The sequence below is a fragment of the Microbacterium sp. Se5.02b genome, assembly GCF_019464375.1.
Lineage (GTDB): Bacteria > Actinomycetota > Actinomycetes > Actinomycetales > Microbacteriaceae > Microbacterium.
This window is the reverse complement of record NZ_CP080491.1, coordinates 3,744,984-3,858,080: the sequence shown is the minus strand read 5'-3', so window position 1 is coordinate 3,858,080 and position 113,097 is coordinate 3,744,984. Positions and strand designations below refer to the sequence as shown.

Below are 113,097 nucleotides of genomic sequence, written 5' to 3'. Positions count from 1 at the left end.
CCCGCGATCGTGGCGATCCCGCTCGTGCTCGTCGGGCTCGGTTTCGGTGTCGGCGCCACACTGGCCGCGACGGCACTGTTCGAGGCGACGACCGAGGATCAGGCCGGCCAGGTGGGGGCGATCCAGGAGGTGGGGTTCGCGCTCGGCGGCGGGCTCGGCATCGCCGTGTTCGGCACCATCGCCGCGGTGCTGGTGACGGGTGGGTTCGTCGCGGCGGTGCTCGTCGCGGCCGTGGTCGTGGCAGCTGCCGCCCTGGTCCCGCTGGTGCGGCGCGCTTCGCGGTGACGGCCGGTCGAGGCGGTCGATGCCGTACCGAGAGCGTCGACCGCCACGAGTCCGCCCACCGCGAGTGCGACCACCGCGTCGAGGGTGATGTCTGCCGACAGCGCGCGAGTGTGACCGAGGTCGTCGGTGCGGAGCAGGCGGGAGCGGTCACCGTGAGCCTCGTGCAGACGCAGGGAGTCGGCGTCGGGCATCCGCCGATCGTCGCGGTCGTGCACCACCAGCAGCGACGTCACGTCGGGGAGCGGGTGCCGTGCGGCGTCGTACCGTGCGGTCACGGTCGCCTGATCCGCGCCGAGCCTCTGCCGGAAGCGCTCGGCCAGGCGCGTGCGCGTCGCGGCGTCGAGACGGAGCTCGTGGGCGAACTCCGCGAGGAACGCATCCGGCCCGGCCGCGCCGGCGATCGCGACGACTGCGGGGGTGCCGACGGTCGACCGTGCGACGGTCGTCGCGGCCAGGGCGCCGAACGAGTGGCCGACGATCAGTGCGAACGGCCCGTATGCTGCCTGCAGCTGTTCGGTGGCGTCGACCCAGTCGCGGATGTCGGTATGCCGGCCGCGCGATGATCCGTGCGCCGGCGCATCGAAGGAGACGACGCGGAATCGTTCGGCGACCAGCTCGCGCACGAGCGGGGCGAACTGCGACGCTCGACCGCGCCATCCGTGCAGCAGAAGCGCCGTGCGCGGTCCGGCACCCCACTCGTAGGTGGTGACATCGATGCCCCGCACCGTCAACCGCCCGCGGCGGGCATCGCCGTGGGTCGGGGCGTCGATCGCGCACCGGCATCCGCGGAGTGGTCGTGAAGAAGAGGCGAGAGGCGAGGTCGCCCGCGAGCCGGGGCGAGACGGCAGCCGCGGTCTGGATGGTGCGGGCGAGCAGTGCGGGAACGGACGGCATGGGGCTCCTTCGCCAGAACAATACGAACGATCATACGTATACTAGGCGAACGATCGTTCGTATACTAGGAGCATGTCCGAAGGTGTGGTTCTGGATGGGCGCAGGGCGCGCGGCGAGGCCTCCCGTCGCATCGTGCTGCAGAGCGCGACCGACCTCGCCTCGGTGGAGGGCCTGGACGGTCTGACCATCGGGCGGCTCGCCGAGGCATCCGGCTCCCGCAAGAGCAGCATCGCCACCCTGTTCCAGAGCAAGGAAGGCCTGCAGCTGGCGACCGTCGCCGCGGCTCGCGAGATCTTCACCGCCCGGATCGTGACGCCGGCCAGGGCGGAACCGCGTGGGGTGCGCCGCCTGGCAGCGTTGCTGCGCAACTCCCTCCTGTACTCGAAGGACAGGGTCTTCACGGGCGGTTGCTTCTTCGCTGCGACCGCGGCCGACGTCGACTCCAAGTCCGGCCCGGTGAGCGATGCCGTGCGCGCGGCGCTCGTCGACTGGTACGGCTACGTCGAAGCGCAGCTGCGGTATGCCGTCGAGGCGCGCGAGATCGAGGGCGATCCCGAGGTGCTGGCGTTCGAGCTGGTCGCGATGAACGAGGAGGCCAACTCGCGCTCGCTGCTGTTGGACGACGAGCGGCCCTATGTGATCGCCGCCGCCGCGATGCGAGGTCGTCTGCGGGCTGCCGGGGCCGATGAACCGGCCCTGTCGCTGCTCGACCTCTGACCGCGTCCCTCGCCCTGCCGCCCTCGCGGGGCCACCCCTGATACGCGAGCCACCCCGTGAGCTCGCACTCAAGGGGGTGGCTCGCACGGAACAGGGTTGTTCGGCCCTGTGCCGCTCGGGGTGGAGAAGGCGTCAGGCGTCGCGACCGCGGGTGAAGCCTGCGTCGAAACCGCGCTCGAACGCGTGCTGGGCGATGCGCTCGGCACGGTGCGGACCGTGTCCGCCGTGTCCGTGCGCGCCGTGACCGTGGCCTCGGTCGTCGTGACCGGGGTGTCCGTGCGCGCGGCCGTGACCGCGGTGTCCGGCACCCGCGTCGCCGTGGCGGCAGCCGTGTTCGGCATCGGCATCAGGTCCGAAGCCCTGCTCGGGTCCGTGGCCGAAGTCGATGCGCTCGCCGCGACCGAAGCCCTGCGCGGGCCCGTGGCCGAATCCGCGCCCGAAGGGCCGGCCGAATCCGCGCCCGAATCCGCGGCCGTGGCGGGGTCCGCCGAAGCCGTGACGGCGTCCTCGACCGCGGGGGAGAGGAGTGCCCTCCTCCCAGCCGAATGCCCGCGCGATCTTCTCGAGCGAGGCGAGCGTGGTGGCCATCTCCTCGTCGGAGACAGCGGCCGATACCTTGGCACGGATGCCGTCGACGATCGCGCCGAGGAGGCGCTCCTTCGCCGCACGGCCCTCGTCGGTGAGCGTCCAGCCGTCGCCTTCGGAGGCGACCCAGCCGCGCTCGACCAGGCTGTGCAGCTTGTGCGCGTTCAGCGGGCGGTCGGACGCGACCGTGCCGTCGACGATGTTGAGGATCCGCCAGTCGCGGCGGCTCGCATGCTCACTGCCGAAGGCGGCGGCGAACTCCGACGCCATGAGGCGGTCGGCGGCTTTGAGCCAGTAACCGAAGGGGCGGGAGGTGTTCTGGGGGTTCTGTGATTCTGAGGTGTTCATGGGAAAGTCCTTTTGTTGTCAATGTGCATGTGAATGTCACAGTGCATGTACATGTAGTGTGACATGGAGTCCGAGTACATGTCAAGTCGCATGTAAAATCGGATCGTGACCACCGACCCGAACGACACCGAACCGCACGACTCTGAATCGCGCGACTCCGCCGAGCAGGACCCCGCCGAAGCCATCGCGCAGGCGCTGGCCCGCCTGCGCGGCCGTCGTCCGGGCGAGCGCGGCCCGGGTGGGCGAGGCTCCGCCGATCGCGGTCGCGGTCACGGAGGTCCGCACGGCTGGCACGGGGTCCGCATCAAGGGCCGCACGGCGACGATGCCCGCGACCACTTCGATCACCACCGCGGTCACCCCGGCATGCCCCCTGGATGGCCGACCCGTCCGGTCGACTGGGGGACCCGCTCGCATGCGCATGCTCGAAGCGCTGGCCGCGGCGTCCGCTCCGCTCAGCGTCAGTGACCTCGGTATCGCGATCGGCGTCGATCAGCCGCGGGCCTCACGACTTGTGCAGCAGGGTGTCGATCACGGCTTCGTGCGGCGCGAAGCCGACCCCGACGACGCTCGACGCACCCGCATCGCCCTCACAGACGAGGGGCGCAAGCTCGCCCGCGGCATGCGCGGTGAGCGCCGTGAGATGCTCACGACCGCTCTCGCATCCTTCACCGATGACGAGCGCGTCGAGCTTGCCCGGCTGCTGAACAAGCTCGCCGACAACTGGCGGCGCTGAGCCCCTCAGCGCGAGACACCCGGGAACTCGAGCGACGCTTCGTCGTCGACGGAGAGCGACAGCACGACGGTCTCGACGGCTTCATGCGCCTCGATCCGCCGTTCGACATCGCGCAGCCGACGTGCCACATCGTGCTCGCGGGCATCGCCGGCCAGGTCGATCTCGGCCACGATGAACAGCCGGTTCGGGCCGACGTACTCGATGTGCAGATAGGTGACCCGCTCGATGTCGTCCAACCCCAGCAGAGCGGCGCCGACGCGAGCGTGCAGCTTCGGCGCAGCCGTGGCCCCGACCAGGAAGGCGATGTTGCGTCGGATCAGGATGATCGCGACCACGCCCAGCAGTACGCCGACGAGGATCGAGCCGATCGCGTCCCAGGCGGCGATACCGGTGATCTGATGCATCGCGATGGCGCCGGCAGCGATCGCGAGGCCGACGAGCGCGGCGGAGTCCTCGAAGAACACGGCGCGCAGCGTGGTGTCGCTCGTCTCCAGCACGAAGCCCCAGGTCGACGAACCGCGCTCCTTGGCCAGGCGCCGGGACTTCACCATCGCCTGCGTGAACGACGCGCCCTCGAGCACGAACGAGACCCCCAGCACGACGTAGGCCACCATCGGGCTCTCGACGGGGCCGGTGTCCGACAACTCCTGGATGCCGTGCATGATCGACACGATCGATCCGGCTGTGAAGATTCCGAAGGCCGCGATGAGCGACCACACGAAGGCGTTGCGCCCATAGCCGAGCGGATGCCGCGCATCTTTGGTCTTCGCGCCGCGGCGGTCGGCGATCAGGAGGAAGACCTCGTTGCCGGCATCCGCCCACGAGTGCGCCGCCTCGGCCACCATCGACGCCGACGAGGTGATGATCGCGGCGATCGTCTTCGCCACGGCGACGAGGATGTTGGCGAGGAAGGCGAGGATCACGGTCACGCGGTCAGGCTACTCCCGCCGCGGGAGTCGATGACTCAGCGCGGAGCCTTCACCGGGAGCAGCAGCAGGAAGCCGGCGATCAGGACGACCACGATGCCCAGGATGCCGTAGGCGGTCTGGCTGGTCAGCACGATCAGCACCGTCCAGGCGCCCGATGCCATCCAGCTCGCCGCCCGACCCGTCGTGGCGTAGAGCCCGAAGATCTCACCCTCCCGGCCGGCCGGTGTGACCCGGGCGAGGAACGACCGCGCCGCTGCCTGGGCGGGCCCCACGAACGCGCACAGGATGAGGCCGCCGACCCAGAACACCGTCGCCCCGCCATCCCGGAGGAAGAACACCGCGAGACCGGCGACGATCATCGAGCCGATCGAGGTGAGGATGATGCGCTTCGGTCCGAGGCTGTCGTCGAGTCGTCCGGCGGCGATCGTCGAGACCCCTGCGATCAGGTTCGCCGCGATGCCGAAGATGATGATGTCCTGCGTGCCGAACTTGAAAACCGCGGTGCCGATGATCGCTCCGAAGGCGAACACGCCACCGAGGCCGTCGCGGAACACCGCGCTCGCGAGCAGGTACCAGAAGGTGGGCCGGGTCTCCTCGTTGCGGTAGAGGCCGACGACGTCCTTCACCAGCAGCGGGTACGAGGCGAAGAAGCCGACCTTGCGATCCGGCCGCCCGAGCGAGGGCTCCGGCACGTTGAGGAAGATCGGGATGCTGAAGATGATCGCCCACACCGCGCAGCCGACCGCGATCAGCCGGTACGCGAGACCGTTGTCGGTGGACATGCCGAACCAGTCGAACGTGTCGAGCACGACGACGATCACGAGGGCGATGATCCCGCCGAGGTAGCCGAACCCCCAGCCGAGCCCGGAGATCCGGCCCACGTTCTTGGGGTTCGCGATCCCGATGAGCATCGCGTTGGAGTTCACCGCGGCGATCTCCTGGAACACCGTCGCCGCTGAGATCAGCGCGACGCCCAGCCAGAACAGGCTCGGGGTCGGTTCGACGAACCACAGGCCGAGCATGCAGAGCACGAGGGCGCCGGTGCCGATCCCGAGCCAGAGCTTCTGGCGTCCCGCCGCATCCGCCCGCTGTCCGAGCACCGGAGCGAGCAGCAGGATGCCGAAGGCCGCGATGGTCGACCCGAGCCCGAGTCCCGAGGCGAGGTCGGCCTCCGCAGCGAGTCGGACCGGGTCGCTCTCATCGAGCGCCGCGACATCCGCCGGGAGGAAGCCCTCGCCGACGAGGTACAGCGCCGTGAAGACGAACGTGAGGATCACGGTGTTGAAGGGCTGCGTCGCCCAGTCCCACAGCGCCCAGGAGTACACCTGCTTCTTCGGTGCAGGTGTCTCGCCGCGCAGGTCGAGGCCGACGACGGCGACGGCGCCGCTGTTGGCGGTCGCCACGGGCTCGGGGACGCCCTGGCGAGATTCGGGTTCGCTCATGTTCGAAGTCTGGCCGCGCCGGGTGAACGCCCGGTGACGGCGCGCCGTGTCAGAGTGCGGGTCCGCGACGGATGCGTGTGGGAGAGACGCACGCTTCTGCGCTCCGGGCATCGCAGAAGCACCGCGACAGAGATGAGGCTTGATGCTGCAAATCTACTCGTGTAGAGTCCGAAGCATGCAGATGACCCCCGCCCCCTTCACGCTCGACACCGACATCGGGACGGATGTCGACGATCTGCTTGCGATCGCGATGATCCTCGGCAGCCCGGAACTGGAGCTCGAGGCCGTCTGCACCGTCTACGGCGATGTGCACCTCCGTGCCCAGATCGTCGCGGCCGTCTTCGCGACGATAGGCCGCCCCGCCCCGCCCATCGCTCTGGGAGAGCGCGAGACCCGCTCCGGTCGGGAGGTGTGGTGGCCTGGGCACGAGGGCGAGACCATCGACGGTCTCGCCGCCCACACCTACAGCGCCGACCGCGACGGTATCGCCGAACTCGCTCGAGCGGACACCGTGGCCGCGATCGGCCCCCTCACGGATGTCGCAGCCGCGGTCGAGGCGAGCGGGCACCGCATCCGCCGCATCGTCATGATGGGCGGCGAATTCGACGCAGGCATCGTGGAGCACAACATCCGGTGCGACATCGCCGCGGCCGATGCGGTCTTCCGCTCGGGTGTGCCCGTCGCGGCGGTGGGACTCGAGCAGACGGAACGGATCAGACTCGCTCACGCCGAGCTCGACCGCATCGCCGAGGCCGGGCCGCTGGGTGCGATGATCGGCGCCGAGATGCGTCGCTTCTGGTCTTTCGCCGCGCAGGACCACAATGTTCCGCACGACCCCATCGCGGTGCTCATGCTCGCCCGACCGGACCTCTTCGAGCTCGCGCGCGGGGAGATCTCGGTGCAGCTCGATGGCGCCGACGCCGGTCTGACGGGTTTCGTCCGCTCGGAATCCGGACCCCACTCGATCGTCGTCGACATGGACGTGGATGCCGTCGCCACCGAGATCCTCGAACGCATTCTGCGCGGCGCCCGCCTCCGCTCCTGACCTTCGTTTCACCCGCACCCGAACCACCACTCAATGAGGAGAGAACCATGAAGACCACAGCATTGCGTCTCGGTGCCTTCGCCACCGCACTGACCGTCGGCGCTATCGGCCTCGCCGCCTGCGCACCAGCCGATTCCGGATCGGACACCGGATCCGCTTCCGGCGAGAAGGTCACTCTGACCTTCGCGAACGCAGACCCGGCGGAGACCTGGGCGCTGGTGATCGACGCGTTCGAGAAGTCGCACCCCGACATCACCGTCAAGCAGCTCAACATCCCCTACGCCCAGTACACGAGCACGATCAACCAGCGCATGACCGGGGGCGGAGGAGACATCGACCTCATGGTGGTCGATGCCGGCGGGGCCGTGCTCGACTGGGCGAACCGGGGCTTCCTCGCCGACATCTCCGATCTCAAGGACGATGCGGTCGCCGCCGCCGTCAGTGAGGACATGGTCACCGCTCGCGAGGCGGACGGCAAACTCTATGCGCTCGAGACATGGACGACGTCGCAGTTCCTGTACTACAACCCCGACATCCTCGCCGCGGCTGGGGTCGAACCGCCGAGTGACGATCCCGCGGAACCATGGACGTACGAAGAACTCACCGCCGCGGCGCAGAAGATCAAGGATGCGGGCGCCGCCGAGTATCCGTTCCTGTTCGACCAGTGGGACTCGTACTACCAGCTGCAGATGGTCGGAGTCTCTGCCGGTGGAGGTGACGGCATCGATGCCGACGGGGACGTCGACTTCTCGAACGACGGATGGCAGAAGGCCCTGACGTGGTACCACGACCTGTTCGAGGACGGGCTGTCGCCCCGGGGGATCACGAACGACAAGAACGGCGCCCTCTTCCAGACGGGCAAGGCAGGTTTCATCATCTCGGGGCCATGGGGCGTGAACGTCGCCGAGGCCGGCGACATCTCCTACGGTGTCGCGCCGGCACCCTTCTTCGAGGGTGGCGAGCAGGCGACCTCCACCGACTCGTGGTCGGTCGCGATCTCGGCGAAGACCGCGAAGGAGGACGCAGCGCGGGAGTTCCTGGAGTACTTGACGATCGATCCGAAGGGAAATGCGGAGTCGGCCGAGGTTGCCGGCATCGCGCCGACGAACAAAGAGGCGTACGCGACCTATGCCGACGACATGAGTGCGGTCGGAGGCGATGCGACGGCGAACTTCGGCGCCATCATGCAGTACCAGCTCGAGAACAACGCCGTGCATCGCCCCGGCGTCCTCGGCTACAGCGTGTTCGAGCCGGGCGCGAACCAGATGTTCTCCGACATCCGCAACGGTTCGGACCCGGCTGAGCGTGCCGCGCAGGCCGACAAAGACATCGAGGCTCAGATCGCTCGGCTCCAATGACCCGCCGGCGTGGCACGACCCCCGCGACACCACGTGAGATGACATGAGCAGAACCCGCACACACCGGCCCGCAGCGATCGGGGCATCGACCCCGATCGCTGCGGGCGGCGACCTCCGTCCGCTCCGTCGCCGAAAGGCCCGGCGCATCACATACATCGCGATGGCCATGCTGGCGCCTGCGCTCATCACGCTCGTGATGATGCGCGTCGTCCCGCTCGTCAGCGCCGTCGGCCTCAGCTTCCAGCACGTCTCGCTGGCGACGGGAGAGACCACGTTCGACGGCCTCGCGAACTACATCTACCTGTTCGGCGATCCGAACTTCCACTCGGTCCTGGTCGTGACGCTCGTGTTCAACCTGGTGCTCAACCCGGTCGTCGTGATCCTCTCCACGGCGCTGGCGTTGCTGCTCGTGCAGAACATTCCGCTGGTGGGGCTGTGGCGGTCGATGATCTTCGTACCGGCGGCGGTGCCTGGCGCCGTCGTCGCGCTGATCTGGAGCACTGCGCTCCAACCGGACGGTCTGGTCAACGGGATGCTGGAGGCGGTCGGGCTGCCCGCCCAGCCCTTCCTCACCTCGGCCAATCAGGCGGCGTTCTCGATCGGGATCATGGTGACGTGGGGTGCTCTGGGCTACTGGATGATCTTCATCATCGCCGGCCTCAAGGACATTCCGGGGTCTCTGTACGAGGCGGCCGCCCTCGACGGCGCCGGCTGGTGGCGTCGGCTCTTCGCCATCACTCTGCCGTTGCTGAAACGCCCCATGGCCTTCGTCCTGATCGCCTGCACGGTGGGGTCGTTCCTGCTGTTCGCGCCGGTCCAGATCCTCACGAAAGGCGGGCCGAACGGTTCGACGAACCTCATCATGTACGACATCTACAACCGTGCGTATCTCCTCGGTGATATGGGAGTCGGGCAGGCCGAAGTGGTCGTGCTGATGCTCATGCTCTCGGTGATCGTGCTGATCCAGTTCCGGCTCCTGAAGGAGGATCGTTCATGAGGCGAAAGCGCGGAGCGACCATCCTGCTCACCACGGCCGCGGCGCTGGTCGCCGTCTCGGTGTTTCTCCCGCTGTGGTGGGTCTTCGCCTCGTCGATGCGGCCGGGCAACACCTACGTCGAGAACATGACGCCGTTGTCGTGGTTGGCCTTCGTCCCCGTCGGCGGCGACTTCTCGAACTACTCCGCGCTGGGATCCGGGGCGTTTCTCCTCGGCCTGTTCAACAGCTTCCTCGTCGCGGGGCTGACCATCCTCGTCGGACTCGCGATTGCGATCCCGGCTGCCTATGCGCTGGCGACGATGGAGTTCCGTGGACGCGGAATCATCTTCAGCTTCATCATCATGGTCGCCATGATTCCCTTCGATGCGATCGCGATCCCCCTGTCGTCGCTGTTCCAAGGGTGGGGTCTCAGCGATTCCTATGCCGGGCTCGTCCTTCCTGCGCTGGCGAACGGCTTCGCCATCTTCGTCCTCCGCCAGTTCTTCATGGGCGTGCCGGGTGAACTGATCGACGCGGCCGAAGTCGACGGGCTCGGTCGATTCGGGACGCTGTGGCGGATCGTGCTCCCCCTGTCGAAGCCGGCGTTGATCGGCGCGGGCATGATGCTGTTCCTGTCTCAGTGGCAGGCATACCTGTGGCCGCTTCTGATCGGCACATCGCCCGAGCGTCAGCTCGCCCCGATCGTCCTTGCGAATCTCAGCACGGCGTTCACGGTGGATCTGGGGCAGATCCTGGCGGGATCGTTCGTGCTCAGCGTCATCCCGATGATTCTCCTGCTGTTCTTCCAGAAGCAGTACACCGAGTCCCTGTCGACGACGGGGTTGAAAGGATGACCGGACGCATCGTCGTGGTCGGATCGCTGAACCTCGACAGCACGCTGCGAGTGGACCGGCTTCCCGAACCCGGGGAGACCCTGCACTCCGCTCCGGTTCTGCGGGCCCCGGGGGGCAAGGGGGCGAACCAAGCAGTCGCGGCTGCGCTCCTCGGCGGCAGAGTCGCGTTGATCGGAGCCGTGGGTGATGACGATGCGGGGCGCACGCTGGCGACGGCGGTGCGGGAGGCCGGCGTCGACGTCTCCGCCGTGCGTCAGGTCGCCGGGGCGACCGGGGAGGCGACGATCATCGTTGATCGCGGCGGAGAGAACGTGATCGTCGTCGACAGTGGCGTCAACGCACTCGTCGACCCGCGGCAGGTGCGGGAAGACCTCGTCGCGGGCGACGTCGTCGTGACGGGCAACGAGCTGTCCGATCCGGTCGTGGTCGCCGCCGCGGTTCGCGCTTCCGCTCTCGGTGCTGTCGTGGTGCACAACCCTTCGCCCTTCCGAGCGCTGCCGGACGGGATGCCGCATCCGCAGGTGCTGGTCGTGAACGAGCATGAGTTCGCGCGCTTCGGGGAGTGCTGCATGCGCCGGCGCTCGAGATGCCTCCCGCCCTGCGCGGTGGAGCGGTGGTCGTGACCCGCGGATCACGGGGTGCTCTGGTGCTCGACGAAGGGGCGGTCACGTCAGTGGCTGCCGTCCGCGTCGATGCGGTGGACACGAGTGGGTGCGGCGACGCATTCCTCGGAGCACTGGTCGAGCGGATCGCGGCAGGTGAGCCGCTCGTCGGTGCCGTACGGCGTGCGGTCCTGGTCGGCGCCTATGCCGCTACGCGCCGTGGCGCCCAGTCGTCGTATCCGACCGCGAGCGACCTGGATGCGTGGGATGCCGAGTCTGGGCGGGAGGTCGCGTCCGCGGGCTAGCGGCGCTCGGCTCCGCATCCGCACGAATCCCGCACGACGAGATCGACCGGGATCGTGAGAGGAGAGTGCTCCAGACCTTTCTCGAGCACCGCGGCCAGGGCGGTCTCGGCGATGCGATGGATCGGCTGCTCGATCGCGGTGAGCGGGGGTCGCTGAACACGGCATCCTCGGTGCCGTCGAACGAGACCACCGCGAGATCGCTCGGGACGTCGAGGTGGAGTCGGCGCGCTGCGGCGAGCAGGCCCAGCGCCTGCACATCGGAGGTCACGAACACGGCATCCGGTCGTCCGCCGCGGGAGAGCAGATCCAGCCCCGCCTCGAATCCGCCTGCGCGGGAGAATTCGCTCCGCACGATCAGGTCGTCGCCGGTCGGCAGGCCGGCGGCTTCGAGTTCCTGCCGCCATCCTGTTCGCGCTCCGAGACCCCGGGGGCGCCGAGCGGGCCGCTCAGCAGAGCGATCCGTGTACGTCCGTGACCGATCAGATGCGAGACGGCCGTGGCGGCGCCGCCGCGGTCGTCCACGATGACCGAGAGCTGGCCGGGGCGCGACCGCTGATCGAGGAACACGGTCGGAGTCGTGCCCGTCTCGGCCACCGATGCGGGGTCGAGGCTGACGATGACGAGGCCGTCGATCTGGTGGCTCACGAGCGACTCGACCTGGGCCCGCTCGCGGTCGATGTCGTTGTCGGCGTCGCCGAGGAGGAGAGCGTATCCGGCCGTGAAGGCCTGCACGGACAGCTCCCTCGCGAGCGCGCCGAAGTAGGTGTTGCTCACGTCGGGCACGACGAGCCCCACGGCTTGTGCGCTGCGCATCCGGAGCGCGCGCGCCACCGCGTTCGGCCGGTAGTCGAGCTCGTCCATCGCGGCGAGGACCCGCGTCCTGGTCGATGCCGCGACCGGTCGCGGACCGTTGTTGACGACATAGCTCACGACCGCGGTGCTCACGCCGGCGAGGCGGGCGACGTCGGTGCGCGTCGCGGCCCTGGCCGGTTGCTCTTGTGCATCCTGCTTCGGCACGGGTACTTCCTCTCCGGGGGATGGCCCGAGTCAAGTATGTCTTCGTTCTGCGAGTCTATTCGAGTAGATTAACGCCATGTCCACCCCTGTGATCGTCGTGACCGACCTCTACCTGCCCCCGGAAGATCCGGGCGACAACTTCGATCTGGTCTTCCCGTTCGCCTCCGAGCGCATCGATCTGCGTGCGGTCATCCTCGATGTGTCGATCGAGAAGCGCGAGTCCGTCCGGGAGGGAGTGCTCGGGTATCCCGGGCCCCGTGACCCGGGGATCATCCCGGTGGCACAGCTCAACGCACTGTTCGGCACGAGGGTGCCGTCCGCCGTCTCGCCCTTCGCCCGTATGCGCGACCTCGATGACGAGATGCGCGATGTCCCGGTCTTCCAGCAGCAGGGGCCGGAGTTGATCCTGGAGACGCTTCGGACATCGGACGAACCCGTGCACATCATGTCCTTCGGGTCGGCCAGGCCGATCGCCGTCGCTTTCAACCGCGACCCGGAGTTGATGCGCGAGAAAGTAGCGGCCGTGCACCTCTCCGCTGGTTCGACGACCCTCGACTACCTCGAATGGAACATCTACCTCGATCCGATCGCCGCGCGTCGGGTCGTCGACTCCGGGCTCCCGCTCGCACTCTATCCGTGCGCCTCGGCGGTCGACTGCTATACGCCCGACGTGCACAACACGGTCTGGTGGTTGGAGGATCTCGCCTGGATCGAGCGTATGCATCCGGCACTGCGTCGCTATCTCCTGTACGGGCTCGGTGGGGAGACGCGGATCGATTTCCTCCGGGCGCTCGACGAAGACCCCTCCCGTGAGGCGGCAGGGCGGGTCTACGGGCGGCGTCACGCCGTGTGGGAGACGGCGGCCTGGTTGATCGTCTCCGGTTCGGCAGTGGTGCGACGGGTCGACGGTACGCATCGGATCATCGACGAGGCAGAGATCTCGGATGACGATGCCGTGATCGCGAACGAGCTCGTCACCGCTCGGGTGCGCACCCACGAGTCGGGGTTGTACACGTTCGACGTCGACGCGGACTCCGATGACCGCGTGCGGGTCTTCCGGCGCGATGACCCCGCGGAGTATGAGCGCGCCTTGCAGGAGGCGTTGCCTGCGCTCTACTGCGGATTCACACCGCCCATATGGCAGGGGTCCACAACTGGGGACGTGCGCGACCCGCGACCCCGTGCCTATGCGGGACCGCGAAACGACTGATCGGGCACCGTGCCCGGAGGAGAGGAGCGATGATGCTCGGACCGAAGAGAAGAAGGACCGCGAGAGGAACCGCCGTGGCAGCGGCGCTCATGGCGATGGTGCTGGGCGCGCAGACCCCGGCGTCGGCTGACATGCCGGACGGCGTCGAGTGGGATCCCGCCACTGTCGAGTCGGTGTACGCGCCCGCAGAGGGGTACTACGCCTATGCGCCGTCGGTGGTGCGCGACGGCGACACGGAGTGGATCTGGACCTGTCACAACGACGAGTTCCGTGTGATCGAAGACCACATCTACCTGACGAAGCGCGTCGACGGCGTCGTCGTCAGCTCGGAGTCGGTGCTCCAGGCCTCGACCGGGGCGGCGTGGGACAGCTTCCACACGTGCGACCCCAGCGTCGTCAAGGGCCGGTTCGACTGGGATGGCACCCGCTACCGCTACGCCATGTTCTATCTCGGCAACGATGTCGACGCCAGCGCCCACAACCAGATCGGTGTCGCGTTCGCCGAGGACCCGGAGGGCCCGTGGCTCAAGTATCCGGATCCGATCGTCACGACCCCGGACACCACGAGCTGGGGTGCGGGTCAGCCGACGGCGGTCTCTCTGTCCGCCGCGTCGGGCCGCGTGATCCTGGGGTACACGCGCGGCGATTCGTCGACGAGGGCGTACGTGGTGACGGTCGACCTGTCGAGGGTGGACCGGCTGCGTGTCTCCCCCGAGCGTCAGGTGACGAACGCGGGACTCACCGGCGCCGACGGAGCGCCCGACTACCTCAATGGCTTCGACATGGCGATCGACCCGTCACGGCGGGAGGTCATGGTCGTTCGAGAGCAGCATCCCTACCCTGTCGACAATCCCTGGTGGATCGGACCATCGGTGCAGGTCGACCGGATGCCGCTGAAGCACTTCCTGCGGGGTACCGGCACCTGGGCGCCGTCCGGCGACATCGACGAAGAGCTCACCGGTTTCGACCGGGTCCACAACGCGGGACTGGTTCGCACCTGGACCGGCGAACTGCCGGAGCCGGATGCACCGGAGGTGGTGTTCACCAGCTCGTGCTCGAGCCTGCCGACCGTGGACGACCAGGATTGGAGCCAGGCCACGTGCGACTCCCTCTACTCCTACGACCTCTGGTCGATAGCCGGCACCCGCTGAGGGGGCCCCTCTCTCAGTCCGCGCGCAGCGGGCGGAGCGTGCGGGCATAGTCCTCCTTGAGGACCGCGAGGTGCAGCCAGGCCTCGATGCGCGTGACGCCGGGCAGGGCGCGCAGGCGTTCGAGGCTTGCATACAGCGCCCCCGCGGACGGTTCGACGAGCGTGGCGACGGCGTCGAACCGTCCGAGGGTGCGTGCGGCGAAGTCCACCCCGCGGCCGCGGCGCAGCTCCTCGATCACGGCTTCGTCGTCGTCGCCGAGGGTCATGCCGACGCCCATCGAGAGCTGCCGGTGCGCGAGGCCCCGTGCCTCCACCGCGCTGATCTTGATGACTCCGGCGTCGATCAGGCGCTGCACCCTCGTCGCGACGGCGCTGGGCGAGAGGCGCACCTGCTCCCCGAGGGCCCGGAAGCTCATGCGCCCGTCGGCCTGCAGGTGCTCGATCAGGGCTTCGTCGGTGGTGTCGAGCGTCACCCCGCCGTGGTACTCCGACACGAAGAAGCCCTTGACGACGGTCGAGTAGATGATCGTGTTGATGTCGAGCACCCCGGCGCTCGCGCGGATACGGGCGAGCAGGTCGTGCAGTTCCGACATCGACCCGACGCGCACCTCGGTGACGATGTCATGGGCCCCGCCGACCGCCGACACGAGCACGGTCTCGCTCATGTCGCGCAGATGCTCCGCCACGACCTCCACGGCCCCGTCGGTGCGGATCGAGACGTGGGCGAGCACGTGCTGGCCGAGGAACACCGGGTCGACGGCCGCGACCACCCGTACCGTGCGATCGGCGAGCAGGGTGCGCAGCCGCGCGGCCACCACGGCCCTCGACTGCCCGACGCGCGCGGCGAGGGAGCGGATGCTGGCCCGGCCGTCCTCCTGCAGCGCGCGGATGAGTTCGGCGTCGAAGTCCATGGATCCACCCATCTCGTCAGTTTCCCGCGATCGCACGCCTCTCCGTGCATATCCTCAGTGTAAGAAGCTCCTCGACCGAGGGGAAGGCACGACTTGCCGCGAACAACGATCACTTCTCCAGTGAATACTCGCTATCACTGGAGTTCTGATCTTGCCGCCAGGCGCAGACGTCCGTAGCATCCTTCGCTATCCGACATCTTCCGCAAAGGAGCGGGCACCCTCATGACCACCACCCCCACCAGCGGCACCCACAGCCGGGCGCGACGCGCCGGCATCGCCGCCTTCGTCGGCACCACCATCGAGTGGTACGACTTCTACGTCTATGCGACAGCAGCCGCACTCGTCTTCGGTCCGCTGTTCTTCCCGAGCGGCGACCGCCTGGCCGAGACCGCAGCGGCCTTCGCGACCTTCGCCGTCGCCTTCCTCGTCCGCCCCCTCGGCGGCATCATCTTCGGCCACATCGGCGACAAGCTCGGCCGCCGCACCTCGCTCGTGATCACGCTGCTGATGATGGGCGCTGCGACGGTGCTGGTCGGCTGCCTGCCGACGTACGAGAACATCGGCATCCTCGCCCCGATCCTCCTGATCCTGCTCCGCGCCGTGCAGGGTCTCGCGGTCGGCGGCGAGTGGGGCGGTGCGGTGCTCATGAGCGTCGAGCATGCGCCCGAGAAGTCCAAGACCTTCTACGGCGGCTTCACGCAGCTCGGCAACCCGGCCGGTGCGCTGCTGGCTTCGGGCATCTTCGCGATCATGACCCGCATGGGCGACGACTTCATCATCAACGGCGGCTGGCGCATCCCGTTCCTGCTGTCGATCGTGCTGGTCGGGGTCGGCTTCTGGGTGCGCTACCGCGTCGAGGAGACGCCGGTCTTCGAGGCGAAGGTCGAGGGTCGCAAGCAGTCGATGCCGTTGGCCTTCGCTCTGCGCACCAACTGGCGTCCGATCCTGCTCGGCATCGGCATCCTGCCCATCTCGACCGGCGGCTACTACCTGGCCACCACCTTCGTCACCGCGTACGCGACCGGCGAGCCGATCTCCGTGAGCGAGCAGGTCATCCTCGACGCCATGACGATCGCCTCCTTCGTGGAGTTCGTGGTGACCCTCCCCGTCGCCTGGCTGGGCGACAAGTGGGGGCGCAAGAACGTCATGTACATCGGCCTGGTCACCTCGGTGCTCACGTTCGTGCCGTTCCTGTTGATCATGCCGGGCCGCGTCGAACCGCTCATCTTCCTGTTCGCCTCGCTGGTGCGCATCGCGATGAGTGCGACCTACGCGCCGATCGCCGCCCTGCTCTCGCAGATGTTCCGTCCGCAGGCCCGCTACACCTCGATCGCGCTGTCCTACGGTGTCGGCGCCGCGGTGTGGGCCGGGTTCTCGCCCTGGTTCGCGACGCAGCTCATCGCGTGGACGGGCAGCATCTGGTCGGTCATCGCGATGTTCATCGGCATGGCCCTCATCGCCGGCATCTGCACGCGTCTCGCGCCGCAGCATTCGGATGAGGCCCCCGTGACGGCATCCTTCACCGCCCGCACGGACACGACGGCGAACCGGCTGCCCTGACCGGCGCCGCCTCCGCCTCCCGCACGCCACGACCGCGAACAGGTTCCCCATGAGAAAGCTCACCCCCTTCGACCGCTCGGCCCAGACGGCTCCCACCCTCCTGACCGCGCGGGCGATCCATACGGTGGATGCCGCCGCCGCCACCGCGACGGCGGTGCTGACCGATCGCGGGCGGATCCTCGCGATCGGCACCCCCGCCGAGTGCGAGGCGGCGGCGGAGGGGTGGGCCTCTCGCCCGAACGCATCGACCTCGGCGACGGGGTCGTCGTCCCCGGCTTCGTCGACGCCCACGCGCACCCGCTGATGTTCGGGCAGATGATGAGCTGGGTCGACTGCGGGCCGGAGAAGGCGAGCAGCATCCCCGAGATCGTGGCGCTGCTGAAGGCCGCGGCCGCCGACCTCCCCGCCGGGCGCCCGGTGCGCGGCTACGGCTACGAGCAGCGCAACCTGGCCGAGAAGCGTCACCCCACGCGTGTCGAGCTCGACGAGGTGGCGGCCGATCGCGAGGTGTACCTCATGAACGCCTCCGGTCACGGCGGTGTGGTGAACTCGCACACGCTGGAGATCAACGGCGTCGACCGCGACACCCCGAACCCCGACGGCGGAGAGTTCTTCCGCGACGCGGACGGGGAGCTCACGGGGGAGCTGTCGGATGCGGCGTGCAACATCCTCACCGGTGTGCACGGGGTGAAGATCGGCCATCACGGTCCGAACTTCCACCTCGCCGACGAGCCGGAGGAGCATCTGCGCCAGCTGGATGCCGCAACCCAGCGCTTCCTCGCCGGAGGGGTCACCTCGATCGGCGACGCCCAGGTCACGCGTCGCGAGTTCGACATGTATCTGCGTCTCGCCGAGGCAGGGCGCCTCGAGCTGCGCGTGTCGATGTACCTCCTGTCGCACCTGCTCGATGAAGCGCTGGAGATGGGCCTGGTCGGCCAGTTCGGCAACGCGCACCTGAGCTTCGCCGGCATCAAGTTCTACGCCGACGGCACGCTCGGCGGGTGGACGGCGTACTTTCCCGACGGCTATGTCGGCGACCCGTGCCGCACCGGCCAGCTGTACCACGAGCCCGCCGAGTACGCGGGCCTGATCAGCAAGGCGCACGCCGCCGGCTTGCAGACCGCGACGCACGCCCAGTCGCCCACCGCGATCGAGATGGTCGTCTCGGCGATCGAGGCCGCGCTCGCCGAGCACCCCGACCCCGACGCCCGCCACCGCATCGAGCACTGCGGCCTGCCGACACCCGAGCAGATCGAGCGCATGGCCGCCTCCGGCATCCGTCCGGTCAACCAGACCCAGCACTACTTCAACTGGGGCGAGGGCGTCGAGGAGGCCATCGGCACTCCGGGTGAGCGCTTCAACCCGCTGGGCGAGTTCGAGCGCGCGGGTGTGCCGTTCACGATCTCGTCGGATGCTCCGGTCGCCGAGCCCATTCCGCTCGAAGCCATCCAGACCGCGGTGACCCGCGTCACCCGCCGCGGGCACAGACTCGGCCCCGACGACCTGCGGGTCTCGGCGCTCGCAGCTCTCCGTGCCCACACGATCGAGGGCGCCGTGTCGATCGGGCGGGAAGACGACCTGGGTTCGCTCGAAATCGGGAAGTACGCCGACTTCGCGGTGCTCTCCGGTGATCCGCTGGCCGTGCCCGCCGAGGAGATCTCGGCGATCGAGGTGCGCGAGACCTGGGTCGACGGCGTCCGTCGTCACCGCCTGTGAGGATGTCACGATGAGCAACGACACCACGGCGGCAGATCAGTACGCCGACACCGCCGGACGCGCCGTGCTGGAGACGATCCGCGCCTATGGCGTGACCGCGATCTTCGGCATCCCCGGCACCCACAACCTCGAGTTCTACCGGCCGCTCGCCGACCTCGGCATCCGTGCGGTGACGAACCGTCACGAGCAGGGGTCGGGCTACGGCGCCGACGGCTGGGCGCAGCAGACCGGGCTCCCGGGCGTGGTGATCACCACCTCCGGTCCTGGCCTCCAGAACGCGATGAGTGCGATCGGGACGGCGTTCTGCGAGTCGCGTCCGCTCATCGTCCTCTCGCCGGGAGTGCCCCTCGGCGCCGAGTTCGCCGACGTGGGCACACTGCACGAGACGAAGGATGCGTCGGCCATGGTCGCGGCCATCGCCGAGTGGTCACGCCGGGTGACCAGCGCCGCCGAGGCCGTCGAAGCCGTGCATGACGCGTTCGCCCTGTTCCGCACCGGTCGCCCTCGTCCTGTGCACATCGAGATCCCGCTCGACGTGCTCGAGGCTCCGGCCGATGTCCCCGTCGAAGCGCGACAGCCGCGCCCTGTGCCCGTCCGTGTCTCGGGAGAACCCGCCACGCTCGCCGAGGCCGCTCGCCTGCTCGCCGCCGCGACGACCCCGGTGATCCTCGCGGGCGGGGGCGCGACGGATGCCTCCCACGAAGTCACCGCGCTCGCCGAGCGCCTCGGCGCCCCGGTGCTGACGACCCTCAACGGCAAGGGTGTGGTCGATGAGCGGCACCCGCTCTCGCTCGGGTCGAACCTGCGTCTCGCCGCGGCCCGCGCGGTCGCGGAAGACGCCGACGTGCTGCTCGTCGTCGGCTCGAAGCTCGGCGAGGCGGAGCTGTGGGCGCCGCGCCTCGACGCGCGCGGAAGCGTGATCCGTGTCGACATCTCGGCGTCGCAGCGCGACAAGAACCTCGCAGCGACCGTCGGGATCACGGGCGATGCGGCTGCGGTCACCGGCGCCCTTCTGGAGCTGCTCGCCGTCGACGCTCGTCCGGCACGCGAGCTGACCATCGAGCGCGCGGCGATCGACGCCGAGATGCGGGATACCTCGCCCGAGACGGTGGCTCTGGCCGAGATCATCGCCGATGCCCTGCCCGACGATGCGATCGTCGCCGGCGACTCCTCGCAGATCGTGTATCTGGCACTCGGGAGCGTGCTGCAGTCGCGGCAGCCGCATTCTCTGCTGTACACGCCCACCTACGCCACCCTCGGCTACGGCCTGCCCGCCGCGATCGGCGCCAGGGTTGCGCAGACCGAACGTCCGGTCGTCACGGTCATCGGCGACGGCGCCCTGATGTTCTGCGTGAACGAGCTCGTGACCGCGGTCGAGCAGGGTCTCGACGTCACGGTCGTGTGCGTCGACAACGGCGGCTATGCCGAGATCCGCCAGAACGAGGTCGACCGCGGCATGACCCCGATCGGCGTCGACCTGGTGCAGCCCGACTGGGCCGCGCTGGCGACCGCGTTCGGCGCGACGGGGCGGCGGGTGGAGCGGCGCGACGGCATCGCATCGAGCATCCGGGCCGCGATCGCCGACGGGGAGTGCAGTTGGTGCACATCCCGCAGCACGCCGTCTGAACCCCGACATCCCGAACCCTCTTGACCCCGACGAACAGGAACGAGCAATGACCGAGAACGTGGGCCCCATCGACGCGTCTGTGAACCCCCGCTACTCCGGCATCGCGACCTTCGCGCGGTTGCCGCGGATCGAAGACGTTCCCCGCGCCGACATCGCGGTCGTCGGCATCCCGTTCGACTCCGGTGTGAGCTACCGCCCCGGCACGCGCTTCGGTCCGTCGCACGTGCGCGAGTCGTCGCGTCTGCTGCGACCGTACAACCCTGCTCAGGACGTGTCGCCGTTCCAGGTCGCCCAGGTGGTGGATGCCGGTGATATCCCGGTCAACCCCTTCGACCTCACCGAGGCCGTGACCGAGGTCGAGCGTGCGGCGCTGGCGCTCGGCGAGCAGGTGCAGCGCATCGTCACGATCGGCGGCGACCACACGATCGCCCTGCCGCTGCTGCGGGCGGTCGCCGCGAAGCACGGTCCGGTGGCGGTGCTGCATTTCGATGCGCACCTCGACACGTGGGACACCTACTTCGGCGCGCCCATCACGCACGGCACGCCCTTCCGCCGCGCGAGCGAGGAGGGGTTGATCGACCTCACCGCGAGCTGTCACGTCGGCACCCGGGGACCTCTGTACTCGAAGCAGGACCTCGAGGACGACGAGCGCCTCGGCTTCTCGATCGTGTCGAGCGAGTACATCGAGGAGCACGGGGTCGAGGCCGGCATCGCCCGCATCCTGCAGCGCATCGGCGACAAGCCGCTGTACGTATCGATCGACATCGACGTGCTCGACCCGGCGCACGCGCCCGGCACAGGCACCCCGGAGGCGGGTGGGCTCACGAGCCGCGAGCTGCTGCGGATCCTGCGCGCGCTGACATCGCAGAACATCGTCGGCGCTGACGTGGTCGAGGTGTCGCCCGCATACGACCACGCCCAGATGACGGGCATCGCCGCGAGCCACGTCGTCTACGAGCTCGTGACGCTGCTGGCCGCCCGCCTCGCCGCCTGATCCCTGTCTTTCCGCCACCCCGCTCCCGTCGCATTCTCTGTCGTTCTGGGGCCGGCTCGCCGACAGAGAGTGCGCCGACAGCCGGCCGGAGGGACTCGGGTCAGTACAGCGCCGCGACGAGCTCGGCGAACAGGTTCTCGGCGTCGCAGTCGACCCGGCGCCGGGCGAACCAGTCGCAGATGTTCACGCAGTCGCGGTGCAGCAGATCGAGCCCCTGCGGGTTGGCGATGATGTCGACGATCTGCGGCAGATCGATCACCCGCACCCTGCCCTCGTGCACGAGGAGGTTGTAGGCCGACAGGTCGCCGTGGCCGAACCCGGACGCGGCGAAGATCCGCATCAGGTCGACGACCTGCGCGTAGTACTCCTGCAGCTCTGTCCGGTCGCTGCGTACCTGGGCGAGCCTCGGCGCTGCCGTGCCGTCGGCGTCGCCCAGGAACTCCATCAGCACCTCGGTGCCGTTCACCTGCACGGGGTAGGGGACGGGTGCACCCCGCTCCCACATCCGGCACAGCGCCGTGAACTCGGCGAACGACCACTGCGCCGCCGCCACCTCGCGACCGTGGTCCGACTTCTTGGCGAGAGCCCGGGTGTCGCGGGTGTTCCTGGTGCTGCGGCCCTCCGTATAGACGGACGACCGGTGGAAGCTGCGATGCTCCGCGCTGCGATAGCGCTTCGCCGCGAGCAGCGTGCTCTGAGCGGGGTCACCGGGCACGGCGCGTTCGAGCAGGAACACGTCGGCCTCCTTCCCGGTCTTGAGGATGCCGCGTTCGGTGTCGAGGGCGCCGGCCGAGGTCACGACCCACGCCGGCCACGGCTCCGGACCGCGCTCCGACGGGGTGATCGCGGGCCAGGTGGACCACCGCTGCCCCTCGCCGGGGTCGACGTCGGCGAAGGAGAGCTCGGTCTCGAGGGCGTCGAAGCGGGTCGCATCGAACGAGCGAGAGTGGAGAGAGGACGAGGTCGCGTCGAAGGACGCTGCTTCCGAGGAAGCGAAGTGATCAGACAAGGTGTGGCTCCGTGAGCGGGAGGCCACGCCAGGATCAGGAGCGGGTGGCCTCGAAGGGAAGGTGGTCGGCGGTGAGCGCGACAATGACCGTGTTCATGTCATCGGCTCCTTCCGCTCGGGCTTCCCGGGCTCGTCCCGGTGCGTCGTCGAGCCTAGGGGGTCCGTCGCGAGCTTGTCCAGGTCGAGTCAGCTCCGGACGAATGGTCGGATGCGGCAGACGCCTGGTCGGGCGACGGCATCCGGATGCTGCGAGCGTGGAACCATGACCACGACAGCGCCCGTTCCCACAGTGCCGCCCACTGCTGCCGCCCGCATCCGCTACGGCGGACTGATCGTCCTGATGATGATGGGCTTTCTGCTGGTCACGGCCGAGTTCCTCCCGAACGGCGTGCTCACCGAGATGGCCGACGGACTCGGGGTCACTCCCGGTCAGGCCGGGCAGACGGTGACGGTCACGGCACTGGTCGGACTCCTGGTGGCTCCGACGATCGGCCTCATCTTCCCGCGTCTCGACCGTCGGTCGCTGCTCGTGTGGATGGCGCTCGCCGCAGCGGTGTCGAACCTGATCGTCGCGATCGCTCCGAATCTGATCATCGTGCTGCTGGCGCGCTTCCTGCTGGGGGCGGCGATCAGCGCCTTCTGGGCGATGTCGATCACGGTCGCCGCGCGGCTGGCCGGTTCTGAGAACCTCGGGCGCGGCGTGATGTTCACCTCGGCCGGTGTCTCGCTCGCGACCGTGGCCGGCGTGCCGCTGGGCGTCATGCTCGCGGAGCTCGTCGACTGGCGGATGGTGTTCGCGATCGCGGGCGTGCTCATGGTGCTGCTCTCGGTGGTGCTGCGACTGGCGCTGCCGTCGGTGCCGGCGGAGCGCGCGTCGAGTCTGCGCCTGCTCGTCGACACACTGCGTCGACCGGGCATCGGGCTCGGCATGGTCGGGCACGTGCTCGTGGTGCTCGGGCACTTCCTCGCCTACACCTACGTGCGCCTGGCTCTCGAGCGGATCCCCGAGGTCGACGCCTCGACCATCGTCGTGCTGCTCGCGCTGTTCGGCGTCGGTGGGCTCCTGGGCAACATCGCGATCGGGCTCGTGATCGACCGCACGTTCGTGTTCTTCGCGGTGTTCGCTCCCCTCGTCATCGCCGTGTCGGTCCTGTCGATGATCCTGTTCTCCGGATCGATCGTCGGTGTCGGCATCGTCGTCGTCGTGTGGGGCTTCTTCTTCTCGTCCTGGCTGATCGTCGTGAACACCTGGGTGGGGCACCGCATGCCCGACCGGCTCGAGGCGGGCGGCAGTCTCGTGGTCGTCGGGTTCCAGGGCGCCATCACGCTCGCGGCCGGTATCGGCGGCCTGCTCGTCGACACGCTGAACGTCGAGCTGGTGTACGTGATCGGCGCCGTCGCGCTTCTCGCCGGTGCGGTGCTGTTCGGAGCGTCGAACCGAGTGAGCAGCAGGGGGTGACGGCCGTGCCGGACGGCGGCGTCAGGCGGGGATCGGCGTCCGATTCGCCAGGCGCCACGACGAGGGGGTCAGCCCGGTGCGGCGTCGGAACGCGCGGCTGAAACCCTCGTCGGAGGCGTAGCCCAGTTCGCGGGAGACCTCCGACACGGAGCGTCCGGCCTCGAGCATCCGCTTCGCGGCGTCGATGCGCACCTCGGTGACATAGTCGGCGGGGGAGCGGCCGACCGTGCTGCGGAACCGCTCGGCGAAGGTCGACCTCGACATGGCGCTGATCGCGGCGAGACGCTCGACCGTCCAGTCGCGGCCCGGTTCCTCGCGGATGGCATCGACCACACGGTCGAGGAACGGGTCGGTCGACAGTGAGGGCCAGCCCGTCGGCGCGCATCCGTTCGCCGCCCATGCCCGGATGACGGACAGCAGCACGGTCGTCGCCATCATGCGGCAGATGATGGGGTCGCCCTGGCGGGCGGGCTTCTGGGAGTGATCGATGACGCCCATGTTCAGGGCGAGGGCGGCAGCCGCAGGCTCGATCGCGTCGAAGCCGGTGACGGTGAGGAAAGGCGGCAGCAGGGCGGGCAGCGGCGACGTGGCATCGGCGAGTTGGATGTCGGCGATCATGAGGCTCGTGTCGTCGCGGGCTTCGAGCACGAACGGCGATCCGCCGAGCGTGAGGAAGGCGTCGCCGGCGACGAGCGCGTCGTGCCGGGCCAGGGGGTCGAGCGTGAGACGCCGAGACCCCGGGTCGACGTCGAGATGGCAGCCCTCGCCGAGCGGAGGATGCCCGACCACGCCGCCGTGCACGATGTAGACCAGGGTGATGGTGTCGGTGGGGATCGGCAGCAGCCCTCCCGCCGGCAGTGAGGCGCGCCGGCCGATGCCGACGCGCAGGTCGACGGATCCGAGCACCTGCGAGAGCGCGTCCGCATCCACTGTCACCATGCCTTCGGCAACGCCGTCGCGATGCTTGATATTCCGACAGGTTCAACCATTCGGTTGATTCGAACGGGTAGGGGCCTCCGGATACGGTGGAAGGACCCCACCCGAGGAGTCCCGTGTTCCGTACCCCCGACCGTCTTTTCCGTGTTCTCGCGATCGCCGAGGCGATCACCTGGACGATCCTGATCGGCGCGATCATCGCCCGCGCCGTCGGCGCTCCGGGGGTGGTGGTGACCGTCGGCGGCGGCATCCACGGTTTCGTGTTCCTCGCCTACGCGGCGACCGCGATCCTCGTCGCGCTCAATCAGCGCTGGCACCTCGGTGTCGGCGTCCTCGCCGTCGCGAGCGCCGTGATCCCGTACGCCACCATCCCGACCGAGATCTGGCTGCATCGCTCCGGCCGCCTCGAGGGGGCCTGGCGTCTCGAGCAGACCGATGATCCGCGTGATCGCCGCTGGTACGACCGTGTGATGCGCTGGTTCCTGCAGCGTCCCTGGGTGCTCGCGGTGCTGCTCGCCGTCGGCATCGTCGCGCTCTATGTCATCCTGCTGCTGATCGGACCTCCCGGCGGCAAGTGAGGCCGCCTCCGGTCACGGCGTGACGACGATCGCGTTCGCCTCGTTGACGTCGTCCATGATCTTCTCGGCGTCGTTGGCCGTGCAGTCCACGATCGTGTAGAGGCCGACCCCGGTCTGCGTGAACGCGCGCGCGGCCATGAGCCAGGAGCGGGAGCCCTCCACCGCGCTGACCTGGCGCATCTCGACCCCGCCGCTGCCGCCGGCCATGTAGCTGAACTCGCCGGTGGTCGCGACGGGAGTGATGTCCGCAGTCGGGGTCTCCAGCAAGACGCCGAGGATCGCGTCCGACGACGCGCTGTCATCGCCGTCGACGACGGGCACATCGGTCAGGTGGCCCTGCCAGAACCGCACGGTGCAGGTGCCGTCGGCCGTCCCGTACGTCCAGCCGCCGTTGCCGTCGTCCGGGGAGACGGTCTCCCATCGCTCGTCGGCCAGGAAGCCGTCGCCCCACTCGATGTAGGTGTCGCTCGCGAGGTCGAGCCCCTCTTCGAAGGTCAACGTCGATCCCTGTGCGCTCTCGGTCGGCGCCTCCGACGGGTCCCCGCTCTCCGAGGAAGGCGCGGAAGAAGGAGCGGTCTCCGGGATCTGCGAGTACAGGCACCCGCTCAAGGACACGAGGGCGACCGCCGCGATCGCTGTCGCGGCCAGGAACCGGGGGATGCGGGCGGAGCGCGTCATGCCGGTCAGCCTAACGGGGTCGCGCTCGCGGCGGTGACGATTCCCTGAGGTGACGACGATTCCCTGAGGTGACGACGATTCCCTGAGGTGACGACGATTCCCCGAGGGGACGATTCCCTGAGGTGACGACGATTCCCCGAGGGGACGATTCCCTGAGGTGACGACGATTCCCCGACGGATCCACGGTGATCGGTCGGCGAATCGTCATACCCTCGGCGGATCGTCGTGGCGTCGGCAGGCCGTCCGGCTCAGCCGCGGGTCACGGGCTCAGCCGCGCCGCACCGGCTGCTGCAGTTCGGTCACCCAGTCCGACTGGTCGTCGCCGATCGCACGGACGTACAGTTCCCTGCACGGGCCGTCGTGCACCAGACCGCGGGCGAGTATCTCGGAGTGGATGGCCTGCCAGCTCTCGTCGATGTGGTCCATAGACCCGAGGTGGATGCCGCAGACGGCCTGATCCGCGGCGGGCAGCTCGATGATCTCGAACCCGTCGTGGGCCGGGCCGGAGTAGGTGTAGCCGACGGTCACCTGGAGCCGGTCGTCGAGTGTCTCGTACTGGGCGATCGGGGTGGACAGGGAATGGTCGTCGCCGATGATCTCCGCGACCGTGTCGAACGCGGGGCCGACGACGCCGGCGACCGATGGCTGGTCCGCGACGGTCGTGCGGATCGCCGCCAGACGCACCGCGGGAAGGGGCTTCTCGATGATCTCGATCGGGGACATGTGGTTCTCTCTTTCGATGAGGTGGAGACGCCGTTCCACGTCGACGAGTCTCTCGGCGGCGATCCGGTGCTCCTGCTCGACCTCGGCGCGACGGATGCGCAGCAGGGCGGCGATGCGATCGGCATCGACGCCCCGCTCGAGGATCGACGAGATGTCATCGAGTCCGAAACCCAGCTGGCGCAGGGCGACGATCCGATGCAGTCGTTCCAGTTGAGAGGGGTCGTAGGACCGGTATCCGCTGAACTCGTCCACGTGGGCGGGCACGAGCAGCCCGGCTGTGTCCCAATGCCGGAGCATCCGGTGGGTCACCTGGCCGATCTGTGCGAACGCTCCGATGGACAACATGTCTCTGTTCTCCCGTCTGCCACAGTGTCAGGGTCAAGTATCGCTTTCGGGATGTGCGGATCGATATCGCGGCGAGTTGTGGAACCTCCGCGACCGTATATCGATATTACGTTTTCGACCCCTGATCTGGCACTTTGAATGTCGGTGGTCCCTGATTGACTCGAGGTATGGCAGCACTGGCGGACGCGACGGTCGAGCAGGTGAAGACGCTTGCCGAGCTCGCCGACATGCTCGTCGGGTTGGAGCGCACGATCAGCAGTCTGCAGGCCGCGCGCGACGGCGTTCTCGCAGTCGGTTCCCGGCTCGCGCTGCAGGTGGCCGACGAAGCGGACCATCCCGATTTCGGCGACCTCGCGGCTCGCACGGTCGCGGCCGAGATGGCGGCGGCGCTGCGCGTGAGCGACCGCACACTGCAGGCGCGGATGACGGAGGCGGTGTGGCGGGTCGAGCGCTTTCCGCTGGTATGGGCCGCCCAGGGAGCCGGCCGGATCAGCGCCGCACATGGGCGGGCTATCTGCGATGCGGCAGAGCATCTGGAAGACGCAGCCGATCGCGACGCATACTCCGCCGAGATGGTCCCCTTCGCCGAATCGGAATCCCCGAACCGGGTGTCGCGGCATGGGCGGCGGGTCGCGGAGCGTTTCCAGTCCCGGTCGGTCGACGAGCGGCACAGGGATGCGCGAGAGAAGCGGTCCGTCTGGGTGAAAGAAGTCGGCGATGGCATGTCGCAACTCGGTCTGCTCGGGCCGTCCGCGCTCGTCCACGGTGCGTTCGAGCGATTGACGCAGATGGCGCAGACCGTGCAGAAGCCGGAACCCCTGGAGCAGGCCTCGGACCAGGAGCAGGAGCAGGATCAGGATCAGGATCCAGTGCAGGAACAGGAGGAGGCGGATCAGCGTACCGTCGCGCAGATCCGCGCCGACCTCGCTCTCGACTTGCTGCTCACCGGTGCTCCGGCGGGCCATGACACGAGCGACGGTCTCCTCGCCGCGATCCGCGGTTCGGTGTCGGTCACCGTTCCGGTCACGACGCTGATGGGAGAGGGTGCAATGCCGGCCGAACTCGACGGGCGTACGCCGATCGACGCCGCCTCGGCGAAGGCTCTTGCAGGTGCGGTGTCCGGATGGGATCGGATCCTCACGCACCCGATCACTGGCGCGCTCCTCGCGGTCGATCGCTACCGTCCTGGTTCCGAATTGAAACGGCATCTGCGAGCCCGAGATCAACGTTGCCGGTTCCCCGCCTGCGGGCACGCCGCCCGCGACTGCGACATCGACCACCATCACGATGCCGCCCGCGGCGGGCCGACCGCCGCGCGAAATCTGGGTCACCTCTGCCGCCGCCATCACGTGCTCAAGCACCATTCCCCGTGGGTCGTCGAGGTGCTCGGCGACGGTGCCTATGCCTGGACGAGTCCGACGGGCAGGGTCTATGTCGATCGGGAGCAGCCCCAGAACACGGTCACCTTCGTGGAGGAGCACGCCCCGGCGCCCTTCTGATTCGCAGCCTCAGCGCATTTCCGACCGGGCGCAGAGGGTCTCTGGGTCCGTGTCGGCAAACTTGAGTCGACTCGTATCAAGTCGATTTGACACGTGCGATGGGCGAGCGTACAGTTGAGTCATCGCGACTCAGGTTTCCCTGGTCGCCGCGGAATTCCGTGCAACGCGGACTTCTGCGCCACACGAACTTCTGTAAAAGAACTTCCAACAAAGGAGAGAACACATGGCACGTGCTGTCGGTATCGACCTCGGAACCACCAACTCCGTCGTCAGCGTCCTCGAGGGCGGCGAGCCCAAGGTCATCGCCAACGCCGAGGGCTTCCGCACGACCCCCTCGGTCGTGGCCTTCACCAAAGACGGGGAGGTGCTCGTCGGTGAGACCGCGAAGCGCCAGGCCGTCACCAACGTCGACCGGACGATCGCTTCCGTCAAGCGCCACATGGGCACCGACTGGACCTTCGACGTCGACGGCAAGAAGTGGACGCCGCAGGAGATCTCCGCGCGCATCCTCATGAAGCTCAAGCGCGACGCCGAGGCCTACCTCGGCGACACGGTGACCGACGCTGTCATCACCGTTCCCGCGTACTTCAACGACGCCGAGCGTCAGGCCACCAAGGAAGCCGGCGAGATCGCGGGACTCAACGTCCTGCGCATCATCAACGAGCCGACCGCGGCCGCTCTGGCCTACGGCCTCGACAAGGGCAAGGAAGACGAACTCATCCTGGTCTTCGACCTGGGTGGCGGAACATTCGACGTCTCGCTGCTCGAGGTGGGCAAGGACGACGACTTCTCCACGATCCAGGTGCGCTCGACCGCGGGTGACAACCGCCTCGGTGGAGACGACTGGGACCAGCGTCTCGTCGACTACCTGATCAAGCAGTTCAAGGAGACCACGGGCGTCGACGTCTCGGGTGACAAGATCGCCCTGCAGCGTCTCAAGGAGGCTGCGGAGCAGGCGAAGAAGGAACTCTCCTCCTCGACCTCGACCAGCATCAACCTGCCGTACCTGTCGCTGACGGAGTCCGGCCCGGTGTCGCTGTCCGAGACCATCACCCGTGCGAAGTTCGAGGACCTCACGAAGGACCTCCTCGACCGCACCAAGAAGCCGTTCGAGGATGTCATCCGCGAAGCCGGCATCAAGGTGTCCGAGATCGACCACATCGTGCTCGTCGGTGGATCGACCCGTATGCCCGCGGTCGCCGAGCTCGTCAAGCGCGAGACCGGCAAGGACGCCAACAAGGGTGTCAACCCGGATGAGGTCGTCGCCGTCGGCGCCGCCCTCCAGGCCGGTGTCCTCAAGGGCGAGCGCAAGGATGTCCTCCTCATCGACGTCACCCCGCTGAGCCTCGGCATCGAGACCAAGGGCGGCATGATGACCAAGCTCATCGAGCGCAACACGGCCATCCCGACCAAGCGCAGCGAGACCTTCACCACGGCAGACGACAACCAGCCGTCCGTCGCGATCCAGGTCTTCCAGGGTGAGCGTGACTTCACGCGCGACAACAAGCCGCTCGGCACGTTCGAGCTGACCGGCATCGCCCCGGCTCCCCGTGGCATCCCGCAGATCGAGGTCACCTTCGACATCGACGCCAACGGCATCGTGCACGTGTCCGCCAAGGACAAGGGCACCGGCACCGAGAAGTCGATCGTCATCTCCGGCGGCTCGTCGCTGTCGAAGGAAGACATCGAGCGCATGGTGCGCGAGGCCGAGGAGCACGCCGCTGAAGACAAGGCACGCCGCGAGGCCGCCGAAGTCCGCAACCAGGCCGAGACGCTCGCGTACTCGATCGACAAGCTGATCACCGAGAATGACGACAAGCTGCCCGAAGACGTGAAGACCGAGGTCAAGGCCGACGTCGACGCGCTCAAGACGGCGCTGGCCGGCGACGACGACGAGGCCGTGAAGACCGCGTTCGACAAGCTCAACCAGTCGCAGTCCAAGCTCGGCGAGGCCATCTACGCCTCCTCGCAGGCGGATGCCGCTGCCGGTGCTCCGACTGACGGCGAGGCCCCGACCGGTGACGCCCCCTCCTCCGAGGAAGACGTCATCGACGCCGAGGTCGTCGACGACGAGGACGAGAAGAAGTAACCATGACCGACAAGAACTTCGACGAGAACCAGAATCCTGAGTCCGCCGAAGGTCGCAGCGAGGGGTCGGATGCTCAGGCATCCGGCCCCGTGCCGCACCAGGATTCCCGTGATGCGCAGGCCGCCGAGGGCTCGGACGAGACCCCGGCAGACGGCGCTCCCGACGACCTGACGGTCGACGACATCCTCGGCGCGACCCAGACCGGCGAGGCCGCGGCCGAAGACGCCGTGCTCGCCGACCTCGAGTCCACTCTGCTGAACGACCTCAAGCGACTGCAGGCCGAGTACGCCAACTACCGTCGTCGCACCGAAGAACAGCGGCAGGTCGAGATCGAGCGGGCGAAGGGCGAGGCCGCCAAGGGCCTGGTCCCCGTGCTCGACGACCTCGATCGTGCAGCCCAGCACGGTGATCTGGTGGAGGGCACGCCCTTCGCCGTGATCGCCGACAAGGTGCGTGCGGTGGTCGAGCGTCTCGGAGTGGTGGCCTACGGCGAGAAGGGCGAGGAATTCGACCCCCAGCGCCATGAGGCCATCTTCCAGCAGCCGACCCCCGGCGCCGAGAAGACCACGGTGCTCGAGGTCGTCGAGGTGGGCTACCGCCTCGGTGACGTCGAGCTGCGTCCCGCGAAGGTCGTCGTCGCCGTTCCTGCGGAGTAGGTGATCGATGGCCAGCCAGGATTGGTTCGACAAGGACTTCTACAAGACCCTCGGGGTCTCCAAGGACGTCAGCGATGCGGATCTGAAGAAGACGTATCGCAAGCTCGCACGGAAGTACCACCCGGACTCCAATCAGGGTGATGCCAAGGCGGAAGCGAAGTTCAAGGAGATCAGCGAGGCCTACTCGGTGCTCTCCGACGCGGAACAGCGCAAGGAGTACGACGAGATCCGTGCCATGGGCTCCGGCGCTCGCTTCACGGCGAGTGGCCAGGGCGCGGGCGGGTTCGAAGACGTGTTCAGCCGTTTCGGCCAGCAGGGTCGGGGGCAGACCGCCGACTTCGAAGACATCTTCGCGATGTTCAACCAGGGTCAGGGCGCGAGCTTCGGCGGCGGACGCTTCGGGCAGCCGAGCGGCGGTTATCGCGGCTTCGGCGGTCCACAGCGCGGCGCCGATGTCACGGCTCGCACCACGCTCGACTTCGCGACGGCCGTGCAGGGCGAGACCATCTCCCTGCAGGGCGAAGACGGCAAGCCGTTCAAGGTGAAGATCCCCGCGGGTGTGGCGGATGGGCAGAAGATCCGTCTGCGCGGCCGCGGCCGCCCGTCGCCGGACGGCGGGGAGAACGGCGACATCGTGGTGCAGATCACGGTGCGCCCGCATCCGGTCTTCACGCGCGACGGGCTCAACCTTCGCGTCGTGGTGCCCGTGACGTTCACCGAGGCGACCCTCGGCGCGACGATCGAGGTCCCGACGCTCGGGGGCGACGTGGTCAAGCTCCGCGTGGCACCCGGCACTCCCTCCGGGCGTGTGCTGCGCGTCAAGGGGCGAGGCGTCGCGACGGCGAAGGGCACCGGCGATCTGCTCGCCGAACTCCAGGTCGCGGTGCCGACGCACCTCGACGACGCCGCACGTGAGGCGCTGGAGAAGTTCCAGGAGCTCGAACCCACGGAGAACCCGCGGGCCGAGCTCATGGCGAAAGCGCGGCGATGATCGACCTCTGCTGCCCCCGCGTCGACGCAGGCGTTCGCGCCGGATCAGGCCGTTCCGAGAGGAATGTGCCTGATCCGGCGTTTCTGCCTGCGTGCGCGGGCGGCGGAGCAGCGCGTGCGGAAGCAGCACGTGGAGCAGGAAGCAGGAGTGGAGAGAAGAGCCTGTGATGAACGCTGACACGCCCGTGTTCGCGATCGCGGCCGCGGCAGAGCTCTCGGGCCTCCACCCGCAGACCCTCCGGCAGTACGACCGCATCGGACTCGTGGTACCAGGACGCACCACCGGTGGTTCCCGCCGCTACTCACCTCGGAACATCGAGCAGTTGCGCGAGGTGGCCCAGCTCTCCTCCGAAGGCATGAGTCTTCCGGCGATCGCCCGTCTGCTCGACCTCGAAGACGAGAACAGGATGCTGCGGGGGCGCATCGCGGTGCTCGAGAGCGCCCTGCGCACCGAGCGCGAGAATCGTCCGGGCGTGCGCGTGTTCGCCGCGGGATCAGCGGGCGTCGTGCCCGTGCCGAGCGGCCGCCGCATCCGCCGCTCCACCGACGTCGTGCTCTGGGATCCGCGCGGCACCGCGTAGGTCGGGAATCCGCTTCCTCGGGTTGCGGCACTTCCCCGCTCCGCGATGGGGCCCTCCCGTGGGCGACGCGAGGCGAGGCGAGGGGCGCAGGCCCACAGCAGATGGAAAAGTGCGCTTCCTAGCGTGGACGCAGGGAACGACCCTGCTCCGCGCCTGGCGCGCGGGTGTCCTGCCACGAAGGAAGAACTCCTCATGACGAACACCAAAGCCTCCTCGTCCGCACCCTCGCTGGGACTGCTGATCCTGCGCGTCGTGGCGGGCGCGATCTTCGCCGCACACGGTGCGCAGAAGATCTTCGAGTTCACGCTGCCCGGAACGATCGGCAGCTTCGCGGGCATGGGGATCCCGCTGCCCGAGATCGCGGCGCCGATCGTCGCCTTCGTCGAGCTCATCGGCGGCCTCCTGCTCATGCTCGGACTCTTCACCCGTCCGGTGGGCATCCTGCTCGCGATCGACATGATCGTCGCCCTCGTCGCGGTACACCTGCCCGCCGGTCTCTGGGTGGGCGAAGGTGGGTACGAGTTCGTCGCCGTGCTCGGCGCTGCAGCGCTCGCGCTCGCGTTCACCGGCGCAGGGCGGTTCTCGGTCGACGGTGCCTTCCTCCGCGGTCGAGCGCCGGCCTGGCTGAGCTGAAACCCCGCCGGCCCGGCTGAGTTGGACCGCGCCTGTCTGGCTGAGCTGAACCCCCGTCGCCGGACTGGCTGAGCGGAACCCGCGCCTGTCATCGGGCCGCGCCGCCCCGCCTCGCTCTCGTGAGGCGGGGCTTTTCGTGCGCCGAGTTGACTTCTGAAATCGATTCCAGTTAACTGTCGATCGTTAACGGTACACGAAGGGGTGACGCAGTGGTCACGATGAGGCCTACCCGAGCGCCGGCGCTCGGAGACCAGCTGGCAGCGGTGCTGCGCGATCAGATCGTGCGGCGACAACTGCAACCGGGCACGCACCTGGTCGAAGACTCCGTGGCCGCGGAGTACGACGTCAGCCGAGGACCCGTGCGCGATGCGCTGCGTCTGCTCGAGTCACAAGGACTCGTCGAGTCGCGACGGCGGGGCTTCTTCGTGGTCGGACTCAGCGAGAGCGACATCGACGACCTCTACGAGCTGCGCGAGTCCATCGAACTCGTCGCCGTGACCCGTGCGATCGCTCAGGCGACGCCGGATCAGCTCCGGATCGGACGCGAGATCGTCGAGGAGATGGTGGCGTGCGCCGACCGCTCGGCGGCTGCGGACTTCGCCGACGCCGACATGCGCTTCCACGCCCTCCTCTACCGCGTGGGCGGGAACCGTCGCCTGATCGACGTGTGGGAGGCCTACGAACCGGTCTTCGCCAGTCTCATGCAGCTCACGGTCGAGGAAGACGTCGACCTGCACCCGTCGGCCCACGATCACGGACGCCTGCTCGACCTCATCGAGGAGGGCGACGGTGAGAAGGTGCGCGCCGAGCTCCGCGAGCACCTCGACGGCGCGCGGGGACGGATGAGCCACGCCGTCCAGGCCCTCATCGGACCGGACACCGCCTCGGCGAGAGGCCTCGCCTCATGAGCATCCTCGAGGCGAGAGAGGCCGGACCCGTGCACGCGGAGCCCGTCGAAGAAACCCCTCGTCCACGTCGGCGCTTCGTCGGCGTCGCGCAGTCGAAGACCCTGCTCCTCCTCGCGATCCCTGCCCTGCTGTTCTACGGCTTCGCGGTCATCGTGCCGTCGATCCGCGGCGCCGTGCTCGCGTTCACCGACTGGGACGGACTGTCTCAGAACTACGACTTCGTCGGCTTCGCGAACTTCGTGCGCATCTTCACGAGCGACAGCTCGCTCGAGGCGCTCAAGATGACGCTGATCTTCGCTTTCGCGGTGACGGTGCTGCAGAACGGGATCGGCCTGCTGCTCGCGCTCGGCGTCAACTCGGGGCTGAAGTCCCGCAACTTCCTGCGTGTGCTGTTCTTCGCGCCCGTCGTCATCACACCGGTCGTGGTGGCGTACCTGTGGAAGTTCATGTTGACACCGGACGGCGCGGTCAACAGCGTCCTCGACGGCGTCGGTCTCGGCGACCTCGCGCCCAGTTGGCTCGGCGATCCGTTCTGGGCGGCGTTCTCCATCGTGATGATGGTGGTCTGGCAGCACGCCGGCTACTCGATGGTGATCTACCTGGCAGGGCTCCAGTCCATCCCGCAGGAGGTGAACGAGGCCGCGGCCGTCGACGGTGCGGGCGCGTGGCGCCGGTTCTGGTCGGTCACCTGGCCCCTGCTCGCCCCCGCCACGGCGATCAACGTGATGCTCACGATCATCGGCGGCCTGAAGATGTTCACCGAGGTGTTCGTCCTCACCGCCGGCGGGCCTGGCGGCTCGACCGAGACCCTCTCGACGCTGCTCTACAAGTCGGCGTTCCAGTTCAACGAGTTCGGCTACGGCATCGCGCTCGCACTCGTGCTCGCCGTGGTGGTCGCGATCTTCTCCGTCGGCCAGCAGCGTCTGTCCCGGAAGGGGAATGACTGATGTTCCGCTACACGAAGGGCGTCTTCGCCCGCGAGGTCCTGATGATCGGCGTCGCGCTGATCTTCGTCTTCCCGGTGTACATCCTGGTGAACATGTCGCTGCGCTCGGCGAACGACTCCTCGTCGCCGCTCGTCCCCGCCGCACAGCCCACGTTCGACAACTTCGTGCAGGCCTGGAATCAAGCGGGTCTCGGGACCGCGCTCCTCAACAGCGCGATCGTCACCGTGACCAGCGTCGTTCTCATCGTGGCGATCTCGTCGATGGCTGCGTATCCGCTGGCTCGGGTCATGTCCGGTCTGTCGACGACACTGTTCTGGATCGTGCTCGCGGGCATGATGATCCCCTTCCAGGTCGCGCTCATCCCGCTCTACCAGACGATGCGCGACCTCGGCCTGCTGGGCTCGCTCGCCTCGCTGATCCTGTTCTACACGGGCAGCCAGGTGCCGTTCTCGGTCTTCCTGTACACCGGGTTCCTGCGCACACTCGACCGCGACTACGAGGAAGCGGCGGCGATCGACGGCGCCGGCACGTTCCGCACGTTCCTCAGCATCGTCTTCCCCCTCCTGCGCCCCATCACCGGGACCGTGGTGATCCTGAACGCGATCGCGGTGTGGAACGACTTCCTCGTGCCGCTGCTCTACCTGAGCGGCACTCCGCAGCAGACCGTCACCGTCGCGCTGTATGCGTTCGTCGGGCAGTTCGTGTCGAACTGGCCGGTCGTGTTCGCCGGTCTCGTGATCAGCGTGGTCCCCGTACTGCTCGTCTACTTCCTCATGCAGAAGCAGATCATCCAGGGCTTCGCCGGCGGGCTGAAGGGATGAGCGGGTTCGAACCCTATGCGTTGCGCGCCGACGGTCAGGACGCGCCGCAGGGCATCGTCGCGGCACCGGTGTTCTCGTGGCGCCTGCGCTCCGACCGGAGGGGTGCGCGGCAGACCGCGTATCGCGTCGTCGTCGCCGCGCGCCTGCCGGGAGGAGGCAGCGCACGGGCCTGGGACTCCGGCCGTGTCGAGTCGGCGGAGACCATCGGCGTCCGCTACGGAGGAGCCCCGCTCGCGTCGTCCCTGGACTACGACTGGACGCTCACCGTCGAAGACGAGACCGGTGCGGTGGTCGAGCGCGTCGCCGCGTTCGCGACCGGGATCGTCCATCCCGACGAATGGGCTGCGGCATGGATCGGGCGCAACCCGGTGTACCGGCACGTCGCTCTGCCGCCGCAGGACACGGACATCAGCTTCACCGTGAACAAGCTCCAGCCGGTACGACGGTTCGTCCGTCATTTCGACCTCGACGTCGTACCGGCGGTGGCGAAGGTGCACGCCTCGGCACAGGGCATCTACCGCCTGTATGTCAACGGCCACCGCGTGGGCACCGACGAGCTGGCCCCGGGCTGGACCGAGTATCGGGATCGGATCACCTACCAGTCGTGGGATGTGACGGAACACCTGCGTCCTGGCCGCAACAGCATCGCCGCCCTGCTCGGAGACGGCTGGTACGTGGGATTCATCGGCACCGACCGTCGGCACCAGGCCCAGCACTACGGCACGGAACCGGCTCTCCTCGCGCAGCTGACGATGGACGCCCCGGACGGCGGTCGGTCGCTCGTCGCCACGGATGAGTCCTGGCGCGAGACCGCGAGTGAGATCCTCTACGCCGACCTGTTGATGGGACAGTACGAGGACTCCCGTCGCGCCCAGCCCGACTGGCACCTTCCCGACACCGACATCTCCGACTGGTCGTCGGCGGTGGTCGTGGGGACCGATGTCGATCGGCTCACCCCCGAGGTGGACCCGGGGGTCAGGGCGACCGTGACGTTGCCGGCGGTCTCGGTCGAGGAGGTCGGGGAGCGGCGCCACATCGTCGACTTCGGGCAGAACCTCGTCGGCCGCGTGCGGCTGACCGTGCGGGGGCAGGCCGCGGGCACGCGGATCCAGCTCGATCACGCCGAAGTGCTCGACCACGGCGAGCTGTACACCGCGAACCTGCGAACCGCCGAGCCCGTCGACGTGTTCTGGACCAACGGGGAGACGGAGCAGGTCTTCGAACCGCGGTTCACCCTGCACGGGTTCCGGTTCGCCGAGATCACCGGGCTGGAAGGGCCGCTGGACGCGGGCGACGTCGAGGCCGTCGTGCTGCACAACGACGTCGAGTTCCTCGGCGACTTCTCGTCGTCGGACGCCCCGCTCGATCGTCTCTTCCAGAACATCTGCTGGGGGCTCCGGGGCAACTTCGTGTCCATACCGACCGACTGCCCCCAGCGGGACGAGCGCCTGGGCTGGCTCGCCGACGCCCAGGTGTTCGCGCCGACGGCCCTCGCCATCGCCGACGTCGGACCGCTCCTGCGGCGATGGATGCGCGACGTGCGCAGCGCGCAGAACGACGACGGGGCGTTCCCCGACATCGCGCCGCACCTCATCCATCTCCGCGAGGGCGCTCCGGCGTGGGGAGACGGCGGCGTCACGATCCCGTGGCACATCCATCGCGCGACAGGCGACCTGACGGTGCTGGAGGAGGCGGCCGACTCCATGATCGCGTGGGTGCGACACGTCGAACGGCACAACCCCTCCCTCATCTGGCGCGCACAGGTCGGCAACGACTACGGCGACTGGCTGCAGATCGGCGAGGAGACGCGCAAGGACGTGCTGTCCACGGCGTACTTCGCGCACAGCGCCGACCTCACCGCACGCACCCTCCGACTCGTCGGCAGGGACGACGAGGCCGACGGCATCGACGAGCTGCGGGAGCGGATCGTCGCCGCGTTCGGGTCGTCCTTCATCGCCGCGGACGGCACGGTCGCCGGCGACACGCAGGGCGGGTATCTGCTCGCACTGTCGTTCGGGCTCCACCGCGACGACGCCGAGCGCGACCGCATCGCGGAGAAGCTGGTGGAATCCGTGCTCCGCCGCGACGTGTCCTGACGACGGGGTTCGTGACCGTCGGTCTGCTCTGCCCCGTGCTCGCCGAGATCGGGCGGGAGGATCTCGCGTTCCGCCTGCTCCACAACGACCGCTACCCGTCGTGGCTGTTCTCGGTGCGCAACGGCGCCACGACGATCTGGGAGCGCTGGGACGGATGGACGCCCGAGCGCGGGTTCCAGTCGGCTCGCATGAACAGCTTCAACCACTACTCGCTCGGCTCCGTCGGGCAGTGGTTCCTGTCGGGGATCCTCGGCATCACGCAGCAGAGCGATTCCGCAGGCTACCGCGACCTCACGCTCTCGCCGCGGTTCGACCCTTTCCTCACCCACGCGCAGGGGGCGCTCGAGACGCCACGCGGACGGGTCGAGAGCTCCTGGCGCCGTGACGGCGCGGACATCACCTGGACGGTCACGGTTCCCCCCGGGACGCCTGCCGTCGCCGAGCTTCCCTGCCGCACGGCATCCGAGATCACGGAAGGAGGCGAGAACACGACGCACTCGCAAGGCGTCACCCTGATGGACCACGGCCAGGGGAGCATCCGCTTGCGGCTGGAATCCGGAACCTTCACCTTCCGTTTCCCGGCCGGATGACCCCCGATACCCCGCTCACACCTGTTCCGGGGGCTCCCGCCCCCTTCCTGCATTGGAGTTTATCCACCATGAATCTGCGTAACATCGCCATCGTCGCCGGTGTCGCCGTCGCGGCCGTCGGCCTCGCGGCCTGCTCGTCGTCGGAACCGGCGGCGTCGCCGGACGAGCCCACCGACGCGCTCACCATCGCGACCACCTCGAACAACCAGGCGCCGATGGAGGCCGTCGTCGAGGCGTATGAGGAGAAGACCGGACTCGACGTGAACCTGACCGTCGCCGACACCTCCCAGTTCCAGACCACCGTGCGCACGCAGCTCTCCAGCGGCACCGCGCCCGACGTGTTCACCGTATGGGCCGGCGGCGGCAACCCCGGCGCGATCGACGTCCTGCAGGGCGCCGGATACCTCGCCGACCTGTCGGACCGGCCCTGGGTCGACGCGGTCGACGAAGGTACTGCCGAGACGCTGCAGATCGACGGGAAGACCTACGGGCTGCCGTCGAAGCTCGACGCGGTCGGCACCATCTACAACACCGGCACCCTGGCCGAACTCGGCCTCGAGGTGCCGACGACCTACAGCGAACTGCTCGACTACTGCGCCGATGTGAAGGACGCGGGCAAGGTCGCGTTCGCCCTCGGGATCCAGACCGACTGGGTCACCCAGCTCATCCCGTACGCGCTCGTGGCCTCGACCGTCTACGGCGACGCCCCGGACTTCGATGCCGAGCTCACCGACGGATCCGCGACCTTCGCGGGGTCGGGCTGGGGTGACGCCTTCGACAAGTACCTGGAGATGAGTGACGCCGGGTGCTTCAACGACGACCCGCTCGGGACCGACGTGACGGCGTCGTATGCGCTCGTGAACTCGGGCGCCGCGGTGGGCGTCGTGCAGGTGCTGGCCTCGTACCCGCAGATCGCCTCGACGGCGCCGGAGGGAACCGAGTTCGGCTTCTTCGCGCTGCCGGGAGACGACTCCGGCACGACGTCGATCCCCCGCGGCATCGGCGTGAGCTTCGCCGTGAACGAGTCGGCGAAGAACAAGGTCAACGCGCTGGACTTCGTCGACTGGCTCGCGACCCCGAGGCGACGGCGATCTGGTTCGCGACCGCCCCCGGCATCCCCGCGCTGAGCGACGCCGAGGTCGAGCTCGACCCCGTCATGCAGTCCGCCGCCGACATCATCGCCGCCGGCGACACGGCGCCGATGCCCGATCAGGGCTGGCCGAACGCCAAGGCCCAGTCGGCGCTGTTCATCGGCACCCAGCAGCTGTTCTCGGACCAGGCGAGCGTCGACGACGTGCTGCGCGCCATGGACGAGGCGTTCGCCGGCTGACCCCTCCGTCGGATGCAGGCGGTGAAACGCCTGCATCCGACGTCCGTCCTCCTCCACGCCTCGCTCGAAAGAAGCTCCAACGCCATGCGCTCGCACGACATCATCACCGCAGTACCCCTCTCGTTCGATCAGAGCGGAGGGCTGGACCTCGACGGTTCACGTCGGATCCTCGAATACGTCGCCGCGTCCGGCGTGCAGGGCGCGCTCGTGCTGGGGACGACGGGTGAGTTCCCCGCGCTGTCGATCGAGGAGCGCAACGCCGTCGCGCGCCTGTCGGTGGAGATCCTGGCGGGCGTGCGCGTGATCGTGCACGTGGGAGCGGCGAGCCGGTTCGAGGTGTCGCAGCTCATCCGCGGTGCACGCGACGCCGGCGCGACGGAGATCGCCGTCCTCACCCCCTATTACCTTCCAGCCACACCCGACGAGGTCTACGACTTCTTCCGCGAAGTCGCGTCGGAGGCCGCTGGACTCGATGTCTACGTCTACATGTTCGAGGCCCGCACCGGCATCCCCGTCGATGCCGATCTCCTCGTCCGTCTCGCAGAGCTGCCCGGAGTCGTCGGAGTGAAGGTGAGCGGTGAATCGCTCGACCTGATCTCGTCGTTCCGGGAACGGCTGCCCGAGGGGTTCCGGATCTACACCGGAGCGGACGGCGACTTCGCGCGCGCCGGACGAGCGGGGGCGGACGGGGTGATCTCCGGTGTCGCATCGGCGTTCGCGGTGCCGTTCGTCGCAATGCGGGACGCTCTTCTCGCGGACGACACCGGTCGCATCGCGACACTGCAGACAGACATCGACGAGGTCGTCGAGGCCGTGGACGGATCCCCGCGCGCATGCGCGCCGTCCACCGCCTCGCCGGGCGCCCGGTCGGGGGCAAGCGCATGCCCATCCCCGAGCCGGACGCCGAGGTGCTCGCGCGTCTCGAACGCGCCGTCCCTCGTTTTCACTGAAACCGCGGCGTCCGACGACGGGCGTCGCACGACAAAGGAGTTGCAATGCTGCCCTCACACGTCATACCCCGCAGGCGAACGCTCGCTGCGGGTGCGCTGCTGACCGCCGCGATGCTGGTCGCCGGTCTCGCCGGACCCGCCGTCGCCGACGACGAGTCCGCGCCGATCCGGGTGGTCGACGGCCTCATCGACACCACGGACCTGATCTCGCTCGGGTTGCCCCAGGCCGAGAACGCCGAGACCGTCACGATCTTCGAACCAGGAGATCAGGACGACAAGTTCAACCACGGGACCGTGCTGCTGCCGTTCCGCGGAAAGCTGTACGCCCAGTGGCAGAGCTCGGCGCTGGACGAGGACGCCCCGGAGACCGTCGTGAAGTACAGCGTCAGCGACGACGGCGAGGTCTGGTCCGAGCCTGTTCCGCTCACGGCGCCGCGCACCGACGGCTACACCTCCAACGGAGGATGGTGGACCGACGGGGAGACCCTCGTCGCCTACCTCAACGTGTGGCCGGCCGCTCTCAAGCCCCGCGGCGGATACACCGAGTACGTCACGAGCACCGACGGCGTGAACTGGTCGGCGCCGCAGCGCGTGACAGACCAGAACGGCGTGCCCGTCGACGGCATCATCGAGCAGGACGTCAAGGCGCTGCCCAGCGGCCGGGTGCTCACGGCGTTCCACGTGCAGCCCGGGTTGCAGGTGAAGCCGTACTACACGGACGACCCCCTCGGAGTGACCGGATGGACCCAGGGGGAGTTCGACAATCAGCCGTATCTGCCCGACGAGATGTCGCGCGAGCTCGAGCCGAGCTGGCACGTCAGGGAGGACGGCTCGATCGTCATGACGTTCCGCGATCAGGGTGGCAGCTCGATGCTCAAGCTCGCCTCCGTCAGCGAGGACGACGGTGCGACCTGGTCGGACTCCGTCGTCACGAACGTGCCGGATTCGCGCACGAAGCAGAGTGCGGGAAACCTGCCCGACGGCACCGCCTACCTCGTCGGCAGCCTGACCGGGACGAAGACCCGCTTCCCGCTGGTCATCGTCTTGAGCGCTGATGGAGAGACGTTCGACGACGGATACGTCCTGCGCGACGCGAACGATCTTCAGCCGCGCCGATACGAAGGCAAGTCCAAGAACCTCGGCTACAGCTACCAGAAGAGCGTCCTCTGGGGCGACCACCTCTACGTCTCGTACGGCACGAACAAGGAGGATGTCGAGCTGACGCGCGTTCCGGTCGAGGATCTCGCTCAGCGGGATGTCCCGGGAGCGGTGGCCTCGCCGACGGCGGTGGGCTCCGGCCGATCGCTGCAGGTGACATGGGCCGCGCCGGCCGACGCGGGCGACTCCGCGATCACGGGCTACGTGGTCGAAGCGGTGGCGACGTCTGGGCGCACGATCCGCGTCGAGGTCGCGGCCGAAGAGGCGAGCACGACACTCGCGGACGTGCACCCCGGGCGCTACCGCGTCACGGTCACCGCGGTGAACCGGTTCGGCGAGGGCGAGCGGTCCGCGCCCTCCGGGTGGACCAACGTCACGGGAGGCCGAGGCTGACGCCTGCTCGAGCCGAGTGCGGATGCCGTGGGGAGACCCCACGGCATCCGTCGTTTCTGCAGGGTGGCGGGCGGCGGGCGTCGATGTTCCTCGCGGTCGGAGCCCCTAGCAATCTGAAATCGATTTCGCTAGATTCGGCATCTCATCCGCCGCTCGACGAGGAGCACCATGTCCGACACCCCCGCCCGCCGTCTCCGCCGTCCGCGCCCGATCGCCGTCGCGGCATCCGCTGTCGTCGCACTCGGCCTCACCGCCTGCTCCGGTGGCACCGCGAACAACGACACCGTGGACATCGACACCGATCAGGACAAGCCGTTCGTCCTCGAGGGCGTGTCGGGTCTCACCGAGGTCGCGCAGCTCACCGGTCCCGCGGCCATCAACGACACCGAGTCCGTGGGCGTCGCCGGCACCGACCTGGGGTCGATGGCCACCGTCGGCGACAAGACCTTCTTCTTCTTCGGCGACACCTTCGGCGAGCGTGCACCGGGGGCCACGGGTGGCCAGGGCGGGCAGTGGCGCTCGAACGTCGCCGCATGGAGCACGGACGACGACCCCTCGGACGGCATCTTCTTCGACGGCTGGGTGAGCGACGGCATCGGTCTCGCCGCCCCGATGATCGAGGGCGATCACGATGCGAACGACGGGAGCGGCGAGGTGACGAAGATCCCCACCGCCGGCTTCGCGATCGGCGACACGATCTACGTCTCCTACATGTCGGTGAGCTTCTGGGGCGACCCCGGGGCCTGGGATTCCCGCCGTTCCGCGCTCATCGTCTCGCGAGACGACGGCCAGAGCTGGCAGCCGGTGGAGGGTGTCGAATGGCCGGGAGAGTCGAACTTCGTCCAGTTCGCCGCCGCTCCCGTGACCGAGGCGGGGGAAGACTGGATCTACCTGTGGGCGATCCCGTCCGGTCGGTTCGGTGAGGTGAAGCTGATGCGCGTCCCCGCGACGGAGGAGTCGGTCGAGGAGCAGTCCGCCTACTCCTACTACGCCGGCCTCGACGGTGAGCGGCCGCGCTGGAGTGATGACATGGCCGAGGCGGAGACCATCGTCGAGGGGACCATCGGCGAGCTCTCGGTGATGTGGTCGACGTACCTCGAACGGTGGGTCATGACCTACTCGGATGCCGGGAACGCATACATCCGCGAGGGGATCACGCCATGGGGTCCGTGGGGCGAGCCGATCGAGGTGATCGACGGCGGCGACTATCCGGGGCTGTATGCGCCGTATCTGAATCCCCGCCAGGTGTCGGACGACGGGCGACGGATCTACTTCACCCTCTCGCTCTGGGACCCGTACAACGTGTTCTGGTTCGCGGTGGACCTCGACCGCGCCGCAGACGGCTGAGCCCCCGGCGACTCTTGCGCATGAAATCGATTTCGCCTACTCTGACGCATACCCGATCACCGCGGATCGACGTGCGCTGGTCGGTACCCATCGGCAGGAGCCGAGACACAGCACGACTCGAAGATGAGTGACGTCCTGAGGAGGACCAATGCGGAAGACACGCAGTCGCATGTGGAAGGTCGCAGCGTCCGTCGCCGTGGCCGGCATCGCCCTGAGCGGGTGCTCCGGCGGTGGCGGTGGCGGCGGAGCGGGCGCGGAAGGAGAGCCGGACAGCGGCGAACTGAACTTCGTCTACATGGGCGACGCCGATCAGCAGAAGGCCTTCAACGCGCTGTTCGCCGAGTTCAACAAGGAATACCCCGACATCAAGCTCAAGGCCGTCGGCATCCCGAGCGGCAACTGGGCCACGTTCTCGACCACCGTCGCCACGCGGTTGGCCGGCGGTCAGAAGATCGACATCATCCAGGTCGCCACCGAGGGCCAGCGCCTCTTCGCCTCCAAGGGGATCCTCGCCGACCTCGCCCCCTACATCGAGCAGGACAAGGACGTCGTCGACGACTACTGGGACGACATCAGCCCCAACCTGCAGAAGTTCAACGAGGAGTTCGCGGCCGGGCCCGAGGGGGAGACCGTGTTCATCCCCGGCGGCTTCAACACCATGGCCATGTACCTCAACAAGGACGTCTTCGAGAAGGCCGGTGTCGCGATCCCGGAGGACGGCAACTGGACCTGGGACGAGTTCGTCGCCGCCGGAAAGCAGATCAAGGAGAAGACCGGTGCGTACCTGGTCGGCGCCGGATCGGGCTACTTCGTCGACGTGATGCCCTGGCTCACCACCAACGGCGCCAGCACGTTCAACGAGGACTGGAGCACCCCCACCTACAATTCGCCGGAGGCCGTCGCATCCGCGGAGTTCGCCCGCAGCCTGGTGGAGATGGGCCTCGCCCCGAAGCCCGGCGGTCAGTTCGACGGCAACACCGCGTTCAAGCAGGGCAAGCTCGCCATCCTGAGCGGAGGACGTTGGCCCGTGCTGGGCGTGCGCGAGCTCGACATGGTCGACAAGACCGTGGTCGTGAACTGGCCGACGCAGACCGGCAACGGCTCGCCCGTCGGATGGGACGCCTGGAACATCGCGAAGAACAGCGACAACAAGCAGGCCGCCTGGACGTTCATCAAGTTCCTGATGTCGGAGGAGGCCGGCAGCTACTTCGCCGAGATCGGCGGAACCATCGTCCCGGCACGGGAGTCCGTCGCGAACTCGCCCGCCTTCACGGACAACGCGCCAGAGGGCACCATCCGCTTGAGCGAGGCGATGTCGTTCGCGACGCCGATCCCGTCGATCGACCAGGGCGCCGAGGCGCAGAAGGTGATCGAGGAGGCCTGGGGCACGATCATCGCCGGCCAGGGGGAGGCGCAGAAGACCCTCGACGCGGCGCAGGCCGAGTTGGAGAAGCTGGTCGGTGAGTAGTCTGACCGCTGCCCGTCCGGTGCGGCGCCCTGGAGCCGAGCTCCAGCGGCGTCGCACCGCGATCACGGGCTGGATGTTCGTCAGCCCCGCGCTGCTGCTGTTCCTCGTGTTCGTCGCCGGACCGTTCGTGTTCGCGATCGTGCTCGCGTTCCTGAAGTGGGACATGCTCACGCAGCCCGAGTTCGTCGGCCTCGACAACTTCGCGACGCTGTTCTCAGACCCGATCCTGCCGCAGGTACTGCTGAACACCTTCGTGTTCGCCTTCGCATCGATCGTCACCCACCTGGTGTTCGGGCTTCTGCTCGCACTGGCCGTGAACCGGGTGGCGAGTCGCGTGCTGAGCTACTTCGCGCGCGTGGCGATCTTCTTCCCGTTCCTCATCTCGTGGGCCGCGGTCGCCCTGCTGTGGAAGTACGTGCTCGACCCCACGTTCGGCTACGTGGCGCAGTACGCCGCCGGCTTCGGCATCGAACTGCCCAACTTCTTCGCCGATCCCGCGTGGGCGATGCCGGCGATCATCTTCATCGACCTCTGGCACACCGTCGGGTTCACGTTCATCATCATGCTGGCTGGTCTCCAGACCGTGCCGGGTGAGCTCGTCGAGGCGGCACGCACCGACGGAGCGACCTCGTGGCAGGTGTTCTGGAACGTCACGCTGCCTCTGATGTCGCCGACCCTGTTCTTCGCGACGATCATCACCTTCATCGGCGCGTTCCAGATCTTCGACCCCATCCAGATCATCACCAAGGGCGGGCCGCAGAACTCCACGACCACGATCATCATGTATCTGTACGAGAAGGGCTTCCAAGCCTTCGACATGGGCTACGCCGCCGCCGTCGCCCTGCTCGTTTTCCTCATCATCATGGGAGTCACCGTGCTGCAGTTCCTCGGCCGCCGGAAGTGGGTGCACGAATCATGACGCTGCTGCCTCCCGCCGTCGATCCGGCGCAGACCGACGTCCTCACGCGTGTCGAGCGCGCTCGCCTTCGCCGCCGTCACCGGCCGAGTGTCGGAGGGGTGATCGTCGACATCGTGCTCGTGATCTTCGGCATCCTGATGCTCTCGCCGCTGATCTGGCTCATCGTCCAGAGCCTCACGGAGCCCGAGTTCGCGTTCGCCTCGCCGCCCCGGTGGCTGCCGATCCCGTTCACGGTCGAGAACTTCGCCGACGTGTTCGAGTACATGCCGTTCTTCCAGCAGTTCGGCAACTCGCTCGCGCTCGCACTGATCTCGACCGTCGGAGCCCTGTTCTTCTCCGTGCTCGCCGCGTATGCGTTCGCCAGGATCGACTTCCGCGGCAGCCGGGTGCTGCTGGTCGTGATGCTCTCGGCCCTCATGGTGCCGGGGCAGCTGGTGATCATCCCGATCTTCATCATGATGCGCCAGCTCGGCCTCGTCGACACCCTGGCCTCGCTGTGGCTTCCGGCCCTGATCAACGTGTTCCAGATCTTCTTCCTCTCGCAGTACTTCAAGACGATCCCCCGTGAGCTCGACGAGGCGGCGCGGCTCGACGGCGCAGGACATCTGTGGATCCTGTTCCGCATGCTCATCCCGCTGTCGGCACCAGCGGTCGCCGCCCTCGCGATCCTCGGGTTCGAGGCGTCGTGGAACGGCTACTTCGGGCCGTTGATCTTCCTGTCGAGCCCGGAGAACATGACCCTGCCGCTCGGTCTGGTCACGCTGCAGAACGGGTTCGGCGCCGCGCCGGCGGTGATCGTGTTCGCCGCGATCACGATGGTCGTGGTGCCGCTGCTCGTGGTCTTCCTGGCCTTCCAGCGTCAGATCGTGGAGAGTGTCGCGTCGACGGGACTGAAGGGATGACCGTGCCTGAAGGGATGACCGGGGTGGCCTCGTCAGAGCGCGGTTCCGTCGACCCTGTGCTCCTGCGGCTCCCCGGTGCGGCCTGGCATGCGCTCGCGCCACTCGGCGTCACGGGTGCCGCGGGATTGGCGGCGTGGGCCTTCGCGACGGCGCTGCTCGGCCCCGGGTCACCGCTCGTCCCGCTGCTCGTCGTCGGCGCTTCGGCCTTCCCTGCCGCCTGGGCGCTCGGCTCGATGCACGACCGGCTCTTCGACCGCCCTCCCGTGCGCTACGGGCGGCGGCTGACCCTGATGCTCCTCGGCGCGGGGGCGCCCGCCCTGGCGGTGGCGTGGTCGATGCTCACGGCCGCCGTGGCCGAGGCTGCGGCCGTGCCCCTGTTCCCGGTGCTCGCGGTGGCCGCGACGCTCGTCGCCGTGCTCTGTGCCCTCGTCGCGGTTGTCGCCGTACCGGTGGGGGCGATGCGCGACGACGTGAGTCTGCGCACGCTCGTGACCGTGTCCGCCGTGGCGGCGCTGCGTCGTCCCGCAGCACCCCTCGCCGCGCTGGCCGCCTCGACCGCGCTCGCCTGGCTCGGACTGACATGGTTCGGCGGTCTGCTTCTGCTCGTCGCCCCGGTGCTCATCGTGCTCGCCGTGGCCGCGGCCTGGCCGGCGGCGACGGCATCCGGTGTCGCTCTTCCCCGCTCCCGCCCGCCCGCCGACCCGCCAGAGGAGAATCATGACGGACATCCTGCCGCAGTCACGCCCCCACACCGAGGCTCCGGCCCTCGCGATGCCGGTCGGGGGATCGGCACCGGCGGATTCGCGGTGAACACCGACGGCTCGCTGCGTCAATGGCAGCTGCAGGGGATGCCGAACCATCTCGGCGCCCTGCCAGGCACCGGGTTCTGGATTCGGGTGACCCAGGTCGAGCCGCCTCTCAACGTGATCTCGATGGTGCAGGGCGCCCCCGTGCCTGACCCCGAGGCGTCGCTCACCACCGACGGGCATGTGCCGGAGTGGATGACGGCAGCGGCCGAGGCCTTCGGCACGTTCGAGTCCGCCTCGTTCCGGGGCACCTATCCGATCGCCGAGGTCGACCTCACCGACACCCGTCATCCCGTGGCGGTGCGGATGCGCGTGCTCAACCCGCTCGCACCGCGCGATGTCGAGTTCAGCTCGATCCCCACCGGGATGTTCGAGTTCACACTCACCAACACCGGACCGATCGCGGTGCACGGCACCCTCGCCGGCTCACTGCTCAACGCGATCGGATGGGATGGCATCACGCCCATCGCCGACAACACTCCGGGGCTCGGCGGCAACGTCAACCGGCTGCGCCGCGGCAAGGGGTGGTCGCGCATCGTCATGGACAACCCGTCCCTGGATGAGAGCGACCAGCTCGCCGGTCAGCTCGTGCTCGCGGCCGACGACGAGAGCGCCGCAGTCCTCACCCGATGCAGCGGGCTCGAACACCTCGACGCCTTCCTGCGGTCGCGTGCGGCCAACGACGGCCGGTCCCGGCTCGCTCTCGCGCCCACGGTGGGCGATCCGCAGCTCAACGCGCCCCGCGGTGGAACCGGAGCCAGTGCGCAGGGACGGTCGTGGCTCGGCGTGGTCGGTGTCCCGTTCGCCCTCGAGCCAGGGGCGTCGCACACCATCCGCTTCTCGATCTCCTGGCATCTGCCGAACCGGTTCGTCGACATCGAGCAGTTCGGGCGACCGCACCCCGAGTGGGGCTCGTCGCGCTTCTACCTCGGCAACGCGTACGGCCTGCGCTTCCTCGACGCGATGGACGTGCAGTCCACGGTGGAGCGGCGGTGGGGTGAGCTCACCGAGCGCACCGCGAAATGGACCTCGACGCTCGTCGACTCCAGCCTCGACCCCCGCGAGGTCGAGCACCTGGCCGCGCAGGCCGCGTACGTCCGCAGCCCGACGTGCTTCATCGGCGCCGACGGGAGGTTCTACGGTTACGAGGGTTCGCTCGGCGACTCGACCTGGATGTGGTCGGGCGTCTTCGGAGGATCCTGCCCGCTCAACTGCACTCACGTCTGGCAGTACGAAGCCGCGCTTGCGGGTCTCTGGCCGAGCCTCGAGCGTGACATGCGCGACACGGAGTTCGACGTGATGCAGGCCGCCGACGGCGCGATCCCGCACCGACTGCGTGTGCCGACCTATCTGCCGCAGATGACCGACGAGTTCATCGGCGGACCGGAGGAGCCCGCGCTCGACGGCATGCTCGCGACCATCCTCAAATCCCTCAGGGACGTGCAGCGCGGTGCGGGGCGCGAGTGGCTGGAGCGGCGGTGGCCGCAGCTCGTCAGGCTCTACACGCACATCGTCAGCCGATGGGACGACGATGGCGACGGCGTGCTCCGCGGCATCCAGCCCAGCACCCACGACATCGACCTCGCGGGGGCGAATCCGTTCATGGGCACGCTGTGGCTCGCGGCGCTGCGGGCCTACGAGGAGCTGGCCCTGCTCGCCGGAGATGCCGACGCGGCGACCGAGGCGCAGGAGCGGTTCCAGTCGGGCTCGCGCCTGTACGACGACGCGCTCTTCGACGGCACCCACTACATCCAGGTGCTCGACGAGGGCGACCCGGAGGACTACCAGTGGCGCACCGGAGTGCTCTCGGATCAGGTCATCGGGCAGTGGTGGGCCCATCAGCTCGGACTCGGCCACATCCTGCCGCCGGAGCACGTGCGCAGCGCCCTGCGTCACGTGGTCGCCTCGAACCTCCGGCACGGATTCGCCGACTTCGAGCATCCCTACCGCGTCTATGCCGACACCGCGGAGGATGTCGGGCTCCTGATGTGCACCTGGCCGGAGGGCGGCCGTCCCGACGTGCCGACCCGCTATGCGGACGAGGTGTGGACCGGCATCGAGTGGCAGGTGGCGGCGCACTGCGTCTTCGAGGGGCTGGAAGACGAGGCACGGCAGGTGCTGGACGGGCTCTGGAACCGTCATGACGGCCGCCGCCGAAACCCGTACAACGAGATCGAGTGCGGCGACCACTACGCCAGGGCCATGGCGGGGTGGACCCTGGTGCAGGCCCGGTCGGGCGTGCGCGTCGATGAGGCGAACGGCGAGCTGTACGTCGGCGCCCCCGGCCGCTGGCCCTGGGTCGGCTCTGCGGGGTACGGCACGGTGACCGTCGGCGAACAGGTGGAGATCGACGTCGTCGAAGGCGACTGCCCCTTCACGGTGGTGCGCGCGAGCTGAGCGGGGGAACTGAGCCCTGCAGGAACTCAGCCCTGTGGCGGCTCAGTCCGGCAGGGCTCAGTCCTGTGGCGGTCGCGAGGGAGAGGCTCCGATGTCCGGTACGGGAGCGGATCCCAAGTGCACCTCCAGGTCGTCGGCCGTCGGCGTCTTCGGGCGACGGGCGGTCGGCCGGTCGAGATAGAACATCGCCGTGGACGCGATGTCGTCGCGCAGCGGGAGATAGCGCCAGCCGCTGCGCCAGCCGAGCGCCTGGATGTCGACCTTCGGGATGCCGGTCGCGAAGTGGATGGGGTCGAGCACGTGCCACCGATACATGCCGAACCGCTGCTGCGAGACGTAGAGGCCGTCGGGGCGGATCACCTGGGGCATCCCGAGGTACGGCGTCGAGAACTCGGTGTACCCCCGGCCGGGGATGTCGAAGTTCCAGGCTCCGCCGAAGTAGTCCTCGGTACCGGTGCCGCAGATCGTCGGGTGGTCGGTGTCGTCGTCGAGGTAGAACTTGATCTCGCCCTCTCCCCACCACCCGTTGGAGTTGACGCCCCAGGCGATGTACGTGCCGACGTACTGCCCCTGCCCCTCGATGCCCTCGAGGATCACGTGCGGGGTGAGCTCCTCCAGGGGGTTCGAGCGCCGCCACTGCGCGTGGAAGTAGGCGTCGTCCGCGTGGTCGCGGCCGACCTCGTAGGTCACCTGGTAGTACACGCGCACGTCGACGACCGAGGTGTTCTCGATCGTGAGGCGCGCACCGTCGCGGAACGGCATCGGCCAGTACGAGTTGAAGCCGCCGTGGGGGTTGGCGGCGATGGTCTGCGAGTTCACCTGCGCGAAGACTCCCCATCCGTTGCAGAAGAAGTCGCCGTACGGCACCTCGACCGCCGGCTCCTCCGCCCCGTCCCAATACGCCCGCAGCAGCAGTGTGCGCCAGTTGTCGGTGTGGGTCGTGATCCAGATATGGGTGATCTTGCCCGCGCCGCGGATGCTCGCGAGCTCGAACGTCTCACCGGCCTTGATGTCGACGCTCGGCGAGATCTTCCAGCCGGGACCGAGGTCGCGAGCGTTCGCGGCGCCCGTGCCCTCCGTCGCCCGGCCTCCGCCCCCCGCGGAACCGTCGAAGTTCTCGGGTGAGATGGATCGGGTCTGGATCGGCCGCAGCGCCGCGAGAGATGCCAGATCAGAGGGTGCAGAAGTCATGGCCGCCAATGTAATCGATTTCAGAACGGAACACCAGAGAACGTGAACGTGCGCGATACTGTTGCTTCACGTCCGGCGCGACCGGACAGGCAGTGAGGGTGCATGACCACGATCTACGACGTCGCAGAGCTCGCGGGGGTCTCTCCCGCGACAGTCTCGCGCGTGTTCAACGGGACGAGCGTGTCAGACGAGAAGGTCGCCGCGGTGCGCGACGCCGCGGCCAAGCTCAAGTTCACCCCGAATCGCACCGCCCGCACGCTGCGCCGTCAGAGCTCCGAGGTGATCGCGCTCGTGATCCCCGACATCGAGAACCCCTACTTCACCGAGATGGCCCGCGGGGTGGAGGACGTCGCCTCCGAGGCCGGGTACTCGGTCGTGCTCTGCAACTCCGACGCGCAACTCGAGAAGGAGGCCACGTACCTCCGGATCGCGATCGCCGAGCACATGTCGGGCGTGATCATCGCGACCGCCGACGAGCACTCCGATCTCGAGACGATCCTCGCCACCGGACGCCCGGTGGTCGCCGTCGACCGCAGCACCACGTACGACATCGACGGGGTCGTCATGGCCAACCGCGCCGCCGGCACCTCCGCCACCCAGGACCTGATCAACGCCGGCTACCGACGCATCGCCTACATCGGCGGCCCCGAGCACATCGACACGGCGGCGGAGCGCGCGGCCGGATGGCGTGCCGCGCTCGCCGCGGCGCACCCCGACCTCGATCTGGATGAGCTCGCGCGATTCGCGACGTTCCGCGTCGACGGAGGTCGGGCCGCGATGGAGGAGCTTCTCGCGCTTCCCGAGCCGCCGGATGCCGTGGTGGCCGGCAACAACCTCATCGGCGTCGGAGCCATCCAGGTGCTGACCGAGCACGGGCTCACCCCGCCGGAGGTCGGTGTCGCGGTCATCGGCTCACTGCCGTTCACGACTCTGTCGCCCACGGCCGTCACCGTCGTGCGGCTGCCCGCCCGGCACATGGGTGTGACCGCGGCCCGGATGCTGCTCGAACGTATCAAGGGCGATCAGCAGCCGGCTCGGACGGTCGTGCTGCGTAACGAGGTGCAGCCCGCGAACCCACGGAACTGAGCGGGGTCAGCGAGAACGCCAGAACCGGGTCGCGAGGTTCGCGACCTCTTTGTCGAGTTCTTCGAGTCGGTGATCGATCGAGCCGAAGCGTGCCTCGAACTTCGCGTCCATGCCGTCGAACTTCGCGTCCATCGCATCGAAGCGTGCCTCGAACTTCGCGTCCATGCCGTCGAACTTCGCGGTCAGCTCGCCGCGGAGCGACGTGATCATCCTGTCGTTCTGACGCATGAGCAGCGTGAGCGCACCCAGCATGAAGACGGCGAAGACGCCGATCAGTGTCCAGACCTGAGGCTCGTTCATCTGCATGTCTCCATGGTGTGCGGGAGAGCCCAGGTTGTCACGGTATTCCGGTGGGCCCTGACCTCGGGAACGGCACCTGTGGGGAGGTCGACGGGGCGGAACTCCTGTGCAGGAAGAGTGGCTCCCTTGCGTCATGAAATCGATTTCGCGTACAGTGGCCACCAGATCGGCAGACGTCGACGTCCGGCATCAGGGAGGACACAAATGCGCTGCACCCTCGGGGTGGACATCGGCACATCGAGCAGCAAGGGCGTGCTCGTGGATGCCACCGGTTCCATCGTCGCGACTGCGACGAGGGCGCACGACGTCGACCGCCCGCACACCGGCTGGGTGGAGATGGACGCGCGGATCTGGTGGGACGAGTTCGTGTCGCTCACCCGAGAACTGATCGAAGCGGTCGCGGACGTGGAGATCGCCGGGGTCGGAGTCAGCGGGATGGGGCCGTGCATCCTGCTCGCCGACGAGAGCGACGAGCCCGTGCGCCCCGCCATCCTCTACGGGGTCGACACCCGCTCCACGGCCCAGATCGACAGGATCACCCGGGAACTCGGCGTCGAGGAGATCACCCGGGTCGGCGGCTCGACGCTGACCTCGCAGGCCGGCGGACCGAAGATCGCCTGGGTCGCCGATGAGGAGCCCGACGCCTGGGCGCGGGCCCGACGCCTGTACATGCCGGCGTCCTGGCTCGCCGGCCGACTGACCGGCGCTTACGTGCTCGACCACCAGTCCGCCAGTCAGGTGTCGCCGCTCTACGACATCGACGCGGCGCGCTGGCATGACGCGTGGTGGGCGAGATACGCCGGCCCGATCGCGCAGCCTCGGCTGCTGTGGGCCGGGGACGTCGCCGGCGAGGTGACGACGGAAGCCGCCGCGGCCACGGGCATCCCCGCAGGCACCCCGGTGATCACGGGGACGATCGACGCATGGACCGAGGCGGTGAGCGTCGGCGCGCACGAGGTGGGCGACCTCATGCTCATGTACGGCACGACGATGTTCATGGTGTTCACGAACGGCACCGAGAGTCTGCGCACCCCCTCCATGTGGACGACGTCCGGAGCGTTCGCCGGCACGCGCAACCTCGCAGGCGGGCTCTCGACCTCCGGCGCTCTCACCGCATGGATGACCGAGCTCACCGGAGCCGACTATCCCGTGCTCCTCGCCGAAGCCGAGGCCTCTGGGCCGGGCGCCCGAGGGGTGCTCATGCTGCCGTACTTCGCGGGGGAGCGCACGCCGATCCAAGACCCTGACGCCCGCGGCGTGATCGCCGGCCTCACCCTCGAGCACACGCGCGGCGACCTGTACCGCGCCGCGCTGGAGGCCACTGCGCTGGGGGTGCGGCACAACGTCGAGACGATGCGCGCAGCGGGCGCCGACATCCGTCGGATCGTGGCCGTCGGCGGCGGGACCCAGGGTCGGCTCTGGCTGCAGATCGTGTCGGACGTCACCGGCCTCGTGCAGGAGTTGCCCGAGACGACGATCGGCGCGAGCTACGGCGCGGCCTTCCTCGCGGCGACCGCGACGGCGGCTCCCGGGGCGGCACCCGCCATCACCGACTGGAATCCGATCGCCGAGCGCATCCGGCCGCAGACACAGCTGCAGCCCCTCTACGACACCCTCTTCGACCGATATCTGCGCTTGTACGAGGGCTCCCGGTCCGTCATCCACGACCTCGCCGCCGCGCAGCGGAGAACCGAACCCACCCCCAACCCGGAGGCATCATGACCACCTACACCCTGCCGGCCCCGGCCGCTCGTCCCGCAGCCGCCCCGCAGACGGCGTACCTCATCACCTCGGGTGACCTGCGCGAATCGGCGAACGTCGCGGGATGGCCGACCCAGGCCGAACTCGAAGCAGGCGTCACCGGGGTGCTGAACGGGCTCGGGTGGGAGGTCGTCCGCCCCTTCGGCGTCGATCCCGTCACCGGTCATGGCTTCATCTCGAGCCAGCGGATGGGCCTCGAGGTGTTCCGGAGCATCCCGGTGGATGCGCCCCTGGTCGTGGCGATTGCGAATTGGCAGTACTCGCATCACGTGCTCGCAGGCCTTCGCACGCATGAGGGTCCGATCCTCACGGTCGCGAACTTCGCCGGGGACTGGCCCGGCCTCGTCGGCCTCCTCGGGCTGAACGCGGGACTCACCAAGATGGGCAAGCCCTACGCCACGACCTGGTCGGTCGACTTCACCGATGAGTGGTTCACGGACGGCATCAGGGAGTGGACCGAGACCGGCTCCATCACGCACGACGCCTCGCACGTGCGCGCCCTGCCCGCCCTCCCGGACAGTCCAGAGAAGCAGCTGGGAGAAGCGCTCGCCGCGGAACTCCTCGCCGACAAGGCCATCATCGGCGTCTTCGACGAGGGGTGCATGGGCATGTACAACGCGATCTTCGACGATGAACTGCTCAACCGCACCGGCATCTACAAGGAGCGGCTGTCGCAGTCGGCGCTCTACGCCGAGATGCTGGAGGTCGCCGATGACGAGGCCGATGCCGCGTACGACTGGCTGATCGACGCCGGCATGACCTTCCGATACGGGACGGATGCCGCTACCGAGCTCACGCGCGAGCAGGTGCAGTGGCAGCTGAAGATGTACATCGCCGCGCTGCGCATCGCCGACGACTTCGGCCTCGATGCGGTCGGCATCCAGTACCAGCAGGGTCTGAAGGACCTGGTGCCGGCCTCGGACCTGGCCGAGGGGATCCTGAACTCCACCGAGCGCCCTCCGGTGCTGTCGCGTGACGGTTCGCGTGTGCTGCATGAGGGGCGCGCGTTCCCGCACTTCAACGAGGCCGACGAGGGGTCGCGGTCGACGCGCTCGTGACCGACCGCGTCTGGCGCGCGATGGGACTCGTGCCCGACAACACGCTGCACGACGTGCGGTGGGGCGAAGACTTCGACGGGCAGTTCGTGTGGGTGTACGAGATCTCCGGCTCCGTGCCGGGATCGCATCTGGGCGGCTGGCAGAACGCCGAGGGCTGGCGCCAGGGGCATGTGTTCTTCCCGGCGGGGGGCGCGACCGTCAACGGCGTCTCGAAGCCGGGCGAGATCGTGCTGTCGCGGGTGTTCATCGCCGACGGCATCCTGCAGGCCGACATCTTCCGTGCGAGCGTCGTGGAGCTGCCCGAGGAGGAGACGCAGCGGCGCAAAGACGCGACGAACCCGGAGTGGCCGATCGCGCACGTGGTGCTGCACGGCATCTCTCGTGACCAGTTCATGGCTCGCCACAAGGCCAACCATGCCCAGCTGGTCTATGCGCCCGATGCCGAGACGGCCGACCGTGCACTCATCGCGAAGGCGGCGATGTTCGCGGGTATGGGGATCGCCGTCAACCTCGTGGGCGACGTCGCGATCTGAGTCGAGTCCGCGCCGCGGAGACTACTGCGAGCGCCAGAATCGCGTGGCGAGGTTCGTCAGTTCCTTGTCGAGGTCGTCGACCTTGGATTCGATGCGGCCGAGCCGGGCGTCCATGCCGTCGATGCGTGCCGAGAGGGTGCCGTCGATCCGGTCGACCTCGGTGCGGATGATGCGGCTGAGCTGTGTCGTCATGAGCGTCATCCCACCGAGCATCACGGCGGCGAAGAGTCCGATCAGGGTCCATACCTGCGGGTCGTTCAAGGGCATGCCTCCAGTCTGTGTGTGGAGGGCCAGCGTGTCACGGTATTCCGGTGGCGGCAGACGCGGAACCCGGTGGTTGTGCAGAACCCGTCGATGAGGGATTCGGTGCAGTGTGGGAGACCGCATCGGGACGGAGTCCACTCGGCGGACCGCTCAACGCCCGCAGGGCGTACAGGATCGTCGCGAGATCCACGAGCTCCTGCACGAGCGCACCGACGACGGCCGGGATGACGCCGGTCATCGCGACGATCATGAGGCCGACGCTCAGCCCGATGCCGATCCAGATCGCGGTCAGGGCGACGCGAAGGGTGTGGCGCCCGATCGCGATCGCGTCGACGACCTTCGCGAGCGAGTCGACCAGGATCACGACGTCGGCGGCGTCGCCCGCGGCCGTCGCTCCCTTCGCCCCCATGGCGATCCCGATGTCCGCGGCCGCCAGCACCGGGGCGTCGTTCACGCCGTCGCCCACCATCAGCACCGGTCGGGGCTGGAGCTCGGAAGCGAGTCGGACCTTCTCCGGTGGGAGCAGCTCGGCGTGCACCTCGTCGATCCCGATCTGCGTGCCGACGGACTCGGCCGTCGAATGCACGTCACCCGTGAGCATGACGACCCGCTCGACCTCATGCACGCGCAGCCATGACACCACCGCCGCCGCCTCGGGGCGTGCGGCGTCCGCGAGCACGAGGATGCCGGCGAAGCCTCCGTCCACCGCCATGTAGGCGGCGGCCTCACCCACGCCGAGCGTCGCTCTGACGGTGTCCGGTGCGAGCGAGGCGACGTACGCCGGCTTGCCCACCACGACCGTCCGTCCGCCGATCGTGGCCGACACCCCGTTCGTGGCCGTCTCGCTCGCCTCTTCGGCGGCGTGCAGCACGAGGCCCCGTGCGGCGGCGGCACGGCGGATGCCGTCGGCGAGGACGTGCGATGAGTACTGCTCCGCCGAGGCCGCGAGCTGCAGGATCTCTTCTGCGTCGAATCCCGCGGCCGGTCGCACGTCGACGAGTTCCGGGCGGCCCTGCGTGAGCGTGCCCGTCTTGTCGAAGGCGGCCGAGCGCACGCGGGCGATCTGCTCGACGACGGCCCCGCTCTTCATGATCACGCCCGACTTGGCCGCTCTCGACAGACCGCCGAGGAAGGCGACGGGGGCCGCGATCAGCAGCGGGCACGGCGTCGCGAGCACGAGCACCTCGGCGAAACGGGTGGAGTCGCCGGATATCGCCCATGCCGTGCCGGCCAGGACGAGCGCGACGGCGGTGAACGGGATGGCGAAGCGATCGGCCAATCGCACGATCGGCGCGTGCGAGGACTCGGCGGAATGCACGAGCGCGACGATCTGCTGATACTGGCTGTCGGCCCCGGTGCGCAGCGCGCGGATCCGGATCGCGCGGCTGCCGTTGATGGCGCCGGACAGCACCTCCTCGCCCTGGGTGCGGGTGACCGGCATGCTCTCGCCGGTCAGCGAGGATTCGTCGAACGTGCCGTTCTCGGTGAGGAGGATCCCGTCGACCGGAACGATCTCGGCGGGGCGCACGAGCAGGACGTCGCCCACGACGACGTCGTCGACGGGCACGTCGCGTGATTCGTCCGACTCGGCTGCCTCCGGTGTCGAGAGCACGTGGGCCGTCCGCGGAGAACGGTCGAGCAGTGCCGACAGATCCCGCTTGGCGCGGCGGCCGGCGAAGTCCTCGAGCGCTTCCCCACCCGACAGCATGAGCACGATGATCAGCGCGGCGATGTACTCCCCGACGGCGAGTGTGGCGACCATCGCGACCACCGCGAGGATGTCGAGTCCGACGTGGCCCCGGAGCACGTCGCGCACCATGCCCACCAGCGTCCAGGCCACGACGGCCGCGACGTAGATCGTGGCGACCCAGCGACCGATGTCCTCCGCGTCGGCGGCGTGCAGGATCCCGACGGCGATGAACACGACGACCGTCAGGGTGATCACCGGATACCGCCAGAGGAGCCGAAGAGCGCGCATGGCTCCAGCATCCCCGGAAAGGACCGCGTTCGCCAGGGCGGGCATGGTGCCCATCGGTCTGGTCGGTGCCCGCCGCCCACGTCGTCGGCAAGATCCTTCCCGTGCGGTCACTCTTCCGACGCGATTACTTAAGCGATATAGTCGGCCCCACGTCGCGCAGCCGCGACGGAAGAGCGACACCGACGCCAAAGGAGACGATCTGTCATGAACCAATCGAACGCCGGGAACCATCGCTTGGGCAGGGGAATCACGGCCCTCGCCGCGCTCGCGGTCGCCGGAGGGGTCGCGTTCGCGGGAGGGGGTGCCGCCACCGCTGACACGGAGGATGCCGATCCGAAGCTCGCGGTCTATGTCGAAGTGAACTCGAACGATTTAGTCAATGTGGCCGACTACACGCTGGCGGACTCGGGGCGCGCGGCCATCGACATGGCGATGATCTTCGCCGCCAACATCAACTACGACGGGGAGAAGGCGTACCTCCACTTCAACGAGCGCGTCACCGAGACGCTGGAAGACGCCGAGGGCCAGATCCGACCGGTTCAGGCGGGAGGCACCAAGGTGCTGCTGTCGGTGCTCGGCAACCACCAGGGCGCCGGTTTCGCGAACTTCACGACCTACGCCGAGGCTGATGCCTTCGCCGCTCAGCTCGCCGACGCGGTGACGACGTACGGCCTCGACGGCATCGACTTCGACGATGAGTGGACCGAATACGGGGCGAACGGCACGCCGCAGCCGAATCCGCAGTCGTTCGGCTGGCTGGCCAGCGCGCTGCGCGATCGGCTCGGGCCGGACAAGATCATCAGCCTGTATGCGATCGGGCCGACGTACACGACCACCGATTTCAGCCTCTTCGACACCGCGAGTGTGCTCGACTACGCGTGGAATCCCTACTACCCGACCTATGACGCGCCCACGGTTCCGGGTCTCGACGAGCGGAGTCGGATCGGCGCCGCGGCGATCGACCTGTCGAACACCTCGGCCGCGACCGCGGCCGACTTCGCCGCGCGGACGGCGGCTGACGGGTACGGCGTCTACGTCGCCTACAACCTCACCGCGACGGACCAGTCGGCTTTCCTGTCGGGGATCACGGAGGAGCTCAAGGGCGAGGCGACCGCGTACCGGGCGGCGCCGCGTGACACGACGCCGCCCACCGTCACCGTCAAGGAAGGCGCGCGGTTCACGAAGAGTAGGGCGGACGGCGTCTATCAGCGCGTGAGCTTCGCGCTCCACGACGAGGGGAAGATCGACCGGCTGTACGTCAACGGAGTCCTGAAAGACCTCACAGACGACAGATGGAGCGATCTGAACTTCGTGAAGCCCGGCGCGTTCGGGGCGGTCCGCGGTTCCAACACCCTGCAGGTCGTCGACGTCGCCGGCAACACCACCGAGGTGTCGTTCATCCTGTCGAAGTGATCACCCGAGGTCGAAGACCTCGACCTGACGGATAGTGACCTCGGCATCCGCCCGCACGCGGATCGCCGGGGTCACGACCCGAGACCTCAGCGTGAACGGGGTGGTGCGGTCGGCGGGGAGGTCGCCGACGTGCGTCGGGGGCGCGGGTATCCAGGTGCCGTCCACCCCGATGACCTCCCACCGGAGCGACGACGACGATGCGGCGTCGACCATCGTGACGGTCACGTCGCTGACGGCCCGGGGTTCCGGGAACCGCCACCCTGCCCCCTCACCCTCGGCCAGGGTCACACCGCCCGAACCCGCAGGATCTCCGTCGTCGAAAAGGAAGGCGGCGCCGACCACCGCGGCCGATGCGATGACCTCGCCGGTGCCGCCCGTGAGGTCCTGGCACCACGCGGTGCCATCCGTGGCGGTGGAGCCGCCCTTCTCGAGCGCCTCCGCCGAATCGGTGCCGAAGTCCAGTTCGAGTTCCACGTCGCCGGCGAGTGCAGCGAGGGGCAGCTCGGCTCCGTCGAGTGCGACCCCGTCGATCCCGGCACGGCGCAGCACCCGGGCACCCGGCTCGCTGCGACGGGAGCGGATGCGCAGGGACGACCCGTCGCCTCGGTCGACGCGGATGTCGTCGAAGAGCGGTGAGCCGATCCGCAGGACGCCGGACGCGAGCTCCAACGGATACAGCCCGAGGGCCGCCCACAGCCACCAGGCGCTCATCTCGCCGTTGTCCTCGTCGCCGGGGAACCCCTGGCCGATGTGCGCCCCGGCGAACAGGCGTCCGGCCAGGTCGTGCACGATCGCCCCCGCGCGCCACGGACGGTCGGAGAACGCATACATGAAGGGGATGTGATGGGCGGGCTGGTTGGAGATCGCGCACATGCCGGAGCGCAGCGCTCTGGCCTCCGCTGCTCATGGATCACGGCCCCGTACGCGCCGCCGAAGCGCTCCTCGGCGGTCTCCGGTTCGGCGAAGAGCGCGTCGAGGTGACGACCGAGCCCACCGGGTCCGCCGTGCAGAGCCGCGAGCCCGTGACCGTCGTGGACGGCGCCGACCGACATGCCCCACGCGTTCGTCTCGACGTTGTCGCCGCCCCACGCCCGCGGATCGAAGCCGGGCGCGAACTCGCCATCCGCATCCCTGCCGCGGAAGAACCCGGTGCCGGCGTCGTACAGGGACCGGTACGAGAGCGCTCTGTTGGCGAAGTACCGGGCGAAGGCGCGGTGGCGGGCGGCGTCCTCCTCGGATCCGGCGTCCTCGGCGAGCTGCGCGGCGAACCGGCCGAGCGCGGCATCGCTCACCGCGTTCTCGATGCTCCAGCTCATGCCCTCGGGCACGGCGGAGGAGATGTACCCGGTGAAGCGGCCCTGCGCGATGCCCTTGCGCCCCCTCCGGGCGTCGGGTCCGGGCTCGCAGGCGTTCCGCCAGCCGCTCTCGAACGCGGCAGGGCGATCGAACGCCACGCCCCACCTGCTCGCGTCGGCGAAGATCTGATCGCTCGAGGTGCCGACCATGCTGTCGACGTATCCGGGGCGCTCCACCGGGCCATCCATCCGCCGTGGCGGTACTGGGCGAGCTGGCCGTCGAGCAGTCGTCCCGTGAGGGCGGGGTCGAGAAGGGCGAGTGCGGGCCATTCGGTGCGATAGGTGTCCCAGTAGCCGTTGTTGACGACCAGCTCGCCCTCCGCGACCGGCGCACTCGTCGTCGCGCGCTCACCGTAGGGCTCGCGGGGGACGAAGACGTCGGCGAACCGCCACACGGGTTGCCCCGCCGTGCCGGTGTTCTCGGCGGCGCTGTTCGGATACAGGTGCATGCGATGAAGGGCCGCGGCGATCCGGGCTCGGTGCTCCTCATCGGCCAGCGAGCGGTACCGCGCCGCGTCCGCTGGCATCGGGGGATCGTGACGCGCTCGAGCACCCGGTTCCAGGCTGCGGCGGCATCCTCCCTCAGCTGCTCGTACGGCACGGATGCCGGCGCCTCCAGGGCGAGGTTGCGCCAGGCCTGCTCCACGGAGAGGAACGACACCGCGATGCGGACCTCCAACCGGCGACGCGCGGCGATCCAGCCCGCGACCCGTCCGCGCCCGTCGTCGTCGAGCATCGAGCGCTCGCCCGGACTCCCGGGGTCGTCCGAGATCACGGCTCCCGCGAAATAGCAGCGCGGTGCGTTGCCCCAGTCATCGGGGCCCTCCGGGACCCAGCCCTCGAAGTGGTCGTCGTCCGTCCAGACGAGTCGGCCCTCATCCGTGAGCTGATCGAGGACGAGACCGACACGCGCATCCGCGTCGTCGGCCCGGACCCGGAAGGCGGCCGCGTGCGAGGTCGCCGTCATCTCGGCGTGCAGTCCGTCGCCCAGCTCGACGGCATATTCGTGCGGACGCGCCCGCTCCGAGCCGGGGACGATCCATCGCCTCCGACCGGCACGCTGCGAGGTGGGGCGACCGAGGAACGGCATCACCTGCAGCACGGCGCGATCGCCGATCCACGGACTCGGCTGATGCGAGAACTGGAGAGCCTCCAGTCGACGCCCAGCGGGATCGTCGTGCACGGACGGGCGATAGGGCCAGCGGGAGTCCGACGCATCGGTGGCGGGCGTGACGAAGGTGAAGCCGTGGGGTACGGCGACCGCCGGGATCGTGTTGCCGCGCGAGAAGCGGGGCCCCGAGTGGCTGCCCCGACGCGTGTCCACCCGCTCCACTGGGGGATGTCCCCGGGAGAGGGGCGTTCCTCGACGAGGACCTGCACGAACCCGGTCGCACGCGCGGGGAGTCCGGATGCCGCGGCGAGGGACGCGGTGCCGAGCACGAGCTCCACGGCCCCGCGGCGATCGGAGCTCAGCGGCGCGAGCGAGACGGTGTCGGCGTTCCACTGCTCGGGGAACGACCACTTGGCGCCGAACTGCGCTTCGGCATCGAGGGGGAAGTCGTAGCGGTCGCGGACGGCGGCGTGATCGCTCAGGCGCCTGCCGTCGGGAAGGCGCACGTCGACGGTCACGGCGAGGGCGGCGTGCGGGGCATGCGTCGCGTCGCGGCCGTCGGCGTAGAAAGCCCAGTGCAGCACGGTCTCGCTCGTGAGGACGATGTCCGTCAGCTCCGGGACGTCCACCCGGTGCTCGCCGACGGCCGGGTCGAACGTGAATGCGAAGACGGGTCCGGGGAGCACGCCGACGCGCGGACGAGACGACGGCGGATCCGCGGGCCCCGCCGCCGGGGCGAGGTGCGCGGTGCTCACCCCTTGATCGCCCCCTCCTGCACGCCCTTGAAGAAGAAGCGCTGCGTGAAGGAGAACATGATGACGATCGGCACCAGCGCGATCATGGTGCCGGCGGCGATCAGGCGCGGGTCGACCGAGAAGCTGCTGTTGAGGTAGGCCATGCCGACCGTGAGCGTGTACTTCGAGGGGTCGGACAGCACGATCAGCGGCCAGAGGTAGTCGTCCCACGCGCCGATGAACGCGAAGATCGCGACGACCGAGACCATCCCGCGGATGTTCGGCCAGACGATGTGGCGGATGCGCTGCCACGTCGTCGCACCGTCGACGGTCGCGGCGTCCAAGACGTCCTTGGGGATCATCCGGCAGGCGGTGGCGATCAGCAGCACGTTCATCGCGCTGATCGCGCCGGGGAGGAACACGCCCCACAGGGTGTCGGCCAGACCCAGCGCGCGGATCGTGAGGAAGTTGCTCGTGACCGTGACCTCACCGGGGAACAGCAGGGTCGACAGCAGGATCCCCATGACGATCCACTTGCCGCGGAAGCGCATGCACCCCAGGGCGTAGCCCGCGAACGTGGCCAGGACCACGTTGCTCACGACCGTGCCGATCGAGACGAGCAGCGAGTGCCACGCGTAGAGGTACACCGGCACGATGTCGGCGACGCGCGAGTAGTTCTGGAGGGTCGGATCGCGCGGGATGAGCTCCGGCGGGAAGGAGTAGATGTTCTCCTGCGGGCCCTTGAACGAGGTCGACAGCTGCCAGATGAACGGCCCGATGACGAGGAACAGGACCAGGACGAGGAGGGCGTAGCGACCGATCAGCCCGCCGAGGGGCGGCTTGCTGAAGTCGCCGGAGCCGCGGCGCCGGAAGATGCGCTCGCGCGCGGGAGACGAGGGGCGATCCTCGACGGCGGGGGAGTCGTCGGCGCGGGGCGGGGTGAGGGTGCTCATGCGGGAGCCTTCGCCTTCTTCTCGCGATTCATGAAGGCGATCGCGGCGAGCGGGATGAGGGTGAGGAGGAACAGCGCGACGCTGATCGCGGACGCGTAGCCGATGTTGCCGTTGAGGCCGGAGCCGACCTGGCGGATCAGCATCACGAGCGACATGTCGTAGCCGCCGGGGCCGCCCGTGCTCTTGGAGAGCACGTCGAGTTCGGCGAACACCCGCATGGCCGACACGGCGATCAGGACGGAGATGAGGAGCATCGCGCCGCGCACCGAGGGGATCGTGACGGAAAGGAAGCGGCGGAAGGCACCGGCCCCGTCGAGCATCGCCGCCTCATGCAGCTCCTTGCCGACGTTTCCGAGGGCCGCCAGGTACACGACCATGTAGTAGCCGAGGCCCTTCCAGACCGTGAGCAGGATGGCGCAGCCGAGCAGCAGCCAGCGGTCGACGAGGAACGCCATCGGCTGGTCGATCAGGCCGAGGAACTCGAGGGTCTGGTTGATGATGCCGCGGCTGTCGAACAGCCAGGTCCAGATGAGGGCGACCACGACGACCGACGCGATCACGGGGAAGTAGAACGTGGTGCGGAAGAACGAGATGCCCGGCAGCTTCTTCTGCACCAGCAGCGCCAGCAGCAGTGGGAGGACCGTCAGCAGCGGGACGCAGACGACGACGTAGATGAGGCAGGTCGTCAGCGCGTTCCAGAACATCTCGTCGCCGAACATGCGCTCGTAGTTGGCTCCGCCGACGAATCCGGGCGTGCGCAGCGGACGCGCGTCGGTGAAGCTCAGGAAGACCGTGTTGAGGAACGGCCAGAGCGCGAACACCAGCACCCAGATGACGGCGGGGGCGATGAGGAGCCAGGGGGTGAACCACTTGTGCGATCTCATGGTCGTCCCTCTGCCCCGGATGCCGGTGTTCGCGCTCATGGCTTACTGATCCACGCGGTTCGCGTTGGCGTACTCGACGATCTTGTCGAGCTGAGCCTTCGGGTCCGCTTCGCCGTTGATGGCCAGGGCGATCTGCTGGGTCATGTACGTGGCCATGTCGGAGGTCCACTGGAACGGCAGCGCCTTCGCATCCTTCATCGCGCCGAACACGGTGTCGATCGCGGCGAGCTGCTTCTCGTCGGTCACCGTGGAGGCGATGTTGTCGACGACCGCGTCGCCGCCGGCGGCCGTGCCGGGAGCGGTTCCGACGGCGAGGGACGAGAACGCGACCTGGTTCTCCTCGTTCGTGACGAACTCGGCGAAGGCCAGCGCTGCTTCCTTGTTGTCCGAGTCGGCCGACACGTTGAGGCCCTGCACGTACAGCGGCGCGATGCCGAGGCGCGGGGTGGCCACGGTGTTCTCCAGCAGGGCCGGAGCGTCCTTCTGGAGGTCGGTCGTGAAGCCCGTGCCTCCGGTCGTGAAGGCGACCTTCTCCTGGATGTAGGCCTCGGCGTTCCCGCCGTAGTCGCCCGTCAAGGCCTCGGCGGGCATCGCCCCGGCGGCGTAGGCGTCGGCGTACGCCTGGATGATCTCGGCGGCCTCGTCGGTGTTGAAGTCGAACTCGCCCTCGTCGTCGATGACCTCCATGCCCGCAGCCGTGAACGTGTCGAGCGCGGGGATCGACGAGAGCAGCTGCACCTTGCCCCCGGACTCGGTCGCGACGTCCTTCGCGAGGTCGAGGAGTTCGTCAACGGTCGTCGGAAGGTTGTCCTCCGTCACGCCGTAGGGGGCGAGCTGCGCGAGGTTCCACCACGAGGCGTCGCTGGAGAGGTACCAGGGGAGCCCGTACGTGCCGTCGACCCCGGGGTATTGGCTGTACGAGTCCCAGGCGCCGGCGTTGTAGACCGACTTCAGCTCGGGGTCGGCGGTCTCGATGTCGACCAGCTTGCCCGCGGCGACCAGGGGGTAGGCGATGTCCGGCGGCAGGTTCAACACGTCGGGAAGGGTGTCGGCGTTCGCCTGGCTCAGGATCTTGTCCTGGTAGCCGTCGCCCGGCTGGTCGAGCCACTCGACCTTCACGTCGGGGTGCTCCTTCTCGAACGCGTCGATGAGGTCCTCGAAGTAGGGGGTGAACTTCTCGTTCTTGAGCGACCAGGTCTGGAACTGGATCGATCCGCTCAGTTCGCCGGAGGTGTCGATGGGGCCGGAGTCGCTGGTGGCTCCGCCGCCCCCCGTGCAACTCGTCAGCGCCAGAACGCCGATGCTGAATGCTGCCAGAGCGACAATGCGTGTGGGAACTTTCATCGTGCTTCTTCCTCGAGGCGGGCGAATCCGCGTGCCGTCCACGAAGGGACTACAACGCTTTAGCAGATGAAACCATCCGATTCCTCCGCTGTCAAGACGCAGAGCGCTTCGCTCCTGACATCGCTGGTCGGAGCGGTGTGTTGCTCGTTGCTCAAGCGTTATAGTGGTGCGACCATGGCCTCGCCCGAGGTCACCGTCCGAAAGGTCCGAACACATGACGCAGCGCGGCGCTCTCGATGCTCCCCTGAGATTCGGGGCGAACTACACGCCGTCGAAGGACTGGATGCACTCGTGGCTCGACCTCGATCTCGACGATGTGCGCCGTGACTTCGCCGCCCTCGCCGCGCTCGGACTCGACCACGTCCGTGTGTTCCCGCTGTGGACGGTGCTGCAGCCGAACCGGACCCTGATCCGGGCGAAGGCGGTCGACGACGTCCGCGCCGTGGTCGATGTGGCCGCGGAGTTCGGACTCGACGCGAGCATCGACGTGATCCAGGGGCACCTCTCCAGCTTCGACTTCGTGCCGTCATGGCTGTACACCTGGCACGACAAGAACATGTTCACGGATGAGAAGGCGCTGCAGGGGCAGATCGCCCTCGTCGAGCGGCTCGGACAGGCACTGCGCGATGCGCCGAACTTCTTGGGCCTGACGCTCGGCAACGAGACGAACCAGTTCTCCGCGCACACCCACCCCTCGCCGTGGCCGGTCACGCAGGACCAGGCCGGCGCGTGGATCTCGTCGCTGCTCTCGGCGGCGGAGTCCTCAGCTCCGGGACTGCCTCACGTGCACAGCGAATACGACGCGGTCTGGTACATGGACGGGCACGGCTTCACTCCGGCCCATGCCTCCCGGCTCGGCGCGATGACCACGATCCATTCCTGGATCTTCAACGGCACCGCCCAGCGCTACGGCGGTCGCTCGGTCGCCTCCGACCGGCACGCCGAGTATCTGATCGAGCTGTCCAGGGCGTTCGCGACCGATCCGGAGCGGGTGGTGTGGCTGCAGGAGGTGGGTGCGCCGTCGAACTGCCTCGACGAGGGCGAGATGCCCGGCTTCCTGGAGGCGACCGTCCGCTCGGCCGCGCGCACCGAGAACCTGTGGGGCATCACCTGGTGGTGCTCGCACGATGTGAGCCGCGACCTCGGCGACTTCCCCGAGCTCGAGTACTCTCTCGGTCTGATCGGCCAGGACGGCGCGGCCAAGCCCCTCGGTCGGCGTCTCGCCGAGCTCATCCCCGAGCTGCGTCGGCGCACCGCCCCGCCGCTGCGCGACACCGCGATCGTCGTCGACGTCGACGAGCGCGAGGTGCCGCTCAGTCGCGCGGCGCTGAGCCCCGGCGGCGCGGTGTTCCAGGCGTGGGCGGATGCATGCGCCGCAGGACTCGACCCCGCGCTGGTCACCTCCCGCGATGCCCTCGACCCCGCCGCGCTCGATGCCAGGGGCATCCGTCGCCTCATCCGTCCCGACCTGTCGGCGAGTGCCGTCGACCCCTACGGCTCGGTCAACACCGTGGTCCAGGGCTGAGTGTCGCACCGTCGGCGCCCCGCGGGGCGGTGCTCGTCCGGAGGGCTGGGGCTCGTCAGGCGAGGTCGGCGGGGGTGCCGTGCTCTCGCGCGCTGTGAGCACGGGGGTGGGGCCTTCGACGCTGGGCAGCGTCGTGCCCGCCTCGATCTGACGCAGCAGGAGGGTGGCCGCCGTCTCGCCGAGCTCGAAGGTGTCTCTCGTCATCGCGGTGATCGACGGATTGATCAGTCCCGCGATGACCGAGTCGTCGAAGGAGGCGAGTGAGACGTCGCGAGGGACGTGCCGCCCCATCTCCTGCGCGACGCGGAGTCCGGCCACGGCCATCACGTCGTTGTCGTACACGATCGCGGTCGGACGCTGTCGTCCCGACAGCAGGGTGCGGGTCACCGCGGAGGCGCGGGCGGGCGAGAAGTCGGTCGCGATGACCTCGCCGTGGATGCCGTCGGATGCCATGCTCTCCAGCACCTCGGCGCGGAGGCGTGTGTGCTCCAGCTCGGCCGGTCCGGCGACGTAGGCGATGCGGGAGTGGCCCAGTGCCGCGAGGTACGAGAAGAGGGTCTCGGCCACGGCGTCGTCGCCGATCCACACGCTCGGCACCGCACCCTCGGGCGAGGGCTTGGAGCCGATCAGCACGGCGCGCGCATCGAGGGCGGCGATGCGGTCGCTGCGGGGGTCGTCGTCGCGGGGGTCGATCAGGATGATGCCGTCGACCTGGTTGGAGGAGCGCCACTGCCGATGCACCTCCATCTCCTCGGCGATGTCGGTCACGAGGCGCAGCTGCAGGCTGACCTTGCTCTCGGACAGCCGCGACTCGATGCCGGCGATCAGATCGGTGAAGAACGCCTCGGAGCCGAGCGACCGTGCCGGACGGGCGAGCGCGAAGCCCACCGTGTTCGCGCGGGCGCCGACAAGGGCGCGCGCGGCCGAGCTCGGCTGCCAGCCGTTCTCGTCGACGATCGACAGGATGCGCTGCCTGGTCTCATCGCTCACGCCGGGACGACCGTTGAGGGCGAACGAGACGGCGCCGGGGGAGACGCCGGCCATGCGCGCGATATCGGCGATCGTGACACGTTTCGCCGGACTCATAGTCCCTCACCCTACTTGATCGGTTTAGCGCTCTGGAAGACGCGGGACAGGTGATCTAGACTCATCACTAGATCGCTTTAGTAAATCCGATAGCATCAACCGGACGCCCGCACGGCGCGGCGCCGCGAACCAGCACTCACCGTCGAGCCCGGAGAACACACCCATGCATGACGACACCTCCCTCACCGTCGGCCGCGTCAAGCGGGTCCTCGAAGAACGGATCCGCCCCGCGATCCACTCGACCTCCGTGCCGCTGGACGTCGCCCTCCACCTGCTGCCCAGCGAGCCGATCGCACCGGCGGAGGGTCTGGCGCTCGACTTCGAACCCGGAGCCGTCGGCGCGCAATGGGGGCCGGCGTGGGGGACGACGTGGTTCCGACTGACCGGACGCGTGCCGGCGGAATGGGCGGGTCGTCGCGTCGAGGCCCTGATCGACCTCGGCTTCGACGTGAACATGACGGGCTTCCAGTGCGAGGCTCTGGCATACCGCCCGGACGGGACGCCCATCAAGAGCATCAACCCGAGGAACCAGTGGGTGCCGATCACCGAGAGCGCGGTCGGCGACGAGCCCGTCGAGCTCTACCTGGAGGGCGCGTCGAACCCCGTCCTCCTCGACTACCACCCCTTCCTCCCGACGCAGGAGGGCGACATCCTCACCTCCTCGAAGGAGCCTCTGTATCGGCTCCGGCGGCTCGATCTCGCGGTGTTCGAGAAGGAGGTGTTCGACCTCTCCCTCGACCTCGAGGTGCTGTTCGAGCTGCAGGCCGAGCTGCCGTCGACCTCGCCGCGCCGCATGCGCATCCTGCAGGCCCTGGACGACGCGCTCGACGTGCTCGACCTGCAGCGCATCGTCGAGACCGCGTCGGACGCCCGTGCCCGACTGGCCGAGGTGCTGGCCGCCCCCGCCGAAGCCAGTGCGCACCGGATCTCGGCCGTCGGTCACGCGCACATCGACTCGGCGTGGCTGTGGCCCGTGCGCGAGACGATCCGCAAGGTCGCCCGCACGACCTCCTCGATGACGACGCTCATCGAGGAACAGCCCGACTTCCAGTACGGCATGTCGAGCGCGCAGCAGTACGCCTGGATCAAGGAGCATCGTCCCGAGGTGTGGGAGCGGGTCAAGGCCGCTGTCGCCGCAGGGCGCTTCCTGCCTCTGGGCGGCATGTGGGTCGAGTCCGACACCGTGATGCCCACGGGCGAGTCCCTCGTGCGGCAGTTCTCGCACGGGCAGCGGTTCTTCGAGCGGGAGTTCGGCATCCGGTCGAAGGGCGTGTGGCTGCCCGACAGCTTCGGCTACTCGCCGGCCCTGCCGCAGCTGATGCGCCGTGCCGGGTTCGAGTGGTTCTTCACGCAGAAGATCTCGTGGAACCAGCAGAACGTCTTCCCGCACCACTCGTTCCTCTGGGAGGGCATCGACGGTTCGCAGGTGTTCACGCACTTCCCGTCGATGGACACCTACAACTCGCAGCTGAGCGGCATGGAGGTCGCGAAGGCCTCTCGGCAGTTCAAGGAGAACCGGCACAGCTCGCGGTCGATCGCCCCGGTCGGCTGGGGCGACGGCGGCGGCGGCACGACGCGCGAGATGACAGGGAAGGCCGAGCGCCTGCGCGACCTCGAGGGCAGCGCGCAGGTGGTGTGGGAGCATCCGGACGTCTTCTTCGATGCTGCCAAGGCCGAGCTGCCGCATCCGGCCGTCTGGGTCGGCGAGCTGTACCTCGAGCTGCACCGGGGAACGCTCACCAGCCAGCACGCCACCAAGGCGCTGCACCGCTGGGCCGAGCACGCGCTGGTCGAGGCCGAGCTGTGGGCGGCGACCGATGCCGTGCGCACCGGCGCCGCCTATCCTCAGGCCGAGCTCGACCGGCTGTGGCAGGCTGTGCTGCTGCACGAGTTCCACGACATCCTGCCCGGTACATCGATCGCGTGGGTGCACCGCGAGGCCGTCGCGGTGCTGACCGATGTGCTGTCGGATGCGGAGGACATCTCGGTCGCCGCCCGCCGTTCGCTCGCGGGCGAGGGCGACCGGGAGCTGCGGTTCGATCCGACCTCGGTCGGGCGCGGTCGCGCGCTCGGGGCGGCCTTCGTGGCGGAGCCCACGGCGGAGCCGGTCTCGCTCACGGAAGAAGACGGCGGCTGGCGCCTGGAGAACGAGCTCGTCTCCGTGCTCGTCTCGGCCGATGGTCTGATCGTGTCGGCCGTCGACAAGGCCACCGGCCGCGAGGCCGTCGCGCAGGGCAGGGCCGCGAACCTGTTCCAGCTGCACCAGGACTTCCCCAACATGTGGGATGCGTGGGACATCGACCGGTACTACCGCAACAGCGTCGACGACATCACCGCGGTCGCGTCCATCGAGGCGTCCGTCGTGAAGGGCGTCGCGCAGATCGTGGTCGTGCGCCCGTTCTCCGAGTCGACCATCGCGCAGACGATCATCCTCGCGCCCGAGTCGCGCACGGTGCTGCTGCGCAACGAGATCGACTGGCATGAGACCGAGAAGCTGCTCAAGCTCGCGTTCCCGCTCGACATCCAGGCCGCGCACACCGAGGCCGAGACCCAGTTCGGCTACCAGTCGCGGGTCACGCACACGAACACCAGCTGGGAGGCGGCGAAGTTCGAGACCTCCATGCACCGGTTCGTGCTGGTGCGCGAGCACGACTTCGGTGTCGCCCTCGTGAACGACTCGATCTACGGGTACGACACGGCGCGCGAGGTCTCCGACGACGCGGTGACGACGACCGTGCGGCTGTCGCTGCTGCGTGCCCCGCGGTTCCCCGATCCCGACACCGACCACGGGCACCACGAGATCGAGGTGGGCTTCGTGATCGGCGCGGATGCCGCGATCGCCACGGCCGAGGGCATCCGCATCAACGCTCTGCCCACGGTCGTGCGTGGTGCGCGGGAGGTCGAGCCCCTGGTGAGTGTGCAGGGTGAAGGCATCGTGGTGTCGTCGGTCAAGCTCGCCGACGACGGCTCCGGTGACGTGATCGTGCGCGTGTACGAGGCGCTCGGTCGGCGTGCGACCGGAGAGCTGACGATCGGCTTCGAGCACCGGGAGGTGCGCGAGGTGACTCTGATCGAAGACGACATCGACGATGCGCGGACCGGGGGCGCCCTGCGTCTGCGGCCGTTCGAGGTGCGCACGCTCCGCATCGTGCGCTGAGCCCGCGCGTCGGGGTGACGGGCGCGGCCGTGTTGTGCCGACGGGCCGCCGGGTGGACGATGACGGCATGGTGAGCATCGAGGAAGTGCGCGCGATCGCCCTGGCTCTGCCCGGGGTCGAAGAGACCGTGAGCGGACACACCGGCGAGGCTGCGTGGCGGGTCAGGAGCGGACAGTTCGCGTGGATGCGAGGCCCGAGCGCGACGGACCTGCGTCAGCTCTCCGAGCTCGGACGGGACTGGCCGTCAGGAAAGGTGCTCGCGGTGCGCGTGGGCGACCTCGGTGAGAAGGAGGCCCTGCTCGCGGCCGAGCCCGAGGACCTGTTCACGATCCCGCACTTCGACGGCTACGCCGGGCTGCTCGTGCGTCTCGATGTCGTCGACCGGGACCGACTCGAGGAGATCATCACGGATGCTTGGCTCGTGCGCGCCCCGCGCCGGTCGCGAAGGAGTGGCTGGCGGAGCACGGGCTGGAGTGATCGGGTTCCTGGCGGCAGCCCGTCGTCCGCTCAGTCCGCGGCGGTCAGGAACGGTCGCGCGGCGTCGAGGAACGCGCGAGGCTCGTCGGCCCAGAGCCGGATGCTCGTGACCTCGTGCTGTCCGCCGCGCGGTGCGAGTCCCGGAAGATGGACGGCCAGAGGGCGCTCGAGTTCGATCTCGATGTTCGTCTCGTCCTGCATCCGCTCCGCGTACTCGGCGCCTTTGTCGGACACGGTCACGCGCGGCCGCTTCGGCTCGTCGACGCGCTTCGAGATCGCCACGGAGGCCACCGCCTCCCACGGGATGAAGACGTCGACCTCCAGACCGCTCCGCACGTGGATGCCGTCGGGGCCGACGGCATGCGGGCGCAGCAGCATCGCGCACAGCAGCCCCAGCATCCAGGTGAGTCCCCAGATGCCGAGGATCAGGATCGGGATGCGCACGGCGGGCCACGGGTGCACGATCAGGTCGAGGATCGGGATCTCGACGGCGGAGAGCACGATGAAGATGAGGAGGACGGTCAGTACCGGGCGGTGGTAGCCGATCCCCGTACCACCGGCCGGCACCGCCGGCCGTCTCGCGATCGCGCGGCCGATGCTCGAGTACACGCGCAGCTCGGCGATCAGCGCCCGATGGAGCAGGCTCCCGATGCGGGCGGTGCGCGTCGGGGCGGTCGGCGGAGCCGGCTGCTTCGCTCCGCTCACGCTCTGCTCGGCGATCATGGGGCGTCTTTCGTGGGCTCGCCCGCCGCCTGAGCCACGAGCTGCTCGAGGTGTGCGGCGATGGCGGAGACTCCGCGCTCCACGGCGTCGCGGTCCTCCGGGGCGACGGCCGCGAGCAGTGTCGCATTGAGGTCCGTGTGCTCCTTCTGCATCTGTGCCATCGTCTCGGAGGCCGAGGCGGTCAGCTCGACCAGCACCGCTCGCCGGTCGGAGGGATGCGGCGTGCGCCGGACGTGCCCCGTGGCCTCCAGGGCGTCCACGAGCCCTGTGATGTTGCGGGGACTGACCTCGCACAGTCGGGCGAGCGTCTTCTGAGTGGACGGGCCCGCGTGCTGCAGGGTCCACAGCAGGTGGACCCGCGCCGTCGTCAGTCCCGTCCCCTCGAACGCACGTGCCATGTCGCGTTGGAACAGGTCGCCGATCTGGAGCAGGCGGTCGAGCAGCAGCGGATCCATAATGATGATGCTACTACATAGTTACCCGACTTCACTAGTTGTGTAGTCGGAGTGCGAGATCAGGCGGGCGGCAGGCGCAGCACGTCGGGCGACTCGCCGCCCGTGAGATCGTCGGCGATGCGGAGGCTGCGCGCGAGGTCGTCGAGCGCGCCGATCAGGGTGCCGAAGCGCTCCTTGGCGCTGCACACCGCGGTCAGGGTTACCAGGTGCGTGCCCGTGTCCCAGGTGTAGGTCGCGAAGGGGGAGAGGCGGGAGACGGCGGCATCGGCACGAGCAGCTTCTCGCCCACGCCCAGTCGGGTGGGGAACGACTCGGTGTCGTCGTAGTCCATCGGCATCGAGGCCCGTGCGATCCGCACATCCGGCGTCAGGACCTGTGCGGTCGCCATCGCCACGACGAGTTCGGGCTCGGCCTTCCAGGTCCATACGAGCACCCTGCCGTCCGCCCGCTTCATGAGCATCGGCGCCGCCTGGCTCATCGCCCACGCGCCGAACCGCGAGCCGGGCCGTTCCGTCGCGCCGACGGCCGCGTTGACCTGACCGAGCAGCATCCGGATCGCGGCCTTGCGATGCCGGCGGCCCTTCCACCCCAGCGAGTCCGTCACGGGAATCCACAGCTGGGGATCGGCCTCGGCGCTCAGTCGCATGCGCTCCACGCTACTGGCTGAGGCTGAAGGGATGCCGGTATGCCTCGGCGGTCCGATCAGGGCCCTCGGGTAGAGTGGCCAGCGCCCGACCAGGGCTCTCCTTGGCCGCCACATCGTAAGGCAGCATGTCTGTGACCTCCTCCGACGATCCGATCGATCCGTCGAGCGGCCCCGCCGCCGAGCCCGCGCCCCGCCCGCTCAAGATCCTGATCGGCTGCGACACGTTCGCGCCCGACATCAACGGCGCCGCACGGTTCGCCGAGCGCCTCGCCGCCGGCCTCGTCCAGCGCGGGCATGACGTGCACGTCGTCGCCCCCAACCAGGCCTACCGTCGCACGCCGGCCCGCACCGAGGTGATCGAGGGCGAGCCGATGACCCTGCACCGGCTGCCCTCCGTGCGCTGGCCCCCGCACGACTGGCTGCGGTTCGTGTGGCCGTGGCGCTCCAAGCACTACGCGCGCACAGTCCTCGACCAGGTCCAGCCCGACATCGTGCACATCCAGTCGCACATCGTGATCGGCCGCGGTCTGTCGCGCATCGCGCACGAGCGCGGTATCCCCGTGATCGCCACGAACCATGTCATGGCCGAGAACATCCTCGACCACACGACCATGCCGAAGTTCATCGACGACCTCGTCCTGAAGTTCGCCTGGGCGGATGCGAAGCGCACCTTCGATCTCACGCGTGCGATCACGACCCCGACCCGTCGCGCCGCCGACTTCCTCGAGAAGACCGTCGAGGTGCAGGGTGTCATCCCCGTCAGCTGCGGCATCGACCGCACGCAGTACTCCCCCGTCATCGGACCCCGCGACAAGAACCGCATCGTCTTCGTCGGACGCCTCACCGCCGAGAAGCAGGTCGAGGTCATCCTCCAGGCGATGACGAAGCTCGACCCGGCGCTCGACACGACGTTCGACATCGTCGGCGGCGGCGACCAGCGCAAGCAGCTCGAGCACCTGACCGCGCAGCTCGGGCTCGCCGACCGTGTCACCTTCCACGGTCGCACCACCGACGAGGAGCTGCGGGCCCTGCTGTCTCGCGCGAGCCTGTTCGTGATCGCGTCGATCGCCGAGCTGCAGTCGATCGCCACGATGGAGGCCATGGCCTCGGCCCTGCCCATCGTCGCGGCGGATGCCGTCGCGCTCCCGCATCTCGTGCACGACGGCGAGAACGGGTACCTGTTCACGCCGGGAGATGTCGACGAGCTCGCGGCGCGCCTCACCGATGTGCTCACCGCGTCGCCGGACGAGTACGAGCGGATGCAGCGGGCCTCGCTCGACGGTGTCGTGATCCACGACATCAACCGCACCCTCGACACCTTCGAGGCGCTGTACCGCGACGAGCCGTTGCCCGAGTAGCAGAGCGGCCTGACATGCACATCGTCTTCTTCGGCGATCAGCACCTCGACTCCCTCGGCGGCGCGCAGGTGTCGATGCGGCTCCAGCGCGAGTTCCTCGAACGCGCAGGCCACATCGTCACGGTGGTCGCGCCGCGGATGCACGGGTCCCGTCCCTCGTCCGGCTCGCACGGCGGGGCGTCCATCGACCTCCCGTCGATGCCGATCACGGTCGACCGCGAATACTCGATGACCTGGCCGGGCCGCGCGACCGATCGGACTCTCGACTCGGCGATGACCAGGAGGCCGCCGGTCGACCTGGTCCACGTGCAGGCCGACTTCTGGGGCGCGTTCATCGGTCACAGGTATGCCCGCCGCCACGGCATCCCCGTCGTGCACACCATGCACAACCGTGTCGATGTCGGGATCGCTGCGGTCACCCGCTGCACCGCCCGGTCCTCGCGGTGCTGAACGCATGGCGACGCGTCGCGATGCGCGGCATCGGCGACCCGGTGCGCGGCACCGACGGCTGGGCGTTCCTGCGCGGACTGGCTGCGGGCGCATCCGCCGTGACGGCGCCGTCGACGCACTTCGCCGCGCGCCTCGAGCAGCATGACGTGTTCCCGCGGGTCGATGTGATCTGGAACGGCATCGACGACGACCTGCGAGACGAGATCCTGGCCGCAGCACCTGCGGAGCGCACTCCGGGCCGGCCGCGCTTCGTGTGGTTGGGGCGGATGAGTCCTGAGAAGCGTCTGCTGCCGTTCCTCGAGGCGTTCGTCGCCTCAGGGGTCGATGCCGACCTGGAGGTCATCGGCGGCGGGGCGCAGCGCGCAGCTGCGGAGAAGATCGTCGCCGGCCACGCGGGCGTGCACTTCGCCGGCCGCCTCACCTACCCGCAGACTCTGGCGCGGATCGCCGCCGCCGACGCGCTCGTGCAGACGTCGATCGGCTTCGAAACCCAGGGGATGACCCCGTTCGAGGCCGCCACGCTCGGCACGCCCTCCGTGATCTGCGACCCCGACATCGCCGCCGAGCTGGGCGGGGGCTCTGGGCGGTTCCGGATGCCGGCGCCGACGCGTCGGGCCGCGAGCTCGAGAGTCAGCGGGTCGCTGCGCTCGCGGAGACACTGCAGCGCGCCGCATCCGACATCTCCGTCGCGGCTGCGCCCACTCCGGTTGCTGCGGTGTCGGAGGCGTTCCGACAGTCGTCGCGCACCGCCGCGATGATCGAGGTCTACGACCGGGTGCTCGCCGCTGGTTGAGCCGAAGCGGTCTCAGAGGTATCGGAGCGGACTCAGAAGTACTGGTACAGCCCGATCGTGAGTCCCGTGAACACGAGGCCGACGGCACCGGCTCCCGCGACGCCGATGGCGATGCCGGTGAGCAGCCGTGACGGGGAACGGCGCACCGCGATCAGTCCCAGCACGAGGGCGACGACGTAGGCGAAGAAACTGAGGATCCCGATTCCGTTGTCGAGCGCGAGCATGAACTCGAAGGCACCACCGCCCCCGTAGACGAAGGGCCGTGCCAGGGAGCTGAGCAAGTTCACTGCGAGAGTGGCCACGGCGATCACGAACGCCGTGACGCCGAGCGGGTTGGCTGCGCGCCCCTGCCCCTGGGGTGGGACGTGCCCGGGGAATCCGGTCCCCGGCGTCGCGTACGCCGGCGGGATGGCAGAGGTGGATGCCGGAAAGGCGGTCGGATACGCCGTCGGATACGCGTGGGGTGCCGGGGCGGTCGCGGCGGGATGGCCTTCCGGGCCGGCGGGGTGGTCCGGGCCGGCGGGGTGGTCCGGGCCGGCGGGGTGGTGCGGGCCGGTGGGGTATTGCGGAGCCGCGGGGAGATGGGTGGCGGGCGGAGGCGAGGCCGGCTGCTGCGGTTCCACGGGACCAGCGGGTTCGACGGGGCCGGTGGGGGGAACGGGAGGCTGCTGCGGCTCGCTCATGACGACGAGCGTAGCCCCGTCTGCTCCACGGCGTCGGAGGGAGCGTGCCGGTCAGCGGTAGGTGTGGCCGGACTCGGCCTGCTGGACGATGTCGCGTTCGGCGACGCGGGTCCAGTCGGTCGGAGTGCGGCGATAGCCGTCGCGGCGGAGTTCGACGACGGTGGCGACGATGGCCCACAGGGCGAGGAGGAGGAGAGCGAGGATGAGGAACATGGCAGAAACGCTACGTTCGGTGTTGAAACGCCACGAGTGGCAGAATAGACTCTGAACAAACGAAAACTGCCAATCGGGAGCATCTGCATGAAAACTGTCGCCTGCGTCGTCCAAGACGGTTTCGCGCCCTTCGAGTTCGGCGTCGCCTGCGAGGCGTTCGGTCTCGATCGCGCCGACGACGGAGTGCCGAATTTCGACTTCCGCATCGTCGCTCCCCGCGCGGGCGTCGTGACGTCGAAGATCGGCTTCTCGATCAACGTCGAGCACGATCTGGCCTACGCCTACGAAGCCGACCTCGTGGTGTTCTGCCCGCTGCCGCGGGAGCGCTGGGGCGACATCGACCCGCTTCTGCTCGACGTCGCCCGGCGTGCGGTCGAACGCGGGGCCTGGGTGATGAGCGTGTGCAGCGGGTCGTTCATCCTGGCCGCCGCCGGCGTGCTCGACGGACGCCGTGCGACCACGCACTGGATGTACGCCCACGTCATGGCCGACATGTACCCGCAGATCGACATCGACCCCGACGTGCTGTTCGTGCAGGACGGCAAGATCATCACCAGTGCAGGGACGGCGGCCGGGATCGACGCGTGCCTGCACCTGCTCCGACAGGAGGTGGGGGCCGAGCTCACCAATCGCATCGCCCGCCGCATGGTGGTCCCCCGCAGCGCGACGGAGGGCAGGCGCAGTTCATCGACCGTCCCATCCCCGTCGTGCCCACCGACTCGCTCGCCGCCGTCGCCGACTGGGCGGTCGCTCATCTGCGCGACGACCTGGGCGTCGACCAGCTCGCGGCGAGGGCCCTGATGTCGCCGCGCACGTTCGCGCGACGGTTCAAGGCCGAGTACGGGGCCACCCCCGCCGCCTGGCTCGCGCGCCAGCGCATCATCCACGCGCAGCGGATGCTGGAGCGCACCGACCTCCCCCTCGACCACATCGCCGACGAATGCGGGTTCGGGTCGGCGGCCGTGCTCCGGCAGAACTTCGCGAGTGCTCGGGCTCACCCCGACGGCCTATCGCGCGCGGTTCTCGTGCGCCGAGGAGTCGTCGGTGCCTGCGGCCTGATCGGGGCGGCTACCGCCTCGGCTACCCGCCCCAGTGCGCGGGCGAGGGGAGGGTGACGTCGCGCACCTCGACGCCCTCGGCGGTGACGGAGGCGATGCAGTACAGCAGTGACTGCGTCGGGTAGCCGTGCGGGCGGTTGTCGCGGATGATCGCCCTGTCGTCTTCTGGGGGAGCGCCGCCGAAGAGGCGAGCAGCGCCGTCCATTCCGCCGTCCAGTCCGGGCTATCCGCGGTCGGGCCGAGAGCGCGGAACTCCGGCAGCCAGGCCTCGATCCGCGGGGTCGTCGCGTCGTCGAGATCGTCGTGCGCGATCATGTGCGTCCCGGGGGCGATGCGGGTCTCCCGCAGTTCGACCCCGTCCCACGACAACACGCGTGCGCCGTCGGGGCCGACTTCGAGCAGGTTGAAGCCGTGCATCGACAGCGGTGCGATCGGCGAGCGGCCCTTCACCGATTCGAGGGCGAGGGCGCCACGGGAGACGGCCCGCCCGTCCGGCAGGTCGCGCACATCCGCCCGGTTCAGCAGCACGGCGAGCCGCCGCTCCCCGGGGTTCGCGGCGAGCCACGCACCACCTGCGCGGCGATCGCGGATGCCGATCACGCCGGGATAGTCCTCGGGCCACCAGGCGCCGAGGGAGTCCCAGGCCCGCAGCGGGTCCTCATCGCGGACCGCGAGCAATCGTGCGGATCCGGCATTCTCGACATCGATCACGACCGTGCACACGGGTGCCAGTCTAGGTCGAGGATGCTCCCGTCGGCCCGCGGCGGCGGATGCTGGGGCAGAATCGAGACGTGAACATCGTCGTCGGAGTCACAGGCGGCATCGCCGCGTACAAGACGGTGCACCTGGTGCGCCTGCTCACGAAGGGTGGGCACGACGTGACCGTGGTGCCCACCGAAGATGCGCTGCGCTTCGTCGGGCTGCCCACGTGGGAGGCGATCAGCCGGCACCCGGTCACCACGAGCGTGCACGACGACGTGGCCAAGGTGCGGCACGTGGCTCTCGGGCAGGCCGCGGACCTCGTGATCGTGGCTCCGGCGACCGCGAACTCCATCGCCAAGATCACCGCGGGGCTCGCAGACGACCTCCTGGGCACGACCCTGCTGGCCACAGAGGCTCCGGTGCTGGTCGCCCCCGCCATGCACGCGGAGATGTGGCGGAACAGGGCGACGCAGGCCAATATCGCGACGCTGCGGGAACGCGGTGTGCACATCGTGGGACCCGCCGACGGCGAGCTCGCCGGCGGCGACAGCGGTCCGGGGCGGATGTCGGAACCCGAGGAGATCTTCGCGGCGGCGCAGGCGCTGCTCACCCCGGCGACCTCATGGGTGTGCGCGTCGTGGTGTCGGCCGGTGGCACGCGGGAGCCGATCGATCCCGTGCGCTTCCTCGGCAATCGCTCCAGCGGCAGGCAGGGGTCGCGCTCGCCGCGGAGGCCGCCGCCCGCGGAGCCGAGGTGACCCTGGTGGCGGCGAACGTCTCCGGCGACGTCCTGCTCGAGGCGCGGCATCCGGCGATCCGTATCGTCACGGTCGGCGCCGCCGCCGAGCTCGCCGACGCGATGAAGCGCGAGGCGCTCGGGGCCGACGTGGTCGTGATGGCCGCCGCAGTCGCCGACTATCGGCCCGTCGAGGTGTCGGAGCGCAAGCTCACCAAGGAGGGCGGAGGAGTGCCCCCGATCGAACTCGCGGAGAACGAGGACATCGTGGCGGCGCTCGCCTCGACGCGACGACCGGGCCAGTTCGTCGTCGGTTTCGCCGCAGAGACCCCGGAAGACGATGCCGAGCTTCTCGCGCGCGCCCGCCGCAAGCAGCAGCGCAAGGGTGTCGATCTGCTGGTCGTGAACGCGGTGGGCTGGGCGCGCGGCTTCGAGAGCGCGGAGAACGCCGTGCACATCCTCGGGCCCGACGGTGTGGATGCCGGCGCCGCGTCAGGGTCCAAGCGTCTCGTCGCAGCCGCGATCTGGGATGCCATCGCGCGGGAGCGCTGAGCAGGGCTGGAGGAGCGATCCGGTGAGTGTTAAACTTGAGTCAATACCACTCAACTTTTGACCTGGCTCCCCGACTTGGCGGGCCAGGGGCGACCAGAAGGAGCATCCCCAGGAGGAGCGCATGACCACCCCGCAGACCGGTTCCCAGAATCAAGACCAGCAATCCGCCCTCGAGCAGTTCGGCATCAACCTCACCGACCGTGCCCGCCAAGGCAAGCTCGACCCCGTGATCGGACGCGACAGCGAGATCCGTCGTGTCAGCCAGGTGCTCACCCGCCGCACGAAGAACAACCCCGTGCTCATCGGAGAGCCCGGCGTCGGCAAGACCGCCGTCGTGGAAGGTCTCGCTCAGCGCATCGTCGCGGGTGACGTCGCCGAATCCCTCAAGGACAAGGAGCTGGTCACGCTCGACATCTCCGCCCTCGTGGCCGGCGCGATGTACCGCGGCCAGTTCGAAGAGCGGCTGAAGCAGGTCCTCAAGGAGATCACCGAGTCCGACGGGCAGGTCATCACGTTCATCGACGAGCTCCACGTGCTGATGGGCGCGGGCGGCGGCGAGGGTTCGGTCGCGGCCTCCAACATGCTCAAGCCGATGCTGGCCCGTGGTGAGCTGCGTCTGATCGGTGCGACCACGCTCAACGAGTACCGCGAGTTCATCGAGAAGGACGCCGCACTCGAGCGGCGCTTCCAGCAGGTGTACGTCGGCGAGCCCACGGTCGAGGACACGATCGCGATCCTCCGCGGCCTCAAGGGCCGGTACGAGGCGCACCACGGAGTCACGATCTCCGACAGCGCTCTCGTGGCCGCAGCCGCCCTGTCGAACCGCTATCTCCCCGCACGCCAACTCCCCGACAAGGCCATCGACCTGATCGACGAGTCGATGTCACGGCTCAAGATGGAGATCGACTCCTCGCCCGTCGAGATCGACCAGCTCAAGCGCCAGGTCGACCGCATGAAGCTCGAGGAGCTCGCCCTCAAGCGCGAGAAGGACGCGGCCTCGAAGGAGCGTCTCGGCACCCTGCGCGAGCAGCTCGTGGGCATGGAGAAGCAGCTGGCCGAACTCGAGGCCCGATGGGCGCGCGAGCGTCAGGGTCTCAACCGGGTCGGCGAGTTGAAGAAGCAGCTCGACGACGCGATCACCCAGCGCGACCTCGCGATGCGCAACGCCGACTACACCAAGGCGTCGAAGCTCGAGTACGAGACCATCAAACGGCTCGAGCGCGACATCGCCGAGGCAGAGCAGGCCGAGGCCGCGACGCCGGCGGAACCGCGCATGGTCAACGAGCAGGTCACGGAGGAAGACATCGCCGCCGTGATCGCGGCATGGACCGGCATCCCCGTCGGGCGTCTCCTTCAGGGCGAGGGTGAGAAGCTGCTCCACCTGGAGAACGAGCTCGGCAAGCGTCTGATCGGACAGAAGGATGCCGTGAAGGCGGTGTCCGACGCTGTCCGTCGTTCGCGTGCGGGCATCAGCGACCCCGGCCGACCGACCGGTTCGTTCCTGTTCCTCGGACCGACCGGTGTCGGAAAGACCGAGCTGGCCAAGGCGCTCGCGGAGTTCCTCTTCGACGACGAGCACGCCATGGTGCGCATCGACATGTCGGAGTACGGCGAGAAGCACTCGGTGTCCCGCCTCGTCGGCGCCCCTCCCGGGTACATCGGCTACGAGCAGGGAGGTCAGCTGACCGAGGCCGTGCGGCGCCGTCCGTACAGCGTGATCCTGCTCGACGAGGTCGAGAAGGCGCACCCCGAGGTGTTCGACGTGCTGTTGCAGGTGCTCGACGACGGTCGAATGACCGACGGTCAGGGACGCACGGTCGACTTCTCGAACGTGATCCTGATCCTCACGTCGAACCTGGGGTCCCCGATCCTGATCGACCCCGTGCTGTCGCCCGACGAGAAGCGCGAGCAGGTCATGGCGCTGGTGCGTCAGGCCTTCCGTCCGGAGTTCCTGAACCGGCTCGACGACATCGTGATGTTCTCGGCGCTCAGCGAGGACGACCTCGCGCAGATCGTGGAGCTGTCGGTCGATCAGCTGCACGACCGTCTGCGCGACCGTCGGCTGACGCTCGCGGTCACGCCTGACGCTCGGGCCTGGCTCGCGGAGCGCGGCTACGACCCGATGTTCGGCGCCCGGCCGCTGCGCAGGCTCATCCAGAGCGAGGTGCAGAACAAGCTGGCGACCGCGCTGCTCTCGGGCAACGTGCACGACGGCGACACCGTCCGCGTCGACGTGGCCGCCGACGGGATGGGCCTCGTGCTCACCTCGGCGACGCCCGATCCCGAGCCCTCGTCCGAGGATGAGGACGAGGTGATCGAGGCCGAGCTGCTCGACGACTGATCCGGTTCACGAGTGCGGGCTGGATGCGACGGCGAGAGCCTTTCCGGTGAGCGAGTCGTCGTCGCGCAGGATCTCCGCGGGGGTGCCGGCGAAGATCAGCCGACCACCGTCCGACCCGGCGCCGGGACCGATGTCGATCACGTGGTCCGCGCGCGAGACCACCCGGAGGTTGTGCTCCACGACGACCAGGGTCGCGCCCTCGTCGAGCAGATCGTCGAAGAGGATGTTGATCGTGTCGACGTCGGTCGGATGCAGACCCGACGTCGGCTCGTCGAGGATGATCCGGTCGGCGGGGTCGCGCCGCGGGTCGCTGAGATGCCGGGCGAGGAGCAGCCGCTGCTTCTCGCCGCCCGAGAAGGTGTCGAGTGAGCGCCCGACCGGGATGTAGCTCAGGCCGGTGCGCTGCACCCAGTCCAGTGCCGACACGACGTCGGGATGCGCGGAGAACAGCTCGCGGGCCTCGGCAGGTGTCGATGCGAGGACGTCGGCGATCGAGGCGCCGTCGACCCGCACGCCGAGCGCCTTCGGATTGAAGCGCAGGCCGCCGCATGCGTCGCAGGGCAGCGAGACATCGTCGAGGAACGCAAGCTCGGTCGTGATGTGCCCGCGTCCGCGGCAGGTGGGGCACGCACCGCGCGAGTTGAAGCTGAACCACGACGGGTCGAGGCCCGAAGCGGCCGCGAACACCTCGCGCACGGTGTCTGCGATCCGCAGGATGCTCAGGGTCGTCGATCGGGCGCCGCCACGCAGCGGGTCCTGACCCACGACCGTGAACTCGGGATGCTGGCGCGGCAGCTCCACCGTGGCGAAGGAGCTCTTGCCGGAGCCCGCGACCCCCGTGATCGCGGTGAGCACGCCCAGCGGGACGTCGACATCGAACCCGCTCAGGTTGTGCGAGCGCGCATCCCGCACGGTGACCTGGCCCGAGGGCGCGCGAGCCGTGTCTCGGACCCGCAGCGGCTCGGCGAGGACCCGTCCCGTCAGCGTCTCGCTGCCACGCAGCGCTGCGGGCGTCCCCTCGAACTGCACGATGCCTCCGGCAGAGCCCGCACCGGGACCGAGGTCGACCACATGGTCGGCGACCGCGATCACCTGCGGATGGTGCTCGACGACGAGGATCGTGTTGCCCGCATCGCGCAGCCGCTGCAGCAGGGCGACGAGGCGTTGGATGTCGGCGGGGTGCAGCCCGGTGCTCGGCTCGTCGAACACGTAGGTCACGTCGGTCAGTGCGCTGCCCAGGTGGCGCACGATCTTGACGCGCTGCGCCTCTCCGCCGGACAGGGTCGCCGATTCGCGGTCGAGCGTGAGATAGCCGAGCCCGACCGAGAGGAGGGCGTCGAGCACGTGACGGATGCCCTCGACAGCCGGTGCCACCCGCGGATCGTCGAAGGCGCCGAGCAGGGAGTGCAGCTCGGCCACCGGCAGCCGCATCCACTCCACGATCGAGCGTCCGTCGATCAGGCTCGTCCGCGCTGCCTCGTTCACCCTCGCGCCGTCGCAATCCGGGCAGGTGTGGCGGGTCACGAGCCGGTCGAGCTCCTCGCGCACCGAGGCCGACATCTTCACCGGCCGCTGCTTCAGGAACACGTCGCGCATCCGGGTGATCACGCCGTCGAACCGGGCGCTCTGCGGGAACCGCGGATCGGGGTCGTCGAGCTTGAGCTTGTCGGCGTAGAGGAACTGATCCATCTCCTCGACCGAGTAGTCCTTCAACGGTTTCTCGCGGTCGAACAGTCCGCAGTAGGCGAAGCGCTTCCAGCGGTACACGCCGGGGCGGAACAGGCTGAACCGCACCGGCCCCTCGTCGATGTTCTTCTCGGGGTCGATGAGCGCATCGATATCGATGTCGTACACGGTGCCGAGGCCCTCGCAGGTCGGGCACATGCCGGACGGGTCGTTGAACGAGTACGCCGGGGAGTAGCCGGCCGACGGCTCGCCGACCCGCGAGAAGACCAGGCGCACGAGAGAGGCCAGGTCGGTCGCGGTCGCCACGGTCGAGCGTGCGTTGCCCGTGAACCGGCGCTGGTCGATCAGGACGGTGAAGGTCAGCCCGTCCATGGCCTGCACGTCGGGTGCGGGCAGCTGCGGGAGTCGGGCGCGGATGAAGGTCGAATACGAGTCGTTGACGAGTCGCTGCGCCTCGGCGGCGACCGTATCGAGCACGAGCGAAGACTTGCCCGATCCGGAGACGCCGGTGAAGACGGTGAGCAGCTTCTTGGGGATGTCGAGGGAGATGTCGCGGAGGTTGTTCGTCCGCGCGCCGGTGATGCGGAGAATATCCATCCGCACACGCTAACGGGGCCCCCGGACACTCCGGAGGCCCCGTCGACAGAAGCGCGCGTCAGGCGCTCAGGACCACCGTCTCGTCGATCGGGCGGCGCACGCGCGGGGCGACCTCACGCTGCTGCAGCACCTCGGGAAGGGCCTCGATGTCGCCGAACTCGCCGACGGCGAAGACCGTGACGGGGACGAACCGGGGCTCGAGGTCGGCGAACTCGCGGACGACCTCCGGGTCGAAGCCGCTCATCTGGTGCACGAGGAGTCCGTCGTGGTGGGCCTGCACAGAGAAGTGCGCGACGGCCTGGCCGAGGTCGTAGAGCGCGTGGGTGATCGGCGTGCCGTCGGCTGCGGCCGTCTCGGCGATCGCGACCACGAGCACCGCGGCGTTGCCGGCCCATGCCTGGTTGAAGCCCATCAGTGCATCGACGACCTGGGCGTGCAGGGCCGTTCCGCGGCGGGCGACGATGAAGCGCCAGGGCTGGGTGTTGTTGGCGGAAGGGCTCCAGCGGGCGGCCTCGAGAGCGGTGGCGAGCTTGGCCTCGTCGATCGAGTTCTGCGCGTCGAAGGCACGAGGGCTCCAGCGGCCGGCGAGGACGTCGAGGACGGGGTGCTCGGTCGGTGCGGTGCGGTCGATGACGGGAGTGCTCACAGAAGTGCCTTTCGGAAGGAGTGGATCGGACTCCTTCGTCCGGGTACACGGGAGCAAACAGATGCATGTGCATGCATATTCCCCGATGTCGCGGGATCTCAGATCGGCAGATCGTGCGACGCCGCGTCGGTCAGTGCGCTGCGCACCGCCCTGATCGAGGGCGCGTCCGCCGACACGCGCCGTGCCGAGGAGAAGATCTCGCGCCGTGGCGCATGGGGGAGCGGGGCCAGGTCGACGGTCGGGGTGTCCCCGGCCCAGACGAGCTCGGGCAGGAGACCGACCGCGAGGCCGGCGTGGATCAGCCGCACGTGCGCGGTGAGGTCGGCGATCTCGAAGCGGACGTCGGGCTCGAATCCCGCCGTGCGACAGAGCTGCTCCGCCCAGGCCCGGGAGGCGGTGCCGGCGGGCTCGAGCACCCACGGCTCGTCACGGGTCGACGACAGGGCGGCGGCGGCATCCGCGTGCGCGGGCGAGCCGGGGCGGCGCGCGAGCGCGATCGCATCGTGCGCGAGCACCACGCGGTCGAGGTCGGCATGGATCGGGCGCGTGCGCCCCGGATACTGCTCGGCGAGGATCAGATCGAAGTCGCGGCTGGACACCCCGACCAACCCGGTCTCGGGATCGCACTCGGTGACCTCGACCCGCAGTGCGGGGTGCCGGACCTTGAGCGATGCGAGGGCTCGGGGCAGGAGCGAGTGCGCCGTCGACTGGAACACCGCGATGCGCACGGTTCCCGTGACCTCGGTGAGGGACTCGGCGACGGCGACCTCGGCGTGCTCGAGCTGATCGAGGATGCCGATCGCCTCGGCGACCAGCACGTTCCCCTGCGGCGTGAACTGCACTCCGCGCCCGACGCGGCGCAGCAGGGGCACTCCCACATCGCGCTCCAGCGCGCTCAGCTGCTGCGACACCGAGGCCTTGCTGTAGGAGAGCGCGTCGGCGACGGCCGAGAGGGTTCCACGGCGGGAGAGTTCCACGAGCATGCGCAGGCGGTTGACGTCGAGCATCGCGCTTCCGTTCGTTCAGTTCGAGTGAACAGAATTCACGCAAATCGGTTGATAGACGGAGCCTAGCGACCGGCAGGACAATGATCCAGCCGCACACGAAACCCCGGTGTGCGCCTGCCCGGAAGGTTCCCGTCCATGACCGTCATCGATGACACCACCCCCCGTACCGAAGACGTCGCAGCCCTCGTGCAGCGCTGGCTCGTCGAGAGTGAGACCCACCCCGTCGAGCCGGCCGCCCAGCGCCTGTCCGAAGTGCTCAAGGACCCGAACGGCCTCGCGTTCACGGTCGGCTTCGTCGACGGCGTGATGCGTCCGGAAGATCTGCGCGTCGCGGGCCGCACACTCGCCGAGATCTCGGAGATCACCCCGACTCTGCTGCCGGGGTATCTGCGTGCCGCGATCAAGACCGGCGGGTTCTGGGCGCCCAAGCTCCCCGGAGTCGTGGTGCCGATCTCCCGCCGTGTGCTGCGCGCCATGGTGGGCCACCTCGTGCTCGACGCCACTCCGGCGAAGCTCGGTCCCGCCATCGCCAAGCTGCGCAAGAGCGGCAACCGCCTGAACCTCAATCTGCTCGGCGAGGCGGTGCTCGGCGAGCGTGAGGCCGGGCATCGGTTGCAGGGCACCCGTGACTTCCTGGCCCGAGACGACGTCGACTACGTGTCGATCAAGGTCTCCAGCGTCGTGAGCCAGCTGTCGATGTGGTCGTTCGACGAGGCCGTGGCCGATGTCGTCGAGAAGCTCACCCCGCTCTACGAACTCGCCGCGACGGCCGAGGCAAAGGGCAAGGCCAAGTTCATCAACCTCGACATGGAGGAGTACCGCGACCTCGACCTGACGATCGCGGCCTTCACGAGCATCCTCGACCAGCCGGGGCTCGAGAACCTCGAGGCCGGCATCGTGCTGCAGGCCTATCTGCCCGACGCCCTCGGGGCCATGCAGCACCTGCAGGAGTGGGCAACGGCGCGTCGCGCCAAGGGTGGGGCGCCGATCAAGGTGCGTGTGGTGAAGGGTGCGAACCTGGCCATGGAAGAGGTCGACGCGAAGATCCACGGCTGGCCGCTGGCAACCTACGGCACCAAGCAGGAGTCCGACACCAACTACAAGCGGGTGCTCGACTGGGCGATGACCCCCGAGCGACTGGATGCCGTACGCATCGGCATCGCCGGGCACAATCTGTTCGACATCGCCTACACATGGCTGCTCGCCAAGGCCCGCGGCGTCACGGATGCCGTCGAGTACGAGATGCTCCTGGGCATGGCGACCGGCCAGGCCGAGGCCGTGCGCAAGGACGTCGGGCGGCTCCTGCTCTACACGCCGGTCGTGAACCCGGCCGAGTTCGACGTGGCGATCGCGTACCTCGTGCGCCGCCTCGAAGAGAACGCCAGCTCCGAGAACTTCATGTCGGCGGTGTTCGAGCTGGCCTCGAACCCCACACTGCTGACCCGGGAGCGTGAGCGCTTCGAGCGCTCGCTCGCCGCCCTCGAACTCGACCGCGCCGTGCCGGCACCCCACCGTGTGCAGGACCGCACCGCGGAGACGCCCGCCGGCACGACGACCGGCTTCGCGAACCAGGCCGACACCGACCCGGCGCTCGGCGCGAACCGCACCTGGGGGCGCGAGATCCTGCAGCGCTCCGTCTCGTCGACGCTGGGCATCGACACGATCGCGATCGCCAAGGTCGAGACGGATGCCGAGCTCGACGGCATCTTCGCCGCGGCGACCGCGGCCGCCGAGAAGTGGGCCGCGCTGCCGGCCGCCGACCGCGCCGCCGTGCTGCACCGCGCCGGAGACGAGCTCGCCGCGCGCCGTGGTCAGCTGATCGAGATCATGGCGCACGAGGCGGGCAAGACCATCGCCGAGGCCGACCCCGAGATCAGCGAGGCCATCGACTTCGCGCACTACTACGCCGAGCGGGCGAAAGACCTCGAGGCCGTGTCCGGGGCCGAGTTCGTGCCGTCGAAGGTCACCGTGGTCACCCCTCCCTGGAACTTCCCGGTCGCGATCCCCGCAGGGGGCGTGCTCGCCGGTCTGGCCTCGGGGTCAGCGGTCGTCATCAAGCCCGCCAAGCTCACCCAGCGCTGCGGGGCCGTGATGGTCGAGGCGCTCTGGGCCGCCGGGGTGCCGCGAGACCTGCTCGTGCTCGTCGACCTCGCCTCGCGCGACCTCGGCACCCGTCTGATCGCGAACCCGACCGTCGACCGGGTGATCCTCACGGGAGCGTATGAGACCGCACAGCTGTTCCGCTCGTTCCGCTCCGACCTGCCGCTGCTCGCCGAGACCAGCGGCAAGAACGCCATCATCGTCACCCCCTCCGCCGACCTCGACCTCGCCGCCGCCGATGTGGCGCGCAGCGCATTCGGGCACGCGGGGCAGAAGTGCTCCGCCGCGTCGCTCGCGATCCTCGTCGGCTCCGTCGCCGACTCGAAGCGGTTCGAGCGTCAGCTGGTAGACGCCGTGACCTCGATGCGCGTCGGCCTGCCCGATGACCCTGCCACACAGATGGGTCCGATCATCGAGCCGGCGAACGGCAAGCTCCTGACCGCGTTGACGAAGCTGGAGAAGGGTGAGCGCTGGCTGGTGAAGCCGCGCAAGCTCGACGACGAAGGAAAGCAGTGGACGCCCGGCGTGAAGACCGGTGTGCGCGAGGGCTCGTACTTCCACCTGACCGAGTTCTTCGGCCCGGTGCTCGGCATCATGCACGCCGAAGACCTGGACGAGGCGTTGCGACTCCAGAACGCGGTCGACTACGGCCTCACCGCGGGCATCCACTCGCTCGACTCCGACGAGGTGGCCACCTGGCTCGACCGCGTCGAGGCGGGCAACCTGTACGTGAACCGCGGCATCACCGGCGCGATCGTGCAGCGTCAGCCGTTCGGGGGATGGAAGCGCTCGGCTGTCGGTGCCGGCGCCAAGGCCGGTGGACCGAACTACCTCTTCGGGTTGGGGGAGTGGCGTCCGGCGGAGCTTCCCGCGGTCGCTCCAGGAGCCGCGGTGGCTCCGGCCGTCGGCGCACTGCTCGACGCGGCCGGTGCCGAGGTCGATGCGGCTGAGGCGGACTGGCTGCAGCGCGCTGCCGCATCGGACGAGCGGGCGTGGATCGACGAGTTCGGCGCCGTCAGCGACAAGTCCGGCCTCGGCGTCGAGCGCAACCTCTTCCGGTACCGGCCCGTCGCGGTCGACGTGCGCATCGCGGAGGACGCAGCCGTGGTCGACGGCATCCGTGTGCTCGCGGCCGCCCTGCGCAGCGGCAGCCCGTTCACGGTCTCGGCTCCCGCACTGCCCTCGCGCGTCGAGAAGGCGCTGCGCGCACGGTGTGACCGTCAAGCACGAGTCGGATGCCGTATGGGCTAAGCGCTATGCCAAGGCGGCGAACTCGTGGCAGCGCGTGCGTCTGGTCGGCGGTGACGCGTCGGCACTGTTCGAGGAACTCGGCGGGAGCCCGGACGTCGCGGTCTGGTCGCACGCGGTGACCGGCGCCGGCCGCGTCGAGATGCTGCCGTTCCTGCACGAGCAGGCCGTCTCGATCACGAACCACCGCTTCGGCAACCCCACCACGCTCGCCGACGGTGTGATCTGACCTGACCCGGGTCGGACGACGAAGCCCCCTGGTCCGCGCGACGCGGAGCAGGGGGCTTCTCGGTTCCGGCGTCAGCCGCGCAGCGCGTCCTTGAGCTTGACGCGGGATCCCATGCGCAGCAGAGAGTTCTCGTAGATCTTCGCGCCGATGACGATCGCGGCCACGCAGCTCGCGAGCAGGATCACCAGGCTCAGCAACGGCTCCCACCACTGCGCCTCGCCCACGAAGAGGCGCATCGGCATGCCGACCGGAGCCGAGAACGGCACGTACGACATGATCGTCAGCACGAGCGGGTTGTCGTTGAAGACGATGACGAGGATGTACGGCGCCATGATCAGCATCGTGATCGGCGTGGTCGTGGAGCCGATGTCCTCCTGGCGCGACACCATCGACGCCGCAGCCGCGAACATCGCCGCCAGCAGGATGAAGCCGAACAGGAAGAACACCGCGAACCAGATGATCGGCGCCCCGAGAGTCGTGAGCACCTCGCGTTGACCTGTGACGATCAGCCCGATCGTGGCCACCGCTGCGAGCGCGAGGATCTGCCCCATCGCGAGCACCGTGTTGCCGATCACCTTGCCCGCGAGGAGCGTGCGAGCGGGGATGGCCGACAGCAGCACCTCGACCACACGGGTCTGCTTCTCCTCGACGATGCTCTGCGCGATCGTCCCGCCGAACGTCGCGGCGGCCATCATGAACACGAGTCCGAACGCGATGGCGATGAAGTACCGCAGCAGGGGGTTCGTCGTCGCCGGCTCCAGGATCACGACCTCGGGAGAGATCGACAGGGCGGACACGATCGAGCCGGGAGCATCCTGCAGCGCGATGATCGTGTAGCCCGAAGGCCCGTCGCCCGGAAGCACGGCTGCGTCGACCTTGTCGTCGCGCACGAGCTGCTCGGCTTCGGCCTCGTCGGCCACCGTCGTCACTTCGACGTTCGGGATGGCGGAGACGGCCGACGCGGTCTCCGCGGTCGCGGCGATCGGCGTGGTGTCGGTGTTCTTGCTCGCGAAACCGCCGAGGACGATGCCCGCGAGAGCGAGGATCAGGAGGATTCCGGTCGAGATCAGGAAGGCCTTGCTGCGCAGCTTCGATCCGATCTCGCGCTCGGCGACGAGCCAGATGCCGTTCGAGCTGCGAACGGGGGCGGGGGTGCTCACTGGATGACCTCCTTGAAGATCTGGGCGAGGGACGGATGCTTGGGGGCGAAGCTGGCGACATCACCACGCTGCACGGCGGACTGGAGCACGCGCTGGGCCGTCTCGGCGCCGTCCGCGTCGAAGAGCGCGTATCCGCCCTCGAAGTCGACCACCGTCACACCGGGCTCGGTGCGCAGCCAGCCCGCATCCCCCGCCGACACCAGCTCGTACCGGTCGCGGGCGTGCTCGGCGCGAAGCCCGTCACGCGACCCTGCCGCGCGGATCGTGCCACCGGCGAGGATGACGAGGTCGTCGCACAGACGCTCGACCACATCGAGCTGGTGCGAGGAGAACAGGATCGACGCGCCCTTCGCCGCGCTGGACTGCAGGACGCCAGCGACCACGTCGACCGCGAGCGGGTCGAGGCCGGAGAACGGCTCGTCGAGGATCAGCACCTCGGGGTCGTGCACCAGCGACGCGGCGATCTGCGCCCGCTGCTGGTTTCCGAGCGACAGCGACTCGATCGTGTCGTTCAGCCGCTCGCCCAGGCCGAGTTCCGTGAGCAGGGCGGTCGCCCGGTCCGCGGCGTCCTGCTTGCCGAAACCGTGCAGGCGCGCGAGGTAGACGATCTGCTCGAGCACCTTCATCTTGGGGTACAGGCCGCGCTCCTCGGGCATGTACCCGAAACGACGGCGGTCCTCGGCGGTGATCGGTGCGCCGTCGAGGTCGACCCGGCCGCCGTCGGAGGACAGCAGCCCCAGGACGATCCGCATGGTGGTGGTCTTGCCGGCGCCGTTGCCGCCGACGAAGCCCGTGAGTCGCCCGGGGGCGACCGTGAAGGAGACGTCGTCGAGCACGCGCCGAGAGCCGTAGCTCTTGGTGATGCCGGAGAGTTCGAGCATTCCTGTCGTCATGCCTTTCACGCTACGCAGGGCGTCGACGCGCGGCATCCCCCGCATGGCGGACTCCCACCCCCGCCCGGTGGACCTCCTGTCAGCGACGGCCGGCGTGCAGCGCGGTGCGCACCAGCAGTCCGGCGACGAGAGCCCAGAACGCGGCGCTGACCCCGAGCACGGAGATTCCGGATGCCGCCACCAGGAAGGTCACGACCGCGGGGATCCGCTCGCCGGGATCGTCGATGGCCTGGTGCACGGACGCACCGAACGCGGCGAACAGGGCGAGCCCCGCGACAGCGGGGATCACGGCGTCCGGCGCGAGCACCACGAGAGCGGCGAACGCGGCCGAGAAGCCGCCCAGCACCAGGTACGACACCCCGGTGGAGACCCCGGCGACCCACCGTCGCTTCGGGTCGGGGTCGGCATCCGGCGATGCGGCGAGCGCGGCACTGATCGCTGCGAGGTTGATGGCGTGCCCGCCGGCTGTGGCCCCGAGCGCGGTGCCCAGTCCGGTGACCAGCATCGCCGGCCGCCAGGGCACCTCGTATCCGAAGCTGCGCATGATGGCGATGCCCGGCACGTTCTGCGAGGCCATGGTCACGATGAACAGCGGTACGGCGAGGCCGACCAGCGCGCCCACCGTGAACGTCGGCGCCGTGAACGAGAAGCCCGGCAGCAGGAGCGCCGGGTCGAACGAGGCGCCGTCGACGATCAGCGAGACCGCGACCACCACCGCCGCGGCGACGAACGCCAGCGGCACCGCCCAGCGCGGCGCGAGTCGTGTGAACACCAGCCAGGTCAGCACGACAGGGACCACGCCCCACGGGTTGGCGACGATGCCCGTGATCGGCGTCAGGCACAGCGGCAGCAGGACACCGGCGAGCATCGCCTGCGCGATCGACGGTGGGATGCGGGCGATCAGAGAGCCCAGCGCGGGCCACAGCGCGGTGAGCAGGATGAGCGCGGCCGTGACGAGAAAGGCCCCGACCGCGGCGGGCCATCCGCCCTCGACGGTCCCGGTCGCCACGAGGAGGGCCGCGCCGGGTGTGGACCACGCGACCGTGATCGGCATCCGGTACCGCCACGCCAGCACCACGCACGCGAGTCCCATCGTGAGGCTCGCCGCGAGGAGACCGCTGGCCGCCTGCGCGGCGTCGGCCCCGACCGCGTCGAGTCCGGTGAGCACGACCGCGAACGAACTCGTGAAGCCGACGAGTGCCGTGACCACCCCCGCCAGGATCGGACGGGACAGCGGGGCGGCGTCTGGCATGGATCCGAGGCTATCGCGGCGGGCGGAGGCGGGTGGTCACGCGAGGCCCATGCGATGCGCGAGCACGACCGCCTGCACCCGATCCCGTGCGCCGAGCTTCTGGAGGATGCGTGACACATGCGTCTTGACCGTGGCCTCGCCGATGAACAGCGCCTTGGCGATCTCGGCGTTGCTGCGGGCATCGGCCAGCAGGGTCAGCACCTCGGTCTCGCGCTCGGTGAGCGGCTCGGCGAGCGCGACCTTCGGCGCGGGGCCGCGGTCGACGGGTGCCCCCGGAGGTGGCGCAGCGGGCGTCGCGGCGAACCGAGCCAGCACACGGCGGGTCACCTCGGGGGCGAGCATCCCGTCGCCCGCGGCGAGGGCCCGGACGGCGGCGATCAGATCCTCCGCTCCGGCGTTCTTGAGCAGGAACCCACTCGCCCCCGCATCCAGTGCCTGGTACAGGTAGTCGTCGCGATCGAACGTGGTCACGATCGCGATGGCCGCGCCGACCGCGGGGTCGGCGACGAGGAGCCTGGTCGCCTCGATGCCGTCCATATCGGGCATCTGCACGTCCATCGTGATCACGTCGGGGCGGAGCGCCGATGCCTTGGCCACGGCCTCCGCGCCCGACGACGCCTCGCCGATCACCGTGATGTCGGGCTGGGTGTCGAGGATCGTCCGGAAGCCGGCGCGCAGCAGCGCATGGTCGTCGACCAGCAGGACGCGGATCGGGGCGCTCATCGATCCGCCGCCGATCCTGCCGGGGCCGGGAGTGGCACCCGCGCGCGCACGCGCATCCCGCCCAGCGGCCGCGGCGACACCTCGAGCGTGCCTCCGGATGCCGCGGCGCGCTCCCGCATGCCCAACTGCCCGAGCCCCGGGCGGAGTTGGGTGATCGCGCGTCCGGTGTTGACGATCTCGAGTTCGACGCCGTCGTCGTCGTACCGCACGCGCACGTCGGCCGTCGCTCCGCTCCCGGCGTGACGGCGGGCGTTCGTGAGCGACTCCTGGGCGATCCGGTACAGGTTCACCGCGACCAGCGACGGCACGGGCACCGGCTCGCCGATCACCGCGTAGTCCGTGGGCAGCCCCGCCTCGGTGGAGGCATCGGCGAGGTCGGCGATGTCGTCGAGCGCGAGGGTCGACGCCGCGTCCGTCGTCTCGCCGCCCGGCGTGCGCAGGGTCTCCAGCAGTTGGCGGAGCTCGTGGATCGCGTCGCGCGCCGAACCCTCGACGCCGGAGAGGATGCGGGCGGCTTCGGCGGGGTCGCGCTCGAGCACGAGTCGCGCGGCGCCCGCCTGCACGCCCATGACCGACACGTGGTGCGCGACGACGTCGTGCAGTTCGCGCGCGATGCGCACGCGGTCGAGGGCGACGGCCTGAGCCGCGGTGACCTCGCGCTCGCGCTCGAGCTCGACGGTGCGCTGCTCGAGCACCGCCAGCTGCGCAGCCGCGGCCCAGGAGCGCTCACCGAAGTAGTAGGCGCCGCCGAAGTACAGCACATTCAGCAGCAGTTGGATGAGCATGAAGGCGACGTACGGCGACATGGCTCCGGCGGCGACGTCGGCTTTGTCGGCCTCGCTGATCGCGTCGCGGTACATCGTGATGATCAACCACACGAACATGCCCAGGATGATGCCGACCCGAACGAGCATCGCGCGGCGACGGTCGTTCATCCACGCCCCGACCGTGTACAGCGTGAGGAACATCACGATGTTGCCCACATAGATCTCGGGGACGCGGATCGTGACGGCCGTGAAGTACGCCGCGGCCACGATCACGGCGGCGGTCCCCGGCCAGCGCCTGCGGAAAGCCAGGGGGACGGTGGCGACGACAGCGTAGACGAGCGCCCACCACAGCGGTGCCTGCTCTTCCCCGTAGATCTCTGCGATCGAGGACAGCCCCGCGCTCAGCACCGCACCGACGAACATGACGGCGGCGAGGATGACATCCGCCCGGCGCTCGCGCTCGGTCGGCGTGCGGGTGAACGGGACGGCGGGCATCTCTCCACCGTAGGGCGGGTGCGCGGGTCGAGGCATCCCCCTGGCGACGGATCGGTTACTTGCTATTGACAAGCATGGTTGTTATTTGCAAGCATGAGCGCAGAACACCGGACAAAGGAGTCATCATGACCAAGGTCTTCGTCAACCTGCCCACCAGCGACCTCGAGCGCGCCAAGGCGTTCTACACGGCGCTGGGCTGCGACATCAGCCCGCAGTTCACCGACGAGAACGCCGCCTGCATCGTGTGGAGCGAGGACATCTACTTCATGGTCCTCAAGCGCGAGTTCTTCGCGACCTTCACAGACAAGCCCATCGCCGACCCGAACGAGATCGTCCAGGTGTCGGTCGCCTTCAGCCGGGATTCCCGCGAGGAGGTCGATGCGATCCTCGCCAAGGGCCTCGCCGCAGGCGGCACCGAACCCAAGCCCGTGCAGGATTACGGCTTCATGTACTCGCGCGACCTCGATGACCCCGACGGCAACTCCCTCGGCTTCCTCTACATGACCCCCGAGGCCGTCGAGAACGGGCCGGACCACGTGGCGGATCAGGCGACGTCGGCCTGACATGGCGGCGCGCAGCTACGGCCAGTACTGCGGCGTGACGACCGCCGTCGAGCTGATCGGGGAACGGTGGGGGCTGCTCATCGTGCGCGATCTGCTCGTCGGTCCCCGTCGGTACACCGACCTCAAGCAGGGCCTGCCGCGCATCCCCACCAACATCCTCTCCACGCGGCTGAAGGAGCTGCAGGAGGGCGGCGTCGTGCGCCGGGTTCCGCTGCTGAACTGCGGCCTCGTGTACGAGCTCACCCCGTACGGGCGCTCGTTCGAGCCGATCATGCTCGCCCTCGGCCGCTGGGGATTCCAGGCGATGGGCGACCCCGAAGAGGGCGACGTGGTCACCCCGGACTCGCTCACCATGGCACTGCGCACGGCGTTCCAGGCGGATGCGGCGACAGACGGCGAGTACGAACTCCACGTGGGCGACGTGGCGTTGCGCGCGTCCGTGCGCGACGGCGGACTCCGCATCGCCCAGCTCGCCCCTCCCGCGCCGCCCGTCGGCGGACGACTCCCCGAGGGGGACCCGGACGCCGTGATCGTCGCCGGTCCCGGCATCCGTCACCTGATCGGCGGAGACCTCACCGCGGCCGAGGCGCTCGCGCAGGATGTCGTCGCGGTGGTCCGCGGAGAGGACTCCTGGCTCGACGCCTTCTCGACCACGTTCCACATCGCACGGATGACTGTAGGGAGCACGACATGAGCACTGACAGCACGCAGCACGCCACGCGCGGCCGCATCCTGATCGACCTCTTCCTGACGCTCGACGGGGTCGCACAGGGGCCCGGCGGCATCGACGAAGACCCCTCGGGCGGGTTCCGTTTCAGCGGCTGGCAGGCGGGGTATCCCTCCTCCGGCGTCGGCCCCGAGATCGAGAAGGGCATGCGCGGGCTGGATGCGTTGCTCCTCGGTCGTCGGACCTACGACATCTTCGCCTCCTACTGGCCGCACCACACCGAGGGGAGTCCGGCGACATCGGCACGCTCTTCAACCGGGTGCCGAAATACGTGGCGACACGCGACGACGACCTGGCCCTCGACTGGGCGGGAAGCACCCGCGTCGGCGCCGACCTCGCGGCCGAGATCGCCGCGATGCGCGCCGCGCACAGCGAAGTCCACGTGATCGGCAGCATCGACTTCGTGCACACGCTGCTGGCCGAGGGACTCTTCGACCAGCTGAACCTCTGGGTGTATCCGATCCTGCTCGGCGCGGGGAAGAAGGTCTTCGCCGACAGTGCCCTGCCGTCCGTGCTGCGTCTGCTCGAGCTGCCGATCACCGACGACGAAGGCGTGACGCTGCTGCGCTACGGGAGAACGGATCGAGTACCCGAGGTCGGGACGTTCGGCTGAGGTGTCAGGGCGCGGTTCGACCTTCGCGGTCGAGCCGGTGTCAGCCGAGCAGTCGCTCGATCACCCTCGCCACGCCATCCTCGTCGTTCGAGGAGGTGGTCTCGTCGGCAGCATCCTGGACGAGGGTTGCCGCATGCGCCATCGCCACGCCGCGGCCGGCCCACCGGAGCATCTCCACGTCGTTGAGGGCATCGCCGAAAGCGATCACCTCGGCGCGGTCGATGCCGAGGTGATCGCAGAGGCGGGCGAGGCCGGTGGCCTTCGTGACGCCCTCCGCCATCACCTCGACGAACGGCGCCCCCGACAGGGTGGCCTCGAAACCCGTGAGTCCGAGTGAGCGCAGCGCCTCGAACAGAGTCGGGGGTGCGAGTTCGGGATGCCGGATGACGAGCTTCAGGCTCGGCGCGGAGAGCACCTGTTCGAGCGGCACGCCGCCCATGGTCTCGGGGTCTCGCTTGTGGTCGGAGACGTCGGCGATCTCGGCGTAGCCGTGCTGGGCGACGAACGTCTCGCCGCCCTCCCGAACGCTCGCGAACAGCAGGCCGGGGATGCTCGCCCGCAACGCGTCGGCGAGCGTGCGGATCGTGTCGGCCGGGAGCTCTTCTGCGAACAGCATCCGTCCGTCGACGAGGTGGACGGCGTAGGCCCCGTTGCTGCAGAGCGCCCAGCCGTCGAAAGCCGCATCAGCCGCGATCGCGCGCAGACCGATGGGTTGCCGAGCGGTCACGGGCACGACATGGATGCCGCGGTCACGGGCGGCGTCGAGCGCCGACCTCGTGCGCACCGAGACCCCGGACGAGGAGTCGAGCAGCGTTCCGTCGAGATCGGTGGCGATCAGCCGCACCGTCATGGGAGCAACGTTCAGGAGAAGATCATCGGGAGGTCGTCGTCTTCCGCGGGGCCGCCCGTTCCCAGACGACGGCCATCCAGGTCGACGACCACGGGGACGTGGTCGCTGGGCTGCTCGCCCTTGCGCTCGTCGCGGTGGATCGAGGCGCCGGTCACAGCCTCGGCCAGGGTGCGCGAGCCCAGGACGAAGTCGATGCGGATGCCCTCGTTGCGGGGGAACTTCAGCCGTTGGTAGTCCCAGTAGGTGTATCCCTCGGGGAGCAGCGGGCGCACGACATCGGTCACACCCGCATCCTGGAACGCGAAGAACGCCTCGCGCTCCGGCGGTGAGACATGGGTCGAACGGCCCACCACGATGTCGGGGTCGCCGTTGTCGTGGTCGAACGGGATGATGTTGAAGTCGCCGACCAGAGCGAGCGGAAGATCGGGGTTCGCCGAGAGCTCGGCAGCCGTGGACTTCTTCAGCTGCTCCAGCCAGTGCAGCTTGTAGAGGTAGTGGGGGTCGTCGAGCGAACGGCCGTTGGGGACGTACAGGCTCCACACGCGTACGCCGTCGACCATCACGCCGAGGGCGCGCGCCTCGAGCGGCGCGTCGGGGCCCTCATGCCCCTTCGCGAACCCCGGCATGCCGTCGAACGCCGTGCGCACGTCGGTGATGGGCAGCCGGCTCGCGATAGCGACGCCGTTCCATTGATTGAGTCCGTGCACCTCGACGTGGTAGCCGGCCTCTTCGAACGGACCGTAGGGGAACTGCTCCGGCTTGCACTTGATCTCCTGCATCGCCAGCACGTCGATATCCTCTCGGACGGCGAACTCGACGGTGCGGGTGACGCGGGTGCGGATGGAGTTGACGTTCCAGGTGGCCAAGCGCATGCGTCAAGCCTAGGGCGTGCCTCCTACACTGGATGCCGTGACCGCACTCGACGCAGACCGCCAGACCCTTCTCGACCTCATCACGGACGAGGCGGTGTTCCACGGCGACTTCACCCTCTCCAGCGGCAAGAAGGCGACGTATTACGTCGACATGCGCAAGCTCACGCTCGATCACCGGGCCGCCCCCGCGATCGGCCGCATCATGCTCGACCTGATCGGCGACCTCGACGTCGTGGCCGTCGGCGGGCTGACCCTCGGCGCCGACCCGATCGCGAACTCCGTGCTGCATGCCTCGGTGGCCGCCGAGCGCCCGCTGGACGCGTTCGTCGTGCGCAAGGAGCCCAAGGACCACGGCCGTGGCCGCCAGATCGAGGGCGCCGACGTCAAGGGCAAGCGTGTCGTCGTGCTCGAAGACACCTCGACCACCGGACAGTCGGCGCTCAAGGCCGTCGAGGCCCTGCGCAAGGAAGGCGCCGAGGTCGTCGCGGTCGCGGTGATCGTCGACCGGAAGACGGGAGCGCAGGCCGCGATCGAAGCCGAGGGACTGGAATGGCGCGCCGCGTTCGATCTCGACGACCTCGGGCTCGACCCGCAGTGACGCGGTACGCCCTCGCCGTCGACATCGGCGGGACCAAGATGGAGGCCGCGCTCGTCGACGAGCACGGGGTGCTCGTCGACCGCAGCCGCAGCCGGCAGGCCACAGGGCGGGCGGCGACCGCCGCGTCGCTCGATGCCGCCGTCGTCGCGATCGTGGAGCACGCGCTCGGCGCGCTGCCTGTCGACGCCGAGCTCGTGGGAGCCGGAGTGGGCAGCGCGGGACCGGTCGACCGGATCGCCGGCTCCATCACCCCCGTCAACATGCCCCTCGCCCGCGGGTACGGCCTCGTCGATGCGGTGCGCGCAGCGGCGTCAGCCATTCTCGGACGTACCCTCCCGACCCGGCTCGGCCACGACGGCGGGGCGCTCGCGCTCGCCGAATCCTGGCTCGGTGCGACGCAGGGCGCCGGCGCCTCGCTCTCGATCGTCGTCTCGACCGGGGTGGGCGGCGGCTTCGTCGTGAACGGCGCCTATATCCCCGGCGCCACGGGCAACGCGGGGCACCTCGGGCAGGTGCGTCGAGAGGGCGGCCTGACCCTCGAGGAGATCGCCTCAGGACCGGCGAGTGCCGCGTGGGCGCAGCAGCAGGGGTGGGGCGGCGCGACGGGCGAAGACCTGGCCAGGGATGCAGCGGCCGGCGATCGTCTGGCTCGGGCGGCGATCGAGCGCTCGGCCCGTGCCGTGGGTGAGGCGCTCGCCGATGCTGCGACCCTCGTCGACCTCGACGTCGTGGCGATCGGCGGCGGTTTCTCTCGGGTGTCACCCGACTACATCGACCTCGTGCAGGAAGCGCTCACCGCCAGCGCGGTCCACGAGTACTCGCGTCGCACCCGCGTCGTGCGCTCGGGCTTGGCCGATGAGGGTCCGCTCATCGGCGCCGCCGCTCTCGTCTTGCGGTAGGGGCTCCTTCGCGGAAGCGGGTTCAGCGGCTCGCGGTGAGCAGGTGCCGCGGCGGTCCTTCGAGGCGCGCGACGGAGATCTTGAGGTCGGTGACGTCGGCGGCCACAGCGTCGATTCGAGTGCTGAGCTTCTCGTCGAGCGCATCGATGCGGCTGCTGAGCTTCTCGTCGACGGCGTCGATGCGGTCGTCGATGCGGCGCACCAGCCATGCCCCCGCGGTGAACAGACTGGTGCCGAGGGTGAGCACGACGCCGATGGCGCTGACGACGATCGTGAGGACCTCGGTGGACACGGGCGGCTCCTTGCTGCGGATGGGTGTGTCATCGACGGTACGCCGCCCGCGCCGGTGCGAGCGCCGGTATTCCAGCATCTGTGTGAAGGTCGCGACTGTCGGCAGATGTGCAGGGGATGTCAGCGCGGTACGGCCGCAGGTCGGGGAGGTCGTGCGGCGACCAACACCAGCAGTGGGACGAGCGCGCACAGTGCGGCCGCGACCAGGAAGGTCGTCTCCGACGCCGGATCCCGACCGATCAGGAGGATCAGCGTGGGGATGGCAGTGCCGCCGACCGCGCCGCAGGCGACGAGCGCTCCCGTCACGGCCGCGCTGCGGGCCGGATCGAGGCGGTCCAGCGCGAGGCCGAGGATGAGGCCGTAACTGGGAGCGAGGAGCACGACGACGGCGGCCAGGGAGCCCAGTGCCCAGCCGGGGGCCCGGTCGACGAGGAGTCCAGCCGCCGCCATCAGGACGGCGGCGACGCACGTGGCGGTCGTGAGGATCCGCGTGGGCGGCACGGCGAGGCGGCGCAGCGTCGCCGCGCCGAAGCGGCCGAGTGCCATCAGGGTCCAGAACGCCGAGGTGCCCAGGGCAGCGATGCCAGGATCGACCGCGAGAATCCGGCCGGGGATCACCGCCGACCACCCGGACAGCACGGTCTCGACGCCGACGTAGAGCGGGAGCGCCACCGCGAACGGAAGCAGCACGAGCAGTCCGCGGGCGTCGCGACGAGAGGGGGCCTCGGTGCGGGCCGCCGCGGGCGCCGAGGTGGAGAACATCGGGTCGGAGAACACCGCGACCGAGAACATCGCGACCGAGAACACCGCGACGGAGACGAGCGGCACCAGGGCCAGGATGCCGAGCGCCGGGCGGACGCCGGAACCGAGGGCGACGACGAGCGGGGTGACCGCGGCGCACACGGCGACGGTGCCGAGGAGGGCGCTGAGCAGACCGGTCGCGCTGCCGACGGCGACCGACTTGGCCGCCACGGATCCCGACGCCTCGACGAGTCCGAAGCCGAATCCGGCGACGGCCGCGGCCGCGATGAACACCGCAGGGGTCGCGGCGAGTGCCACCCCGACGATGGCCGCCGCCTGGAGCGCGCCGCCGAGGATCAGGGCGACCTGCGGCGGGCGGCGCATCAGGAGGGGGCTCGAGGTGAGCACGCCGATCAGGAGTCCGGCGAACAGCACGGGCACGGCCGAGCTGAGATCGGCATCGATCGAGCGCTCCGCCGCGGGGAGCACGGCCGGCACGAGCGCCGCGGTGACGCCGAGGCCCGCGAATGCGCTGAACAGTCCCGCTCGCGCACGCCCGGCGTCCGGGATCACGCCCCCGCCGTCCGCTCCCTGTGCACCGCGGCGAACGTGTCGCGCAGCGCCTCCATCGAGCGGTCGTAGTTCGACTGCGCCACGCCGATGAAGATGCAGTCGACCACCATGAGCTGCGCGATCCGACTGCCGAGCGCACCCGAGCGGAAGCCCGTCTCGCGCGCTGCGGTCGTGAGCACGATGTCGGCCTGGGCGGCCAGCGGCGCTCCCGCATGGTTCGTGATCGCGATCGTCGTCGCCCCGGCGCTGCGTGCGAGCATCAGGAACTCGATCGTGTCGGTGGTCGCCCCGCTGTGGGACACGGCGATCGCGACGTTCCCTGGTCCGAGGGTCGCAGCCGATGTCCACGCGGCGTGCGGGTCGGACCACTCCAGGGCCGTGCGCCCGATCCGGGTGAGCTTGCGCTGCAGGTCGAGTCCCACGATGGAGCTGGCGCCGACGCCGAAGATGTCGACCCTGGTCGAGGAGGTGATCGCGTCGACCGAGGCCCGCAGCGACTCGACGTCGAGCACCTTGGCGGTGTCGGCGAGCGAGAGGGTCTCGGCGAGCGAGACCTTCGCGACGATGTCGGTCAGGGTGTCGTTGCGGTCGATGTCTCCCGAGACGGCGGGGAGCGCCGCGGTGTCGAAGGTCTCCCGCTCGACGTCGCGCAGCACGTGGTTGCGCAATTCCCGCACATGCTCGTAGCCGAGACGCTTGCAGAAGCGCACGACGGAGGTCGTCGAGGTGTCGCAGCGCTGGGCGAGCTCGGCGATCGAGAGCCCGGCGGTTCCTGCCGGGTCCGCGAGGAACAGGTCGGCGATGCGCTGCTCGCTCGGGCGCAGCTCGGGGCGGATGGCACGCATGCGCACGAGCACGGGATGCGCGCCGGCGTCGTCGCGGGCGGCGTCAGGGGACATGTGTTCTCCGTTCGGTGTTCATAACAGTAGAGGAACTTCCGTTACATCAGAAGCGACCTTCGTGTACTTTTGGTACCAACCCAGACCGAGGATGTTCGTGGGACGTTCGGGCAGCATCGCCGGAACCGACCCAGGGCGACGCGGTCCCCAGCCAGGAGGAATCAGCATGAGCACAGCACGGCGGGCGTCATTCGGCGCTCTCACCGCCACGGGCGTCGCATTGGCGCTCGTCATCACCGGTTGTTCCGCACCCGCGTCCGACCCGAAGCCGGCGGAGGGCGCCGCAGGCGGCGACCTCGTCATCGGCGTGACCAGTGACCCCGACACCCTGTTCCCGTGGAAGGCCACGCAGTTCCAGGCCGTCAACGTGCTGCAGAACCTGTACGGCACGCTGACCGAGTTCGACGAGGAGCTCAACGTCGTTCCCGGTCTCGCCGAGTCGTGGGACGTCTCCGACGACGGTCTGACCGTGACCTTCCACCTCCGCGAGGGCGTGACGTTCGCCGACGGCAGCGCGTTCGACTCCGAGGACGTCAAGTACTCGCTCGACGCGATCGCCGCCGAGGCCACCGCCGCCGTCGCGAGCAGCTCGCTCGCCTCGGTCACCGCAGTCGAGGCCACCGACGCGACGACCGTGACCCTCGCGCTGAGCGCCCCCGACGCCGCGCTCCCCGCCAACCTCGCCGTGATCAACATGGCGATGCTGTCTTCCGACGACACCGAAGAGGCGCTGAACACCACGCCGAACGGCACCGGCCCCTTCATCCTCGACGACCGCAAGGCCAGCCAGTCGATCACCCTCGCCAAGAACGAGGACTACTGGGGCGACGCCGCACTGCTCGACACTGTGGAGTTCCGGGTGATCCCCGACGAGTCGTCGATCGTCTCGGCCATGCAGTCGGGCAACGTGCAGCTGGCCGTGTTCGACGACCCGCTGGTCGCGCAGACCGCCGAGGGTGCGAACGTCGAGGTCGCGACCACCCCGCAGCTCAGCTACCACGCGCTGCAGCTGAACGCCACGCGCGGAGACCTGACCGACGTCAACGTCCGCCTCGCGATCCAGTGCGCCATCGACCGCCAGGAGGTGCTCGACACCGCAGCGCTCGGCGAGGGCGAGGTCACCGGACCCATCACCTCCCCGGCCTACAAGTCCGACCCCGACGCGCCCCCTGCCCCGAGCGCGACCTCGACAAGGCCGCCGACTACCTGAAGAAGGCGGGCAAGGAAGACGGCGTCACGATCAAGACGATCGTGTCGCAGGGCGAGTACGCCACCTCGGTGAACGAGGCCCAGAACCTCAAGGCGCAGCTCGCCGACGCGGGCATCACCCTCGAGCTCGAGGTCCTCGAGTCCGGCGCGTTCGTCGACCGCTGGATCGCCGCCGACTTCGACGCCGCCGTGGCGCTCAACGGCGGTCGGCCCGACCCCGACGGCATGTACGGGCGCTACTTCACCAGCACCGGAAACCTGAACAAGGTCGCCGGCTACTCGTCGCCCGAGCTCGACGCGCTGTTCGCCGAGGGACGCCAGACGGCCGACCCCGACAAGCGCAAGGACATCTACGCGCAGGTCTCCGAGAACCTCGAGGACAACGCGGCGTGGATCTGGCTGTTCACGAGCTACACGTACACCGCGACGGCGTCGAACGTCGACGGCTTCGTCCCGATGGTGAACGGCTCGCTGCAGTACCTGCGGACCACCTCCATCAAGTAGCGGATCGAGGGGGTGCGGGCACCCCGCACCCCCTCGTTCCCCGACGACAGGCACCACACACTCGCATGTTCAGACAGCTCCTCCGCAACAGCGTGCTGCGACGCATCCTCGCAGCACTCGGCACGCTCCTCGGCGTCGCCATCTTCGTCTTCCTGATGCTGCGCGCCATCCCCGGCGACCAGATCAGCTCCGGTCTCGGTACCGAGGCGGCAGCGCTCACCCCCGCCCAGCGTGCGGCCCTCGAGGCGTACTACGGCCTCGACCAGCCCCTCTTCGTGCAGTTCTTCTCCTGGCTGGGCAACATCTTCACGGGAAACCTCGGCTTCTCCTCCCGCGCGCAGACGAGCGTGCTCGACCTGACGCTCGCCGCCCTCCCCGTCACGTTCGAGCTCGCGATCTTCTCGATCGTGATCGCGCTCGCGATCGGCATCCCGCTCGGCATGCTCTCCGCCTCGAAGCCCGACTCGGTCCGCGACGGCGTCGGCCAGGTGGTCGGACTCGCCGGCCTCTCGATCCCCGCGTTCCTCCTCGGCACCGCGCTGCTGGCGGTTCTCGCCTCGTCGTTCGGGTTCAACCCGAACGGTCAGGGGTACGTCACCCTGTTCGAGGACCCGCTGCTGAACCTGCAGCAGATGCTGCTGCCGTCGATCGTGCTCGGCTTCGGCATCGCCGCGCCCATCATGCGCACGACCCGCACCGCGGTGCTGGAGATCCGCGCCAACGACTTCATCCGCACCGCGAAGGCCAAGGGCGTCCCGCCTCGCCGCCTGCAGGTGCGCCATGTGCTGGGCAACGCGCTCGTGCCCATCGTCACGATGACCGGCTTGCAGTTCGGTTACCTGCTCGGCGGCGCCGTCGTGGTGGAGCAGATCTTCTCGCTCCCCGGCATCGGACGACAGGTCCTGCTGGGCATCCAGCAGAAGGAGTACGCGCTCGTGCAGAGCACCGTCCTCGTGATCGCGCTCGCCTTCGTCATCGTCAATCTGCTCACCGACCTGCTGTACCGGGTCATCGATCCTCGGGTGCGTGCCGCATGACCGACATCTCTCAGACCCCGACCATCGCCCCCGGCGGTGGGCGCACCATGGAGCGCGTGCGCCTCCTGCTGCGCAGCCGCAGCGGCCTCGCCGGCCTCATCATCGTGATCCTGCTCGGGGTGCTCAGCCTCATCTCGGCGTTCGGGCTGCTGCCGTTCGATCCGCTCGCCCAGGACCCGCCGTCACGCCTCCAGCCGCCGTCGGGCGTGCACTGGTTCGGCACCGATCAGTTCGGCCGCGACGTCTTCTCGCGCGTGGCCGCCGGTGTCGCGAACTCCGCGCTGATCTCGCTCGTCGCGGTCGCGTTCGCCACCGTCGTCGGCACCGTCTGCGGACTCATCGCCGGCTTCTACCGCGGTATCTCCGACGGTGCGATCACCGCGGTCACGAATGTGCTGTTCGCCTTCCCGCCTCTGCTGCTCGCCCTGTCGCTGGCCTCGGTCTTCGACCGGAACTGGTTCACGATCGCCGTCGCGATCGCGATCGTCTACGTGCCGATCTTCATCCGCGTCACCCGCGGGCCCGTGCTGTCGCTGCGCGAGGTGGAGTACGTCAAGGCCGCCAAGAGCACGGGGCAGAGTCGCATGGCGACCATGTTCCGGCATGTGCTGCCGAACATCACGTCGATCATCATCGTGCAGGTCACGTTGTCGCTGTCGTGGGCCGTGCTCACCGAGGCCTCGCTGAGCTTCCTCGGCCTCGGCACCCCTCCGCCCGCGCCGTCGCTCGGCTCGATGATCTTCGAGGCGCGCACCCTCGTGACGATCGCGCCATGGACCATGATCGCGCCCGGCGTGATCGTGGTGCTCCTCGTGGTCGGCTTGAACCTGCTCGGTGACGGCCTGCGCGACAGTCTCGACCCCCGGAACAGAGGAAAGCGATGACCATGGAGGATCTCGGCGGACTCGCCACGGAGTCCAGCGACCCCCGGTACGCCCGTCTCGACCAGATGAGCGTCGCCGAACTCGCGCAGACCATGAACGAGGCGGATGCCACGGTGCCGGCCGCCGTGCAGCGCGCACTGCCGCAGATCGTCCCGGCGATCGAGGCGACCGCCGCGCGTATGGCGCAGGGCGGGCGCCTGGTCTACGTCGGCGCGGGAACGCCCGGACGTATCGGCGTGCTCGACGCCTCGGAGTGCCCTCCCACGTTCAGCACCCCGCCGGAACTGGTGTTCGCGATCATGGCCGGCGGGCCTGGCGCGATCGTGAACCCGGTCGAGGGTGCGGAAGACGACGCGGACGCGGGGGCCGCAGCCATCGACGACGCGGGGATCGGACCACTCGACACCGTGATCGGGATCGCCTCGAGCGGACGCACGCCGTACGTGATCGCGGCGGTCCGCCGGGCGCGCGAGCTCGGCGCGCTCAGCATCGGGCTCTCCTGCAACGTCGGCACCGCGCTCAGTGCGGCCGCGGAGCACGGGATCGAGGTCGAGGTCGGCCCCGAGGTGCTGTCCGGGTCGACGCGCCTCAAGTCGGGCACGGCGCAGAAGCTCGTGCTCAACATGTTCTCGACCATCTTGATGGTGCGGGGCGGCAAGGCCTACGGCAACCTGATGGTCGACGTGAAGGCGACGAACCACAAGCTCCGTGAGCGCGCCATCCGGATGGTGCAGACCATCGCGGATGCCGACCGCGACGCGGCGGTGGCTGCGCTGGAGACGGCCGCTTACGACGTGAAGCTCGCGTCGATCATGATCCGCCGCGGTGAGGACCTCGCCGCGGCCACCACTCGACTCGACGCGGCCGGTGGTCGGCTGCGCGCCGCTCTGGAGGAGAACTGATGCGCGTCCTCGGACTGATCTCCGGCACCTCGCACGACGGGATCGACGCGGCCGTCGTCGACTTCGCGACCAGCGGGGGCTTCACCGCACACGGTGTCGACCTGCGCGGCACGGTCCTCGCGGCGACGAGCGTGCCGTACGCTCCCGAGCTGCGGGCTCGGCTGGTCGCCGCACTGCCGCCCGCGCAGACGACGCTCGCGGAGGTGGCCGAGCTCGACACCCTCATCGGGCAGGCGTTCGCCGAGGTCGCGGCCGACATCGCGGCAGAGGTCGGCGGTGTCGACGCGGTGTGCTCGCACGGACAGACCGTGTACCACTGGGTCGACGGCGCACATGCGCTCGGCACCCTGCAGATCGGGCAGCCGGCGTGGATCGCCGAGAAGGTCGGCGCGCCCGTGGTGTCCGACATCCGCATCCGCGACATCACCGTGGGTGGGCACGGCGCCCCCTCGTGTCGTTCCTCGACGAGCTGCTTCTCCGCGGGCGTGCCGGAGTCACGGCGGCGTTGAACCTCGGCGGCATCTCGAACATGACCGTCGTGCGCGAGGACGGCCTGGTCGCGTACGACATCGGCCCCGCGAACGCGCTGGTCGATGCGGTCATCGTCGAACACGACCTCAACCCGCTCGGCTACGACGACGATGCCGCGATCGCCCGCACCGGCACGGTCGACGAGGCGCTGCTCGATGCGCTCCTCGACGACCCGTACTACGCCCTCACCCCGCCCAAGAGCACCGGCAAGGAGCACTTCCACCTCGGCTACGTGCACGAGCACCTCGCCGCGCAGGGGCGGGAGATCGCGGTCGCCGATGTCGTGCGCACGCTCACCGAGCTCACGGTGCGCACGGTTGCGCGAGACGTGGACGCCGCGAGCATCGGATTCCTCGCCGTGTCAGGTGGCGGATGCCGCAACCCGCTGATCCTCGACGGGCTCCGTGCCGCGCTCCCCGCGACCGAGGTCGTGCTGGCCGACGAGCTGGGGGCTCCGGCCGACAGCAAGGAAGCCATCCTCCTGGCGCTGATCGGCTGGTCCACGATGCACGGCGTTCCCGCGATCGTCCCCGGCGGCACCGGAGCGCGCGAGCCACGCATCCTCGGAACCATCACCCCGGGTGCCGGTCCGCTGCAGATGCCGGAGCCGGTCGCCTCGGTCGACTCACTCGTGCTCACGGAGGCCGCGGCATCGTGAACCTCCAGGTGCGCCGCGCCACCCCGGACGACCTGTCCGGGGTGCTCGAGGTGTTCCTCGCGTGCTGGCGTGAGAGCTACCGAGGTGTGCTGCCGGATGCGGCCGTCGAGGCGATGACGGACGAACGCGCCGAGACGCTGTGGCGTCGGGTGCTGACCTCTTCCGACGGGACGGTGCTCGTCGCGGAACGGGACGGCGTGATCGTCGGGATCACCCGGTATGCGTCGACCGACGGCGCGGAGGGCGGCATCGACGGTGCCGTGCACTCGCTCTACGTCTCGCCACGAGCGCACGGCGGCGGTATCGGCGGCGCGCTGCTGTCGCGTGCGACCGAGGCGCTGCGCGAGGTCGGAGCCGGCGCCGCGACGCTCTGGGTGTTCGCGGCCAACCTGCCATCGATCGGCTTCTACGAGGCCAAGGGCTGGCACCCCGACGGGGCGACCCGCACGCAGCCGGAGTTCGGTGAACCCGAGCAGCGCATGCGCAAGGAGTGGGCATGAGCGCCGGGGAGCGCCGTCGCGGCCGTCGCCGCCGTCCTGGCGAGCACCTCCGCGCCCCGAGGTGCCGTCGCGGGAGTGGTGACCACGGCCGGACGCGACCTCGCAGCCGGCGGCTTCGCCGACCTCGCGGGAACGCCGATGACCACCGCGACCGCGTTCGACATCGCCTCGGTGTCGAAGGTCGCGGCGACCACGACCGTGATCCTGCGGCTGGTCAGCCGTGGGGACCTCGACTTCGACGATCCGGTCGAGCGCTTCCTGCCCGGCACCCCGTGCGCGGCGGGGACGACCGTGCGTCACCTGCTGCAGCATCGTGCGGGGCTCTGGGAGTGGCAGCCGCTGTACCTCGACCGCGAGCACCTCGATCCGGCCGACGCGATCGACGCGGTCCCGCTGCGCTACGGGCTCGATGAGGGGCGCCACTACTCCGACCTCGGCTTCATGCTCCTCGGCCGCATCATCGCGGTCGTCACCGGAACACCCCTGGACGCTGCCGTCCGCGAGCTCGTCACGGCACCCCTCGGGCTCGCCCGCACCGGGTACGGTCCGGTCGCCCGGCCTGTGGCGTCCTCCGGCATCGGTGACGCGGCCGAACGTCGGATGGTCGCGACGGGCGAGCCGTACCCGATCCTCACGGCCGACCGCGACTTCGCCTGGCGTGAGGGCGAGGTCACCGGAAGCGTGAACGACGGCAACTGCTTCCACGCGCTCGGCGGCGTCTCCGGTCATGCGGGACTCTTCAGCACCGCCGACGACCTGCTCACCCTCGGCGCCGCGCTCGCCGCCCCCGAAACACACCCCGAGCTGTGGCGCTCGGAGGTCGTGGCGGAGCTTTTCCGCGACGGGCCCGACGCGGGGCAGGCCCTCGGGTGGCGCAGCGACAGCGTCGCCGTCGCCGGTCGGCAGACTCGGCTGCTCTGGCACCCCGGCTACACCGGCTGCGCCCTCGGCATCGTCCAGGGCACCGGTACCGCCGCCGTCCTGCTGACCAACCGCCTCTTCGCGCCCGAACCCGCGCCGACCGAGGCGCTGTGGCGCACGGCGCTGCCCGCACTCCTGGGCGGCGCCCCGACATCCGCCGGTGACCAGGCACTCCGTGACAATGAAGGAACGAGAACATCATGAGCACCACCGAGCCCGTGCTGAGCATCAGCGGCCTCGCCGTCGCCTTCCGGACCGGTTCCGAGCTGGTCACGGCGATCAGTGACATCACCATCGACGTCGCCGCGGGCGAGACCGTCGCGATCGTGGGGAGTCGGGGTCGGGCAAGTCGACCACGGCGGCGGCGGTCAACCGACTGCTGCCCGAGAACGGCGTGATCACCGCCGGCAGCATCCGCTTCGACGGGCGCGAGCTGACCGAGCTCCCGGAGAACGCCATGGTCTCGCTGCGCGGGGCGGGGATCGGTCTCGTGCCGCAAGACCCGATGTCGAACCTCAACCCGCTCATGCGCGTGGGTGAGCAAATCGGCGAGGCGCTCGAGGTGCACGGCCACACCCACGGCGACGCCACGAAGGCGCGGGTCGTCGAGCTGTTGGAGATGGTGGGGATCGCGGATGCCGCGCAGCGGGCGCACCAGTACCCGCACGAGTTCTCCGGCGGTATGCGCCAGCGCGTGCTGATCGCGATGGGCCTCGCCTGCAAGCCGCGCCTGCTGATCGCCGACGAGCCCACCTCGGCCCTCGACGTGACCGTGCAGCGGCGCATCCTCGACCAGCTCGACGCGCTCACCGACGAACTCGGCACCGCGGTCTTCCTCATCACCCACGACCTGGCGCTCGCCGCAGAGCGCGCCGACCGCATCGTGGTGATGTTCCGCGGTCACATCGTCGAGGAGGGCACGTCGGCCGAGGTTCTCGGCAATCCGCAGCACGAGTACACGAAGCAGCTGCTCGCCGCCGCGCCGAGCCTCGCCTCGCGCCGGGACGCCCTCCCGCAGCGCGAGGCAGCGACCGGGACGCCGTTCGTGGAGATCCGCGACCTGCGCAAGGAGTTCGCCCTCCGCGCACCCAAGGCGGGGAGCCCCAGACATTCACGGCCGTCGACGGAGTGAGCTTCGAGATCCGCCGGGGGACCACGGTGTCGATCGTCGGCGAGTCGGGTTCGGGCAAGTCCACGACGGCGAACATGGTGCTCGGTCTCGAAGACGCCACCTCGGGCTCGATCCTCTTCGACGGCGTCGACCTGACCACGCTCCGCCGCAAGGAGCTGTTCGCCCTGCGTCGCCGCGTGCAGCCGGTGTTCCAGAACCCGTACGCATCGCTCGACCCGCGTTACACGGTCGAGCAGTCGATCACCGAACCTCTGCGCGTGCACCGCATCGGCTCCACGGCGACACGACGCTCGCGGGTGCTCGAGCTTCTGGAGCAGGTCGCGCTGCCTGCGGCGATGGCCGAGCGACTTCCTCATGAGCTGTCGGGAGGGCAGCGTCAGCGTGTGGCGATCGCCCGCGCGCTCGCGCTCGAGCCCGAACTCGTGGTGCTCGACGAGGCGGTGTCCGCGCTCGACGTGCTGGTGCAGGCGCAGATCCTCGACCTGCTCGCCGACCTGCAGCGCCGTCTGGGCCTGAGCTACCTGTTCATCAGCCACGACCTCGCCGTCGTGCGCATGATCTCCGACGAGGTGCACGTCATGCAGCGCGGCGTCGTGGTCGAGAGCGGCACCCCGAGCGCATCTTCGACGACCCGCAGCATCCGTACACGCGGGAGCTGCTCGCCGCGATCCCCGGGGCGTCACTCGCGGGCTAACGCCGTCGGTCGTCGTCGTCCCAGGGGCCTTCCCACCAGCCCGCACGCCCGTCGCCCGCACCCTCGTCCGGTCCGCGGCGACGGCGGGACCGCACGAACTGCACGATGAACACGGTCAGCGAGCTGAGCAGGATCAGGAACATCACCAGGAACAGCAGGTCGCTCTGGCTCATGGGCGCTTCCCTTCCGCGGCATCCGCCACGATCTTCGCGACGCGGGCCGCTCTGGTCTCCGCCCGCTTGGCCATCGCGATCTGGGTGAGTCCGAACTTCTTGACCGACTTCGGAAAAGCGTCCCAGTTCTCACGTGC

General features: G+C 69.1%; 100 protein-coding genes and 11 pseudogenes (2 of these 111 running past the window's edge). 67 read left to right on the top strand and 44 right to left on the bottom strand.

What is annotated here, in order from left to right; translation table 11 throughout:
* Positions 1-99 (top strand): annotated as a pseudogene (locus K1X59_RS22100) (MFS transporter) (its annotated part extends 1,104 nt beyond the left edge of the window); the annotation flags it as partial.
* Here the strand turns inward: K1X59_RS22100 and K1X59_RS19325 are convergent.
* Positions 99-1,010, bottom strand: a complete 912-nt coding sequence (locus tag K1X59_RS19325; RefSeq protein WP_258566950.1) for an alpha/beta fold hydrolase — start codon at positions 1,008-1,010, stop codon at positions 99-101. The pseudogene K1X59_RS22100 and the gene K1X59_RS19325 overlap by 1 nt on opposite strands.
* 241 nt (positions 1,011-1,251) lie before the next feature.
* On the opposite strand from K1X59_RS19325, the gene K1X59_RS19320 reads away from it, so the two are divergent.
* Positions 1,252-1,896 (top strand): TetR/AcrR family transcriptional regulator, encoded by a 645-nt coding sequence (locus tag K1X59_RS19320; protein ID WP_183151237.1) that lies wholly within the window; start codon positions 1,252-1,254, stop codon positions 1,894-1,896.
* 132 nt (positions 1,897-2,028) lie between these two features.
* Here K1X59_RS19320 and K1X59_RS19315 read toward each other — a convergent pair whose 3' ends face one another.
* The gene (locus K1X59_RS19315) at positions 2,029-2,829 is read right to left on the bottom strand and encodes a hypothetical protein (protein WP_220173743.1); all 801 of its coding nucleotides are present in this window, start codon (positions 2,827-2,829) and stop codon (positions 2,029-2,031) included.
* Positions 2,830-2,934: 105 nt separating this feature from the next.
* On the opposite strand from K1X59_RS19315, the gene K1X59_RS22095 reads away from it, so the two are divergent.
* Positions 2,935-3,564 carry a MarR family winged helix-turn-helix transcriptional regulator gene (locus tag K1X59_RS22095; RefSeq protein WP_258566949.1) on the top strand — a complete coding sequence of 210 codons (630 nt, stop codon included), beginning with the start codon at positions 2,935-2,937 and terminating at the stop codon, positions 3,562-3,564.
* A gap of 5 nt (positions 3,565-3,569) precedes the next feature.
* Here the strand turns inward: K1X59_RS22095 and K1X59_RS19305 are convergent, their stop codons facing one another.
* The gene (locus K1X59_RS19305) at positions 3,570-4,493 is read right to left on the bottom strand and encodes a cation diffusion facilitator family transporter (protein ID WP_183151234.1); all 924 of its coding nucleotides are present in this window, start codon (positions 4,491-4,493) and stop codon (positions 3,570-3,572) included.
* A 35-nt stretch (positions 4,494-4,528) separates the two neighbouring features.
* A complete protein-coding gene (locus K1X59_RS19300; protein ID WP_183151233.1) occupies positions 4,529-5,935 on the bottom strand; it encodes an MFS transporter in 1,407 nt (468 codons plus the stop codon).
* A gap of 142 nt (positions 5,936-6,077) precedes the next feature.
* Between K1X59_RS19300 and K1X59_RS19295 the strand changes: the two genes are divergently transcribed.
* The 6 genes from K1X59_RS19295 to K1X59_RS19270 are packed head-to-tail and all read left to right on the top strand — an operon-like array spanning position 6,078 to position 11,075.
* Positions 6,078-6,980 carry a nucleoside hydrolase gene (locus K1X59_RS19295; protein ID WP_202045382.1) on the top strand — a complete coding sequence of 301 codons (903 nt, stop codon included), beginning with the start codon at positions 6,078-6,080 and terminating at the stop codon, positions 6,978-6,980.
* A 47-nt stretch (positions 6,981-7,027) separates the two neighbouring features.
* Entirely contained in the window at positions 7,028-8,338 is a 1,311-nt protein-coding gene (locus K1X59_RS19290) for a sugar ABC transporter substrate-binding protein (RefSeq protein WP_183151232.1), read from the top strand.
* 43 nt (positions 8,339-8,381) lie between these two features.
* Positions 8,382-9,335 carry a carbohydrate ABC transporter permease gene (locus K1X59_RS19285; protein ID WP_183151231.1) on the top strand — a complete coding sequence of 318 codons (954 nt, stop codon included), beginning with the start codon at positions 8,382-8,384 and terminating at the stop codon, positions 9,333-9,335.
* The gene (locus K1X59_RS19280) at positions 9,332-10,168 is read left to right on the top strand and encodes a carbohydrate ABC transporter permease (RefSeq protein WP_183151230.1); all 837 of its coding nucleotides are present in this window, start codon (positions 9,332-9,334) and stop codon (positions 10,166-10,168) included. The genes K1X59_RS19285 and K1X59_RS19280 overlap by 4 nt, the downstream gene beginning before the upstream one ends.
* On the top strand, positions 10,165-10,791 hold the full coding sequence (locus K1X59_RS19275) for a PfkB family carbohydrate kinase (protein WP_220173742.1): 627 nt from the start codon (positions 10,165-10,167) through the stop codon (positions 10,789-10,791). The genes K1X59_RS19280 and K1X59_RS19275 overlap by 4 nt, the downstream gene beginning before the upstream one ends.
* On the top strand, positions 10,788-11,075 hold the full coding sequence (locus K1X59_RS19270) for a PfkB family carbohydrate kinase (RefSeq protein ID WP_220173741.1): 288 nt from the start codon (positions 10,788-10,790) through the stop codon (positions 11,073-11,075). Before K1X59_RS19275 ends, K1X59_RS19270 begins: the two co-directional genes overlap by 4 nt.
* On the opposite strand, the gene K1X59_RS23000 is transcribed toward K1X59_RS19270, so the two are convergent.
* Together K1X59_RS23000 and K1X59_RS19260 are read right to left on the bottom strand one after the other, a co-directional pair.
* Positions 10,981-11,427 (bottom strand): substrate-binding domain-containing protein, encoded by a 447-nt coding sequence (locus tag K1X59_RS23000; protein ID WP_396652555.1) that lies wholly within the window; start codon positions 11,425-11,427, stop codon positions 10,981-10,983. The genes K1X59_RS19270 and K1X59_RS23000 overlap by 95 nt on opposite strands.
* Positions 11,428-11,429: 2 nt before the next feature.
* Positions 11,430-12,092 carry a LacI family DNA-binding transcriptional regulator gene (locus tag K1X59_RS19260; RefSeq protein WP_220173740.1) on the bottom strand — a complete coding sequence of 221 codons (663 nt, stop codon included), beginning with the start codon at positions 12,090-12,092 and terminating at the stop codon, positions 11,430-11,432.
* A gap of 76 nt (positions 12,093-12,168) precedes the next feature.
* Here K1X59_RS19260 and K1X59_RS19255 point away from each other — a divergent pair, with 76 nt between their 5' ends.
* On the top strand, positions 12,169-13,302 hold the full coding sequence (locus K1X59_RS19255; RefSeq protein ID WP_183151227.1) for a nucleoside hydrolase: 1,134 nt from the start codon (positions 12,169-12,171) through the stop codon (positions 13,300-13,302).
* Positions 13,303-13,376: 74 nt separating this feature from the next.
* Entirely contained in the window at positions 13,377-14,453 is a 1,077-nt protein-coding gene (locus K1X59_RS19250; RefSeq protein ID WP_183151226.1) for a hypothetical protein, read from the top strand.
* Positions 14,454-14,466: 13 nt separating this feature from the next.
* Here the strand turns inward: K1X59_RS19250 and K1X59_RS19245 are convergent, their stop codons facing one another.
* A complete protein-coding gene (locus tag K1X59_RS19245) occupies positions 14,467-15,375 on the bottom strand; it encodes an Lrp/AsnC family transcriptional regulator (protein WP_258566948.1) in 909 nt (302 codons plus the stop codon).
* Positions 15,376-15,585: 210 nt separating this feature from the next.
* Here K1X59_RS19245 and K1X59_RS19240 point away from each other — a divergent pair, with 210 nt between their 5' ends.
* From K1X59_RS19240 to speB, 4 genes and pseudogenes are all read left to right on the top strand, one after another.
* Positions 15,586-16,923, top strand: coding sequence for an MFS transporter (locus tag K1X59_RS19240; RefSeq protein ID WP_183151225.1), 1,338 nt, complete (start codon positions 15,586-15,588; stop codon positions 16,921-16,923).
* Between the two features lie 49 nt (positions 16,924-16,972).
* A pseudogene (locus K1X59_RS19235) lies at positions 16,973-18,639 on the top strand (amidohydrolase).
* 10 nt (positions 18,640-18,649) lie between these two features.
* A complete protein-coding gene (locus K1X59_RS19230; RefSeq protein WP_258566947.1) occupies positions 18,650-20,290 on the top strand; it encodes a thiamine pyrophosphate-binding protein in 1,641 nt (546 codons plus the stop codon).
* 22 nt (positions 20,291-20,312) lie between these two features.
* Positions 20,313-21,260 carry an agmatinase gene (gene speB / locus K1X59_RS19225; RefSeq protein ID WP_183151224.1) on the top strand — a complete coding sequence of 316 codons (948 nt, stop codon included), beginning with the start codon at positions 20,313-20,315 and terminating at the stop codon, positions 21,258-21,260.
* A 100-nt stretch (positions 21,261-21,360) separates the two neighbouring features.
* Here speB and K1X59_RS19220 read toward each other — a convergent pair whose 3' ends face one another.
* Entirely contained in the window at positions 21,361-22,269 is a 909-nt protein-coding gene (locus tag K1X59_RS19220) for a serine protein kinase RIO (protein ID WP_220173739.1), read from the bottom strand.
* Positions 22,270-22,531: 262 nt separating this feature from the next.
* Here K1X59_RS19220 and K1X59_RS19215 point away from each other — a divergent pair, with 262 nt between their 5' ends.
* Positions 22,532-23,728, top strand: a complete 1,197-nt coding sequence (locus K1X59_RS19215; RefSeq protein WP_183151223.1) for an MFS transporter — start codon at positions 22,532-22,534, stop codon at positions 23,726-23,728.
* A 21-nt stretch (positions 23,729-23,749) separates the two neighbouring features.
* On the opposite strand, the gene K1X59_RS19210 is transcribed toward K1X59_RS19215, so the two are convergent.
* Entirely contained in the window at positions 23,750-24,667 is a 918-nt protein-coding gene (locus tag K1X59_RS19210) for a helix-turn-helix domain-containing protein (protein ID WP_220173738.1), read from the bottom strand.
* A 113-nt stretch (positions 24,668-24,780) separates the two neighbouring features.
* Between K1X59_RS19210 and K1X59_RS19205 the strand changes: the two genes are divergently transcribed.
* The gene (locus K1X59_RS19205) at positions 24,781-25,242 is read left to right on the top strand and encodes a DUF3817 domain-containing protein (protein WP_183151222.1); all 462 of its coding nucleotides are present in this window, start codon (positions 24,781-24,783) and stop codon (positions 25,240-25,242) included.
* A 12-nt stretch (positions 25,243-25,254) separates the two neighbouring features.
* Here the strand turns inward: K1X59_RS19205 and K1X59_RS19200 are convergent, their stop codons facing one another.
* Together K1X59_RS19200 and K1X59_RS19195 are read right to left on the bottom strand one after the other, a co-directional pair.
* Positions 25,255-25,920: a hypothetical protein gene (locus K1X59_RS19200; protein ID WP_220173737.1), complete on the bottom strand. Its 666-nt coding sequence runs from the start codon at positions 25,918-25,920 to the stop codon at positions 25,255-25,257.
* 267 nt (positions 25,921-26,187) lie between these two features.
* The gene (locus tag K1X59_RS19195; protein ID WP_183151220.1) at positions 26,188-26,988 is read right to left on the bottom strand and encodes a MerR family transcriptional regulator; all 801 of its coding nucleotides are present in this window, start codon (positions 26,986-26,988) and stop codon (positions 26,188-26,190) included.
* A 167-nt stretch (positions 26,989-27,155) separates the two neighbouring features.
* Here K1X59_RS19195 and K1X59_RS19190 point away from each other — a divergent pair, with 167 nt between their 5' ends.
* From K1X59_RS19190 to K1X59_RS19095, 20 genes are all read left to right on the top strand, one after another.
* Positions 27,156-28,487, top strand: coding sequence for an HNH endonuclease signature motif containing protein (locus K1X59_RS19190; protein ID WP_183151219.1), 1,332 nt, complete (start codon positions 27,156-27,158; stop codon positions 28,485-28,487).
* Between the two features lie 223 nt (positions 28,488-28,710).
* Entirely contained in the window at positions 28,711-30,576 is a 1,866-nt protein-coding gene (dnaK, locus tag K1X59_RS19185; protein ID WP_183151218.1) for a molecular chaperone DnaK, read from the top strand.
* Positions 30,577-30,578: 2 nt separating this feature from the next.
* Positions 30,579-31,232 (top strand): nucleotide exchange factor GrpE, encoded by a 654-nt coding sequence (locus K1X59_RS19180; protein WP_183151217.1) that lies wholly within the window; start codon positions 30,579-30,581, stop codon positions 31,230-31,232.
* A 7-nt stretch (positions 31,233-31,239) separates the two neighbouring features.
* On the top strand, positions 31,240-32,223 hold the full coding sequence (locus tag K1X59_RS19175; protein WP_220173736.1) for a DnaJ C-terminal domain-containing protein: 984 nt from the start codon (positions 31,240-31,242) through the stop codon (positions 32,221-32,223).
* A gap of 166 nt (positions 32,224-32,389) precedes the next feature.
* A complete protein-coding gene (locus tag K1X59_RS19170; RefSeq protein ID WP_183151216.1) occupies positions 32,390-32,803 on the top strand; it encodes a heat shock protein transcriptional repressor HspR in 414 nt (137 codons plus the stop codon).
* Positions 32,804-32,995: 192 nt separating this feature from the next.
* Entirely contained in the window at positions 32,996-33,436 is a 441-nt protein-coding gene (locus K1X59_RS19165; RefSeq protein WP_183151215.1) for a DoxX family protein, read from the top strand.
* Positions 33,437-33,654: 218 nt separating this feature from the next.
* A complete protein-coding gene (locus tag K1X59_RS19160) occupies positions 33,655-34,344 on the top strand; it encodes a GntR family transcriptional regulator (RefSeq protein WP_183151214.1) in 690 nt (229 codons plus the stop codon).
* On the top strand, positions 34,341-35,291 hold the full coding sequence (locus K1X59_RS19155) for a carbohydrate ABC transporter permease (RefSeq protein ID WP_183151213.1): 951 nt from the start codon (positions 34,341-34,343) through the stop codon (positions 35,289-35,291). Before K1X59_RS19160 ends, K1X59_RS19155 begins: the two co-directional genes overlap by 4 nt.
* Entirely contained in the window at positions 35,291-36,112 is an 822-nt protein-coding gene (locus K1X59_RS19150) for a carbohydrate ABC transporter permease (protein WP_183151212.1), read from the top strand. Before K1X59_RS19155 ends, K1X59_RS19150 begins: the two co-directional genes overlap by 1 nt.
* Positions 36,109-38,208: a family 78 glycoside hydrolase catalytic domain gene (locus K1X59_RS19145; protein ID WP_220173735.1), complete on the top strand. Its 2,100-nt coding sequence runs from the start codon at positions 36,109-36,111 to the stop codon at positions 38,206-38,208. Before K1X59_RS19150 ends, K1X59_RS19145 begins: the two co-directional genes overlap by 4 nt.
* Before the next feature lie 11 nt (positions 38,209-38,219).
* Entirely contained in the window at positions 38,220-38,798 is a 579-nt protein-coding gene (locus K1X59_RS19140) for an alpha-L-rhamnosidase C-terminal domain-containing protein (RefSeq protein WP_220173734.1), read from the top strand.
* Positions 38,799-38,866: 68 nt separating this feature from the next.
* Entirely contained in the window at positions 38,867-39,925 is a 1,059-nt protein-coding gene (locus K1X59_RS19135; RefSeq protein ID WP_220173733.1) for an ABC transporter substrate-binding protein, read from the top strand.
* 29 nt (positions 39,926-39,954) lie between these two features.
* Complete coding sequence (locus K1X59_RS19130) at positions 39,955-40,128, top strand: hypothetical protein (RefSeq protein ID WP_220173732.1); 174 nt, start codon at positions 39,955-39,957, stop codon at positions 40,126-40,128.
* Between the two features lie 21 nt (positions 40,129-40,149).
* Entirely contained in the window at positions 40,150-41,181 is a 1,032-nt protein-coding gene (locus tag K1X59_RS19125) for a dihydrodipicolinate synthase family protein (protein ID WP_220173731.1), read from the top strand.
* A complete protein-coding gene (locus K1X59_RS19120; RefSeq protein WP_220173730.1) occupies positions 41,124-42,629 on the top strand; it encodes an exo-alpha-sialidase in 1,506 nt (501 codons plus the stop codon). Before K1X59_RS19125 ends, K1X59_RS19120 begins: the two co-directional genes overlap by 58 nt.
* A 168-nt stretch (positions 42,630-42,797) precedes the next feature.
* Positions 42,798-43,976, top strand: coding sequence for a DUF4185 domain-containing protein (locus K1X59_RS19115; protein ID WP_183151206.1), 1,179 nt, complete (start codon positions 42,798-42,800; stop codon positions 43,974-43,976).
* A gap of 148 nt (positions 43,977-44,124) precedes the next feature.
* Positions 44,125-45,444, top strand: a complete 1,320-nt coding sequence (locus K1X59_RS19110; RefSeq protein ID WP_202045380.1) for a sugar ABC transporter substrate-binding protein — start codon at positions 44,125-44,127, stop codon at positions 45,442-45,444.
* On the top strand, positions 45,437-46,363 hold the full coding sequence (locus K1X59_RS19105; RefSeq protein WP_202045377.1) for a carbohydrate ABC transporter permease: 927 nt from the start codon (positions 45,437-45,439) through the stop codon (positions 46,361-46,363). The genes K1X59_RS19110 and K1X59_RS19105 overlap by 8 nt, the downstream gene beginning before the upstream one ends.
* Entirely contained in the window at positions 46,360-47,265 is a 906-nt protein-coding gene (locus K1X59_RS19100) for a carbohydrate ABC transporter permease (protein ID WP_183151205.1), read from the top strand. Before K1X59_RS19105 ends, K1X59_RS19100 begins: the two co-directional genes overlap by 4 nt.
* Complete coding sequence (locus K1X59_RS19095; RefSeq protein ID WP_220173728.1) at positions 47,262-50,468, top strand: GH116 family glycosyl hydrolase; 3,207 nt, start codon at positions 47,262-47,264, stop codon at positions 50,466-50,468. The genes K1X59_RS19100 and K1X59_RS19095 overlap by 4 nt, the downstream gene beginning before the upstream one ends.
* 57 nt (positions 50,469-50,525) lie before the next feature.
* On the opposite strand, the gene K1X59_RS19090 is transcribed toward K1X59_RS19095, so the two are convergent.
* Complete coding sequence (locus K1X59_RS19090) at positions 50,526-51,659, bottom strand: glycoside hydrolase family 172 protein (protein WP_183151202.1); 1,134 nt, start codon at positions 51,657-51,659, stop codon at positions 50,526-50,528.
* A 102-nt stretch (positions 51,660-51,761) separates the two neighbouring features.
* Between K1X59_RS19090 and K1X59_RS19085 the strand changes: the two genes are divergently transcribed.
* Entirely contained in the window at positions 51,762-52,745 is a 984-nt protein-coding gene (locus K1X59_RS19085; protein WP_183151201.1) for a LacI family DNA-binding transcriptional regulator, read from the top strand.
* Positions 52,746-52,751: 6 nt separating this feature from the next.
* Here K1X59_RS19085 and K1X59_RS19080 read toward each other — a convergent pair whose 3' ends face one another.
* Positions 52,752-53,045 (bottom strand): hypothetical protein, encoded by a 294-nt coding sequence (locus tag K1X59_RS19080; protein WP_244632212.1) that lies wholly within the window; start codon positions 53,043-53,045, stop codon positions 52,752-52,754.
* A 204-nt stretch (positions 53,046-53,249) separates the two neighbouring features.
* On the opposite strand from K1X59_RS19080, the gene K1X59_RS19075 reads away from it, so the two are divergent.
* From K1X59_RS19075 to K1X59_RS22090, 3 genes are read left to right on the top strand one after another with little or no spacing between them, the layout of a single operon-like run.
* Positions 53,250-54,767, top strand: a complete 1,518-nt coding sequence (locus K1X59_RS19075; protein ID WP_220173727.1) for an FGGY-family carbohydrate kinase — start codon at positions 53,250-53,252, stop codon at positions 54,765-54,767.
* Complete coding sequence (locus tag K1X59_RS19070; protein WP_258566946.1) at positions 54,764-55,864, top strand: hypothetical protein; 1,101 nt, start codon at positions 54,764-54,766, stop codon at positions 55,862-55,864. The genes K1X59_RS19075 and K1X59_RS19070 overlap by 4 nt, the downstream gene beginning before the upstream one ends.
* On the top strand, positions 55,861-56,397 hold the full coding sequence (locus tag K1X59_RS22090) for a hypothetical protein (RefSeq protein ID WP_258566945.1): 537 nt from the start codon (positions 55,861-55,863) through the stop codon (positions 56,395-56,397). Before K1X59_RS19070 ends, K1X59_RS22090 begins: the two co-directional genes overlap by 4 nt.
* A 21-nt stretch (positions 56,398-56,418) precedes the next feature.
* Here the strand turns inward: K1X59_RS22090 and K1X59_RS19065 are convergent, their stop codons facing one another.
* Both K1X59_RS19065 and K1X59_RS19060 read right to left on the bottom strand, forming a co-directional pair.
* On the bottom strand, positions 56,419-56,664 hold the full coding sequence (locus K1X59_RS19065; protein ID WP_183151198.1) for a hypothetical protein: 246 nt from the start codon (positions 56,662-56,664) through the stop codon (positions 56,419-56,421).
* Between the two features lie 31 nt (positions 56,665-56,695).
* Positions 56,696-58,639 carry a heavy metal translocating P-type ATPase gene (locus K1X59_RS19060; protein ID WP_258566944.1) on the bottom strand — a complete coding sequence of 648 codons (1,944 nt, stop codon included), beginning with the start codon at positions 58,637-58,639 and terminating at the stop codon, positions 56,696-56,698.
* A gap of 204 nt (positions 58,640-58,843) precedes the next feature.
* Here K1X59_RS19060 and K1X59_RS19055 point away from each other — a divergent pair, with 204 nt between their 5' ends.
* On the top strand, positions 58,844-60,052 hold the full coding sequence (locus K1X59_RS19055; RefSeq protein ID WP_244632208.1) for an endo-beta-N-acetylglucosaminidase H: 1,209 nt from the start codon (positions 58,844-58,846) through the stop codon (positions 60,050-60,052).
* On the opposite strand, the gene K1X59_RS22085 is transcribed toward K1X59_RS19055, so the two are convergent.
* Complete coding sequence (locus K1X59_RS22085; RefSeq protein ID WP_309491606.1) at positions 60,053-60,925, bottom strand: glycoside hydrolase domain-containing protein; 873 nt, start codon at positions 60,923-60,925, stop codon at positions 60,053-60,055.
* 125 nt (positions 60,926-61,050) lie between these two features.
* Positions 61,051-61,856: pseudogene (locus K1X59_RS22080) on the bottom strand (glycoside hydrolase domain-containing protein); the annotation flags it as partial.
* Between the two features lie 3 nt (positions 61,857-61,859).
* On the opposite strand from K1X59_RS22080, the gene K1X59_RS22075 reads away from it, so the two are divergent.
* Positions 61,860-62,198, top strand: a complete 339-nt coding sequence (locus K1X59_RS22075) for a hypothetical protein (protein WP_258566942.1) — start codon at positions 61,860-61,862, stop codon at positions 62,196-62,198.
* Between the two features lie 44 nt (positions 62,199-62,242).
* Here K1X59_RS22075 and K1X59_RS22070 read toward each other — a convergent pair.
* From K1X59_RS22070 to K1X59_RS19035, 4 genes and pseudogenes are all read right to left on the bottom strand, one after another.
* Positions 62,243-62,731: pseudogene (locus tag K1X59_RS22070) on the bottom strand (alpha-1,2-mannosidase); the annotation flags it as partial.
* A 538-nt stretch (positions 62,732-63,269) separates the two neighbouring features.
* Positions 63,270-64,205, bottom strand: a complete 936-nt coding sequence (locus tag K1X59_RS19045) for a carbohydrate ABC transporter permease (protein WP_220173726.1) — start codon at positions 64,203-64,205, stop codon at positions 63,270-63,272.
* Positions 64,202-65,128 carry a carbohydrate ABC transporter permease gene (locus K1X59_RS19040; protein WP_244632205.1) on the bottom strand — a complete coding sequence of 309 codons (927 nt, stop codon included), beginning with the start codon at positions 65,126-65,128 and terminating at the stop codon, positions 64,202-64,204. Before K1X59_RS19040 ends, K1X59_RS19045 begins: the two co-directional genes overlap by 4 nt.
* A 3-nt stretch (positions 65,129-65,131) precedes the next feature.
* Positions 65,132-66,433, bottom strand: coding sequence for an ABC transporter substrate-binding protein (locus K1X59_RS19035; protein ID WP_183151196.1), 1,302 nt, complete (start codon positions 66,431-66,433; stop codon positions 65,132-65,134).
* 214 nt (positions 66,434-66,647) lie between these two features.
* On the opposite strand from K1X59_RS19035, the gene K1X59_RS19030 reads away from it, so the two are divergent.
* Positions 66,648-67,958 carry a glycosyl hydrolase gene (locus tag K1X59_RS19030; protein WP_183151195.1) on the top strand — a complete coding sequence of 437 codons (1,311 nt, stop codon included), beginning with the start codon at positions 66,648-66,650 and terminating at the stop codon, positions 67,956-67,958.
* A gap of 138 nt (positions 67,959-68,096) precedes the next feature.
* On the opposite strand, the pseudogene K1X59_RS19025 reads toward K1X59_RS19030, so the two are convergent.
* Positions 68,097-69,002: pseudogene (locus K1X59_RS19025) on the bottom strand (LacI family DNA-binding transcriptional regulator); the annotation flags it as partial.
* A gap of 205 nt (positions 69,003-69,207) precedes the next feature.
* On the opposite strand from K1X59_RS19025, the gene K1X59_RS19020 reads away from it, so the two are divergent.
* Both K1X59_RS19020 and K1X59_RS19015 read left to right on the top strand, forming a co-directional pair.
* On the top strand, positions 69,208-72,201 hold the full coding sequence (locus K1X59_RS19020) for a glycoside hydrolase family 38 C-terminal domain-containing protein (protein WP_220173725.1): 2,994 nt from the start codon (positions 69,208-69,210) through the stop codon (positions 72,199-72,201).
* Positions 72,134-72,559: pseudogene (locus K1X59_RS19015) on the top strand (hypothetical protein); the annotation flags it as partial. The gene K1X59_RS19020 and the pseudogene K1X59_RS19015, both read left to right, overlap by 68 nt.
* A gap of 149 nt (positions 72,560-72,708) precedes the next feature.
* Here the strand turns inward: K1X59_RS19015 and K1X59_RS19010 are convergent.
* Genes K1X59_RS19010 through K1X59_RS19000 form a run of 4 tightly spaced genes read right to left on the bottom strand, consistent with a single transcriptional unit; the run spans position 72,709 to position 74,502 of the window.
* On the bottom strand, positions 72,709-73,401 hold the full coding sequence (locus tag K1X59_RS19010) for a hypothetical protein (RefSeq protein ID WP_183151193.1): 693 nt from the start codon (positions 73,399-73,401) through the stop codon (positions 72,709-72,711).
* Entirely contained in the window at positions 73,398-73,856 is a 459-nt protein-coding gene (locus tag K1X59_RS19005) for a MarR family winged helix-turn-helix transcriptional regulator (protein WP_183151192.1), read from the bottom strand. The genes K1X59_RS19010 and K1X59_RS19005 overlap by 4 nt, the downstream gene beginning before the upstream one ends.
* Before the next feature lie 59 nt (positions 73,857-73,915).
* Positions 73,916-74,044, bottom strand: a complete 129-nt coding sequence (locus tag K1X59_RS22610) for a hypothetical protein (RefSeq protein ID WP_309491605.1) — start codon at positions 74,042-74,044, stop codon at positions 73,916-73,918.
* A gap of 11 nt (positions 74,045-74,055) precedes the next feature.
* Complete coding sequence (locus K1X59_RS19000) at positions 74,056-74,502, bottom strand: hypothetical protein (RefSeq protein WP_309491604.1); 447 nt, start codon at positions 74,500-74,502, stop codon at positions 74,056-74,058.
* Positions 74,503-74,627: 125 nt separating this feature from the next.
* Between K1X59_RS19000 and K1X59_RS18995 the strand changes: the two genes are divergently transcribed.
* Genes K1X59_RS18995 through K1X59_RS22060 form a run of 3 tightly spaced genes read left to right on the top strand, consistent with a single transcriptional unit; the run spans position 74,628 to position 77,067 of the window.
* Complete coding sequence (locus tag K1X59_RS18995; protein ID WP_183151191.1) at positions 74,628-75,860, top strand: glycosyltransferase; 1,233 nt, start codon at positions 74,628-74,630, stop codon at positions 75,858-75,860.
* 14 nt (positions 75,861-75,874) lie between these two features.
* Positions 75,875-76,309 (top strand): glycosyltransferase, encoded by a 435-nt coding sequence (locus K1X59_RS22065; protein WP_258566941.1) that lies wholly within the window; start codon positions 75,875-75,877, stop codon positions 76,307-76,309.
* Entirely contained in the window at positions 76,303-77,067 is a 765-nt protein-coding gene (locus K1X59_RS22060; protein ID WP_258566940.1) for a glycosyltransferase family 4 protein, read from the top strand. Before K1X59_RS22065 ends, K1X59_RS22060 begins: the two co-directional genes overlap by 7 nt.
* A gap of 67 nt (positions 77,068-77,134) precedes the next feature.
* Here the strand turns inward: K1X59_RS22060 and K1X59_RS18985 are convergent, their stop codons facing one another.
* Both K1X59_RS18985 and K1X59_RS18980 read right to left on the bottom strand, forming a co-directional pair.
* Positions 77,135-77,785: a hypothetical protein gene (locus K1X59_RS18985; protein ID WP_220173724.1), complete on the bottom strand. Its 651-nt coding sequence runs from the start codon at positions 77,783-77,785 to the stop codon at positions 77,135-77,137.
* A 51-nt stretch (positions 77,786-77,836) separates the two neighbouring features.
* Complete coding sequence (locus K1X59_RS18980) at positions 77,837-77,998, bottom strand: hypothetical protein (protein WP_183151189.1); 162 nt, start codon at positions 77,996-77,998, stop codon at positions 77,837-77,839.
* Positions 77,999-78,085: 87 nt separating this feature from the next.
* On the opposite strand from K1X59_RS18980, the pseudogene K1X59_RS18975 reads away from it, so the two are divergent.
* Positions 78,086-79,057, top strand: a pseudogene (locus K1X59_RS18975) (GlxA family transcriptional regulator).
* Here K1X59_RS18975 and K1X59_RS18970 read toward each other — a convergent pair.
* Positions 79,006-79,779 carry an NRDE family protein gene (locus K1X59_RS18970; RefSeq protein ID WP_244632203.1) on the bottom strand — a complete coding sequence of 258 codons (774 nt, stop codon included), beginning with the start codon at positions 79,777-79,779 and terminating at the stop codon, positions 79,006-79,008. The pseudogene K1X59_RS18975 and the gene K1X59_RS18970 sit on opposite strands and share 52 nt — an antisense overlap.
* Positions 79,780-79,847: 68 nt before the next feature.
* Between K1X59_RS18970 and coaBC the strand changes: the two are divergent.
* Positions 79,848-81,045, top strand: a pseudogene (gene coaBC, locus K1X59_RS18965) (bifunctional phosphopantothenoylcysteine decarboxylase/phosphopantothenate--cysteine ligase CoaBC).
* Positions 81,046-81,166: 121 nt separating this feature from the next.
* Positions 81,167-83,386: an ATP-dependent Clp protease ATP-binding subunit gene (locus tag K1X59_RS18960; RefSeq protein WP_220173722.1), complete on the top strand. Its 2,220-nt coding sequence runs from the start codon at positions 81,167-81,169 to the stop codon at positions 83,384-83,386.
* Between the two features lie 6 nt (positions 83,387-83,392).
* Here the strand turns inward: K1X59_RS18960 and K1X59_RS18955 are convergent, their stop codons facing one another.
* The 3 genes from K1X59_RS18955 to K1X59_RS18945 all read right to left on the bottom strand — a co-directional run bounded on the left by K1X59_RS18955 (position 83,393) and on the right by K1X59_RS18945 (position 87,322).
* The gene (locus K1X59_RS18955; protein WP_220173720.1) at positions 83,393-85,669 is read right to left on the bottom strand and encodes an excinuclease ABC subunit UvrA; all 2,277 of its coding nucleotides are present in this window, start codon (positions 85,667-85,669) and stop codon (positions 83,393-83,395) included.
* A 58-nt stretch (positions 85,670-85,727) separates the two neighbouring features.
* Positions 85,728-86,315, bottom strand: a complete 588-nt coding sequence (locus K1X59_RS18950; RefSeq protein WP_183151188.1) for a nitroreductase family protein — start codon at positions 86,313-86,315, stop codon at positions 85,728-85,730.
* Positions 86,316-86,413: 98 nt separating this feature from the next.
* On the bottom strand, positions 86,414-87,322 hold the full coding sequence (locus tag K1X59_RS18945) for a LysR substrate-binding domain-containing protein (RefSeq protein ID WP_220173719.1): 909 nt from the start codon (positions 87,320-87,322) through the stop codon (positions 86,414-86,416).
* Between the two features lie 135 nt (positions 87,323-87,457).
* Here K1X59_RS18945 and K1X59_RS18940 point away from each other — a divergent pair.
* Positions 87,458-90,899: pseudogene (locus K1X59_RS18940) on the top strand (proline dehydrogenase family protein).
* A 71-nt stretch (positions 90,900-90,970) separates the two neighbouring features.
* Here the strand turns inward: K1X59_RS18940 and K1X59_RS18935 are convergent.
* From K1X59_RS18935 to K1X59_RS18915, 5 genes are all read right to left on the bottom strand, one after another.
* A complete protein-coding gene (locus K1X59_RS18935; protein WP_183151187.1) occupies positions 90,971-92,059 on the bottom strand; it encodes an ABC transporter permease in 1,089 nt (362 codons plus the stop codon).
* Positions 92,056-92,940, bottom strand: a complete 885-nt coding sequence (locus K1X59_RS18930; RefSeq protein WP_183152896.1) for an ABC transporter ATP-binding protein — start codon at positions 92,938-92,940, stop codon at positions 92,056-92,058. The genes K1X59_RS18935 and K1X59_RS18930 overlap by 4 nt, the downstream gene beginning before the upstream one ends.
* Before the next feature lie 91 nt (positions 92,941-93,031).
* On the bottom strand, positions 93,032-94,204 hold the full coding sequence (locus tag K1X59_RS18925; RefSeq protein ID WP_183151186.1) for a benzoate/H(+) symporter BenE family transporter: 1,173 nt from the start codon (positions 94,202-94,204) through the stop codon (positions 93,032-93,034).
* A gap of 36 nt (positions 94,205-94,240) precedes the next feature.
* A complete protein-coding gene (locus K1X59_RS18920) occupies positions 94,241-94,927 on the bottom strand; it encodes a response regulator transcription factor (RefSeq protein WP_220173718.1) in 687 nt (228 codons plus the stop codon).
* Positions 94,924-96,189, bottom strand: a complete 1,266-nt coding sequence (locus K1X59_RS18915) for a sensor histidine kinase (RefSeq protein WP_220173717.1) — start codon at positions 96,187-96,189, stop codon at positions 94,924-94,926. The genes K1X59_RS18920 and K1X59_RS18915 overlap by 4 nt, the downstream gene beginning before the upstream one ends.
* Before the next feature lie 125 nt (positions 96,190-96,314).
* On the opposite strand from K1X59_RS18915, the gene K1X59_RS18910 reads away from it, so the two are divergent.
* The 3 genes from K1X59_RS18910 (at position 96,315) to K1X59_RS22605 (ending at position 98,092) form a co-directional block, all read left to right on the top strand.
* Positions 96,315-96,752: a VOC family protein gene (locus tag K1X59_RS18910; protein WP_183151183.1), complete on the top strand. Its 438-nt coding sequence runs from the start codon at positions 96,315-96,317 to the stop codon at positions 96,750-96,752.
* Position 96,753: 1 nt separating this feature from the next.
* Entirely contained in the window at positions 96,754-97,446 is a 693-nt protein-coding gene (locus tag K1X59_RS18905; RefSeq protein ID WP_183151182.1) for a helix-turn-helix domain-containing protein, read from the top strand.
* 304 nt (positions 97,447-97,750) lie between these two features.
* Positions 97,751-98,092 (top strand): dihydrofolate reductase family protein, encoded by a 342-nt coding sequence (locus K1X59_RS22605; protein ID WP_309491603.1) that lies wholly within the window; start codon positions 97,751-97,753, stop codon positions 98,090-98,092.
* 40 nt (positions 98,093-98,132) lie between these two features.
* Here the strand turns inward: K1X59_RS22605 and K1X59_RS18895 are convergent, their stop codons facing one another.
* Positions 98,133-98,942 (bottom strand): HAD family hydrolase, encoded by an 810-nt coding sequence (locus K1X59_RS18895; protein ID WP_220173716.1) that lies wholly within the window; start codon positions 98,940-98,942, stop codon positions 98,133-98,135.
* 11 nt (positions 98,943-98,953) lie between these two features.
* Positions 98,954-99,814 carry an exodeoxyribonuclease III gene (locus K1X59_RS18890; RefSeq protein ID WP_183151180.1) on the bottom strand — a complete coding sequence of 287 codons (861 nt, stop codon included), beginning with the start codon at positions 99,812-99,814 and terminating at the stop codon, positions 98,954-98,956.
* 37 nt (positions 99,815-99,851) lie between these two features.
* On the opposite strand from K1X59_RS18890, the gene pyrE reads away from it, so the two are divergent.
* Together pyrE and K1X59_RS18880 are read left to right on the top strand one after the other, a co-directional pair.
* Complete coding sequence (gene pyrE, locus K1X59_RS18885) at positions 99,852-100,412, top strand: orotate phosphoribosyltransferase (RefSeq protein WP_183151179.1); 561 nt, start codon at positions 99,852-99,854, stop codon at positions 100,410-100,412.
* A complete protein-coding gene (locus K1X59_RS18880) occupies positions 100,409-101,311 on the top strand; it encodes an ROK family protein (RefSeq protein WP_220173714.1) in 903 nt (300 codons plus the stop codon). Before pyrE ends, K1X59_RS18880 begins: the two co-directional genes overlap by 4 nt.
* Before the next feature lie 22 nt (positions 101,312-101,333).
* Here K1X59_RS18880 and K1X59_RS18875 read toward each other — a convergent pair whose 3' ends face one another.
* The 3 genes from K1X59_RS18875 to K1X59_RS18865 all read right to left on the bottom strand — a co-directional run bounded on the left by K1X59_RS18875 (position 101,334) and on the right by K1X59_RS18865 (position 103,815).
* Positions 101,334-101,603: a hypothetical protein gene (locus tag K1X59_RS18875; RefSeq protein WP_183151177.1), complete on the bottom strand. Its 270-nt coding sequence runs from the start codon at positions 101,601-101,603 to the stop codon at positions 101,334-101,336.
* Positions 101,604-101,722: 119 nt separating this feature from the next.
* On the bottom strand, positions 101,723-102,916 hold the full coding sequence (locus tag K1X59_RS18870; protein WP_220173713.1) for a sugar MFS transporter: 1,194 nt from the start codon (positions 102,914-102,916) through the stop codon (positions 101,723-101,725).
* Positions 102,913-103,815 (bottom strand): MurR/RpiR family transcriptional regulator, encoded by a 903-nt coding sequence (locus K1X59_RS18865; RefSeq protein ID WP_183151173.1) that lies wholly within the window; start codon positions 103,813-103,815, stop codon positions 102,913-102,915. Before K1X59_RS18865 ends, K1X59_RS18870 begins: the two co-directional genes overlap by 4 nt.
* A gap of 166 nt (positions 103,816-103,981) precedes the next feature.
* Between K1X59_RS18865 and K1X59_RS18860 the strand changes: the two genes are divergently transcribed.
* The 9 genes and pseudogenes from K1X59_RS18860 (at position 103,982) to K1X59_RS18825 (ending at position 112,787) form a co-directional block, all read left to right on the top strand.
* Entirely contained in the window at positions 103,982-105,025 is a 1,044-nt protein-coding gene (locus tag K1X59_RS18860; RefSeq protein ID WP_258566939.1) for an ABC transporter substrate-binding protein, read from the top strand.
* Positions 105,022-105,528, top strand: a complete 507-nt coding sequence (locus K1X59_RS22055; protein ID WP_258567238.1) for an ABC transporter substrate-binding protein — start codon at positions 105,022-105,024, stop codon at positions 105,526-105,528. Before K1X59_RS18860 ends, K1X59_RS22055 begins: the two co-directional genes overlap by 4 nt.
* Positions 105,529-105,593: 65 nt before the next feature.
* Positions 105,594-106,565: an ABC transporter permease gene (locus K1X59_RS18855; protein WP_183151171.1), complete on the top strand. Its 972-nt coding sequence runs from the start codon at positions 105,594-105,596 to the stop codon at positions 106,563-106,565.
* On the top strand, positions 106,562-107,449 hold the full coding sequence (locus K1X59_RS18850; RefSeq protein ID WP_183151170.1) for an ABC transporter permease: 888 nt from the start codon (positions 106,562-106,564) through the stop codon (positions 107,447-107,449). Before K1X59_RS18855 ends, K1X59_RS18850 begins: the two co-directional genes overlap by 4 nt.
* Positions 107,446-108,351 carry an N-acetylmuramic acid 6-phosphate etherase gene (gene murQ / locus K1X59_RS18845; protein ID WP_183151169.1) on the top strand — a complete coding sequence of 302 codons (906 nt, stop codon included), beginning with the start codon at positions 107,446-107,448 and terminating at the stop codon, positions 108,349-108,351. The genes K1X59_RS18850 and murQ overlap by 4 nt, the downstream gene beginning before the upstream one ends.
* Positions 108,351-109,540: pseudogene (locus K1X59_RS22995) on the top strand (anhydro-N-acetylmuramic acid kinase). The gene murQ and the pseudogene K1X59_RS22995 overlap by 1 nt, the downstream one beginning before the upstream one ends.
* Positions 109,537-110,040 (top strand): GNAT family N-acetyltransferase, encoded by a 504-nt coding sequence (locus K1X59_RS18835; RefSeq protein ID WP_183151168.1) that lies wholly within the window; start codon positions 109,537-109,539, stop codon positions 110,038-110,040. Before K1X59_RS22995 ends, K1X59_RS18835 begins: the two are co-directional and overlap by 4 nt.
* A gap of 36 nt (positions 110,041-110,076) precedes the next feature.
* Entirely contained in the window at positions 110,077-111,165 is a 1,089-nt protein-coding gene (locus K1X59_RS18830; protein WP_258567237.1) for a serine hydrolase, read from the top strand.
* A pseudogene (locus K1X59_RS18825) lies at positions 111,162-112,787 on the top strand (ABC transporter ATP-binding protein). Before K1X59_RS18830 ends, K1X59_RS18825 begins: the two are co-directional and overlap by 4 nt.
* On the opposite strand, the gene K1X59_RS18820 reads toward K1X59_RS18825, so the two are convergent.
* A complete protein-coding gene (locus K1X59_RS18820) occupies positions 112,784-112,960 on the bottom strand; it encodes a hypothetical protein (protein ID WP_183151165.1) in 177 nt (58 codons plus the stop codon). The pseudogene K1X59_RS18825 and the gene K1X59_RS18820 overlap by 4 nt on opposite strands.
* Positions 112,957-113,097, bottom strand: the 3' portion of a protein-coding gene (locus K1X59_RS18815; protein ID WP_183151164.1) for a YdeI family protein. It continues 438 nt past the right edge of the window; the window shows 141 of its 579 coding nt (coding positions 439-579); its start codon lies beyond the right edge, outside the window — the gene reads right to left on this strand; the stop codon is at positions 112,957-112,959. Before K1X59_RS18815 ends, K1X59_RS18820 begins: the two co-directional genes overlap by 4 nt.

Excerpts from the sequence above, each read along its gene's own strand:
- K1X59_RS19100 (WP_183151205.1), top strand. The coding sequence starts at position 46,360 with ATGACGCTGCTGCCTCCCGCCGTCGATCCGGCGCAGACCGACGTCCTC.
- K1X59_RS19120 (WP_220173730.1), top strand. The coding sequence starts at position 41,124 with ATGCTGCCCTCACACGTCATACCCCGCAGGCGAACGCTCGCTGCGGGT.
- K1X59_RS18955 (WP_220173720.1), bottom strand. The coding sequence starts at position 85,669 with ATGGATATTCTCCGCATCACCGGCGCGCGGACGAACAACCTCCGCGAC.
- K1X59_RS19215 (WP_183151223.1), top strand. The coding sequence starts at position 22,532 with ATGACCACGACAGCGCCCGTTCCCACAGTGCCGCCCACTGCTGCCGCC.
- K1X59_RS19170 (WP_183151216.1), top strand. The coding sequence starts at position 32,390 with ATGAACGCTGACACGCCCGTGTTCGCGATCGCGGCCGCGGCAGAGCTC.
- K1X59_RS18820 (WP_183151165.1), bottom strand. The coding sequence starts at position 112,960 with ATGAGCCAGAGCGACCTGCTGTTCCTGGTGATGTTCCTGATCCTGCTC.
- K1X59_RS19045 (WP_220173726.1), bottom strand. The coding sequence starts at position 64,205 with ATGAGCACCCTCACCCCGCCCCGCGCCGACGACTCCCCCGCCGTCGAG.
- K1X59_RS19230 (WP_258566947.1), top strand. The coding sequence starts at position 18,650 with ATGAGCAACGACACCACGGCGGCAGATCAGTACGCCGACACCGCCGGA.
- speB (WP_183151224.1), top strand. The coding sequence starts at position 20,313 with ATGACCGAGAACGTGGGCCCCATCGACGCGTCTGTGAACCCCCGCTAC.
- K1X59_RS19010 (WP_183151193.1), bottom strand. The coding sequence starts at position 73,401 with ATGATCGCCGAGCAGAGCGTGAGCGGAGCGAAGCAGCCGGCTCCGCCG.
- K1X59_RS18915 (WP_220173717.1), bottom strand. The coding sequence starts at position 96,189 with ATGCCCGCCGTCCCGTTCACCCGCACGCCGACCGAGCGCGAGCGCCGG.
- K1X59_RS19115 (WP_183151206.1), top strand. The coding sequence starts at position 42,798 with ATGTCCGACACCCCCGCCCGCCGTCTCCGCCGTCCGCGCCCGATCGCC.
- K1X59_RS19110 (WP_202045380.1), top strand. The coding sequence starts at position 44,125 with ATGCGGAAGACACGCAGTCGCATGTGGAAGGTCGCAGCGTCCGTCGCC.
- K1X59_RS19275 (WP_220173742.1), top strand. The coding sequence starts at position 10,165 with ATGACCGGACGCATCGTCGTGGTCGGATCGCTGAACCTCGACAGCACG.
- K1X59_RS19135 (WP_220173733.1), top strand. The coding sequence starts at position 38,867 with ATGAATCTGCGTAACATCGCCATCGTCGCCGGTGTCGCCGTCGCGGCC.
- K1X59_RS19090 (WP_183151202.1), bottom strand. The coding sequence starts at position 51,659 with ATGACTTCTGCACCCTCTGATCTGGCATCTCTCGCGGCGCTGCGGCCG.
- K1X59_RS19130 (WP_220173732.1), top strand. The coding sequence starts at position 39,955 with ATGCAGTCCGCCGCCGACATCATCGCCGCCGGCGACACGGCGCCGATG.
- K1X59_RS19145 (WP_220173735.1), top strand. The coding sequence starts at position 36,109 with ATGAGCGGGTTCGAACCCTATGCGTTGCGCGCCGACGGTCAGGACGCG.
- K1X59_RS19030 (WP_183151195.1), top strand. The coding sequence starts at position 66,648 with ATGACGCAGCGCGGCGCTCTCGATGCTCCCCTGAGATTCGGGGCGAAC.
- murQ (WP_183151169.1), top strand. The coding sequence starts at position 107,446 with ATGACCATGGAGGATCTCGGCGGACTCGCCACGGAGTCCAGCGACCCC.
- K1X59_RS19060 (WP_258566944.1), bottom strand. The coding sequence starts at position 58,639 with ATGCGCGCTCTTCGGCTCCTCTGGCGGTATCCGGTGATCACCCTGACG.
- K1X59_RS19190 (WP_183151219.1), top strand. The coding sequence starts at position 27,156 with ATGGCAGCACTGGCGGACGCGACGGTCGAGCAGGTGAAGACGCTTGCC.
- K1X59_RS19095 (WP_220173728.1), top strand. The coding sequence starts at position 47,262 with ATGACCGTGCCTGAAGGGATGACCGGGGTGGCCTCGTCAGAGCGCGGT.
- K1X59_RS18865 (WP_183151173.1), bottom strand. The coding sequence starts at position 103,815 with ATGTCCCCTGACGCCGCCCGCGACGACGCCGGCGCGCATCCCGTGCTC.
- K1X59_RS18860 (WP_258566939.1), top strand. The coding sequence starts at position 103,982 with ATGAGCACAGCACGGCGGGCGTCATTCGGCGCTCTCACCGCCACGGGC.
- K1X59_RS19065 (WP_183151198.1), bottom strand. The coding sequence starts at position 56,664 with ATGCCCTTGAACGACCCGCAGGTATGGACCCTGATCGGACTCTTCGCC.
- K1X59_RS19040 (WP_244632205.1), bottom strand. The coding sequence starts at position 65,128 with ATGAGCGCGAACACCGGCATCCGGGGCAGAGGGACGACCATGAGATCG.
- K1X59_RS19165 (WP_183151215.1), top strand. The coding sequence starts at position 32,996 with ATGACGAACACCAAAGCCTCCTCGTCCGCACCCTCGCTGGGACTGCTG.
- K1X59_RS18855 (WP_183151171.1), top strand. The coding sequence starts at position 105,594 with ATGTTCAGACAGCTCCTCCGCAACAGCGTGCTGCGACGCATCCTCGCA.
- K1X59_RS18960 (WP_220173722.1), top strand. The coding sequence starts at position 81,167 with ATGACCACCCCGCAGACCGGTTCCCAGAATCAAGACCAGCAATCCGCC.
- K1X59_RS19085 (WP_183151201.1), top strand. The coding sequence starts at position 51,762 with ATGACCACGATCTACGACGTCGCAGAGCTCGCGGGGGTCTCTCCCGCG.
- K1X59_RS18980 (WP_183151189.1), bottom strand. The coding sequence starts at position 77,998 with ATGTTCCTCATCCTCGCTCTCCTCCTCCTCGCCCTGTGGGCCATCGTC.
- K1X59_RS19290 (WP_183151232.1), top strand. The coding sequence starts at position 7,028 with ATGAAGACCACAGCATTGCGTCTCGGTGCCTTCGCCACCGCACTGACC.
- K1X59_RS18920 (WP_220173718.1), bottom strand. The coding sequence starts at position 94,927 with ATGAGCGCCCCGATCCGCGTCCTGCTGGTCGACGACCATGCGCTGCTG.
- K1X59_RS19245 (WP_258566948.1), bottom strand. The coding sequence starts at position 15,375 with ATGGGTGGATCCATGGACTTCGACGCCGAACTCATCCGCGCGCTGCAG.
- K1X59_RS19240 (WP_183151225.1), top strand. The coding sequence starts at position 15,586 with ATGACCACCACCCCCACCAGCGGCACCCACAGCCGGGCGCGACGCGCC.
- K1X59_RS18890 (WP_183151180.1), bottom strand. The coding sequence starts at position 99,814 with ATGCGCTTGGCCACCTGGAACGTCAACTCCATCCGCACCCGCGTCACC.
- K1X59_RS19320 (WP_183151237.1), top strand. The coding sequence starts at position 1,252 with ATGTCCGAAGGTGTGGTTCTGGATGGGCGCAGGGCGCGCGGCGAGGCC.
- K1X59_RS18850 (WP_183151170.1), top strand. The coding sequence starts at position 106,562 with ATGACCGACATCTCTCAGACCCCGACCATCGCCCCCGGCGGTGGGCGC.
- K1X59_RS19255 (WP_183151227.1), top strand. The coding sequence starts at position 12,169 with ATGTCCACCCCTGTGATCGTCGTGACCGACCTCTACCTGCCCCCGGAA.
- K1X59_RS22075 (WP_258566942.1), top strand. The coding sequence starts at position 61,860 with ATGAAGGGCCGCGGCGATCCGGGCTCGGTGCTCCTCATCGGCCAGCGA.
- K1X59_RS19180 (WP_183151217.1), top strand. The coding sequence starts at position 30,579 with ATGACCGACAAGAACTTCGACGAGAACCAGAATCCTGAGTCCGCCGAA.
- K1X59_RS19195 (WP_183151220.1), bottom strand. The coding sequence starts at position 26,988 with ATGTTGTCCATCGGAGCGTTCGCACAGATCGGCCAGGTGACCCACCGG.
- K1X59_RS19285 (WP_183151231.1), top strand. The coding sequence starts at position 8,382 with ATGAGCAGAACCCGCACACACCGGCCCGCAGCGATCGGGGCATCGACC.
- K1X59_RS19175 (WP_220173736.1), top strand. The coding sequence starts at position 31,240 with ATGGCCAGCCAGGATTGGTTCGACAAGGACTTCTACAAGACCCTCGGG.
- K1X59_RS18905 (WP_183151182.1), top strand. The coding sequence starts at position 96,754 with ATGGCGGCGCGCAGCTACGGCCAGTACTGCGGCGTGACGACCGCCGTC.
- dnaK (WP_183151218.1), top strand. The coding sequence starts at position 28,711 with ATGGCACGTGCTGTCGGTATCGACCTCGGAACCACCAACTCCGTCGTC.
- K1X59_RS19155 (WP_183151213.1), top strand. The coding sequence starts at position 34,341 with ATGAGCATCCTCGAGGCGAGAGAGGCCGGACCCGTGCACGCGGAGCCC.
- K1X59_RS18930 (WP_183152896.1), bottom strand. The coding sequence starts at position 92,940 with ATGCTCGAACTCTCCGGCATCACCAAGAGCTACGGCTCTCGGCGCGTG.
- K1X59_RS19070 (WP_258566946.1), top strand. The coding sequence starts at position 54,764 with ATGACCACCTACACCCTGCCGGCCCCGGCCGCTCGTCCCGCAGCCGCC.
- K1X59_RS19295 (WP_202045382.1), top strand. The coding sequence starts at position 6,078 with ATGCTGCAAATCTACTCGTGTAGAGTCCGAAGCATGCAGATGACCCCC.
- K1X59_RS18995 (WP_183151191.1), top strand. The coding sequence starts at position 74,628 with ATGTCTGTGACCTCCTCCGACGATCCGATCGATCCGTCGAGCGGCCCC.
- K1X59_RS18910 (WP_183151183.1), top strand. The coding sequence starts at position 96,315 with ATGACCAAGGTCTTCGTCAACCTGCCCACCAGCGACCTCGAGCGCGCC.
- K1X59_RS19160 (WP_183151214.1), top strand. The coding sequence starts at position 33,655 with ATGAGGCCTACCCGAGCGCCGGCGCTCGGAGACCAGCTGGCAGCGGTG.
- K1X59_RS19210 (WP_220173738.1), bottom strand. The coding sequence starts at position 24,667 with ATGGTGACAGTGGATGCGGACGCGCTCTCGCAGGTGCTCGGATCCGTC.
- K1X59_RS19200 (WP_220173737.1), bottom strand. The coding sequence starts at position 25,920 with ATGACGCGCTCCGCCCGCATCCCCCGGTTCCTGGCCGCGACAGCGATC.
- K1X59_RS19315 (WP_220173743.1), bottom strand. The coding sequence starts at position 2,829 with ATGAACACCTCAGAATCACAGAACCCCCAGAACACCTCCCGCCCCTTC.
- K1X59_RS22065 (WP_258566941.1), top strand. The coding sequence starts at position 75,875 with ATGCACATCGTCTTCTTCGGCGATCAGCACCTCGACTCCCTCGGCGGC.
- K1X59_RS19300 (WP_183151233.1), bottom strand. The coding sequence starts at position 5,935 with ATGAGCGAACCCGAATCTCGCCAGGGCGTCCCCGAGCCCGTGGCGACC.
- K1X59_RS19005 (WP_183151192.1), bottom strand. The coding sequence starts at position 73,856 with ATGGATCCGCTGCTGCTCGACCGCCTGCTCCAGATCGGCGACCTGTTC.
- K1X59_RS22085 (WP_309491606.1), bottom strand. The coding sequence starts at position 60,925 with ATGTGCGCGATCTCCAACCAGCCCGCCCATCACATCCCCTTCATGTAT.
- K1X59_RS19055 (WP_244632208.1), top strand. The coding sequence starts at position 58,844 with ATGAACCAATCGAACGCCGGGAACCATCGCTTGGGCAGGGGAATCACG.
- K1X59_RS18925 (WP_183151186.1), bottom strand. The coding sequence starts at position 94,204 with ATGCCAGACGCCGCCCCGCTGTCCCGTCCGATCCTGGCGGGGGTGGTC.
- K1X59_RS19280 (WP_183151230.1), top strand. The coding sequence starts at position 9,332 with ATGAGGCGAAAGCGCGGAGCGACCATCCTGCTCACCACGGCCGCGGCG.
- K1X59_RS19075 (WP_220173727.1), top strand. The coding sequence starts at position 53,250 with ATGCGCTGCACCCTCGGGGTGGACATCGGCACATCGAGCAGCAAGGGC.
- K1X59_RS18895 (WP_220173716.1), bottom strand. The coding sequence starts at position 98,942 with ATGACGGTGCGGCTGATCGCCACCGATCTCGACGGAACGCTGCTCGAC.
- K1X59_RS19000 (WP_309491604.1), bottom strand. The coding sequence starts at position 74,502 with ATGCGACTGAGCGCCGAGGCCGATCCCCAGCTGTGGATTCCCGTGACG.
- K1X59_RS18985 (WP_220173724.1), bottom strand. The coding sequence starts at position 77,785 with ATGAGCGAGCCGCAGCAGCCTCCCGTTCCCCCCACCGGCCCCGTCGAA.
- K1X59_RS19035 (WP_183151196.1), bottom strand. The coding sequence starts at position 66,433 with ATGAAAGTTCCCACACGCATTGTCGCTCTGGCAGCATTCAGCATCGGC.
- K1X59_RS19150 (WP_183151212.1), top strand. The coding sequence starts at position 35,291 with ATGTTCCGCTACACGAAGGGCGTCTTCGCCCGCGAGGTCCTGATGATC.
- K1X59_RS19020 (WP_220173725.1), top strand. The coding sequence starts at position 69,208 with ATGCATGACGACACCTCCCTCACCGTCGGCCGCGTCAAGCGGGTCCTC.
- K1X59_RS19080 (WP_244632212.1), bottom strand. The coding sequence starts at position 53,045 with ATGAACGAGCCTCAGGTCTGGACACTGATCGGCGTCTTCGCCGTCTTC.
- K1X59_RS18945 (WP_220173719.1), bottom strand. The coding sequence starts at position 87,322 with ATGCTCGACGTCAACCGCCTGCGCATGCTCGTGGAACTCTCCCGCCGT.